Raw genomic sequence first — 93,004 nt, 5'->3', positions numbered from 1 at the left:
GTGTCCGGACGTAAAGCGAAGCAGTCCGGACACCCAGCCCCGGAGGACCGTCACCGCACTCGACAGCCCCGCGCAGCGGCCCCGCCCGCCGCAGGCGCCACGGCGACAAACCCCCACGGCGGGTAAGCCCACAACGTGGGAAGCCGGCCCGCCGCAGGCGCACGGTGGGACGGCCGAAAACGTGGGAAGTCAGCCCAGCGCGCAGCGACTAGGCTCGGGCGACGTGCGAAAACGGACCTACGGCGGGAAAGCCGAAAACGTGGGGCGCGGCGAAGCGCAGCGGAATGGCGGGGAAGCCGAAAACGTGGGGCGCGGCAAAGCGCAGCGGAAGGGCGCAGCGGCCTGGCTACTGCTGCCCTACGTGCTGTTCCTGGCGGTGCTGCCGCTCGTGAACCGGGTGACGCCGACCGTCGCCGGGTTGCCGTTCCTCTTCTTCTGGATGCTGCTGGCGACGTTGCTGACGCCGCTCGCGGTGTGGCTGGCGTGGCGCGGTGATCTCCGGCGTGCCCGGTCGCAGGCCCCCGGTCCGGCGGACGAGCGGGGGCGGGGATGAACGCCACCGTCGCCACCGCCATCTTCGCCGCCTTCATGGTGCTGACCGTCGTCCTGGGCCTGCTGGCGGTCCGCGGCCGGGGGGCCGGCGGCGGACTTACAGAGTGGTCGGTGGGCGGGCGCAGCCTGGGCACCGTCTTCATCTGGGTGCTGATGGCCGGGGAGAGCTACACCAGCTCAGCTACCTGGGCGCGGCGGGCTGGGGCTACAACTTCGGCGCGCCGGTGCTCTACGTCCTGGCCTACATGTCGTGCGGCTACGCGATCGGCTATGTCGTCGGGCCGATGCTGTGGGCGTACGCCCGCCGGCACGGTCTGGTCGGCATCACCGACATCGTCGCGCACCGCTACCGGCGGCCCTGGCTCGGCGCCGCCGTCGCGGTGCTCGCCACCGTGTGCCTGCTGCCGTACATCCAGCTGCAGATCACCGGCATGGGTGTGGTGGTCTCCACCATCTCCTACGGCGCGATCAGCCTCAACTGGGCCTGTTTCATCGGCTTCGCGGTCACCACCGGCTTCGTCGTCGTCAGCGGGCTGCGCGGCAGCGCCTGGGTGTCGGTGCTCAAGGACCTCCTCGTCATCGTGACGCTGGGCTTCCTGGCGGTCTACGTGCCGCTGCACTACTTCGGCGGCTACGGCCCGCTCCTCCACCGCATCGTCGCGGAGAAGCCGGAGTGGCTGACCTTTCCGGGCCACCGGTCGGGTGGGCTGGGCCAGGTCTGGTTCATCACCACCACGCTCGTCAACTCCCTGACGGTGGTGGTCTTCCCGACGACCGTCGCGGGCTATCTCGGCGCCCGTAACGCCGACGCGCTGCGCCGCAACGCGATCTACCTCCCCTTCTACAACGTCCTGTTGTTCGTGCCGATGCTGCTGGGGCTCGCGGCGCTGTTCGTGGTGCCGGGGCTGGCCGGTGCCGACTCCAACCTGGCGCTGTTCAAGCTGGTGGTGGACTCCCTTCCGGCCTGGGCGGTGGGCGTCATCGGGGTGGCCGCGGCGCTCTCCTCCATCGTGCCGATGGCCGTGTTCATGCTGGTCATCGGCACGATGTGGGGGAGGAGTGTGCTGGGTGCGATCCCCCGGCTGGCGACCCGTCAGAAGCTGTGGTCGCAGCTCGTCGTGGTCGCCGCCGGGGGGCTCGCGCTGGTCCTCACCTACACCGCACCCACCACCCTCGTACGGCTGTCCCTGATCTCGTACGAGGGGATGGCGCAGCTGGTGCCGATGCTGCTGCTGGGGCTGGTGTGGCGCCGGCTGACGGTGTACGCGGCGGTGAGCGGCCTGGCGGCGGGCTTCGCGCTGGTGTGTGTGCTGGTCTTCGGGGGACACGATCCGGTGTGGGGGATGAACGCGGGCATCGTCGGTCTCGCGCTGAACGTGGCGGTGGCGCTGGCGGTGACCTGGCTGGGTCCGCGGGAGGCGGGCGACGACCGCCCGGACGGCGAGGTCCTGGCGCTGGACGACGAGTTCCCGCGGGGCGGGGTGCCGGCACCGGGCGATCCGGTCAGTACGCCGGTGTCGCGGTGACGTCCGAACTCGGCGCGCCACTCGGTGTGCTGCCACTCGTCGCGCCACTACTGGCCGCGCCGCCGTTCGCCGCGCCACTGCTCGACGCGCCGGACGGGGTCTTGGTGTTCTTCTTGCCGTCGTCGGAGACCGCGAACCACAGGCCCATCTTGCCCTGGCCGTTGATGTCGCCGGGCTGCTTGTCGCCGGTGAACCAGTAGACCGGCCAGCAGTTGATGGCGAGCTGGCGGGTGCCGTCGGGGCGGGTGACGGTGGAGACGAGGTGCGGGGAGATGCCGTTGAGCTTGGAGCGGTCGGCGGGCTTGGCGGGCTTCCAGGTGTCCAGGCAGGTGTCGTTGCAGCCGAACTTCATCGGCCAGGCGCTGTCCTTGTTGAAGCGGTAGAGGGTGCGGCCCATGCCGTCGACGAGGATCTTGCCGAGCTGGGGCTGGGCGAACACCCCGACGTCGCCCGGCTGCTGGGTGCCCGCCTTGGTGCCGTCGGAGGCCAGCGCGTGCCAGGTGCCGCCCACGCCCTGGCCCTTGGTGTCGCCGGGCTTGGTGTCCTTGGCGAAGCGGTAGGCGGGCCAGCCGCCGATGGTCAGCTGCTTGGTGCCGTCGGCGCGGGTGACCGAGCCGAGGGCGTCGGGGGCGATCCCGGCGGGGGCGGTGGCGCCGTCGGCGGGGACCGGCGGCCAGGTGGTCGCGCAGTCGCCGGAGCAGTTGGATGTGGGGGGTTTCGCGGTGTCCTTGTCGAAGCGGTAGAGGGTCATGCCCTGGGCGTCGGTGACGACCGGGCCGAGGGTGTCGGACTGGTGCAGGGCGAGGGCGCCGGCGGGCTTGCCGGCCGCGGCGGGCTTGCCGCTGTCGCCGCCGGCCTGGCCGCCGTAGCCGCCGGTGCTGCTGCCGTAGCCGGTGCCGTAGTCGCTGCTGCCCTGGCCGGCGGGCTGGACGTTGTCGGTGCCGCTCCCGGTGCCGGCGGCGTGTCCGCTGCCGTTGCTGCCGCAGGCGGTGGTGAGGGTGAGGGCGGCGNGCCCTGGCCGGCGGGCTGGACGTTGTCGGTGCCGCTCCCGGTGCCGGCGGCGTGTCCGCTGCCGTTGCTGCCGCAGGCGGTGGTGAGGGTGAGGGCGGCGGCGAGGGCGGTGACGGCCAGGACGGCGTGCCGCCGGGCCGAGGGGGGTGTGGTGACGGGCATGGCGAATCTCCTTGGGTGGGGGTGAGGGTGAGGGGATGTGGGGGATGGGGGAGTGGGGGAGGGGGAGTGGGGGGAGTGGGGGGCGGGCCCGTGGGGGTGTGTGGTTCCCTCTCTGGGCGTGTGGGGCAACGGGCTGTCAGGGTGGGTCAGTTGCCGCTCTGGATGCGGAGGGCGAGGGCCGGGCAGCGGCGTACCGCGAGCTGGGCGCGGCGCCGCATACGGGCCGGCAGCGGCATACCCGCCGTCTCGGGGTAGCCGTCCGGGCCGAGCCGGATCATGGCGGGTACGACCTCCGCGCACAGGCCGTGGCCGCGGCACAGCGTCCAGTCGACCAGCAGCCGTTCGGGCGGCGGGGGCGGTGGCGGGGGTGCCGAGGGCGGCGGCGGGTAGCGGGGCGGGGCGGGGAGTTGCGGCCGGTGTCCGGTGACCGGGAGCGCTCCGGTCACCGGACGGCCGCACCCGAACCCGTGCGCGTGGCGGTCGAACTCCTCGGGGAAGGCGGCGAGGGCCGATGCCACGAAGCGCGCGGTACCGTCCGGGTGGCTGCAGGCGCCGCGGCCGCGCACCGCCCGCAGGCGGGCGTGCACGGCCTCCAGGGCGGCGTCCCCGCCACCCCGTACGGCGCGGTCGAGCTGGTCGGCGAGGGCGGGCAGCCCCAGTACGCAGGGCCCGCACTGCCCGGCGGACTCGGCGGCCATCCAGCGCGCGACCCGTACGGTCTCGCCCGCCGGGCAGGTGTCGTGGGGCAGCGGCAGGACCGCCCCGGCGCCCAGCACCGCGTCGTGGACGGCCAGCGCGTCGCGGGAGAGGGTCGCGGTCCGTGCGGCGTCGGGGGAGAGCCAGGTGCCGTGGTAGCCGCCGAGGAGGACGCCCTGCCCGGCGTCCAGGCCGCAGTGCGTGAGGACCTGGAGCAGCGGCGTGCCGTAGGGGGCCTCCACGACCTGGCGGCCGGCGACGGTCAGCAGCAGGGTGCCGGGCTCGGTGGGCAGGCCCGCGGTGCGGTAGCCGAGGGCGCCGAACCGTGCGGCCAGGGCGAGTTGGGCGTAGGTCTCGGCGTTGGAGAGCAGGGTGGGCAGGCCGTCCAGGCCGCGTTCGCTGGAGCGGACCTTGCGGCCGGAGGGCAGTGCGGGGCCGCCGGACAGGCCGCCGGTGAGCGCGGTGCCCTCGCCGGTGACGAACCGCTCGGGCAGCCGGGTGACCCTTAACGGCGGCCGGACCGGGCCGCGTTCGGCGATGGCGCGGCGCACCGAGTCCGCCACGTCCGGGCGGGTCACCCCGATCGCGATCTGCCGGGCGCCGATCGCCCCGGCGGCCAGCAGCGCGCCGTCCAGCACCAGATGCGGCACGTGCAGCAGCAGCGCGGTGTCCTTGAGGCAACTGGGTTCGCCCTCACTGCCGTTGACGACCACCGCCGACTTGCCGTCGGCGCGGCGGATGCCGTCCAGGACGGCGGTCACCTTGCGGGCGAACGGGAAGCCGGCGCCGCCCCGGCCGCGCAGGTCGGTGTCCTCGGCCAGCGCCACCAGCTCCTGCGCGCTCAGCCGGGGCGGCTGGCCGTGCAGCGTCAGATGGGCGACCCGGTCGAGGCGGGGCAGTTCGTCGAGCCCGGCCAGCAGCCGGGGCGGACCCACGGACGTCAGGCCGGGGAGCGGGGCGGCAACACCGGGGAGGCCAGGGGCGCTTGCGAGGACGGGCAGCCGTGCGGTGTCCGCGGTGGAGGACAGTGGGTGGGCGGGGGCGGGGGCGGTCATCGGGGCTCACTTCCTGTGGTGCGGCGCGGGCCGCGCAGCCGCAGGGCGAGCCGTACGGCCACCCCGGCGAGCGCGATCCCGTATCCCGCCACCGCCCAACCCGCGGCGGCGCGGCCGGACTTGAGGCCGTGCAGCAGGGCCAGCGCCCAGGCGGGGTAGGCGACCGTGTGCAGCGCCCGCCACCAGCGCGCGGAGCTGCGGCCGGTGAACGCGCCGCGCACCGCCCCGCTCACCGCGACCGCCACGAACCCGTATGCGGCGAGCGTGCCGAAGCCGATGAGCGCCGGCCGCACGCCGTCGGTGAACGGCACCGCGGCGGCCGCCGCCCCGGTCTGCCCCTGGGCGACCTTCACCCAGATGTGCAGGCCCAGGAAGCCCAGGCCCGCGATGCCGGTGCCGCGGTGCACGGCCTGTGCGAGCAGCCGGTGCGGGGTGTGCAGCACCATCCGGTCGGTGGCGGCCAGCCCCCACAGGACCGTGGCGGAGAGCGAGACCAGGGCCAGTACCCCGGCGCCGTAGTCCAGGAAGTGCACCGTGCTGTCCATCGCGCCGGAGTGCAGGGTGACGGCGAGGAAGAGCAGCAGTGCGGCGGGAAGTGCCGGGCGCAGCAGGGTGGTTGGGGCGGGGCGTGGGGGCGGGGCGGGCATCAGACCTCCCGAGGGCGGGACGTAACAGGTTGCCGTACGCAAATTCCGGCGATATATCCCGGCAGTGGTATTTATTCCGAGGGGCTCCGGGGCATTTGTCCGGACCACTATTCGTGTGACCCCCGGTAACACTCAACATTCCGTAACCGGCCGGATACTCGCGGCCGTAATCCGGATGACCAAAAGCATCACCGAACCTCCGCTGGATTTCCTGATGTTTAGCGCGCTGTGACAAATTCCTGCACGTGCGTCGCGGACCTCGGGGAGGACTCCGGATGATGCCGACTCAGGCGCACACAGGGCGTCAACTCCCTGTCCAGCCGCATCCCCGCCAGGATCGAGGTAGCGATGTGTGATCTCCTGAACCGCCTTTGGGCGCAGCCCCGTGGCGAGTGGACCCGGGTCGTGAGAAATGAACTTCCGGACCTTGTGGAGGAGGTGGTCACGGAGTTGCAGCGCGGATTTCCGGCAATGGCCGCACTTCTCGGTGACACGCCTGTGGAAGATGCCCAATGGGCGCTGGAGCAGGCACTGCTGACCGTTCTCGGGTACCAGAAATCATCGCAAAGCAAGCCCCCGGCGGTGCCGTCCGTCGTGACCCCGATGCCGGTGGCGCGGGCCCGTCAGGACCTCTTCGACGCCCTCGCCGGACAGCGGGAGACGCCGGAGGGCGGCCTCGGTGAACTGGCCCGGGCGGCCGGCTGGCCGGTCCCCGACACCGTCCAGGCCGTGGTCCTCGCCACGGCCGCCGAGGCGCCCCAACTCGCCGCCGCCCTGGGGCATGCGCTCATCGGCAGCGTCGACGGCTACGCCGCCCTCTTCGTGCCCGACCCGGCCACCCAGACCAGGGCCCGCCTGGAAGCCGCCCTCAAGGGCCGCGCGGCCGCCGTCGGCCATGCCGTCCCCGCCGCGGACGCCGCCTCCTCGCTGCGCTGGGCGCGCTATCTGCTGTCCCTGGCGCCCGGCCGGGGCGGCCCGGAGACGCGCCCCGCGTTCGTCGACGACCACCTCTCGGCGCTATTGCTCCTTCAGGACGAGTCGCTGGCGGACGCCCTGACGTCTCGTTGGCTGGGCCCGCTCTCAGAGTTGACGCCACGTCAGAACGAACGCCTGGAGGTCACCCTGCTGGCGTGGCTGGAGGGCGGCGGCGCCCCCGAGGCCGCCAAGCTGCTGCACGTCCATCCGCAGACCGTCCGCTACCGATTGCGTCAGATCGAGAAGCTCTTCGGCCCGGCGCTGCGCGATCCGCGGACCCGCTTCGAGCTGGAGATGGCCCTCCGCAGCCGCCGTCTGATGGCCCATGTCCGCAGTCGGCGGGCGCGCGCCGGCCGCCGGGCGCGCGCGGTGGCGTCCAGTATCCGGCCCCTCGGCATGGCCAGGGAGGCCCGGGTCAACGGCCTGTGACGCGCCGCCCGTACCTCCCGAACACACCGACGGCCGCCGTCCCCGCTCCTTCACGGAGCGGGGACGGCGGCCGACTGTCGTGCGGGATCAGGAGCAGGTCTTGCCGCCGTTGATGCACCCGACCGCCCGGTTCATCAGCCCGTCCGGCATCACGTCGATGAAGTCACCGTGGTCCGTCACCGGTTTGCGCAGCTGCTCGGGGAAGCTGTCCACCGCGAAGCTGTCGCCCGGCGGCACGTCGTACGTCAGCCGCTCGACGAGCTGCGGCACCGCCGTGAAGCCCTGCGGGCAGGCGCCGTTCCGGTCGGCGAAGGCCGTGTGGTCGCGGTGGTTGCCGCTGTCCGTGGTGCGGCCGTTCCAGCAGCCGGGGAAGGCCAGCGTGCGGACCACCTGCGAACCCCGGGGGCACAGCGGGTACTTGTCCGTCAGCTGCCGGTTCTCGAAACCGGTGCAGCTCCATGAGGCGTGCGCGTTCTTCGGCCCGTTGGTGAACGCCTTGGCGTCGCCGGTGATCACCCGCAGGAAGCGCGGCATCGCCCGTACGGCGCCCGTCTGGCTGCCGTGGTAGGTCAGCGTCACCGAGGCCGGGGTCAGCACCGAGCCGGAGTTGCCGTCGCCCCCGGCGCCCGGCTTCGGCGAGGTGGTGCCGTCCAGCTTGCGCAGCACCGGCCAGTAGTACGTGGACAGATCGCCGTTGGAGCAGGTGGTGCCGGACGCGGCCAGCGACTGCTCGGTGGAGAAGGCGTCGGTGGTCTTGTTGCCGACGTAGTCGTGGGTGTGGTGGGCGCCGTTGGACACGCCCGGGGTCACGATGACGTTGTCGGAGTTGAAGTGGCCGTTCTCGTTGCGCCCGCACGCGCTGGTGAAGGTGCCGGTGGACGCGCCCCGGCCCCTGGGCGTGAGGAACGGCGGGCCGCCGGTGCCCGGCGCGACGGTGGTGATGTCCGTGAAGTCGTCCCGCGAGGGCCCGGTCTGCTGGTGGTGCCCGCCCTGCCCCTGCCCCTGCCCCGGCTGCTGCCCCTGCCGCTGGTTTCTGCCCCAGACCTGGCTCTGACTCGGGCTCTGACTTTGGCTCTGACTTTGGCTCAGATCCCGGTCGGGGGTCGTCCCGGTGGGCTTGGTGGTGCAGGCGCTCATTCGCATCAGGTCGTCCGGGCGTTGGGCGCCGCCGTGGGCGATCGCGTCCGCCATCGCCCCGATGGTCTGCCGGCGCTGCCGCTCCAGCGCGCCGAGCGTCGTGCCGCTACTGCCCCCGCCCGCCGTCATCGTCCGGTACGCGTCCGACACCTGGCGGTCGAGGGAGGCCAGCCCCTGGGAGACCTGGAGCCGGGCGCCGCTCGGTACGGTCCGCAGGTTCTCGCCGACATCGGGGCAGGAGATGGTGGCGGCGGTCGCGGTGAGGTGCTGATGGCCCGGTACGGGGTCCGGGCCGGAGTTGTGGGCCAACGCGGTGCTGGCGATGGCCGTGAGCGCGCCGCCGCCCAGCAGGAGGGCCATCCCGGCGACCGTCATGCGGGTGCTCAACCGCGAGCGTTTGTGGGCCTGTTGGCGTTGCTGGTGGCGCTGTGGGTGGGTCCGTCGGCTCATGTGGGGATCACTTCGCTTCGTCCGTTGGGGGGAAGGGGAGGCGTTGGGACAGGGGAGGGACGGGAAGGGCTGGGGAGGGTGCAGGAAGGAGACAGGAAGGCTGCAGGTAGGGGCAGGTAGGGGCAGGAGGGGGGCAGGGAGGCCGGGCGGGGGTGGGTACCGGGGCCCGCGGCTCGCTCAGGTGCCGTGTAGGGTGCCGAAGTCGACCTGGCCGGTGTGCTCCAGGACCGTGATGTGGTCCAGGACGACGGCGTTGGCCCGGTCGGCCAGTGCGCGGACGACGGAGTTGCGGGTCTGGTCGCGGACGAGCGCGACCAGACCGAAGACCTTGCCGTGGGAGCGGCGCAGCAGCTCCGCGAAGAGCGGGCCGAAGTTCTCGTCCGAGGCGGCGCCGAGCTGGTCGAGCCAGCCCTGCTGCTCGGCGGTGGGCTGGTTGGGCAGGGCGATGCCGAGTTGCTGGGCGGCCTCCCGCGACCGGCGGTCCAACTCGGTGTGGCCGGCGACGAGATGGTCGCCCGCGGTGCGGACGGCGGTGGTCCGGCCGCGCGCCTGCGCCTGCCGGCCGGCGGGCATCTCCCACAGGCCGGCCAGCCGGACCTTTTTGACGAAGTCCCGGTCCATCGCGGTCAGCGGGCCGTAGCGGGTGTTCACGGTGCCCCCGCCGTCGTCGTCGTATCCCACTGTGTTGGTGGCCGCGGACGCGCTCTCGCCGAAGAGTTGCACGGGCAGCAGCAGCGCCGCGAGCGTGGCCAGCAGCGCGCAGACCACCAGGCCGGTGGCGATGGCCCGCCCGGAGGCGGGGGTTTTCTTCCTGGTGCCGGAGATCGACCGCATGACCGGGACGCTAGGCGCCGCCGGGGCCGCCCGGCCCCGGATCCTCACCCCTGGACAAATACCGGCCCACGCCGCCGCGGCCCTGCTAACGTCCCCATGTGCGCCGCGGGCGGATACGCGCTGGTCAGCCCGCGTACAGCGCGTCGATCTCGGACGCGTACGCCTTGACGATCGCCGCCCGGCGCAGCTTCAGCGACGGCGTCAGCAGCCCCGCCTCCTGGCTGAACTCGCCCGGCAGCACCCGGAACGCGCGGATCGACTCGGCGCGCGACACCGCCGCGTTCGCACGGGCCACCGCCCGCCGCACCTCGGCCTGCAACTGCTCCTCCGGCGACGGCACCCGCGCCGCCGCCCCGGAGCCGTCCGGGTCGCCGTCGCCGGCCGCCGCCTCGATGCGCAGCCGCCGCCAGTGCGCCAGTGCCTCCGGGTCCAGGGTGATCAGCGCGGCCACGTACGGGCGGTCGTCGCCCACCACCACGCACTGGGAGATCAGCGGATGGGCGCACAGCCGCTGCTCCAGTGCCTGCGGGGCGACGCTGGAGCCGCTGCTGGTGATGATGACGTCCTTCTTGCGGCCGGTGATGACCAGATAGCCGTCCTCGTCCAGCCGGCCGAGATCGCCGGTCGGCAGCCAGCCGCCGTACAGGCCGGGGGAGTTGCCGCGGTAGCCGCCGCCGGTCAGCCCCGTGTCGTCGAGGTATCCGGCGAACACCACCGCCCCGCGCACCCACACCTCCCCGTCCAGCGCCAGGTGCACCGCGCTGCCGGGCAGCGGGCGGCCCACCGTCCCGAACCGCACCCGGCCCGGGGGCTGCACGGTGATCGCCCCGCTGGTCTCGGTCAGGCCGTAGCCGCCGTAGACGGTGATGCCGGCGCCGGCGTACTGCAGCCCCAGCTCCCGGCGCAGCGGTGAGCCGCCGGAGACCGCGGTCCGCACCCGGCCGCCCAGCAGCGCGCGGAGGCGGGAGTACACCAGCCGGTCGTAGAGCGCGTGCCGGGCCCGCAGCCACGGGCCGGGGCCGCGCCCGGTGCCCCGCGCCCGCGCCGCCTGCGCCTCCGCGTGGCACACCGCCACTGTCATCGCCGCGTCGAACATCCGCCCCCGGCCGGCCTGTTCGGCGGCGAGCCGGGCGCGGGTGGTGAGCTTCTCGAAGACGTACGGCACCGCGAAGAGGAACGTCGGCCGGAACGACGCCAGCGCCGGCAGCAGTTCCTCCGACGCCCATTCCGGCTGGTGGCCGAGCAGCACCCCGCCGCGCAGGCACGCCACCTGCACCATCAGCCCGTAGATGTGCGCGAACGGCAGGAACGCCAGCAGCGAGGGGCGTTCGCCGGGCGCGGCCAGCAGGCCGCCCCAGCCGGCGAGGAGGGTGTCGCACTCGGCGGCCAGGTTGGCGTGGGTGATCACGCAGCCGCGCGGCCGGCCGGTGGTCCCCGAGGTGTGCACGATCGCGGCGGCGCTGTGCGGGGCGACCGCATGGCGCAGCCGGTGCACCTCCGCCTGGGGCAGCCGGGTGCCCTCCTCCGTCAGCCGCCGTACACAGTCCCGGTCCAGCTGCCAGATGCACCGCAGCGCCGGGTCCCGGTCGGTCGCGTCGCACGCCTCGGCCACCGTCATCGCCTGCGCCTCGTTCTCGACGACGATCGCCGCCACCCGCGCCCCGGTCAGGATGCACCGCAGCTGCTCGGCCGACGCGGTTGGGTACACCGGCACCAGGTGCCCGCCGATCGCCCACAGCGCACAGCTGAACAGCGTCCACTCGTACCGTGTGCGGGACATCACCGCGACCCTGGTCCCCGGCCGGATGCCGTCCGCCAGCAGCCCTCTGGCCAGCCCGGTCACCTCGTCGCGGAACGCCGCCGCGGTCACCTCGCGCCAGCCGCCGGGGGCATCGGCGTCGCGGCGGGCGAGTTGGGCGAAGTCCGGGCGGTGCGCGGCCGTGTCGAAGACGGAGTCGGCGAGGCCGCCGGTCCGCAGTGGAGCCGCCAGGGCCGGGACGCTGATGTCGCGCATGGGACCTCCCTCGGGGGGAGGGAAGTTACCGGCAGGTTTCCCGGCTGCCCAGGAGTATGGCTACTCTTGAGCGGAAGACGACAAGTCTTTGTCGCGGAACGAGCCCTGTGCGACCACGCGCCGGGCGCGAACGGCCCACCGGGCCACGGGAAGAGGGGGACGCCGGATGCACCGCATCGTCGACGCCTGGCGCCTCTACACCTCCGCGCTGTTCTTCCTCCTCGCCGGGCTCCTGCTCGCCCAGAGCGGTCTGACGACCGCGCTGACCGCCGCCGCGACCACCGCCGCGCTCCTGCTGCTGTGCAGCGCCCTGGCCCTGGCGGCCACCGCCCGCCCGGTGCCGCCGGGCCGCATCCGCACGGCCATCCGCGACCGCGAGCGCCGAACGGCGTTCCTGCCGCAGCGCGACCCGGACGCCGCCGGCCGGCCGCGCCCGCGAGCGCCGGGCCGCGCCCTCCCGACGGCCGCGTAGACGCCCCGGCACCTCGGCGCAACTCCCGGGCATCTCCCGGGATTCACGGGCATTCCGACTCTTCGCGGGTCTTGGCGGGCACTCACGGCACTTGCGGGCGGCAGCTCCGCTGCCCCCGCGTGCCTGCCCGCTCCCGCCCGCCGCCTCCTTTGCCCCGCCCCCGTACCGGTGCGCGTCCACGCCGCTCGTCACGCCGATCCCGTTCCGGCACGACGAGACCCGTGGAGGGCTCACCCATGTCCGTTTTCGACGTCCTCGGCGATGCGCTGGCGCGCGGCGCCGACACCCTCGCCCCGCTCTTCGGTGCCTCGGCCACGGCCGTCGCCATCGTCCTGTTCACCCTCGGCGTGCGCGCCGCACTGCACCCGCTCGCCCGCGCCGCGGCTCGCGGCGAGAAGTCCCGTGCCGTGCTCGCCCCGCAGATCGCCGCACTCCAGCGCCGGTACGGGGGCGACCGCGAACGGCTCCAGCAGGCCATGACCGAGCTGTACGCCAAGTCCGGCGCCTCACCGCTGGCCGGCTGCCTGCCGACCGCGCTCCAGGTGCCGGTCTTCTTCGTGACGTACCGCATCTTCACCAGCGGGAACGCGACCCTGCTCGGCCATACGCTGCTGGGCGCGCCGCTCGGCGGCAGCTGGCGCCAGGCGCTCGCGGACGGCGGGGTGTTCGGGCCGCACGGGCTCGTCTACCTCGGGCTGTTCGCGCTGATCGGGGCGGTCGCCACCTGGAACTACCGGCGGGCGCGGGCCACGGCGGCGGCCAACCCGGCGCCGGCGGCGGGCCCCGGCGGTACGGCCGTACCCGGTATGGGCACCCTGCTCAAGGTGATGCCGCTGCTGTCCTTCGGCACGCTGATCACCGTCGCGGTGGTGCCGCTGGCGGCCGGGCTCTACCTGGTGACCTCGACGGCCTGGACCGCGTGCGAACGGGCGCTGCTGCACCGGGACCGGAAGCCGGTGCGGGAGCCGGTGCGGGAGCCGGAGCCGGCTCCCGCTCAAGCGCAGGGCCGCACGCCGTCCGGCGGTGCGCGGAAGCGGGCGCCCAGGACGCGGGCGGCTCGGCAGCAGGCCGCCCGGGCGCGGGCGAACGCCGCCGCGCGGGCGGACCGGGCCGGGAGGCGGGACGCGGACGGCGGCCGGGCCGCCACGCCTGGACCGGCGGAACCGGCGTCCGGATCTTCCTCCCCTGCTGACCAGGCCGTCACTACCCCTCGGTAACGGTCCACTCCGTGGACGGGGGTCTTGCGGACCGGACCCTGTTCTTGGAGGATCGGCCAAAACGCTCGATGGCCGTCCCCCATCGGCCGGCCCTGGAGAACCCTTCGGGGCCGACCCATCGACCACGGGAGTTGTACCGATGAAGCTGCTGCGCGTCGGAAATGTGGGGGCGGAACGCCCGGCGCTGCTCGACGACACCGGCGTCCTGCGGGACCTGTCGGACACGGTGCCGGACATCGACGGCGCACTGCTCGCGGACGACGCGGCGCTGGCCCGAATACGGGCCGCCGCCGCGTCCGGCGGGCTGCCCGCGCTGGACGCCGCCGGGCTGCGCACCGGCCCGCCGGTCGCCCGGATCGGCAAGGTGGTGTGCATCGGGCTGAACTACCACGACCACGCCCGAGAGACGGGGGCCGCGACCCCCGAGGAGCCGATCATCTTCATGAAGGCCCCGGACACGGTCGTGGGCCCCGACGACCCGGTCCTGGTGCCGCGCGGCAGCGTGAAGACCGACTGGGAGGTGGAACTGGCCGTCGTCATCGGCCGTACCGCCCGCTACCTGGAGAGCGACGAGCAGGCGCTCGCGGCGGTGGCCGGGTACGCGGTGGCGCACGACGTCTCCGAGCGCGCCTTCCAGATCGAGCGCGGCGGCCAGTGGGACAAGGGCAAGAACTGCGAGACGTTCAACCCGCTGGGCCCGTGGCTGGTGACCGCCGACGAGGTGCCCGACCCGCAGGCCCTGGGCATCCGGCTGTGGGTCAACGGGGAGCTGAAGCAGGACGGCACGACCGCCGAGCAGATCTTCCCGGTGGCCGAAGTGGTCCGCTACGTCAGCCAGTTCATGACGCTCTACCCGGGCGACGTCATCAACACCGGCACTCCGGCCGGGGTCGCGATGGGACAGCCCGAGCCGAAGCCGTATCTGCGGGCCGGCGACGTGGTGGAGCTGGAGATCGACGGTCTGGGCCGCCAGCGGCAGTCGCTGCGCTCGGCTTGATCCCCACGCTGTTNTCGGCCGCGACCTCCAGTTCATCCGCATCAACGGCACGGTCGTGGGCGCGTTGGCGGGACTGTGTATCTACGCGGTCTCGCAGGCGTTTTGAGGCCGGTTGGCCCCCTCCCACGTTGTCGGCCGTTCCGCCGTTCCGCTGCGCTGTGCCGCGCCCCACGTTGTCGGGTGCTACGCCGTTGCGCCTGCGGCGGGCGGGGTCCGCTGCGCGGGGCTTTCGGGTGCGGTGACGGTCCTCCGGGGCCGGTGTGCAGGACTGCTTCGCTTTACGTCCTGCACACCGGCCCCTCCGGCCCGTCCCCTCCCGTTGTGGGTGGGTAAAACCGGTGGGGGTGCGCGTAGGGGGACGGTGCGGGCTCATGGGTGGAAGGGACCATCACCGGCCCCCCCGCAGCACTTCCTCATGGCGTGCCGTCCTGACGCTCGGCATCGCTGTCCGTTGCCCCTACGGCCTCGACGCACGCGGTCAGACCGCGCAGCAGCTCCGCGAGGTCTTCCTCGGTCAGCTCATCCATCCACGCGGTACGGGCCTTGAGTTCCGCCCGCACGAGGTCGAGTTGCCGGTACGGCTCCCGATGCCTGATGTGCCGGTTCCACGCCTCCTCGGCCCAGTGGCACCACCGTGACCATGCGCCCGCGTTCATGTGCGCACCGCCTTCGCGTGGGGGTGCCGACGGATCTCGATGCTGCGGTCGATCACCGTCGTCATATCTCCGGCGGCACGCGCCACCGCACGCTGGCGAGCCAGGGCGGCGCACACGTCGCACCCGGCAGCGGGCTCGGGTTCGGGTACCGGAACCGGGTCCGGCAGGTGAACGGTGCGGCAGTTGCGGGGCGTCAACTCACCACCTCCAGATGGTGAATCCGGCGCCGTCCGGCGTCGATGTCGTGCACCGAGAGCCACAGCGCCCGCAAAAGCAGTTCGAAGAGCCACAGGCTGCGTTTGCGCATGTCGTCAACCTCCTGGTCGTTGGTGGCCGTGCCCTGGGCCGTGCGGTCGGTCGCCGGGGTCTTTCGCGTTTTGGTGGGGGCATCAACTCACCACAGAACCAGTAGCCTTGAGAGGCTTGACCACGCGGCAGTCAAGTACAGCCCTGGCGTCTGATCGTTCAGCGCCGACATAGGGGGAGGTCAGAGGGGTGGCCGAGGACGAACGGCTGGGGTACTTGACTCCGCTGCAGCGCTTTGGGGCAACGGTCAGAGACGTGCGCACGGGTCGGAAGATCACGCAGAAACACCTTGGGACGTATGCCGGTTATTCAGAGGCGTACGTGTCAAAGGTTGAAAAGGGCACGATGAAGCCCTCTCAACGGTTCGCAGAGAAGTGCGACTGCGTGTTTCAGACACGCGGCATGTTTGTGCGACTGCTCGGAGACATTGAACGCGACGACAACCCCTCGTGGTTTGTGCCGTATCTCGAAAGAGAGCGGGAGGCGTCGCGGGTTCTCGACTTCTCAACAACGAGCATCATGGGGATTTTTCAGACCGAGGAGTACGCGCACGCCGTCTTCCGCGCGGGGCATCCGCGTGAGTCCGCCGAATTTATACACACCAAGGTGGGCGCACGTCTAAGGCGACGCGACATCCTGACGCAGGATAACCGGCCACTGGTTTGGGTTGTGCTTCACGAGGCTTGTTTGCGCACAGTAGTAGGTGGAACTGCCGTAATGGCCGCGCAACTTGATCACCTCGTCTTGTCGGCCGAATCGCCGAGTGTGGACTTTCAGGTCGTGCCGTTTTCTGCCGGAGCTGCGGCGGCTCATGTCCCGGCGTTTACTCTGCTTACCTTTGACGAGGATCCCAGCGTTGTGTACTCGGATGATCCGCAGGGAGGGCGACTCTACCAACAACCCGAAACCGTGGCTCTCTTCTCGGAGCATTACGATCGGCTGAGGTCACACGCGTTGGCGCCCACTGACTCACTGACCTTTATCGACAAAATCCGCAAGGAGTATCTGTCATGGCATTGACCGAGGCTGTCTGGGAGAAATCTTCCTACAGCGGATCAAGTGGCGGGCAGTGCATAGAGTTCTCCCGTGCGTTCGCCCCATCCGGACTCATTCCCGTCCGTGACTCAAAGGTCCCTTCCGGACCCGCGCTGATCTTCCCTGTCTCGCAGTGGTCGGCATTCATCGAGTCGGTGAAGGATGACGAATTCACGGCCTAGCACACGCGCGACGGCCACCGTCCAACACCACCACGGACGGTGGCCGTTCGCATGCCCGCGGGCGAGGTTCGACCACCGGACGGAACCTGGGATCCCCTTCTCATCCCACCCACAACGAGAGGGGACGGGCCGGAGGGGGCGGTGTGCAGGACGTAAAGCGAAGCAGTCCTGCACACCGGCCCCGGAGGACCGTCACCGCACCTCGAAAGCCCCGCGCAGCGGACCCCGCCCGCCGCAGGCGCAACGGTGGGAAACCTCCACGGCGGGACACCCGACAACGTGGGAAGCCGCCCCGCGCAGAAACCGCTCCAGCGCCTCGACGACCAGCGCGTGGTCGTCCGCCTGCGGCAGTCCGGACACCGCGACCGCCCCGACGACGCCGGTCCCCCGCAGCCGGACGGGGAAGGCGCCGCCGTGCGCCGCGTAGTGGTCCGGGTCGAGGCGGGAACTCTCCTCGAACGTCCGGCCCTTGGCGCGGAACCGGGCGCCGACCAGGTACGAGGACTCCCCGTAGCGCTCGACGACGGCGCATTTGCGTGCGATCCAGGCGTCGTTGTCGGCGGAGGTGCCCGGCAGGGCGCAGTGGAACAGCTGCTGGGCGCCGCGCCGGATGCCGACCGTGACGGCGGCGCCGCGCTCCCGCGCCAGCGCGACCAGCAGCGAACCCAGCTCCCAGGCTTCGTCGTTGCCGAAGGTGTCGAAGAGCAGCCGCTCCTCCTGGGCGGTCAGCTCGCCGATCTCGTCGACCGCGGCGGGCGCCCCCGCGGCGCCGCTCATGCCGCCGCCCCGATCCGGACCGTCCGGCCCTCGGCCGCGGAGATCCGGGCGGCCTCCAGGACGCGCAGCGTCGCCGCGGCCTCGGCGGCGGTCACCGGCGGTTCGCCGCCCTCCCGCAGGGCCCGCTCGATCGCGGCGTAGTAGGCGGGGTAGTCGCCCGGCAGCGTCTCCACCGGCTCGCCGCCGCCGCTGCGGGGAGCCGCCCCGGCGCCGAGGCGGCCCCAGCCGGTCCGCTTCTCCACGCCCCACTCCACACCCTCGTCGCCGGGGCGTTGGCCCTCGCGGAGTGCGGCCTCCTGCGGGTCCAGGCCGTGCTTGGTGTAGCCGGCCCGGTTCCCCAGCACCCGGAAGCGGGAGCCGAGAAGGGCGGTGGTGGCGCTCACCCACAGATGGGAGCGGACGCCGTTGGCGTGGGTGATCGCGATGAAGGTGTCGTCGTCGGCCTCCGCGCCCGGGCGGCGGATGTCGGACTCGGCGTACACGGAGGCGGCCGGGCCGAAGAGGGTCAGCGCCTGGTCGACGAGGTGGCTGCCGAGGTCGTAGAGCAGCCCGCCGAGTTCGGCCGGGTCGCCGGACTCGCGCCAGCCGCCCTTGGGCTGGGGTCGCCAGCGCTCGAAGCGGGACTCGAAGCGCCACACCTCGCCGAGCGCACCGTCCTCGATCAGCTTGCGCACGGTCAGGAAGTCGTTGTCCCAGCGGCGGTTCTGGAAGACGGAGAGCAGCAGCCCGTGGTCGGCGGCGAGCGCGGCGAGCTTCTCGGCCTCGGCGGCGGTGGCGGCCAGCGGCTTGTCGACGACGACCGGGACACCGGCCTCCAGCGCGGCGGTGGCGAGCGGGACGTGCGTCTTGTTCGGGCTCGCCAGCACGATCAGGTCCAGCTCGCCGGCGGCGGCCCGGTCCAGGACGGCCTCGGGGGTGGCCACCGTGCGGACCTGCGGATGCTCGGCGCGGGCCTGCGCCTGCCGTTCGGGGTCGGAGGTCGAGACGGTGTCGAGCAGCAGCCCTTCGGTGGCGGCGATCAGCGGAGCGTGGAAGACCGACCCCGCCAGGCCGTATCCGACGAGGCCGACGCGGAAGGGCGGGCGGGGGGAGTGGGGGGTGCCCAGGGGGTCATTCATGCCGTCCACTTTCGCAACGCTGTTGCCAAAGTGCAAGCAGCGCGGACAATGGGGGTGTGAGCAGCAACGATCCCGACCCCCCGGCCACCGCCCCCACGACACCCGCCGCCGGCCCCGGCGCGAACCTCCTCGCCCTGCGCGGGCACAACGCCGCGCTGGTGCTCGGGCTGCTGCGCGCGGCGGGGGAGGCGGGGGCCAGCCGTCCGGAGCTGGCCGAGCGCACCGGTCTCACCCCGCAGGCGGTCAGCAAGATCACTGCCCGGCTGCGGGCCGACGGCCTGGCCGAGGAGGCGGGCCGCCGCGCCTCCACCGGCGGCAAACCCCGCACCGTACTGCGCCTGGTCCCCGACGCCCGGTACGCCGTCGGCCTGCACCTGGACCGCGACGAGCTCCGCTGCGTGCTGGCCGACCTCGCGGGGCGGCCGGTCGCCGAGCGCCGGGCGCCGCTGGATCTCGGCGCCGGCGCCGAGGCGGTGCTGACCGCCGCCGCGCGGGAGGTCGCGGCGCTGCGGGACGCGGCGGGCGGGCCGCCGGTGCTCGGCGCCGGGGTGGCCTGCCCGGGGCCGCTCGACCACGGGAGCGGTGTGCTGCGCCAGGTCACCGGCCTCCCGCAGTGGGACGGCTTCCCGCTGCGGGACGCGCTCGCCGCCCGCCTCGGCCTGCCCGTCGTCCTCGACAAGGACACCAACGCGGCGGCGCTCGGCATCGGCCGCGCACCCGAGGAGGCCGGTGCCTCCTTCGCCTACCTCCACCTGGGCACCGGACTGGGCGCCGGGCTCGTCCTGGGCGGCGCCCTCTACCGCGGCCCGCACACCGGCGCCGGCGAATTCGGCCACCAGGTGGTGCAGTTGGACGGGCCGCGGTGCGGCTGCGGGCGGCGCGGCTGCGTCGAGACGCTGTGCCTGGCGGCGGTGGCCCGCGGCGATCTCCCGGCGGCGGCCCGGGTGCTGGGCGTGGCCGCGGCCAACCTCGTCGAACTGCTGGACATCGACCGGGTGCTGCTCGGGGGCCGCACCGTACGCGCGCACCCGGAGGCGTTCCGGGACGGCGTGGCCCGGGTCCTCGCCGACCACGCGGCGCTGCGCGGCCGGCCGCGGCCGGCGGCCGGCGGCGGACCCGGGGCCGCGCCCGCGGTGGCCCTGGCCCGCGGCGGATCCCGGACCGTCGCGGACGGCGCCGCCGAGCTGGTGCTGACCGGGCTGTTCCGCTAGGGCCGGGCCTATGGGTCGAAGGCGCGAGCCGTTACCCGAGGGGCGTGGCGCACGCCCCCGCCGCCGATGCGAAGATCGCCGGGTGGAGTTCCCGTACGGCCAGGAACCTGGCGCACCCATCCGGTCCGGCATTCCCGAGCACGGACGCATCCCCAAGTACTACGCGGCGAAGGTCGAAATCGCCGCACTGCTCACGGAGTTGGGCGAAGGCGAACCGCTGCCCGCGGAGCGTGAACTGGCCCTGCGGTTCGCGGTCTCGCGGGAGACGCTGCGCCAGGCCCTGCGTGAGCTGGTGCTGGAGGGGCGGCTGAAGCGGCTGGGGCGCGGCACGGTCGTCGCCGGGCCCAAGATGGAGCAGCCGCTGTCCCTCGCCAGCTACACCGAGGGCGTACGCCGCCAGGGCCGCACCCCCGGCCGGCACCTGGTCTCGCTGGACCGCTTCCCCTGTCCGCCGGCGCTCGCCGCCGACCTCGCGCTGGCGGCCGGCGACCCGGTCTGGCACATGGAGCGGGTGCTGCTCGCCGACGACGAGCGGGTCGGGCTGGAGAGCACCTACGTCGCGGTGGCCCGGGTCCCGGACCTGGCGGCCGACTTCGCACCGGACTCCTCCTTCTACGCCTACCTCCACGAGCGGCTCGGCATCGGCTTCGGGGACGCGGACGAGCGCCTGGAGACGGTGCTGGCCACCCCGCGCGAGGCGCTGCTGATCGGCACCCCCGGCGCACTGCCGATGCTGCTGATCCACCGGCTGTCGCGGGACACCGAGGGGCGCCCGCTGGAGCGGGTGCGGTCGCTCTACCGCGGGGACCGGTTCTCGTTCACCGCGCATCTGGGCACCCGGCCCGCGACCCCGTAGCCGCCCGGCCGCCGCGTGCGACGGCCGGGCGGCTACGGACGGCGGCACCGCGCCCCGTCGCAATATCACGGAAAGATAACGGGTCTAGGCCAACTTTGGACCCCTGTTCACCGTCCCGTCGCCGAACCGCCCCCCGCGGGCCACCCGCCGCCGCGACCGTCTGGGGCATGCGAGTCATAGTCGTCGGAGCCGGCGTGCTGGGAACCCTGCACGCCTGGCACGCAGTTGAACGAGGCCACGAGGTCTGGCACATCGAGCGGGAGGCCGAGGCCCGCGGCGCCTCGGTCCGCAACTTCGGGCAGATCTGGGTCAGCGGCCGGGCCGGCGGCGAGGAGTTGGCCACCGCACTCCGCGCCCGCGAACTCTGGGAGGGCATCGGCGAGCGCGTCCCCGGTGTCGGCTTCCGCGCCATCGGCTCGCTGACCGTCGTCCGCAACGACGCCGAACGCGCGGTCGCCGAGGCCGCCACCCGCCGCCCCGACGCCGCCGCCCGCGGCTACCGCCTCCTCGACGCCGAGCAGGCCCGCGCCGTCAACCCCGCCCTGCGCGGCGACTTCACCGGCGCCCTGTGGTGCGAACGGGACGCCGCCGTGGAACCCCGCGTCGCCCAACGCGCCCTGAAGGAAGCGCTGCTGGCGTCCGGCCGGTACACCTACCTCGGCGGGCGCGAAGTCCGCGAGGTGGTCGGCGAGCGCGCGGTCCGCGACGACCACGGCGCCACCCACCACGGCGACGTGGTGATCCTGTGCACCGGCGCCTGGCTCGGCGGCCTGGTCCGGGAACTCGTCCCCGACCTGCCGGTGCGCCGGGTGCGCCTCCAGATGATGCAGACCGACCCGCTCGGCGAACCGCTCACCACCTCCGTCGCCGACGCCGACAGCTTCCGCTACTACCCCGCCTACCGCGGCGACGCCCTGGACGCCCTCAACGCCGGCCAGGCTCAGACCCCGACCGCCGCCGCGCACAAGATGCAGCTGCTGATGGTCCAGCGCGCCGACGGCGGACTGACCATCGGCGACACCCACGAATACCGGGCGCCGTTCGCCTTCGACACCGTCGAGGAGCCCTACGAGCACCTCACCGGCGTCGTCGAGACGATCCTCGGCCGCCCGCTGCCCCGCATCCGCCACCGCTGGGCCGGGGTCTACGCCCAGTGCACCGACACTGCCCGCGTCGTCCACCGCCAGCAGGTCCGCGACGGCGTCTGGCTGGTCACCGGGCCCGGCGGACGCGGTATGACCTGCTCCCCGGCCATCGCCGAAACCACCGCCAACGAACTGGGATGGTGAGCCAGTTGACACCCCGTCCGAACCCCACCGCGCACGACCGGGACGCCGTCCGGCTGGCCGTCCTCGACATGGCCGGCACCACCGTCGCCGACGACGGCCTGGTGGAGCAGGCGTTCGACGCCGCCGCCCGGCACCTGGGCGTCGAGCCGGGCAGCCCCGCCCACGCCGAGCAACTCGCCTACGTACGGGCCACCATGGGCGAATCCAAGATCTCCGTCTTCCGGCACCTCTTCGCCGCCCCCGACGGCGACCCCGCCGCCACCGAGGACGCCGCCCGCCGCGCCAACCGCGCCTTCGAGACGGCCTACGGCGACCTGGTCGACGACGGCAGGATCACCCCCCTCCCCGGCGCCCGCGAGGCCATCGAGACCCTCCAACAGGCCGGCCGCACCGTCGTGCTGACCACCGGCTTCGCCCGCGTCACCCAGGACGCGATCCTCGACGCCCTCGGCTGGCGCGACCTGGTCGCGCTGACCCTGTGCCCCGCCGACGCCGGCGGCCGCGGCCGCCCCCACCCCGACATGGTGCTCACCGCCCTGCTCCGCACCGGCGCCGCCGACGACGTACGGCAGATCGCGGTGGCCGGCGACACCTCCTACGACATGATCGCCGGTCGCCGCAGCGGCGCCTCGGTCGTCGCCGGCGTGCTCACCGGCGCACACGACGCGGCACAGCTGGAGGCAGCCGGCGCCACCCACGTCCTCGGGTCGATCGCCGAACTGCCCGCGCTGCTGGGGGTGGTGTGAGATGCCCGCCCCCGCCGCCGCACCCGCCCGCCCCGGCCTTCCCGCCGCCCCCGCCCCGGCCTGCGGCATCCGCTTCGACGACGTCACGGTCGGCTACGGCCCACACGGCGGGCACGGTGAGAACGTTGTCCTCGACTCCCTCGACCTCACCGTCGAACCCGGCGAGGTGATGGCCCTCCTCGGCCCGTCCGGCTCCGGCAAGACCACCGCGCTGCGAGCCGTCGCCGGCTTCGTCCGGCCGGTGCGCGGCCGGGTGCTGATCGGCGGCCGGGACGTCACCGACCTCCCGCCGTACCAGCGCGGCATCGGCATGGTCGTCCAGCAGTACGCGCTGTTCCCGCACATGAAGGTCGCCGAGAACGTCGCCTTCGGACTCAAGGCGCGAAAGACGCCCCGCGCCGAGATCCCCGGCCGGGTCGCCGAGGCGCTGGAGATGACCGGCATGGCCGGCTACGCCGACCGGCACCCCCGGGAGCTGTCCGGCGGCCAGCAGCAGCGCGTCGCCATCGCCCGCGCGCTCGCCATCCGCCCCCGCGTCCTGCTGCTGGACGAACCGCTGTCCGCGCTCGACGCCCGGCTCCGCTCCGACATGCTCGCCGAACTCGCCCGCCTGCACCGCGAGTTGCCCGACGTCACCATCCTCTACGTCACCCACGACCAGGTCGAGGCGCTGACCCTGGCCGACCGGATCGCCGTCCTGGACAACGCCCGGCTGCGCGACTGCGGCACCCCGCAGCAGCTCTACCGCAGCCCGCGCACCGAGTTCACCGCCTCGTTCGTGGGCACCGCGAACCTGCTGCCGGTGACCGTACGCGACGGCGGGGCGGAGTTCGACGGCCGGCCGCTGACCGTAACCGTCGGCGACGCCGCACCCGGAGCCACCGCCACCCTCTGCGTCCGCCCGCACCTCGTCGGCCTCGGCCCGAGCCCGGCGCCCGGCGGCAACACCCTGCACGGCACGGTCACCGAGATCCAGTGGCGCGGCGCCACCCACCGGCTGTACGTCGCGGCCCACGGCCACCGGATCACGGCCGACGTCCGCGAACTGCGCGAACCCCCGGCGCTCGGCACCGAGATCGCCCTGCACTTCGCCCCGGAGGACGCCGTCCTCATCCCGGCGGGCCTCGCGGCGGACGGGGCGCCGCATGCCTGAACACCAGCCCCGCACCCACCCCCGCCGCACCGCGGCCCTCTGGGCGCTGCCGCCGGCCGCCGCCCTCGGCCTGGTCTTCCTCTACCCGCTCGCCCTGGTGGTGGCCCAGTCCTTCACCCCCGAGAACGGCGCGGCGGCCTCCACCGCCCCCTACGCCGCCGTCCTCGCCACGGCCTCCTTCCAGGGCGCGCTCACCACCACCGTGCTCCTCGCGGCCGGCGCCACCCTCGGCGCCCTGCTGCTCGGCCTCGCGCTCTCCCTCGTCATCGCCTTCGTCCCGTTCCCCGGCGGCCGGGCCCTGGCCCGCTTCATCGACGTCTTCCTGGCCTTCCCGTCCTTCCTGATCACCCTCGCCCTGCTGTTCCTCTACGGCACCGCCGGCATCGCCAACGGCCTGTGGACGGACCTCACCGGCGCCGCCCACGGCCCGCTGGACTTCCTGCACACCCCCTGGGGCGTCCTGCTGGCCGAGGTCACCTCCTTCACGCCGTTCGTGATGCGCCCCCTGCTCGCCGCGTTCTCCCAGGTGGAGACCGGCCAGCTGGAGGCCGCCGCCTCCCTGGGCGCGCGGCCGTGGCGCATCGTGCGCACGGTGATCCTCCCGGAGGCGCTGCCCTCGCTCGCGGCCGGCGGGGCACTCGTCCTCGTCCTGAGCCTCAACGAGTTCGGGATCGTCCTGTTCACCGGCGCCAAGAACGTCGTCACCCTGCCGGTGCTCGTCTACAGCAAGGCGATCCTCGACGGCGACTACACCGGCGCCTGCGTCGTCGCGGTCGTCAACGTCGCGCTGTCCGCCGCGCTCTACGCCCTCTACCGGACGGCCGTCTCCCGTACCGCCGCCGGCCGGGGCACCTCCCGCACCGCCCGGCCCCGCACCCGCCCGGACCGGTCCCCAGGCGACCGAACCCCCACCGGCCGCCCCCGCACAGACACCCCCGCCCGCACCGGAGCCGCCCACCATGCTCGTGCATAGCGCGTCCGCCCGAAGGGTCCTGTGGGCGGCCTTCTTCCTCCTCTTCCTGCCCGTCTTCGCCCTCCCGCTCCTGGTGATCGCCGCCGCCTCCCTCGCCGCCGACTGGAGCGGCGCCCTCCCCTCCCACCTCACCCTGGCCCACTATCAGGACATCGCGCAGGGCGGCGCCCCCACCGCCCTGCTCACCAGCCTCCTGACCGCCCTCGTCGCCAGCGCCGCCGCCCTCGTCGTCGGCACCTGGGCCGCCCTCGCCGCCGAAAAACTCGGCCGCCGCGCCCGCCGCCTGCTCGACACCCTCTTCCTCCTCCCCGTCGCCGTCCCCTCCGTCGTCGTCGGCCTCTCCCTCCTCGTCGCCTTCTCCCGGCCCCCGTTCCTCCTCAACGGCACCCCGCAGATCGTGATCACCGCCCACACCGTGCTGGTCACCGCCTTCGCCCACCAGTCCGTGACCGCCGCACTCGGCCGCCTCGACCCCGCCTACGAACAGAGCGCCGCCGGTCTCGGCGCCCGCCCCGCGTACGTCCTGTGGCGGGTCAAGCTGCCGCTGCTACTGCCGTCCCTCACCGCGGCCGCCGGCCTGTGCTTCGCCCTCTCCATGGGCGAGTTGAGCGCCACGATGATGCTCTACCCCCCGGACTGGATGCCGCTGCCCGTCCAGATCTTCGCCGCCACCGACCGCGGCTCCCTCTTCACCGGCGCCGCGCTGGCCGTCGCCCTGATGGCCACCACCCTGCTCGTGCTCGCCGGCGTCGCCCGCATCCGCACCAGGGCCGGCTACCGCTGACCCCTGCCCCCCAAGCTCCCCCCACGCCCCCCCCCGCACGGCCCCAACTCCCCTCCTCACCACAGGAGTCACCCACACCATGACCCCGCGCCCCCGCCCCCGCCCCGTACGCCCCGCCCTCACCGCCGGCACCGCCGCCCTCGTCCTCGCCGGCACCCTCACCGCCTGCGGCACCGGCTCCTCCGCCGACCCCAACGCCAAGGAGATCACCGTCTACAGCGCCGACGGCCTCAAGAGCGAAAAGGGCGACGGCTTCTACGACAAGGTCTTCAAGGACTTCGAGAAGCAGACCGGCATCAAGGTCGACTACGTCGAGTCCGGCTCCGGGGCCGCCGTCCAGCGCCTGGCCCGCGAGCGCTCCAACACCAAGGCCGACGTCGTCGTCACCCTGCCCCCCTTCATCCAACAGGCCGACGACAAGGGCCTGTTGGACGTCTACCGCCCCCAGGGATCCGACAAGGTCGCCGCCGCCGACAAGGACCCCAACGGCAGATGGACCTCCGTCGTCAACAACTACTTCTGCTTCATCTACAACAAGAAGGAACTCCCGCAGCCCCCGGCCACCTGGCAGGACCTCACCGACCACCGCTTCGCCGGCAAACTCCAGTACTCCACCCCGGGCGTCGCCGGCGACGGCACCGCCGTCGTCATCAAGGCCCTGCACGACTTCGGCGGCCAGGGCCCGGCCATGGACGCCCTCAAGAAGCTCCAGGCCAACAACGTCGGCCCGTCCTCCTCCACCGGCCAGCTCGCCCCCAAGGTCGACAAGGGCGAACTCCTCGTCGCCAACGGCGATGTGCAGATGAACTACGCCAACATGAAGTCCATGCCCCAGCAGGGCATCTTCTTCCCCGCCGCCGCGCCCGGCGCCAAGCCCGCCACCTTCGCCCTCCCCTACGCCGCCGGCCTGGTCAAGAACGCCCCGCACGCCGCCAACGCCAAGAAGTTCCTCGACTACCTCCTCAGCACCCCCGTCCAGGAGGAGGTCTCCGCCATCGGCGGCGGCTTCACCTCCCGCACCGACCTCAAGCCCACCGACCCCAACGCCAGCGCCCTCGCCAAGATCATGAACGGTGTGCAGATCTTCCAGCCCGACTGGAACGACATCGACAAGAACCTCGACACCTACGTCAACGCCTGGAAGACCGCCACCGGCAGCTGACGGCCGACCCCGCTCCTCCCCACGTCCCCGGCGATCACCGGACCACATCCCCGGTGATCACCGGGGTCACCCGGCCGCCCGCTGACTTAGGCTGGGGCCCGTCGGCCATCCGTACGAGACATGGATCACGTCCACGCACACCGGCCGCGTCACCCCGTGACCGGCGGCGCCCCGGGAACCGTGCCCGTGCCCCGCCCGCGGAACCGGCCGACGCCCTGGCCAGCCCCTGGCCAGCCCTGGTCAACACGCACGGCAGGAGTCCGGAAGTGGCAGAGCGCAAGCCGATCGAGTCATGGCTCACCGACATGGACGGCGTGCTGATGCACGAAGGCGTCCCCGTCCCCGGCGCCGACGCCTTCATCAAGCGGCTCCGCGAATCGGGCAAGCCCTTCCTCGTCCTGACCAACAACTCCATCTACACCCCGCGCGACCTGCACGCCCGCCTCAACCGCATCGGCCTCGACGTCCCCTGGGAGTCCATCTGGACCTCCGCGCTGGCCACCGCCCAGTTCCTCGACGACCAGCGCCCCGGCGGCACCGCCTACGTCATCGGCGAGGCCGGCCTCACCACCGCCCTGCACGACATCGGCTACATCCTCACCGACCACGCACCCGACTACGTCGTCCTCGGCGAGACCCGCACCTACAGCTTCGAGGCCCTCACCAAGGCCATCCGGCTGATCAACAACGGCGCCCGCTTCATCGCCACCAACCCCGACGAGACCGGCCCGTCACGGGAGGGCGCGCTGCCCGCGACCGGATCGGTGGCCGCACTGATCACCAAGGCCACCGGCGTCGAACCGTACTTCGTCGGCAAGCCCAACCCGCTGATGATGCGCCACGCCCTCAACGCCATCGGCGCCCACTCCGAGACCTCCGCCATGATCGGCGACCGCATGGACACCGATGTCGTCGCCGGCCTGGAAGCGGGCATGGAGACCTTCCTCGTCCTCACCGGCCTCACCCGCCCCGGGGACGTCGAACGGCACCCCTTCCGCCCCTCCCGCGTCGTCGACTCGATCGCGGACCTGGTGGACCTGGTCTGACCCGGCCGGGCCGGAGCGGGGGAGGAGCCGAACCCGGCGCACCCCCGCCCGGCGGCCGGCACCACCGCCCCCGCCCACCCGAACGGCGCACCACCGCCCCGCCCCGGATGCGCCCGGCCGCGCACGGGCGGACCTTCGGAGTATCCGGAGGTGCACCATGCGCTCACCGCAACTCACGCTCTGCGCCGCGGTCGCCGCATGCGCGGTGACGACGGCACCCGCCCACACCGGCGACGAACACGGCGCCAGGACCGCCCAGGTCGCCGTCACCCCCGCCCCGGCCGCGCGCCCGGCCCTCGTCCCCGCCACCACTCCGGCCCACCCGGCCGAGGGCCCGGCACGGCCGCCCCGCCCGGCCACCGCCCCGAGCACCCAGCCCGCCGCCGCGCACCGCGAACTCAGCAGCACCTCCGCCGTCGCCCTGGTCCTGGCGGGCGGCGCCGTCCTCGTCATCGCCGGCCAACTGCTGCGCCTGCGGCTCCGCCTGCGACGCGAACGCCAGGGGAGCAGCGGTGTCGAGGAGTGAACCCACGCGCCGGGCTCCCCGGGAAGAACGGGAGGGCCGAGCGCTCCGGGAGAACGGGAAGCCGGAACACGGAAAGCCGGAACACGGAAAGTCGGAACACGGAAAGCCGGAACACGGAAAGTCGGAACACCGGAAGACCGCCGGCCCCGGCATCCGCCCCAACCTCCTCATCGGCGCCACCTGGGCCGCTTTGCTGCTGACGCTCTGGCTCTGCGACGGCCGCGACCTCGCCGGCGGCAGCATGGCCCAGCTCCCCACCACCGGAGACATCGCCGCCGTCGGCCGCCCCCACGCCCGGCCCCCGGCACCCGCCCGCCGCCACCGGGTCGCCGCCGCCCCCGCCGCCGAACCCACCCGGATCACCATCGCCGCCCTCGGCCTCCGGGCCGCCATCGCCACCCGCGGCCGGGACGGGAACGGCGCGCTGACCCCGGCGGCCTCGTCCCCGTCCGGCCCACCCGCCCACGGCGGCCCACCCGCCCCCATCGGCTGGTACGCCGCCGGCCCCCGCCCCGGCGAACCCGGCGCCGCCGTCCTCACCAGCGGCCCGGACCCCCGCACCACCGACCCCGCGGACCTCCCGCACACGACCCCGCGAGCCGCTCGGCACCGGCTGACCGGCATCAGACCCGGGGACCGCATCGACATCCAGCGCTCCGACGGCACCACCGCCCAGTTCACCGTCGAAGAAATCCAGGTCTACGACCGCGACCGCCTCACCGCCCACACGGCATACACCGCCCACCGGCCCGGCCGCTCCGAACTCCGGCTGATCACCCACGTCCCCGCCGGCAACCCCGCCCGGCGTCACCCCGCCCCGGTCGTGATCTCGGCCTACCTCTCCGGCGTCCGCCCCGCCCACCACACGTAGCCGGCCCGCACCGCAGCCCACCGAGCGCCCCACCGCTCACCCACGCCCACCACCGCTCACCAATGCCGCGCACGCACCCAAGCCCCGGGAGCACGGACACCGGGCGCACAGACACCGGAGACCGCACACATCCGCGGCACAGGCACCGGGACCGGGACCGTAGACACAAGCCGCGGGCGCGGGCGGGGGACTGAGGGCGTACACAAGCGCTCCGAGCGCGGGCGGGGTCCGGGAGAGCACACAAAAAAACCGAGGCCCCCCGCAATGCGAGGGGCCTCGGTCCTACGTGCGCCGCCAGGGACTCGAACCCCGGACCCGCTGATTAAGAGTCAGCTGCTCTAACCAACTGAGCTAGCGGCGCGCGCTGACGAGAAGAACTCTACACGAACTCCGGAGGTGGTCCGTACCCGAGATCCCGCCTCCCACGCATCGACCTCCTGTGATCCCTGCCACTCCCACCGGGCCCTGTAGTTGCCCACCTCGCCGCCCCCTACCTCGCCGGGATCACCCGCCACCCGGGGCGAAGGTCCCGCGATCTCGGGACCTTCTTCCGGGAGTTCGCCCCTATTGGTCTGTGAAGATCGAGTTCGTGGGCGTAGCGCGCCAGTTGCCCGTCAACATGCGGTATCTCCTGCCAGTTGAGAGGCTGAGGCGAACACCGAGGCGCACGAACGGAACGAGCAGCCCAGCCCGGAGGAGAACGGGAATGACAGCCCGGGACACGCCGCCGCACACGGCCGCGACGCCGCCGCCGACCGCACGCCGGCGCACCGGAGCCGCCCGCGCCCGCACCGCGGCCACCGCACCGCGGCCCCCGCGCCAGGCCCCGCCCCCGGCCGCTCACCGGACGCGTCCCGCCCCCGCCCCCGGCACCCCGCCGATCATGGCGTCCATCACTACTCCTGCGTCATCTGCAACCCCATCCCGAAAGCCGACGTCTGCTAGGACGCGAGCCCCGGCCCCGGGGCCCAGGGACTCGCCCCTTCGTCCGGAAAGGTTGATCGTCATGGTGTCGACAGCCAAGCGCACCCTTGAGATGCAGCTCCTCCTGGGGCCGGACGAAACGGTCCCGGTGGCCGGCCGGTTCAGCTACCGGAGCGACCGCCCCTACGAGGTCGAGGTCGTCTTCATCAGCCGTGGCGAGACCGTCGCCACCTGGCTGTTCGCCCGCGACCTGCTGCTCGGCGGGCTCACCGACGAGGCCGGGGAGGGCGACGTACGGGTATGGCCCGCCGGCCGCCCCGGCGGACCCCGCCGCGTCCACATCGAGCTGACCACCGACGACAGCATCTGCGAACTGTCGGTACGCGCGAGCGAACTCACCGCCTGGCTGGAGCAGACCGCGGCCATCGTGCCGCCCGGCCACGAGGCCCGCTACCTCGATATCGACGCCCATCTGGCCCGTCTCCTGGCGGGGAAGTGCTGATGACTCCCATGACGACGACCTCCGACAGCCGCCTCGCCATACGCGCGACCGCCCCGCCCGCCACGGCACCCCGTACCGCGGCCGACGCCGGCGCCCCCGGAGCGCACCCGCGCACCGTCACCGACCCCGCCGTCCGCATACCGGCCCAGGCCACCCCCGCGGACGCCGGCGCCGACTCCGTGGCCGACCCCGACGGCGCACCGGCTCCGCACGACCCCTGCACGCACGGCTTCCTTCCCGAGCGGCCCCCCGTGCGCTCCATGATCGGAACCTGGACCCGGCTCGACGCCATGGCGCGCGCCGCCGCGGTCGCCCCCGACCCCGAAACCGCCGTCGCCGTCGTCGAACGCGCCCACCGCGCCGACGAGTTGAGCGCCCTGCGGCAGCGCGTCTCCCGCCTCTCGCCGCGCAACGCGGAGGCCGCCGCGATGCGCGTCGCGGTCATCGCGGTGTCCTGCGGCTGGACCGCCCTCGACCCGCAGGCCCCGGCCGCCCGCCAGGTCGCCAACGACGGCTTCCTGGAACTCTGGGCCGCCATCGCGCACCGCATCGACCACGACCAGTTCGTCGCCCTGCCCACCCTCGCCCTCCACAACTGGGCCCCCGAACGCAAACCCCGCCGCCACATCCCCATCGACCAACTCGCCCGCACCGAACAGCTCGTCCCGATCGTGCGCTGGGCCGCCGAAGGCCAGCCGCTCAGCCGCCTGGACCGGCTGATGCTCGCCGCGACCCGGCTGGAGGCGCACGGCATCTGGCTGTTCCGCCTCGCCGACACCCTCGCCGGCCGCGCCCCCGACGACTCCTCCACCCCGACGGCACTGCGCCGCCTGGTCCGCATCCAGCACGCGCTGCGCGCCCAACTCCACTCCGAGGCCACGGAACTGGCGACGGCCCCGGCCACCGACCAGCAGCGCGCCGTCCTCGGCGCACTCGCCGAACAGGGCGCCCTGGAACCCCCGGTCCTCCAGGCCGCGGACGCCGTACTGGGCATCGGCGGCCGCCGCATGGGCGACGGCCGCCGCCAGCTCCTGCGCCGCCACCTCCCGGCCCAGCACCGCGCCTGGCTCAGCGCCATGGACCGCCACTGCGCCCCCGTACGGACCCTCGCCCACCGCGGCGGCCCCGACGCCGCCGTCTATCGCGAGGCCCAGGAATCCCTCATCGCCCTGCGCCGCACCTACAACGCGCTGGTTCACACCGCCGCCGCCCCCACCACCGGCCCCCTCCCCACCGCGGCCTGACCGGAGCGGCGGTCCTCCTGCCCTGCCCCCGTCCGGTTCCGTGCGGGGCGGGACTGTCTACCTGGCGCAACGTCAGTTACCCTGCGCGCCATGGCGGCCCACCACCCCCGCACCCTCGCCCCCCGCACCATCGCCGAGTTCGTCCGTGCGCAATGGGGCGACCACCGCATCGGGCTGAGGTTCGGCGAGTCGGCGCTCACCCGGCACCAGTTGGCCGCGGGTGCCGCCGCGCGGGCCGGGCTGCTGGGGGAGTTGCTGCCGCGCGGGGCGGAGCCGCACATCGGGGTGCTGCTGGACAACGTGCCCGAATACCCGCTGTGGATCGGCGCGGCGGCGCTCGCCGGGGCGGCCGTCGCGGGCATCAACCCGACCCGCCGCGGCCCGGAGCTGGTCCGCGACATCGCCCACACCGACTGCGCGCTGCTGATCACCGAACGCGCCCATCTGCCGCTGCTCGCCGCACTGGACCTGCCCGTCCCGCCCGGGCGCGTGCTGATCGTGGACGATCCGGCATACGAGGAGCTGCTCGCGCCGTACGAGGGGGCGCGGCCGGACGGGGTCGCCGCGGTGGCGGGACCGGGAGGCGGTGCCCGGGCGCCGGGTCCCGCCACCCGCCTGCTGCTCTGCTTCACCTCCGGATCCACCGGAGCGCCGAAGGCCGCCGTCTGCACCCAGGGCAGGCTGGCCGCCGCCGGGCACTCCCTCGTCCGGTATTTCGCGGTGCGGCCGGACGACGTCCACTACCTCTGCATGCCGATGTTCCACGGCAACGCGGTGATCGCCGGCTGGGCTCCGGCGCTCGTCGGCGGTGCGGCCGTGGCGCTGCGCCGCCGCTTCTCGGCCTCCGCCTTCCTCCCCGACGTGCGCCGGTACGGAGCCACGTACTTCACCTACGTCGGCCGGGCCGTGCAGTATCTGCTCGCCACCCCGCCCGCCCCGGACGACCGCGACAACCCGCTGCGCACCGGGTTCGGGACCGAGGCGGGCGCCGTCGACGCGGCGCGCTTCGCCGACCGGTTCGGGGTGCGGCTGGTCGAGGGGTACGGCTCCTCCGAGGGCGGCGCGGCACTCCAGCGCACCCCGGACACCCCGCCCGGCGCCATCGGCCGGCCGGCCCCCGGCGACGATCTCGCCGTCGTCGACCCGGCGACCGGCGCCGAGCTGCCGCGCGCCCGGCTGGACGCCGCCGGCCGGCTGCTCAACGGCGACCGGGCCATCGGCGAGCTGGTCAACCGGGGCCGCAGCTCCTTCGAGGGCTACTGGCGCAATCCCGAGGCGACCGCCGCCCGCACCGGTGGCCGGGCGGCGGGGCGGGTCGGTGCGGGCTGGTACTGGACCGGGGACCTGTTCTTCCGGGACGAGGGCGGGTTCTTCCACTTCGCCGGGCGTGCGGGCGACCGGCTGCGGGTGGACAGCGAGAACCTGGCCGCCGCGATGATCGAGAACATCCTCGCCCGCTACGCCCCGGCCGCCGGCGTCGCCGTCTACGCCGTCCCCGACCCGGTCGCCGGCGATCAGGTCATGGCCGCCCTCGCACTGCGCGGGGGCGCGGCGTTCGACCCGGACGGCTTCGCGGCCTTCCTCGCCGCCCAGCCCGATCTCGGTACGAAGATGGCGCCCCGGTTCGTGCGGATCGTCGGTGCACTGCCGGTGACCGCCACCAACAAGGTGCACCGGGTCGCCCTCCGGCGGGCCGGCTTCCGCTGCCCGGAGCCGGTGTGGTGGTCACCACAGGGAGCCCCCGGCGTCCCTCGCGCCCCCGATACCCGTGCGGCCCCGGCGGGCAGCGGCCGGCGCCCCCTCCCCGGTCCGTACTACCGCCCGTTCACGGACGAGGACCGCGCGGCCCTCATGGCGCAGTACCGCGATCACGACCGCGACCATCTCCTGGACCGGTGAGCGGAGGAGAGACAAAAGAGGAGAGAGGAGATGAGGAGAAGGAGAGAAGAGAGGGGAACGAGGAGAGGCCCCCGTCAGCAGTGAGCGGGCATAGCGAAGTGGGCGTTCCCGGTACTCCGGAAACGCCCACTTCCTACGTGCGCCGCCAGGGACTCGAACCCCGGACCCGCTGATTAAGAGTCAGCTGCTCTAACCAACTGAGCTAGCGGCGCGCGCTGACAAAAGAAATACTACCTGGTCGACAGGGGTGCTCGTGACCACGTCGGCATGGCCCCACGGGGCCGTGGTGCGCACCGCCTCAGATCGCCAGTGACAGCAGCACCGGCGCCGCCTTGCGGTTGAGGGCGTCGGCGGCCTGCCGCAGCCGGTGGGCGTGCTCCAGCGGCATCGACAGCGCGAGGCAGCCGACCGTCGAACCGGCCGTGATCGGTACGGCGGCGCAGACCGTGCCGACCGCGTACTCCTGGAGGTCCAGCATGGGGACCGTCGGCGGCTGGCTGTCGAGCTTGTGGAACAGCACCTTCTCGTTGGTGATCGTCCGGGAGGTGAGCCGGGCGGTCTTGTGGCGCGAGAGGTGGTCCATCCGGCCGTCGTAGTCGAGCTGCGCGAGCAGGCATTTGCCGACCGCGCTGGCGTGTGCCGTGCGGCGGAACTCGGCCCACTCGTTGACCTTGGGAGCCAGCGGCCCGTCGGCGTAGTGGAGGATCTTGACCTCGCCGTCGATGTACCGGCTGATGTAGACCGCCGCGCCGACCGAGTCGCGCAGCTGGTCCAGGGGGAGCTGGAGCTTGTCCCGCAGGGCGCGGTCGCGGTTGCCGCCCGAGCCCAGCAGGAGCAGTGACTCGCCGACGACATACGCGCCGTCGGAGAGCTGCTCGGCGTATCCCTCGCGCCGGAGCATCGCCAGCATGGAGGCGAGATGGCCTGTCGGCAGGCCCGTTTCCCGTGCGATCTGCACGTCGGTCACGCCGCCGGCGTGCCTGGAGATGGTTTCGAGTACGCGAAGTGCGTACTGCACCGAATGGAACGGCGCGGTCGGCTCGGGCTTCAGCGCCACGGTGTCCCCCTAGCAGGTTGGTACCGCTTGCGTCGTGACCGTCGTTGGTCACGGCCGCGGGTTCGCGGACCGCTCCCGGAACAACGGGGCTTGTATCACGATAGCGGCCAACGGGCTTCGATGGAGGGGGTCTTGACCGAAAACCGGACCGGTTCACGCGTCTGTGCAGGAGCCCTACACTCTGGCATATGCCCAGGTCATGGGATCGCGCGCCGACCGGCGGGAATGGCAGGTGAGGGATGCGGAGGCGGGCGGCTGACCGCCGGCGTTGACGTCCGGTGGTGACGACCGGAGTTGACGGTTCGTAGGCCGGATCCGACCGTACGGGCGCGAGCCCGGCCCGGGAGCCGGGCTCGCGCCGGGGGGATGTCCTGGCGCGCCCCCGTTGCACGGCTCGTCACACGGCTAGCGGACCGCGCTCAGGAACTCGCGGGTCCGCTCGTGCGNCGGCCCGGGAGCCGGGCTCGCGCCGGGGGGATGTCCTGGCGCGCCCCCGTTGCACGGCTCGTCACACGGCTAGCGGACCGCGCTCAGGAACTCGCGGGTCCGCTCGTGCGCCGGCTCCGTGAAGATCTGCTCCGGCGGGCCGAACTCGATGACCCGGCCGGCGTCGAACATCATCACGCAGTCGGAGATGTCCCGGGCGAAGTTCATCTCGTGCGTCACGCAGAGCATGGTGATGTCCGTGGTGTGCGCGATGTCCCGCAGGACGTCCAGGACGCCGGCCACCAGTTCCGGGTCGAGTGCCGAGGTCACCTCGTCGAGCAGCAGGACCTGCGGGCGCATGGCCAGGGCGCGGGCGATGGCGACCCGCTGCTGCTGGCCGCCGGAGAGCTGGGTGGGGTACTTGTCGAGGTGGGCGGTGAGGCCGACGAGTTCGAGGAGTTCGCGGGCGCGCTCCTCGGCGGCGTCCTTGTCGAGGCCGAGCACGTGCACCGGGGCCTCGGTGATGTTCCGCAGCACCTTCATGTTGGGGAAGAGGTTGAACTGCTGGAAGACCATGCCGATGTTCTTGCGGACCTCGCGGCTGTAGCGGTCGCTCGCGGGGACGAGTCTGCCGCCCTTCTCCTCGTGGGTGAGGTACCGGTCGCCCAGCTTGATGGTGCCCTCGTCCGGCTTGAGCAGCGTCATCATCAGCCGCAGGATCGTGGTCTTGCCGGAGCCGGACGGGCCGATCAGCGTGACGTGCTTGCCGCTGTAGACCTTCATGTCGAGCGCGTCGAGGACGGTGTGGGTACCGAACCGCTTGGTGACCGCCTCGAAGCGGATCAGTTCGGTGCCCTCGGCGGACGCCACGGCCTCGCCGGGCCGCGGCGCGTCCGGCCCGCCGCCGGCGTTCTTCGCGGGCGGCGTGTTCGGGGTGTTGCGGTCAGCGGACAAGGCGACGCTCCAGGGCTCGCAGGAGAAGAGAAGCGGGGTAGGCGATGAGGATGAAGGCGACGCCGACGACCGTGTACGGCTCGACGGTCTGGAAGGTCTGGGACGAGAACTGCCGTGCCTCGCCGAGCATTTCCAGCACCCCGATGGCGAACAGCATCGGCGAGTCCTTGAGCATCGCGATGACGTAGTTGCCGAGCGCCGGGGCGACCCGGCGGATCGCCTGCGGGAGGATCACCGCGGTCCAGGTGCGGCGGCGCGGCAGGCTCAGCGCGATGGCCGCCTCCCACTGGCCGGCCGGCACACCGTCGATGCCCGCGCGGTAGACCTCGGCGGTGTACGTCGAGTAGTGCAGGCCCAGGCCGATCACGCCGGTGGCCAGGGCGCTGAGGGTGATGCCCCACTCGGGCATCACGTAGAACAGGAAGAACAGCTGCACCAGCAGCGGGGTGTTGCGCACGAACTCGGTGATCACGGTCACCGGCCAGCGCACCGCCTTGACGGACGAGCGCTGCGCCAGCGCCCACACGAGGCCGAGCGCGAAGGCGATCAGGGAGCCCAGGACCAGGGCCTGGAGGGTGACCAGGACGCCCTTCCAGAACATCGGCATGAAGTGGCCGACCGCGGACCAGTCGAACGTCATCGTGCATCACCTTCCGCGGCGGCGCCGGCGCCCGTGACGGCCGGGCCGGTGCTCAGCCGGCTCCTCAGGGAGGACCGTGCGGCCGGGGCCTGGCCGACGCCCGCCTTGGCGTGGCGCTCCACCACCCGCATCCCGCGGGTCAGGAGGAACGCCAGGACGAAGTACAAGACCAGGATGATCGTGTAGACGGGGGCGCTGTGGGCGGTCGCGTTGCGGACCAGGGAGGCCCCGAACGCGATGTCGCCGACGCCCAGGATCGACACCAGCGCGGTGCCCTTGAGCAGCTCGATCAGCAGGTTGTTGAACGGCGGGACCATGCCGGGCCACGCCTGCGGCAGGACGATCTTCCGCAGCTGCTGGCCGGGCGAGAAGCTGAGCGCCACGCCCGCCTCCCGCTGCCCCGCGGGCACCGCCGCGATCGCGCCCCGCACGACCTCGGACCCGTACGCGCCATAGGTCAGGCCCAGGGTGAGGACGGCGGCCCACATCGGGACCAGCTGCCATCCGAAGCCGATCGGCAGCACGAAGAACATCCAGAACATCAGGATCAGCGCGGAGGTGCCGCGGAAGATCTCGAAATAGGCCCCGGACAGGAACCGCACGATCCACAGCCGGTGGGTGCGTGCCATGCCGATGCCGAATGCGACCGCGGCGGCCAGCGCCGCGCTGTAGACGGTCAGTTGGACGGTGATCCAGACCCCTTTGAAGAGGAGTTGCCACAGCCCCCAGGTGATGTCACTCATGCCGAGACCTCGCTTCGCTCGCCCTCGCATTCGCGAGGCACGCACCTCCTGATGATTCGCTCGCTGCGCTCGCTCATGCCAGCACCTCGCTTCGCCCGCCCCCGTCTGCGCGAGGCGCGCACCTGTCAAAGATTCGCTCGCTCATGGCCGGCACTTCTCCTTGGCGGTGATCTCCGTCATCTGATGCTCGGTGAAGCCGAAGGGCCGCATGAGGTCCAGGAGTTCCCCCGATTTCTTCATCTTGTGCAGCTCGCGGTTGAAGGCGTCGCGCAGATTGGTCTCCGGCGTGCGGAACGCGAAGGCGCCGACGTCGATCACCGGCTTGCCCTTCATGAGCGGCGTGACCTCGGGCGTCGCCTCCGCCTTCGTGGTCCCCGACTGCCGTACGACGTTGCGCACCGTCACGGCCGTGCCGGCGAAGACGTCCACCCGGCCCTGCTCGACGGCCAGCAGACCGGCCAACTGGTCCGGCAGCGTGGTGATGTCCCTGACCCCGGCTTCCTTGGCGTAGCCGAGTTCGGCGTAGCCGACACCGGTGGCCATCCGCGCGCCGGTCCGCGCGATGTCCTGGTAGCTGCGCAGCTTCTTCGGGTTTCCCTTGGGGACGATGAAGGCGTCCAGCATCTGGTACTCGGGGTCGGCGAAGATGACCTGGGCGCAGCGCGCGGGGTTGATGTACATCCCGGCCGCGACCACGTCGAACTGCTGCGAGTTCAGCCCGACGATCAGCGAGCCGAAGTCCGTCGGAAAGGGCTCGACCCGCGGGACGCCGAGCCGCCGGAAGATCGTCCTGGCGATGGTGGGGGAGGAGCCGGTCATCGTGCCGTCGGTGCCGATGTAGCCGTAGGGCTGCTCGCCCGCCAGCCCCAGCGTGACCGAGCCCTTCTTGCGCAGCCGTTCCAGCAGATGCCCGCCGTCCGCGGCGTCGGCGGTCGGCACCCGGCTGCAGGCGCCGAGCGCTCCCATGGCACCCGCCGCGCCGAGCGCCGCCACCCCCGCGAGCAGCGAGCGGCGGCGGATGCCGCTGGTTCGTTGTCCTTGGTTGTCTGACGTGTTCCCCTGTGGTGGAGCCATGGGCGCGCGGCTACCCGAACCGTTCACACATATGCCGATCGTTTCCGGCCCGTCACGTGGGTGCGGGAGATGTTCCGTACGCCGGTATTGCCCCCTACGCTCGGGATATGACCGATCGCTTCATCGAAGTCTCCCTGGACAAGCGCGGCGTGAGCTGCACGGCCAAGTTGCTCGACGACCGCGCACCGATCACCTGCAATGCCGTCTGGGACGCGCTCCCTCTCGGCGGCGATGTCTACCACGCCAAGTACGCCCGCAACGAGATCTACACGCTGGTTCCGCCGTTCGCGCCGCAGGAGCCGCCGCTGGAGAACCCGACGATCACCCCGATCCCCGGCGACCTGTGCTACTTCACCTTCAGCGACACCCAGTTGGGCACCGCGTCGTACGGCTACGAGCAGGAGGCCAAGCACCAGGGCCGCGCCACCGTCGTCGACCTCGCACTGTTCTACGAACGCAACAACCTGCTGATCAACGGTGACGCGGGCTGGGTGCCGGGCATCGTCTGGGGCGCGGTCGTCGACGGCCTGGACCGGATGGCCGACGCCTGCCAGGACCTGTGGCGGGCCGGGGCCCTGGGGGAGACCCTGAACTTCCGCCGGGCCTGAGGAACCCCGGACACGACCTACGCGGCCGGGGGCGGGGGGATCTCCGCGGCCCCGGCCCCGTACAGCGCGTGCGCGACGCGCAGCACCAGCGCGTCCGCGTGCCGCGCGCCGACCAGCTGCACCCCGATCGGCAGCCCGTCGCCGTCCACCCCGCAGGGCAGCGTCGCGGCGGGCTGCTGGGTGAGGTTGAAGGGATAGGTGAACGGTGTCCAGCCTGTCCAGCGGGTGTGTCCGGAACCGGACGGCACTTCCGCGCCCGCCTCGAAGGCGGTGATCGGTTCGGTCGGCGTCACCAGCAGGTCGTAGCCGCGGTGGAAGCCGCCCATCGCCCGCCCCAGCGCCATCCGCACATCGACCGCCGCCAGATACTCCAGCGCGCTGTAGCGGGCACCCCGCTCGCAGATCTCCCGCAGCCCCGGGTCCAGCAGCGCCCGCTCCGCGTCCCCCAGCGGCTGCACCAGCCGAGCCGCGCCGCTGAACCACAGCGTGTGGAACGCCTCCACGGGATCCTCGACGCCCGGGTCGGCCTCCTCGACGTGCGCGCCGAGCCCGGCCAGCCGGTCCGCCACCCCGCGGACCGCCGCGGCGACCTCCGGAGCCACCGGGACGTCCCAGCCCAGCGACGGGCTGTAGGCCACCCGCAGTCCGGCCACCGGGCCGGCCAGCGCCTCCCGGAACGAGCCGGCCACCGGCCCCAGCTGCGACCAGTCCCGCCAGTCGGGACGGCAGACCACGTCCATCATCAGCGCCGCGTCCGCCGCGTCCCGGGTCATCGGACCGACGTGCGCCAGCGTCCCGAACGGGCTCGCCGGATAGTGCGGCACCCGCCCGTACGTCGCCTTGAGCGCGAAGATCCCGCAGAACGACGCCGGGATCCGCACCGAGCCGCCGCCGTCCGTGCCCAGGCTCAGCGGCCCCGCCCCCAGCGCCACCGCCGCCGCACTGCCGCCGCTGGAGCCGCCGGCGGTGCGCCGCGGATCGTACGGATTGCCCGTCACCCCGTGCCGCGGACTGTCGGTGACACCCTTCCAGCCGAACTCCGGTGTGGTCGTCTTGCCGACGAACACCGCGCCCGACTCGCGCAGCCGGGCCACCGCCGGCGCGTCCTCGTCCCAGACCGCACCCTCGGCCCGCACCGTCCGCGAGCCGCGCAGCGTCGGCGTGCCGCGGGTCAGCAGCACGTCCTTGACGGTCACCGGCACCCCGTCCACCGGCCCGGCCGGCTCCCCGCGCAGCCAGCGCTTCGCCGACTCCCCGGCGGCGGCCAGCGCCTCGTCCGCGGTGATCCGGGTGAAGGAGTTGGTGGCGGCCTGGGCGGCGGCGGCGCGCTCCAGTACGGCCGCGGTGACCTCCACGGGGGAGAACTCGCCGGCGGCGTAGCCGGCCGTCAGACGGGTGGCGGTGAGATCGGCGAGGGGGGTCGGTCCGTTCGTCATGCGTCCTCCGAGCGTCGGCGGCCCCGGGCGGGGCGGCGGGCGGGGCGCGGGCCCGCGGCGGCCCGCGGCGTCAGATCACCGGTGCTCACGTGACCGGTACGTACCCGAGCTGCTTGTCGACCACGTTGAGCAGCGGCTCGCCGGCCGCCCACCGGTCGAAGTTGTCCTGGAACTGGTCGGCGAGCGCGTCCCGCCAGCCCAGGGTGTCGCCGCTCATGTGCGGCGAGACGACCAGATGCGGCACGTCCCACAGCGGGCTGTCCGTGCCCAGCGGCTCGCGCTCGAAGACGTCCAGCGCCGCCGCCGCGATCCGCCAGCCGCGCAGCGCCGCCTCCAGCGCCGCCTCGTCGACCAGCGGCCCGCGCCCGACGTTGACGAACCGGGCGCGGCGCGGCATCCGCGCGAACGCCGCCGCGCCGAACAGGCCGCGGGTCTCCTCCGTCAGCGGCGCCGCGCAGATCACCCAATCCGCGTGCGGCAGCAGCCCGTTCAGCGCGCCGGCCGCATGGACCCGGCCGAACCGCGGATCCTCGGGCCGCTCCCGCCGGCCGACCAGATCCACCCTGACACCCAGTGCCAGCAGGGTGGTGCCGATGGCCCGGCCGATCGGCCCGGAGCCCACCACGACGGCGCGGGTGCCGGCCAGCCGCAGCGTCTCGCGGTGCTGCCAGCGCCGCTGCCGCTGCAGCTCCCAACTTCCGTAGAAGTCCTTGGCCATGGCGATCACCAGCCCGGCGACGTACTCGGCGATCGGCTGCTCGAAGACCCCGCGGGCGTTGGTGACGACGGTGTCGTCGGCGATCAGCGCCGGGCTCAGCAGCCGGTCCACGCCGGCGCTCGCGGTGTGCACCCAACGGGGGCGGGGGCCGCTCTCCGGCCACCGTTCACGGATCGCGTCGGAGGTGAAGTCCCAGGCCAACAGCACGTCGGCGGTGGGGAGTCGATCGGACAGCGCCGTCTCGTCGGTGAAGACCACCCGGGCCCGGCCGGCGAGCCGGTCCAGCTTCGGGGGAGGGTCGGAGCCGAGGACGAGAACGGTGCAGTCGGTGCGTGCGGACATAGGCCAGAAACCGTTCTGAAACGTGTGCCCCGTATGCAGGAAGAGGGCGCCGACAGATGCCTGAGATGCGAGGATTGACCACGCTAGGAAGTCGTATCTACCGTGTCAACAACGGCTCTGTCCCGACGTCCCGGCTTGTCCGGCTGCACCACCTCATCCGGCCACTGGCCTGGCCATTCCAGCCCTTCGTGTCTTCTAGGGGCCTTCATGGACGTCTCTTTCCTGGGTGGCCCACAGCCGCAGCTCGGCGTGGGCGTCGTCGCACCCTTCGACTTCGCGCTCGACCGGGAGTTGTGGCGCTGGGTCCCCGACGACGTGTCCCTCCACCTCACCCGAACCCCCTTCGTGCCCGTCGAGGTCAGTCTCGACCTGGCCCGTCTGGTCAGCGAGCACGAGACGCTGCACGCCGCCGTCGAGGCGCTGTGCGCGGTATCGCCCCAGGTCATCGCCTATGCCTGCACGTCCGGCAGCTTCGTCGGCGGCATGGCGGGCGAACGCGCGATGTGCGCGGCCATGTCGCAGGCGGGCGAGGTCCCCTCGCTCACCACCTCGGGCGCGATCATCGACGCACTCCGCGAGATCGACGCCCATCACATCGCCGTCGTCACGCCCTACACGAAATCGGTCACCGACTCCCTGGAGGACTATCTCGGCGAGGCGGGCATCACGGTCACCGGCCGCGCCTACCTCGGACTCACCCGGCACATCTGGAAGGTCCCCTACCGCGACGTCGTCGACATGGCCCGCGCGGCCGTCGTCGGCGGCCCCGAGGCCCTGTTCATCAGCTGCACGAACCTGCCCACCTACGACGTCATCCCGCAGCTGGAAGCCGAGCTGCGGATGCCGGTCCTGTCCGCCAATCAGGTCACGATGTGGGCCGCGCTGCGCGCCATCGGCGTACCGGCCGTCGGCGCGTACCAGGCGCTGCTCGACCCGGTGGCGCGGCGTGGGCCGGCGGCGATGACCGGCACGACCGGCATGACCGGCACTCAGCCGCCGCCCGCCGGCGGACCGGGCGCCACCCCCGAAGCCGCCTTCGCCGGACCCCCGGTCCCGCCCGAGGCGGACCCCGTCGACGGCACCGAACCGCCCCCGTACCTGCCCGACGACCCCGGACCCCAGCCCCCCGTGTGAGGCCGGTCCACCTCCGCCCCGCCCGCCCGCTGCCGGCGTCCCCCGCCGGCAGCCCGCCTCCCGCACCGCACCCCCGTACGCGCACCCGCAAGGGAGAGAACCGCATGGCATCGGTCGGCTTCCTCTACCCCGGCCACTCCGCCGAGGACGACTACCCCCGGCTCGAAGCGCTGCTGGGCGGCACCGTCCGCCTGCCGCTCGTGCACACCGACATCGGCGAGGACGCCCACCGCGTCGACGCCCTCCTGGAGATGGGCGCGGCCCCCCGGCTCGCCGCCGGCGTCGCCGCGCTCAGGGCCCGCGGCGCCGAAGCCGTCGTGTGGGCCTGTACCAGCGCCAGCTTCGTCTACGGCTGGGAGGGCGCCCAGCAGCAGGTGCGGGAGCTGTCGGCCACCGCCGGGCTGCCCGCCTCCAGTACGTCCTTCGCCTTCGCCCACGCCGTCCGGGCGATCGGCGCCCGCCGGGTCGCGATCGCCGCGACCTATCCCGACGACGTCGCCGAGTACTTCCACGCGTTCCTGAAATCCGCCGGCACGGAGGTCGTCGCGACCCGCGGCAGCGGCATCATCACCGCCGCCGAGGTCGGCACCTGGGGCCGCGACGAGGTGCTGGCCCTGGCCCGCGCCGGCGACCACCCCGACGCGGACGCCGTCCTGCTGCCCGACACCGCCCTGCACACCGCCGCCCATCTGCCCGCCCTCGAAGCGGCGCTCGGCAAACCGGTCCTCACCGCCAATCAGGTGACGGCCTGGGAGGGCCTGCGGCTGCTCGGCCGTACCCTCGCCTGCCCGGCACTGGGCTCGCTCTTCTCCCGGGCCGCCCGCGACTGACCGCGACCGGCCCCGGCGGGCACCGCCGGAACCGCCACCCCGGCTCGGGAATAACCGGAGAATTACTCCGGTTGTCCTCCTCGCAGACCCGCCGCGGCAGACCCGTGACGGGGACCGTGACGGCAGTTCAGCGACGCGAGGAGGACCCGCACCGTGAGCGGTGAAGACCAGCAGGCCCCGGGCAACGAAGGCGCGGCCGGCAGCGACGCCCCCGGGGTCGACGGGATCCGGGGCACCGCCCGGGGCACCGCGCCCGTCCCCCTGTCCGTGCTCGACCTGGTGACGGTCGGCGCCGGCAGCACCGCGACCGCCGCGGTCCGTACCGCCGTCGACATCGCCCGCACCGCCGAGCGCCGCGGCTACCACCGCTACTGGGTCGCCGAGCACCACTCCATGCCCGGCGTCGCCTCCTCCTCGCCGGCGGTGCTGCTCGCCCACCTCGCCGCGCACACCGAACGCATCCGGCTCGGCTCCGGCGGCGTCATGCTGCCCAACCACGCCCCCCTGGTCATCGCCGAGCAGTTCGGGACCCTGGAGGCGATGGCCCCCGGCCGCGTCGACCTGGGCCTGGGCCGCGCCCCCGGCACCGACGGCGCCACCGCCGCCGCCCTCCGCCGCACCGAGCGTCTGCAGGAGGGCGCCGATGAATTCCCGCAGCAGCTCGCCGAGTTGACGCGCTTCCTCGACGACTCCTTCCCCGACGGCCACCCGTACGCCCGGATCCACGCTGTCCCCGGCCCCGTCCAGGCCACCTCGCCCGGCGGCGTGCAGTCCCCGCACCGCCCGCCCCTGTGGCTGCTCGGCTCGTCCGGCTTCAGCGCCCGGCTCGCCGGCACCCTCGGCCTGCCGTTCGCCTTCGCCCACCACTTCTCTGCGGCCAACACCGTTCCCGCCCTCGACCTCTACCGCGCGTCCTTCCGCCCCTCCGAGGTCCTCGCCGAGCCCTACGCCCTGATCGGCGTCTCCGCGCTGGCCGCCGAGGACGAGCGGGAGACCCGCCGCCAGGTCCTCACCGGCGCACTGGCCATGCTCCGGCTGCGCACCGGCCGCCCCGGCCTGGTCCCCACGCCCGAGGAGGCCGCCGCCCACCGCTTCGGCGACATCGAGCGCGACTTCGTCGACACCTGGCTCGGCAACGTCGTCCACGGCACCCCCGACGCCGTCCGCCAGGGCCTCGACGACCTCGCCAAGCGCACCGGCGCCGACGAGTTGATGCTCACCGCCAACGCCCACACCGGCGCGGTCCGGCGCCGCTCGTACGACCTCATAGCCGACGCCTACGGACTCCCGCGGGGCTGACGCCCGCCGCCGGCACGGGGCGCGCGGTCAGCCGCAGGCGCGCCCCGCGTCCAGCAGCGCCTCCACCCGGTCCGGCGCCACCGGCCGGGAGTAGAGCCACCCCTGCCCGGTGTCGCAGCCGATGCGGCGCAGCCGCTCGGCCTGCTCGGCGCTCTCGACGCACTCCGCGGTGACGGTGAGGCCGAGCCGGTGCGCCAGCGCGACCAGCGCCTCCACGATCATCTCGTCCGCCGGGTTCGGGTGCTCCTGCGACCGGAAGCCGTGGACGAACGACCCGTCCAGCTTCAACACGGACACCGGCAGCCGGCTGAGATAGGCGAGGTTGGAGTAGCCGGTGCCGAAGTCGTCGATGGCGATCCGTACGCCCATGTCGCTGAGCGCCTGCAGCGCCTGCAGCGGCCGGCCGGCCGAGCCCATCACCGCCGACTCGGTCAGCTCCAGCTGGAGCAGCCGCGGCGGCAGCCCGGTCTCCGCCAGGATCCCGGCGACATCGGCCACCAGGTCGGAGTCCCACACCTGACGTACGGCCACATTCACGCTGACGAACAGCGGCTGGCCGCCGGGGTGCGCCAGCTGCCAGGCCCGCGCCTGATAGCAGGCCCGCTCCAGCACCCAGCGCCCCAGTTCGACGATCGCGCCGTTCTCCTCTGCCAGCGCGATGAACCGATTCGGCGACAGCACCCCGAACTGCGGGTGCCGCCAGCGCACCAGCGCCTCCACGCCCTGCGCCCGGCCGTCCCCCAGCCCGACCAGCGGCTGGTACTCCAGGGTGAACTCACCGCGGTCCACGGCCGGCCGCAGCGTGCTGGACAGCGCCTGCCGGGTCATCCGGTGGGCGTTGCGCTCCGGGTCGAAGAGCGTCCAGCGGGCCTTGCCGTCCTCCTTGGCCCAGTACAGCGTGGTGTCCGCGGCCTGCATCAGCCCGGTCGCCGTCGTGCCGCTCGCGGTCCGCTCCACGACGCCGATGCTCGCCGACACCGACAGCCGCTGCCCGGCCAGGTCGAAGGGCCGCTGCAGCGCGTCCAGGACGCACTGCGCCAGCTCGGCCACCTGGTCGGTGCCGGTGGAGTCCTCGACCAGCAGCGCGAACTCGTCGCCGCCCAGCCGCGCCACCAGGTGCCCGCCGCGGCCCGGACCGCGGTCCGCGGAGCTCTCCGCACAGCGCGTCAGCCGCTGCGCCACGGCGCTCAGCAGCCGGTCGCCGACGCGGTGCCCGAGGGTGTCGTTGACGGCCTTGAAGCCGTCCAGGTCGAGGTAGCACAGCCCGATGCGGCCGGTGCCGGCCGGCTCGAAGGCGGCCGTCTCCAGGGCCGCGCTGAGCCGCTCGAAGAACAGCGCCCGGTTGGGCAGCCGGGTCACCGGATCGTGCATCTGCAAATGCCGCAGCCGGGCCAGCAGATCGTGCCGGTCGCTGATGTCCGATACCGACAGCAGCACCCGCTCCTCGCCGCCCGCCGGTCCGTCGGTCACCGGCTCGACGGTCACCTCCACCCATACGGAGTTCCCGTCGGACTGTTTGAGGCGGCGGGTGCAGCGCAGCCGGTCGCTGCGGCCGCACAGCACCTCGCGGTAGGCGGTCCACACCCGGGGGTCGGCGCCGAGGTCGGTGAGGTCGGCGGCGGTGGCCGCGACCAGGTCGTCCGGGTCGGCGCCGACCAGTTCGCCGAAGGCCGGGTTGGCGGCCAGCACCAGCCCGTCGCGGTTGAGGACCGCCATCGGGTGCCGGGAGGCGTGGAAGGCGGCGCGGTAGTCGCCGAGTGAGGCGGCGGTGTCGTCGCAGCGCGCCGAACCGTCGCACGGCGCCGCCGGGGTGGTCCGGTCGGTGCCGGATTCTTTGGTCGTACCATCACGCTCGGTCACCGAGGGCAGTGTCGCTCCCGGCGTGCGGCCCGTACCGTCGGGGTGTCCGCTCACTGCTCGCTCCCGCATGGCGCTTGTCTCGTGACGGAGGGGGGACCTCGCGCTGGAAAGTGTGGCGATCATAGAGGCTGGCGCAACGGCCGATCCAGCGACGTAGCCGTGACCATCCGCACGCATGACGGAACTTCAGCCATTTCTGCCCGGCTCTGTTCGCACCGTTTGCCCCTTTGGTCGCTTGTGACTTTCCGTTACGGGACACAGGGGACTCGCCGGTCACTCATATGGGGTTCCAGAACAGGACGAATAGCATTAAATCGCCTCAGGGTAGGTGGGTGTCCCGAATCCGTCCCTGGAGGTCCATGTGCTGCGCCGCCAGACCCCCCGGGGGGTGGACAGCCGCCGAATGCGGCGCATCGCAGCCGTTCTCACCTCCCTGACCGCGCTGATCGCGACCTCCATCGTGGCCGGTCCGGCCACTGCTTCCGAGGCTTCCCTCTCCTGCGCCCTGGGACGCACCGACGCCCACCACTCCGAAGGCGTCGACGGCTGGAACGACGCCTACCCGCGCCCGAATCGCACCCTTGACGCGGTGATGATTTTTCTGTCGTTTCCGGACGCCCGCCCCACGACCACCCCGCAGCAGCTCTCCGGGGACTACTTTCCCGCCACGTCCCGCTTCTTCGACCGCGCCTCCTACGGCACCTTCACATTGCGCCCGCACATCCAGAATCACTGGGTCCGGATGCCGCACCCGTCCACCTCGTACGGGATACAGCGCGACTGGGATTCCGGCCGGCGCGCCGGCTACCTCCGCGACGCGGTCGCCGCCGCGCACCCCTCGGTCGACTTCAGCCGCTACGACCTGGTCTACCTCGTCGCCGACCCGGGCGCCCCCGGCGTCGACTCGGACGCCACCAAGGTCGTCAACCTCGACGAGCCGATGCAGGTCGACGGCGTCGAGCTGCGCCGCTTCGTCACCGTCTTCGAGCACAGCCCGCCCGACCGCAACGTCCTCGCCCACGAGACCGGCCACGTCTTCGACCTGCCCGACCTCTACCACCGCCCCCAGCAAGGCAAGCGCGACTGGGACACCTATGTAGGGGACTGGGACCTCATGGGCAGCCAGTTCGGGCTGGCCCCCGAACCCTTCGCCTGGCACAAATGGCGCCTCGGCTGGATCACCGACGGCCAGGTCGACTGCGTCGAGCCCGCCCACCCCACCATGCACGCGCTGCGCACCCTGTCCGCCCCCGAGGAACCCGGCGACCGCCACCGCACCCGCCTCCTGGTCGTCCGCACCGGCCGGGACAGCGCGCTCGCCATGGAGGCCCGCGGCGCCGTCGGCAACGACCGCAACATCTGCACCGAGGGCATCCTCGTCTACCGGGTGCTCAGCGGAACCGCGTCCGGGTCCGGCCCGGTCCAGGTGCTGGACGGCCACCCCGGCACCTCGGCCTGTTGGGGCACCTCCGTCTACCCGCCGCTCGCCGACGCCCCCCTGGGCGTGGGGGAGAGCATGAACGACACCCGGGACGGCGTACGCGTCCAGGTGCAGGGGCGGACGGCCGGCGGGGACTGGGTGGTCAAGGTGAGCCACAGTTCCTGACCGGCGCGGAACGGACACGACGAAGGCCCCCACCGGAGTGGGGGCCTTCGTCTGTCGGTGCGCCGCCAGGGACTCGAACCCCGGACCCGCTGATTAAGAGTCAGCTGCTCTAACCAACTGAGCTAGCGGCGCCTGCTGACGGGGAAAACATTAGCATCCTGGCCGGGGAGGGCAAAAATCGATTCCCCTCAGCCCCGCGTGGCCGTGGTATCCAAGGGCTGAGCAGCGCTTTCGCGGTGCGTGCGGGCGCCTTCCCGGTCGGCCGCGAGCGTGCTCCGCGCCGCCCCCACGCAGGCCCACAGCAGGATGTCCGGGCCGGGCAGCCAGGGGGCGCGCACATCGGGGGCGACCAGCCAGCGGGACGCGCCGGACGCGGCCGGGTCGTCCTCGGCGGCGGCGCCGGGCGTATGGGGGCGGGGGTGCAACGCCGGGACCGTCACCGCGTCGCCGCCGCCGTGGCACAGCAGCGGCGGCACCGCCGCGGCCCACTCCTCCCAGGCCAGCAGCGCGGGCAGTCGCTGGGCGGTGCCCGGCGCGGCGAAGATCAGCAGCCGCCCGCGGTGTACGGCCACCGGCCCCGAGCCCGGTCCCGCCGACCACAGCCGGTCCGCCATGCGCCGCCCGAAGAGCACCGGCGCGTTGATCACGTCGAAGACGGCGCCGCACGGCAGCACGCTCGGCGCCGTGGGCCGCTCCGCCCACAGGGCGTGCATGCTGCCGGGGTACGGGCTCGCCGAGGCGAGCCAGTCGGCGCCGGCGAGCGTGACGTACGCGGTGGTGGGGAGGGCCGGGGCCCGGGTGGTCCCGGGCGGCCGGCCGCGCAGGCCGGGTCCCCCCGGCCTCCGGCCCGGGGGACCCCCGTGCTCCGCTCGTCCCCGCCTGTGCGAGGCACGCCCCTCATGGTCGACCGACTCGCTGTGCTCGCTCATGCGGACAGGTCTACCGAGGCATCGCGTACCGGCAGGGCTGATTGGCGGAAACCGGGACAGGACGGTACGGCAGGGAGTATCTTCCGCTCCCCGCATATGCCAGCGGCTCATGATCTTGGACCATGAGCCGTCGTGGGGTGGGTGGGGCCGGAGTGCCTCCTGGGGGGCTGGTTCCCGGGGTCAGTCCATGTCGCCCAGCACCGCGCTGCCGCTGCGCATCAGGCTGCGGCCGAACTCGACCATCTTCTGCGCGTAGTCCTCGGTCCACTCCGCCCGCTCGGCGAGCACCGACAGCGGCAGCCGGTCGAAGCGGCGGGGGTCGGTCAGCTGGGCGGCGGCGACCGCCTGGAACTCCGTGGCGCGGTCGGCCGCCGCCCGGAACGCGAGCGTCAGCTCGGTCGCCCGGCCCAGCAGCGCGCCGGGATCCTCCATCGACTCCAGGCCGAAGAAGTGCTCGGGGTCGGCGGTGGCCTCGGGGGGCTCGAAGAGCAGCTGCGCGGGCTTCATGCGCCGGTAGCCGGACGCCGTACCGCGGGGATCGGGAGCCGGTCGCGGCTCGGACATGTACCTACCTCCAGGGTTGTCTGCCGCATTCCATTGTCCCGCCGTGCGCAAGTAGGCCCCCTGGTGAGTGATCCGCCCGCCCCGGGGGCCGGTCGGCCGGGTGCCGGCGGTCGGGGTGCCGGTGGGGTGGTCACGGGCGCCGGGTGGCGTGGCCCACAGGCCGGTAGCCGGACCGGTGGCCCGTAGCGCTCAGATCCGCCACCTCACCCGGTGTTCCGCGAGGTGGGCGAGGACGGCGTGGTCGGCCTCCCAGCCGTCCGGGCCGTTCCCCTTGGCCGCCTCCGGCGGCGTGCCGGACTCCGTCCTGCGAAGTGGCGGCGACGAGCTCGGCGCTCGTCGGCCGGGTGCCGGGGCGCGACGGTCAGGGACGCCAGACCACCCGGTGCTCGGACCAGTGATCCCATGTGGACATCATGGCCTCCCAGCCGTCCGGGAACTTGACCGTGACGCCCAGCTGGACCGGCTCCGTCGAGGGGTGCTCGTCCAGGAGGTCGGCGACGCCGGCGCGGGAGACGACGAGGCAGGCGTGGCGGTGGCGGGAGGCGAGCACGCAGAGCCGGCCGGTCTCCAGGTGGAAGGCGGTGGCGTCGGGGCGCCCGGAGAGCGGGTGCAGGACGACGGTGACGTCGAACTCGCGGCCCTGGAGGCGGTTGGCGGTGTCCACCGCGACACCGGTCACGCCCAGCCCGGCGAGGGCCGCGCGGACCGCCGCGGCCTGGTCCCGGTGCGCGGTCCCGACGGCGATCCGGGCGGGGGTGAGCGGTGCCGGATCGGCGGAGTTCTCGCTCGTGGCGGCACCGCCGCGGTCCAGGAGGCGGCGGACGGCGAGCGCCACGGCCCGGACCGCCTCCGGGTCCGTACGGGGCGTGTGGCGGGCGGGGAGTTCGAGCAGTCCCCAGCCCGTCTCGGCCGCCTCGTCCAGGGCGCGGTCCACGGCCGACCCGTCGCCCGGTACGCCGAACGCCAGCCGCCGGTCGCCGTGGCCGGTGCCGCTGCGGAACGGCGTGTACGGGTAGAAGGCGCGGGAGACCAGGGGCGCGGCGGAGGCCGGCAGCCGCCAGGAGACCGGAAGGCGGTGCTGGGGCAGGTCGGGGTTGTGGGCGAGGAGGGTGGAGACGGCGCTGGCGGAGGGGTCGTAGGCGAGACCGGCCCACTGCTCGGCGCCCACGATGCTGAACGGGTCCAGCTGGCCCGGGTCGCCGACGAACAGCGCGCGCTCGAAGAGCCCGGCGACGCTCAGCAGCGCGTCGGAGCGCATCTGGTACGCCTCGTCGACGATGGCGTGCCGCCAGGGCTCGTCGACCTTGGTGTAGGCCCATTTCGCGGCGGTGGACACGACGACGTCCATCCCGGCGAGGTCGGCGATCCGGGCGGAGGTGCGGACGGCGGGGAGTTCGGCGAGCGCGGGGTCGAAGGAACCCGGCTCGCTGCTGTGCAGACGGCCCACGGGGAGGTCGGGGTCCTTGCCGGCCAGCCGGAGGACCAGGTCGTCGACCTGGGCGTTGGTCTGCGCGACGACCATCAACGGGCGCCCCGCGGCGGCCAGTTCGCGGGCGGCGCGGACGACGAGGGTGGACTTCCCGGCGCCCGGCGGGGAGTCCACCACGACGCCGCGGTGGGTGCTGTGGAGGGTGTCGTGCAGGATCGCTTCGGTCGCGCGGCCGGCCGCGGCGCCGGGGTCGAAGGGCTGCCGGACGCCGCCCGGCCGGTCGTGGTGAAGGTCCGTCATACCGCGGCGCCTGCCGGGGAGTCGGCGGAACGGGGCATCACAGGAAGTCCTCCGCGGTGACGGTGTCGGGGGCGGGAATCGGGGCGGTGGGCGGGAGATGTGGGGTGGCACCTGTGGTGCCGGAGGTGCCGGGCGGCGGGCCGCCGTGGGTCCAGGGGGTGTCCTCCGGGTCCGGCAGGCCGGGGCCGCCGCGCGGGGCGTGCTCGAAGAGCGTCCAGCACACCGCGTCGCCCGGCTCCGGGACCGACCCGGGCTCGGGGGTCTTCCCGCGGCCCATACCGCCGGTGAGCCGCACCACCAGGGTCCCCGGCTCCCCGGCCCCGTACGCCACGAACTCGGCGGTCTGGCTGCGGCCGTCGGTGAGCACGCGGTGGAGCTTGGCGTTTTCGTCCAGTTGGGGGCGGTCGGCGGTGCGCAGTGTCACCAGGGGGCGGGGCATCGGCCGCCTGCCCTCGGAGTAGGCCATCTCGACGGCGGTGACCGTGCCGTGCAGCGCCTCCCCGGCCAGCCGGCGGGCGGCCATGACCAGGGTGTCGTCCAGGGCCTCCTGGGCGTCCAGCTGGGCCTGCGCGCTCTCCCGGGCGGACAGCTTCTGGGCGGCGGTGACGGCGTCGTCCTGCCGGGGCTGCGGCGGCTCCCCGGCGCGGATCCGGTCGCGGTGCGCGGTGTACGACCAGCGGTCGCGCCTCCAGCGGTCGGCGACCCGGGCGCCCTCCGGGAGACCGCGCAGCAGGTCGATGCCCTGCCACACGGCGTCCCAGGTGGGCCGCAGTTGGCTCTCGACGAGGGTGCGGACCTCTTCGGCGGCGCCGGGCAGGCCGGCGTCGTAGCGGGCCATCGCGGGGGCGAGCAGCCGGTTGTCGAACGCCGGGTCGGTGGCGGGCCCGGCCGGCGGGCACCGCAGCTGTCCGCCGTCGTCGCGCGCCGCCTCCGCGTACTCGGCCGCGTCCTGGCCCCGTACGCCCGGCGGCGGGGCGATCCAGGCGAGCAGCGCGCCCAGGTGCTGGTCCTCCAGGACGCTCTGGCCGGTCGCCCAATGGCGGGTCAGCAGGCCCGTCATGGACAGCAGCAGACAGGCGCCCGGCACCCGCGCCCGCTCCCCGAAGTGGGTGAACCAGCGGCCCAGCAGCGGGACATGGGGCGGTGCGGGATGCGGCGCCGCCGGCTCCTGCTCCGCCGTACGCCGAAACCGCATCGAGCGGCCCAGGAGCCGCACGTACTCGATGCCGGCGGTGCTCGGGACGATCAACTGCGGCGCGTCCGCGCACAGTTCGACCTGCACCGGGACCTTCTTTCCGGTCTCCGGATCGGTCTCCTTGCGCTCCTCCGACTCGACGTCGTCGGCGAAGCCGTCCACGTACGGCAGCACCGACTCGGCCAGTTCGGCCAGGAAGGCGAACCGCAGATCGCGGTCGCGCGGCTGCGGGACGGTCAGCAGCAGCGGCTTCTCCCGGTCCGTGCCGACCAGCGCGCCCAGGGGGGCGCCGGCCTCACCGGCCGTGGTCAACGGGACGAACACCAGCGGGCGTTCGGAGAGATGGCGGTGCCGCACCGTGGTCAGCGGCTGGGCGCGGCCCGCGGCCACCGCCTCCATCCGAGCCAGCGTCTCGATCAACGACATCCCGGCCCCCCGTCGCGCGGGGCCGGTACGGCGGCGGACAGCGCCTCGGCGCGCAGTGCGGCGGCCCGGCGCAGGGCCGCCACGGCCGGATCGTCGGGGGCATCGGGATCGTCGGGGGCATGGGGGGCATCGGAGGCGTCGGGGCCGCTCGCGGCGGCCAGCACCTCCTCGATGGTGCGCAGGCCGCCCAACTCGCCCCGTACGCCCCGGCCCAGGGCCGTCACCGACCCCTCCTGGCGGGACCGCCCGCGGCAGTGGAAGGCCAGTTCGCAGGCGGCCAGGCACTCCGGGGCGTAGGCCGCTTCCACCGCGTCGACGGCCGCGGCCAGCTCCTGGGGCGGGCGGGTCGGGGCGCCGTCGCCGTCCGTCCCGAGGTCGAAGGTGGTGCCCGGGGGGAGCGCGGCGGCGATCTCCTCGACGCGGGTCAGCCGGCTCAGCTGGCGGCGGGTGGTGGCCAGCTGCTTGCGGACGTCGACGGCCGCGCCCGCGGGGAGGTTGGAGAAGTCCTTGGGGCAGACCAGCAGCACCCGGTCGCGGACCCGGGCGGGGCGGCCGGTGCGCGCCGCGACATGCCCGGCGACCGCCTCCAGGGCGAGGACGTACACCGCGGCCTGCCGGGCGGCGGCGCCCACCTTGGCGGCGTCCGCGGCACCGTCGATCATCGGAAAGGACTTGATCTCCACGACCGTCCAGCCGCTGTCCGGATGCACCACCACCGCGTCCGGCTCCACATAGGCCGGCGACCCGGCCACCTCCAGGGCCAGCATCGGATGGTCCAGCAGCGCCCAGCCGCCGGCCGCGGTCGCCTCGCGCAGCGCCAGCGCCGTACGCGCCGCCCGGCCCTCGGGCCCGGCCGCGGACAGATCGGGCCGGGCGACCGCGTCGGCCTCCGGCGCCGGGCCGTCCGGCGCGAGCCGCTCGCACACCAGCCGCAGCAGCTCCGCGCCGCCGTCCGCCTTCACCCGCGCCTCGAAGGAGTTGCCGCGTACCAGGGCGAACTGCGACTGCCCGTACGCCGCGGGGGAGCCCAGCGCGCGGGCCAGTGCGGCCTTGTCGACGCCCGCGCCGTCCAGCAGGGCGCGACGCCGGCAGCCGGGGTTGGCGGCGAGCGCGGCTAGCGCGCGGGCGTCCAGCGACCGGGGGCGCACCCCGGCTCCGCGCAGCGCGCTCAGACTCCGCCGCAGGCTCGGGGCCGGCGCGGGCACGGGAACCACCGGAGCGGCGGGCGCCGCGCCTCCTGCTCCGGCCGCCGTGGGTCGACTCTCGCGGGAAACGTTCACCCGCCGAAGTCTGGCATCCGCCACCCACAAGCAGGGCCGCCCGGTGCCGTCCGGCGCGGTGCGCGATGATGGAAGGCCCGCGGTCAACGCCGCCCGCGCCGACACACGCACGACGAGAAGCCGGGAAACCGGCGAGAGGTACGACCCATGGCAGCGCGCATTCTCCTGGCCAGGCACGGGCAGACGGAGTGGTCCCTTTCCGGCAGACACACCGGACGGACCGACATTCCACTGCTGGACGAGGGGCGGCGGGGCGCCAAGCTGCTGGGTGAGCGGCTGCACCGCGCGCCGTGGGACGGGCTGCCGGGCGTCGAGGTCCGCACCAGCCCGCTGGTGCGGGCCAAGGAGACCTGCGAACTGGCCGGGTTCGGCGAGCGGGCCGCGGACTGGGACGCGCTGCTGGAGGTCGACTACGGCGCCTACGAGGGGCTGACGCCGGCCGAGATCAAGGCCGGGCGGCCGGACTGGCTGCTGTGGCGGGACGGGGTGCCCGAGGGCGAGACGCTCGCCGAGGTCGCCGCGCGGGCGGACGAGGTGGTCGCCTGGGCGCGGTCCGCCGACCGCGATGTGCTGGTCTTCGCGCACGGCCACATCCTGCGCGCCCTGGGCGCCCGCTGGCTGGGTCTGGACATCTCGTTCGGGGCCCGCATCCGGCTGGAGCCGACGTCCCTGTCGGTCCTCGGCTGGGCGTACGGCGAGCCGGCGATCGAGCGGTGGAACGACACCGGGCACCTCGGCTGACCGGTGGCCGCGGGCCTCAGACCGGCTGCCGCCCCGCCGACGCCGCGTGCTGCTCCAGGAATTCCGGGACCGGGCGGCAGCTGCGGTACGGGCGGAGCTTCCGGGCGGTGCTGTCCAGCATCGCCCGGATACGCGCCGAGCGGACCTGCTCCAGCAGCGCCAGCGCCCGGATACCCGCAGCGGCGGCCTCCTCGGGGGCGCCGCCGGCCGCGAGGTTGCCGGCCAACTCCGCGGTGAACAGGGCGATGTTGCGGGTGAAGTGAGGATCCTGCAGAGCGACCGCCCGGCGCGCGTGCTCCGCCGCGCGCCCCGTCTCGCCCAGCGCCGACCAGCACTGCGCCTCAAGGCCCGCCAGTTCGGCCTCGCCGTAGAAGGTCATCCACTCCGGGTCGCGTTCGCCCGGCCCGGCCGCGAACAGCCGCTCGGCCCGCGCCAGCGCCTGCTCGCACCCCGTACGGTCCCCGAGCCCGGCCCGGCCGCCGGCCTCGCGCAGTGCCAGCAGCGACCGCAGCCGCGGCGAGGAGAGCTGCTTGGCGGCCTGCTGGGCGGCCTGCGCGGCGCGTACCGCCTCGCGCGGGCGCCCGGCGTCGCGGGCCAGGAACGCGGTGTTGCAGAAGGCGTGCGCCTCCAGGGCGGCGTCGCCGCAGACCCGGGCCGTGGACAACGCCTCGGCGTAGTGCGAGCGGGCGTCGTCGAAGCGGCCGGAGTCGTGCGCCAACCAACCCACGGAGATGGCGAGTTCGCCCGCGCCGGCCTGCAGCCGGTCGTAGACCGCGCGGCGCTGTACGCCGGAGTCCAGGAGCTCGTAGGCGGCGCGCAGCGGCTGGGTGGCGCGGGGGTAGAGGCCGTCGGCGCCGTGCCGGTCGTCCAGCAGGCGGATCCGGCGGACGGCTTCCTCGACGGCGGTGGCCTCGGTGGCGCCGGCCCGGCCGCCGGGCGGTGTACGGGGGCCGGGGACGGTGGCGACGGCGGCGGATCCGTCGGGGCCGAAGGGGTCGCCGGGCCAGAGGCCGGCCAGGCCCAGGGCGGCTGCCGGGCCGCCGGTGATGAACGCGCGACGCAGCACGTCGCTCTCCTCGCAGATCTGGATACGGGTATCGCGGTGGTCGGGGTCGGTTGCCAGGGGCGCGGCGCTGACCACCGGTGCGGGCACCGTTCCCCAAGCTCTCGCATCCGTTCGAGCAGGGGAGGCCCCCATCACCGGGGCGGCTGATGCCGCGCCTTCGCGCCGCGCCCCCCGTCCGCGCACCGTCTCCCGCGGCGTGAACCCCATGTCGGGCAGCGTCAGGCCCGGGAACATGTGCCGGAACACCCGCTCGTAGGCGTAATTCGGACACCGGATCTCCCCGGACTCGACGCGGCCCACATAGCGGGCGTCGCACGAGACCTGCTCGCCGATCTCACGGGCGGACCGTCGGACCGCCGCCGCGAACTCACCCGGCGACAGCCGGCCGCGCAGCTGCCGGAAGGCGGTGTTCGGGCGGACGGGTACGGTGCGGGACGACGCTGATCTTGCGGCTGGCGACGCCATGGCGGACCCTCTCCGTGCCCTCTCCGTGCCATCTTGCGGCGATGCCGCATCCTGGCGGTGCGGCGGGACGACGGTACCGGCTGTGACGGGTCCGGCACCCAGGGTTTGGCTACAAACCGGATATCTCACCCACGATCCGCCATGAAGTGCCATCCTTTGCAGCGTTCCGCCGCCGTAGCTGTTGACGCGTCCGGCCGTTGAAGACGGTGTAAAGGGTGTGGCGCGTGCATTGAGGAGGGGTTCTCCGTGTGGGAGACCGGCGTGAGCAGGGGCGGCAAGGAGTCCGCGGGCCAGGCCGCCGGGCACGGCGGGCGTGCCGCGCCCGGCGGCGTACCGTCCCAGCCCTGCGACCTCGTCACGGTGCCGGCCCGGCAGGGCCTGGAGGCGGTCGACATCCTGCGGCTGCGGGACGGCGTCGGCCCGGTCCTGCACGACGGCGCCTGCGACACCCTGGGTTTCCTGGTCCCGCCGGGGACCGCCGACGGCTGGGACGTGCCGGGCAGCGCCTGCACGCAGACGTACGGCCGCGGTGTCGCCCCGGGCGGCGGCGAGGGCGCGGTCGTCGACCCGCCGGTGACCGGCACGGGCTGGCTGGTGCCGCCGGAGGGGGCGTACGCGGATGCCACCGACCCCGTGGTGCTGCGCGCGGCGCTGGGCGAGGCGGCGCGCACCATCGAAGCCGTCGACCGCTGCCAGTGAGGCGGGGGTGTGGGGCCGCCGGCTGATGCCGGGCGGCCCCTTCGGTGTGCCCGGGGCGGGCCGGGGCGGTGGCCGCGGAGGCGGTGCGCCACGCGGCGGCCGGGCCGCGGACGGACGGAACGCGGGGGCCGGATGCGCCGGTTACCGGGAGGCGGTCCGGCGGGCCGGCGACGGAGCCGGGGAGGGGTCCGGCAGCGCGACGCCCGGGGGCAGGGCGGGCGACGCGGGCCCGGCCGGCTGCGGGGCGGGCACCGGCGCGGGGCGGCTGCGGCGGCGCGCCGAAGCGACCGCCGCCTCGTAGACGGCCATCAGGTCCTGGGCGCTGCGCTCGATGTCGTAGCGCCACACGACCGGGGGCACCGGCAGCCGGCCCGGTCCGGTGCGCCGCAACTCCCGCAGCTCGGCCGTGAGTTCGTGCACGACGGGGCTGACGCGGCGGGCTCCGGGGGCCTGGTCCTCCGGCAGGTCGTCGACGGCCGGGCAGCTGCCGTAGAGCACGTGCAGCCCGGACGCCAGCGCCTCGACGGCGGCCAGCCCGAACGCCTCGTCCGGGGACGGTGAGACGAAGACGTCGATGGCGGACAGCAGACCGGGGATGCTGGGGGCGTCGCCGGCGGCCGGCCGCTCCGCCCCCTCGCGGGCGCCCAGCAGCCGGATCCGGTCGCCGGAGCCGAACTGCTCCGCCAGCCGCTGCAGCGGCTCCCGCTCCGGCCCGTCCCCGGCCAGCAGCAGTTGCACGCCCGGGAGCCGGGTGACCGCCCGCACCAGGACGTCGAACCGTTTGCCGGGCACCAGCCGGCCGACCCCGCCGACCACGAAGGCGTCGGTGGGCAGGCCGAGCCGGGCGCGCACGGTGGCCCGGGTGGCCGGGTCGTACGCGAAGCGGTGCGCCTCGACGCCGTTGGGGACGACGTGGATCCGCCGCTCGGGTACGCCCCAGCGGTGCAGCCGGGCGGCCACGGTGTCCGAGACGGCGACCGTCGCCGACCCCAGCCGCTCGGTGGCCCGGTAGAGCGCGCGCACGCCCCGGGTCAGCCGGCGCCCCTCGATGACCGCGTCGCCCAGGGAGTGCTCGGTGGCGACCACGGCCCGAACGCCCGCCAGCCGCGCGGCGATCCGGCCGTAGACGCAGGCCCGGTAGAGGTGGGTGTGGACGAGGTCGTAGCCGCCGGCGCGGATCAGCGCGGCCAGGCGGGGGATCGCGCTCAGATCGCGGTTGTCGGTCATGCCGAGGTGGGTGACGGGGATGCCGTCCGCCTCGATGGCCGCGGCGAGCGGGCCGGGGGTGGTCAGGGTGATGACCTCGCAGCGGGCGGGCAGCCGGCGCAGCAGCAGACGCAACTGCAGCTCGGCGCCGCCCACTTCGAGGCCGGTGATGACATGCAGGACTTTCACCGGATGCCTCCAGGGGTTACGGCCAGGGTGGTCTCGTCAGCGGCCGGGGTGGCCTGATCGGTGGGCGGCGCGGTGGCGGGGGCGGCCGGCGGCGGCACCGCCCCGGTCACGGCGGGCGCGCTCACCGCCGCCGCCGGTGGAGCGGACGGCACGCCGTCCGCAGCAGGATCCGGACGTCCTGCCACGGCGACCAGCTGTCGATGTAGAGGTTGTCGAAGCGTGTGCGCTCCTCAAGGGAGGCGTCCTCGCGCAGCCCGTGCACCCGCGCCGGCCCGATGATGCCGGGCGCCATCCGGTGCCGGGCCGCGTAGCCGGCGCAGCGGTGGGTGAACTGCTCGGCGAGGACGGGGTGTTCGGGGCGCGGTCCGACCAGGCCGAGGTCGCCGCGCAGGACGTTCCACAGCTGCGGCAGCCCGTCCAGCGACGTGCGCCGCAACAGCCGGCCGACGGAGCCGGCCCGCGGGTCGCCGGCCGCGTTCCCCCGTGCCGCCGGTCCCTCCGCTTCCCCGGGCCCGAGCGTGCGGAACGTGAGGAGGGTGAAGGGGCGCCCGCCCCGGCCGACGCGCTCCCGCCGGCAGAGCACCCCCGGCCCGTCCAGCAGCCGTACGGCCAGCGCGCAGCCCGCCAGCAGCGGAGCCGTCGCCACCAGCGCCACCGCGGCCAGCGCGAGATCCAGCAGCCGCTTCGGCGGGCCGCCGGGCCGCGGGTTCGCCGGCTCCCACGGCCGGCAGGCGAAGCCCCACAGGTGGCCGGTGCCCGGCTCCGGCGGGCGGCCGTCGCGAGCCGCCCCGGCCCCGGCCAGCCAGACCGCCGAGCCCTGGGCGAGGAACCGGCGCAGCAGCGCCGCGGTGTCCGGGGCGTGCTCCGGCGGCACCAGGAACACCGCGTCGCGCACCGTGTGCCGGATGACGGCCCGGGTGATCTCCTCGGCGGAGCCGAGCCACGGCAAGGCGGTGTGCGCCCCGCCGGGCGGTACCGGGCCGCACGCCACCAGGCCCACCGGGCGCAGCCCGTACTCCGGGTGCGCGGTGAGCGCGGCGGCGAGCTGCCGGGCGGCCGGGTCCGGGCCGACGAGCAGCGCGGCGCGCGGCCGGCGCCGGAGGACGCCGCGGCGCACCCGGTACACCGCGGCCCGGCCGGCGCACGCCAGCACCGCCTGCACTGCCACCGCGCCCAGCAGGACCGCCGGATGCGGCGGCTGTCCCGGGCGCAGCGCGGCCACCGCGCACCAGCCGGCGGCGGCCCGGACCAGCAGCGGCGGCAGCTCGTTCAGCGCGGCCGGCGCCGGCCCGGGGCGGTAGAGCCCGGCGCGCGCGTGGAGCAGCAGCAGTCCGGCCGCCAGCGCGCCGAGCAGCGCAGGCGCCGGTCCCGGGCCGGGCGGCAGGAAGGCCGCCCCGGCAGTGGCCAGCAGGTCCGCGGCGATCAGCGCGGCGTTGGTGGCCCGGTGCGGTGCGGCCCCGCCGGGGCGGGCCGGCGGCAGTGGGCAGTGGGCCGGGCGGCGGGGCGGGTGGACCGCGGCGGCCGGGGGCCCGGCGGGCGCCGGGGGCAGGCCCCGGGGGCGGGACGCGTCCGCCCGCTCCGTCGTCATCGCCGGACCCGGTCCCCGGCCGGCGGGCGCGGTACGGCGAACAGTTCGCGGTACACGTTCAGCACCGCGCCCGCCGTCCGCCGTACGTCGTGGGCCGCCCGTACGTGCTCCCGGCACTGCTGGGCCAGCGCCCGCCGCCGCTCGCCGTCGGCCAGCAGATCGCGCATCGCCCGGGCCAGCGCGGCCGGCTCGTCCGGCGGCACCAGGCAGTCGACCGCGGCCCCGGGCGGCAGGCACTCCCGGGCCCCGCCGACATCGGTGACCACCACGGCCCGGCCGCAGGCCATCGCCTCCAGAGGGGCCAACGCCATGCCCTCCCAGCGCGACGGCAGCACGACGAGGTCCGCCGCCCGGTACCAGGGGACGGCGCTGTCGGCGGCGCCCGCGAACCGCACCCCGGGCGGCGCGGCCCGGCGCAGCGCCGCCCGGTCCGGGCCGTCGCCGACCAGCACCAGCCGGGCGTCCGGCACCGCCGCGACCACCTCGGGCCAGGCCCGCAGCAGCGTCAGTTGACCCTTCTGCGGGCAGAGCCGGGCCATGCACACCACCAGCGGCGCCCCGGCCGGGAGCGCCGGCTCCCGCAGTGCGGGCAGCGACGTGCGCAGCGCCTGCCGGGTCTCGTCGTCGGCCGCCGGCGAGAACCGGTGCAGGTCCACCCCGTTGGGGACCACCACCCACCGGCCCGGCACGCCCGCCGCCACCCCGCGCGCCCGCTCCGCCTCGCTGACGCACAGCACCCGGTGCGACCAGCGCGCCGCGTACCGCTCCCAGCCCAGCGCCGGCCGGGCCACCGCCCCGCCGGACGCCTCGAAGGACCAGGTGTGCGGCTGGTGCACGGTCGGGATCCGCCCCCGTACCGCCAGCCGGGCGGCGAGCCCGGCCTTGGCGCTGTGGGTGTGGACGAGCTGCGGGCCGGTACGCCGGATCACCCGGGCCAGCCGCCGCAGTTCACCGGAGAGCGCGGGCCCGGCGCCGCGGCGCGCCGGCCACAGCACCACCTCCGCGCCCGCCGTGGCGGCCTCCGCATGCAGCACCCCGCCGGGCGGCGAGGCCAGCACGACCCGCAGCCCGGACGCCACCTGGGCCCGCACCAGGTCGGCGACGACCCGGGCGACCCCGCCGTCCACCGGCTGGGACACATGCAAAACCGTGGGCCGCTCCTGGGACGGCGGTTCCTGTCGCAGCACGCGCACTGCTCCCCTGATTACCGAGCTGACAGAACTCCGCGGGAATTACCGGCCGGCGTTGCTCAATGCCCCGGATCGGTCTGGACGAAGAGCGCACCGAGCAGATATCCCGTATTGCGGGTGGTGAAGCGGAATGTGAGCCGGTCGCCGCCGGACTGCAGCGCCGGCGTCAGGTCGTAGACATCCGAATGGAATCCGGGAGCGGTCCGGCGGTCCGGCGTCCGAACGGTCTTCGGGCCGAAATCGGTACGGGTCGGGTTCTGCGTGCCGGGCGCCGGTTTTGCGGAATCCCCGAGCGTCACCGGCGGTTGCTTCCCGGCGCTTACCGCGATCTGGTTGTTCCCGTTCCCGGGCTCACCGTCGTATGCCACGACACCGGCCGTGCCCCGCGAATGCGCCGGAATCCGGAGTCCCTTGAGCTGTACCGCGAGTTCCCTGCGGTCCGCGCCCAGCACCTCGAATCCGTCCCACAGCGCGAGTCGGCGCAGCGGCTCCTTCTTGTTCTCGTAGACGGCCACCAGCGTCCAGCCGTCCGGTGTCCCGGCCCGGGACCGCCCGGTGGCCTTGCCCGCCCGGGTCACGGTGTAGCCGCCCGGACCGCTCCGCCGCACCAGCGCGGTCACGTCCGCGGACGCCTGGTAGCCGTCGAACCGGGACAGGTGCCGGTGGCCGATCGCGCTGTCCGCGCGCACCTCGTCGGACCGGCCGCCGGGCCCGGCGAGCAGCACCCGGCCGGCGTCTCCGGCCGACTGGGGCCCGCCGGCCCGCAGTCCGCCGCCCCAGTACAGCCGGGCGTAGCTCACCCGGGAGCCGGCCGGCAGCCGCAGCCGGGCGCCGCCGGCGTCCGGGGCGTGGGACGGGCCGGCCCGGTGCACCGCCGGGCGGCAGCCGGCCGCCGAAACCGGGGAGCCGGCCGCGGAAACCGGGGAATTGGACGCGCGCGCGATACCGCCGTGCTGCGTCGCATGGAACCGCTCACTGAAAGGAATTCGGGAGGACTCCTTCGGCGCCGGTGCGGCTGCCGCCGAAGTCAGCGCGGCCGACAATCCCAGGGCCGCGAGCGCGCATACGGCGCCGCGCCCGGTTCGGTCCATCGACTTCCGCATGACTTCCTCTCCGGCTGCTAGTCAGTCAAACAGGAGAGCACTCTGACAGAAATCATGTTGGAAATCGCGGGAGGCACGCCGCGCGGCCGAACCGGATTCCGATCAGCCGAATACCAGCCAGACAGCCCAACGTTTTCCCGTAAGAGGGAACGTCCGCATCCCCCGTTGCCATTGTTCGTTGTGTCCGATGCCCCATTCGCGAACTGAAAGGAGAATGGGATGAAGCGGTTCATCAAGACCGCCGCGATGGCTGCCATGGCCTCCACGCTGGTGCTGGGTGGCGCGGGCATCGCATCCGCCAGTGACGGCGGCAAGCACGGCCACCACGGCCGTGGCATCGAGAAGGTCATCCGCCACCACCGGGGCGCGACCGCGATCGGCTTCGCCAAGCACTCGCCGGGTTTCCTCAGCGGGAACGTCATCCAGGTTCCGATCGACATCCCGATCAACGTGTGCGGCAACAGCGTCAACGTGCTCGCGCTGCTGAACCCGGCATTCGGCAACGTCTGCATCAACAAGTGACCCACCGCCGGGCCGGAGGGACACCGGACCGGCACGGGTCATGGCATGAAGTGGCGGACCGCCCACGGCTTCGGCCGCGACCGTGACCGCCGTGACGACCGCTTCGGCGCCCGTTCCTTCGAGCGTCGTGACGACCGCCGTGACGACCGTGGTGGCTTCGGCCGGGACCGTGACCGTGACCNGGACCGCCCACGGCTTCGGCCGCGGGCGGTCCGCCGCTCGGCCCGGCCGGACATCTCGGGTCCGGCCGGCCCGTAGCCGCTGACCTGCGGATACGGCCCCGCGCCGGCACGCCATACTGAAGGCATGGCGAAGAGCAGGCGCGGGCGCGGCGGCCCGGAGTCCGTCACCGAGACGGTCGGCGGCGGCGTCGCGGAACTGCGGCCCGACCGGGACCGGCCGCGCGGCTGGACGCTGCTCATCGACGGCGCCCCGCAGTCCCATGTGGACCTGGACGACCCGGCGTACCTGGAGTTCTCCTACCAGCGGCGGCTCGGCCACATCGCCGACCTGGCCGCCCCGCCCGGCGCGCCGTTGCGCGCGGTCCATCTGGGCGGCGGTGCGCTGACGTTGGCGCGCTACATCGCCGCCACCCGCCCGCGGTCCACCCAGCAGGTCGTGGAGATCGACACCCCGCTGGTCCAACTCGTCCGCAGCCGGCTGCCGTTGGACAGCGGCTGGCGGATCCGGGTGCGCGGCGCCGACGCCCGCGCGGGGCTGGCGCGGATCCCGGACGGCTGGGCGGACCTGGTCATCGCCGACGTCTTCGGCGGCGCCCGTACGCCCGCGCACCTGACCAGCACGGAATTCGTGGCGGAGGTGCGCCGGGCGCTGCGCCCCGGGGGCTGCTACGCGGCCAACCTCGCGGACGGGCCGCCGCTGCGGTTCCTGCGCGGCCAGATAGCCACCGTCCGCACGGTCTTCCCGGAACTCGCGCTGACCGCCGACCCGGCGGTGCTGCGCGGCAAGCGGTTCGGCAACGCCGTGCTGCTCGCCGCCGACCGGGAGCTGCCTCTCGCCGAGCTGACCCGGCGGGCGGCCGGCGATCCGCACGCCGGCCGGGTCGAACACGGCCGCGGCCTGCAGGACTTCACCGGCGGCGCGGCCCCGGTCACCGACGCCACCGCCGTCGCCTCGCCGGCCCCGCCCGCCGGCGCCTTCGACTGACGCACCGGCGCGGGGCTCACAACTCCCCTGCTAGGTGGTGTTGTTGCTGGTCACCACGGTCGGCGGGTGGCCGTTCCAGGTGCAGATGACGAAGGTGTGCGCGCCACCACCGCTGAAATCGACGCGGATCCACTGGTTCTGCTTCCACACCTGCATCTCCCAGCCCGCGTTCGGGGTGGCCGAGACCAGCTCGGCGGAGGAGGAGCCGAGGTCGAAGACGACCCGGCCGCCGGAGTTCGCATAGCTCCGGATCCGGCCGCCGGCGGCCGGCGCGGAGCCGCCGCCCGGGGTGGGGTAGGGGGATTGCGACGTACCGCCGTCGGTACGAGACGGGTCGGCGGTCCGGGGTGTCCCGCTGTCGGAGGGGGAGGGGCTCGCGGTGGCCGGATCCGATGGTCTGGGGCGGTGGGTGGAGGATGCCTGAGGCGTGGCAGAAGAGGCCACCTGGTCGGACAGCGGCAGCGCGCGCGGCGGGTCGTACGCCGTGCCGGACAGCACCGTGTGCACGCCGAACCACGACAGGGTGACCGCGGCGCCGGTCGCCAGCGTCCAGGCCGCCGCATGAACCAGTCCTCGTTGCATTTGGCTCATACTGCACCACCCGTCCGCCCCGTCGCAGCCCTCCCGAGGCGGGGGCCACCGCCCTCCGTGCGTCAACCGCGCACCGGGAAACCCGCCCGTATGGCGTACGGTGCCGCCCATGGCAAGTGTGCTCGTGGTCGAGGACGACCAGTTCGTACGCTCGGCCCTTATCCGGCATCTGACCGACGCCGGCCATACGGTGCGCAGCGTCGGGACCGCCCTGGAGGCGCTGCGCGAGGTGGCGCACGTCGGCTTCGACGTCGTCATCCTCGACCTCGGCCTGCCCGATCTGGACGGGGGCGAGGCGCTGAAGATGCTGCGCGGGATCACCGACGTGCCCGTGATCATCGCCACCGCGCGGGACGACGAGGCCGAGATCGTACGGCTGCTGAACGACGGCGCCGACGACTACCTCACCAAGCCCTTCTCGGTGGAACACCTCTCCGCGCGGATGGCGGCCGTGCTGCGCCGCTCCCGTGCCGCCGCGGCCGGCGCGGAACCGCCCTCACGAGTGATCCGGGTCGGCGGCCTGTCCATCGACCCACTGCGCCGCCAGGCCGAGCTGGACGGCACCGCGCTCGACCTCACCCGCCGGGAGTTCGACCTGCTGGCCTTCCTCGCCGGGCGCCCCGGCGTCGTCGTCCCGCGCAGGGAACTGCTCGCCGAGGTCTGGCAGCAGTCCTACGGAGACGACCAGACCATCGACGTCCATCTCTCCTGGCTCCGCCGCAAATTGGGCGAAACCGCCGCCCGGCCGCGGTATCTGCACACCCTGCGCGGCGTCGGCGTGAAGCTGGAGCCACCCCGGTGAGCCGGGGGCGCCTGCTGGCGCTAGCCGCGGGAGGGCACGCGGCCGCCCGGCCGCGGACGACGGTGCGAGCCGTACCGCCGCGCCCCGTGGACGGTGCGGCGAAGGACGGGACGCCGTGAGATGGGCCCTGGTCAAGGTGGCGCTGGCGGTCACCACGATGGTCGTGGTGGCGTTCGCGGTGCCGCTCGGGCTGGTCGTCAAGGAGATGGCCAGCGACCGCGCGTACTCCAACGCCGAGCGGCAGGCCGCCACCATCGGCCCGGTGCTCGCCATCACCACCGACCGCACGCAACTGGAGCGGGCCGTCGCCAGCGCCGAGACCGGACCCGGCGGCCGGATCGGTGTCCACGTCCCGGCCGCCACCCAGGGCGGCACGCCCGCCGAGATCGGGACCTGCCGGGCCTCCCCGGCGGAGGTGGCCGCCGCCGTCAAGCTCGGCCGGGCCTCCATCGCACCGGTCCCCGGAGGCACTTCGCTGCTCCAGCCGACCGCCGTGGCCTCCGGGATCGCGGTCGTCGAGGTGTACGTGCCCGACGACGCCCTCACCAACGGCGTGACCACCTCCTGGGCGGTGCTGGCCGGCGTCGGTCTGGCGCTGGTCATCGGCTCCGTCGCGGTCGCCGACCGGCTCGGCACCCGCATGGTCCGCCCCGCCGAACGGCTGGCCGCCGCCGCCCACGACCTGGGCAGGGGCGGGCTCGGCGTCCGCGTCCCGGAGGACGGCCCCAGGGAACTGCGGTCCGCGGCCAGCGCCTTCAACTCCATGGCCGACCAGGTCGTCCAACTGCTGGCCAACGAGCGCGAGCTGGCCGCCGACCTCTCGCACCGGCTACGCACCCCGCTGACCGTGCTGCGGCTGAACGCCGCCTCGCTCGGCGACGGCCCGGCCGCCGAGCAGACCCGGGCGGCCGTCGAGCAGCTGGAGCGCGAGGTCGACCAGATCATCCGCACCGCCCGCGCCCAGAAGGCGCACACCCAGCAGGCGGCCGCCGCGGCCGGCTGCGACGCCGCCGAGGTGATCCGCGAGCGGATGGACTTCTGGTCGGCGCTCGCGGAGGACGAGGACCGCACGGTCCGGGTCGCCGGCGCGGACCGCCCCGCCCGCGTCCCGGTCGCCCGCCCCGAACTCACCGCGGCCCTGGACGCGATGCTCGGCAACGTCTTCCGGCACACCCCCGAGGGCACCGCCTTCGCGGTGGACGTGCACCACGCCGACGAGGCGGTCATCGTGCTGGTCTCGGACGCCGGCCCCGGCATCGCCGACCCGGACGCGGCGCTGCGCCGCGGCTGGTCGGGGGGCGGGGGATGGGGGCACCGCCCAGCGCTAGCCGGGGGAGGCTCCACCGGCCTCGGCCTGGACATCGTGCGCCGGCTGGCCGAGTCCACCGGCGGCGACGTCCGGATCGGCCGCTCCGTCCTGGGCGGCACCGAGGTACGGGTCTGGCTGGCGCTGGACGGCCGGCGCGCCCCCCACGGCGTGCGCCGCGGCCACCGGCTGCGCCGCAGGCTCGGCGGCCGCGGCCTGGGCACCCGCGGGCGGCGGGCCGCGCGCACCGGCACGCGGGGCACCGGCACACCCGACGCCGGCACGTCCGACGCCGGCGCGTGACGGGCCGGTGACGCGCAACGGGCCGCCGGGGCGCGGCTCTTAACCACCCCCTTCCGCTTCCTTAAGGCGGCCATAATTCCGCCAACGGCCGTACGGATCCTGGCATTTGTCCGTTTCGCTGCCGCTAGCGTGCGGGACGCACCACGGTGCACCCCCCTCCAGCTCCCCCCCACGTGAGACAGGCAGGCACGAGATGAGTTCCTCGGCACACCGCCGGCGCACGAGCCGCACGGTCAAGCTGATCGGGACGGCGGTGGCCGGCACGCTGGCGGCCGGCGGCGCGTTCGCCGTCGCCGGCTCCGCGATGGCCAGCAAGGCACCGCGGCCGCCCGCCGCCGCGAAGGCCGGCTTCGCCCCGTTCGTCGACACCTCCCTCACCCCCGCCTACGACCTCGCCGACACCGCCAAGAAGACCGGGGTGAAGAACTTCAACCTCGCCTTCATCACCTCCGGCGGCGGCTGCACCCCCAAGTGGGGCGGCTCCGGCGACCTCGGCAGCGATGCGGTGGCCAAGCAGATACCGGACCTGCGCAAGGCCGGCGGCGACGTCCGGGTCTCCTTCGGCGGCGCCAACGGCACCGAGCTGGGCGCCGCCTGCTCCTCCGCCGCGGAGCTGGCAGCCGCGTACGGCAAGGTCATCGACCAGTACAAGCTCACCAAGGTCGACTTCGACATCGAGGGCGGCGCGCTGCCCGACACCGCCGCCAACACCCGCCGCGACCAGGCCGTCGCCCAGCTCCAGAAGCAGCACCCCGGCCTGGACGTCTCCTTCACCCTCCCGGTCATGCCCGAGGGCCTCACCCAGGACGGCGTCACCCTGCTCACCGGCGCCAAGAAGGACGGCGTCAAGATCTCCGCCGTCAACATCATGGCGATGGACTACGGCTCCTCCTACAGCGGCAGCATGGGCGGTTACGCCACCCAGGCCGCCACCGCCACCCAGGCCCAGCTCAAGAAGGCCCTCGGACTGAGCGACGCGGACGCCTGGAAGAGCGTCGCGGTGACCCCGATGATCGGCGTCAACGACGTCCAGAACGAGGTCTTCAAGCCCGCCGACGCCGCCACGCTGGTGAAGTTCGCCCAGAGCAAGCACCTGGCCTGGCTGTCCATGTGGTCCGCCACCCGTGACAAGCCGTGCCCCGGCGGTACCTCCAACTCCGCTCAGCCGACGTGTAGTTCCCTCGCCCAGTCGCCGCTGGACTTCACCAAGGCGCTCGGCGCCTACACCGGCTGATTCCGACCCCCCACACCGGTCCGGGCCCCCGCCCCGGACCGCCCCGGCGGGGCGCGGCGGTTCCCCCCACCCGCTGCGTCCCGCCACCACGGGTCCGCGAGGGCGGGAGACGGTCAGCTCCCGCCCCGTACGGCGGCCCGGAACGCGATCGGCGTCGTCCCGGCCTGCCGCTGGAAGAACTTGCTGAAGTTGGTGGCGTCCGCGAACCCCAGCCGGACCGCGATCCGGGCCGCCGACTGGTCGCCGTGCGCCAGCAGCCGCTTGGCCTCCAGGGCCACCCGGCGGTCGATGAACTCCTTCGCCCCGACCCCGGCCGCCGCCTCGGTGGCCCGGGACAGGGTGCGCGGCGCGTAGCCCAGTGAGCGGGCGTAGTCGCCGACCCGGCGGCTGCGGGTGAAGTCCCGCTCCACCGCGTCCCGGAACCGCAGATACGTCTCGCTCGCCCCGCAGCCCTCCGCACCGTCCGCCCCGTCCGCCGCCCCGCCCGGATGCGCGGCCCGCAGTACCAGCACGGCCAGCAGATGTCGCAGTACGTCCAGGTGCACCTCCAGCGGCAGCCCGCCCAGCGCCGCGAACTCCCGGTGCAGCTGCCCCATCGCCTCGTCCAGCGCCCGCGCCGCCGCGCCCTGTGGATGCCGTACGGCGGGCCCGTACCAGTCCTCGATCCGGGCCGCGGCGGCGGTCGCCGGGTCCAGGAAGCCGGACTCGAAGAGCACCAGCCGCCCCTCGGCGCCCGTCAGGTCCCCGAAGTGCTGCACCTGCCCGGGGCGCGACCACAGCAGGTCCCCCGGCGCGAGGACGTGCTCCCGGAAGTCGACGCTGTGCACCAGCCGGCCGCTGTCGACGGCCAGCAGATGGTGGAACCCGGGGCGGTGCGGGGTCGACAGCTGACAGGCCGCGGCCCGCCCGCGCAGCTCGGCGAGGGTCATCACCTCCACCCCGGCGGGCCGGCCGGCCGGGGCGGAGAACACCACCTCGCGGATCTCCCCTTCGTCCTCTCGGGGGTCCTGTCGGTTTTTCACCATCGCTCGTCGCCTCGTTACCCCGGAATCTCCCGTTGATACCCCTAGCGTAGGAGACGTCAGCACGACTGATGGCGGAAAACGGCAGCCGCACCGCGGAGGCCGGAACACCGCGGTCCGCACGGGCACACCTCGCCCCCCCACCGAACCACCAGGAGAACCCACCATGTCCAAGATCGCTCTCTTCGGGGCCACCGGCACCATCGGCAGCCGCATCCTCGACGAGGCGCTGCGCCGCGGCCACCAGGTCACCGCGGCCGTCCGCGACCCCGCGAAGGTCACCACGACCCACCCGGCCCTCACCGTGACCTACGGCGACGTGCTCGACCCGGAATCCGTCGCCGAGGTCACCAAGGGCCAGGACGCGGTGGTCAGCGCGGTCGGCGGCGGCGACGGCCCGGGCCACATCGCCACCATCCGGCCCGCCGCCGAGGCACTGGTCGAGGGCCTGCGCATGCGGGGCGGGGAGATGCCCCGACTGATCGCGGTCGGCGGCGCCGGCTCGCTCCGCAAGCCCGACGGCATCCAGGTCTGGGACACCGAGGGCCTGCCGGTCCCCCTGCTCCAGATCATGCACGCGCACGGCGACGCCCTCGACTTCTACCGCACCGTCTCCGACGTCCGCTGGACCAACATCAGCCCGGCCGCGACCATCGAGCCCGGCGAGCGCACCGGCACCTACCGCACCGCCCTCGAAGACCTGATCGTCGCCGAGGACGGCAGCAGCCGGATCTCCGCCGAGGACTACGCCGTCGCGCTCCTCGACGAGCTTGAGCAGCCCGCCCACCTCGGCGAGCGCTTCACCGTCGGCTACTGAACCGTCGACCACTGAGCGCCAACGCCCGCGCCCGGCCCGGGAGGCGATTCCGGAAAACAGTGTTCCCGGAAAACGCTCAAGGCCCCCGATCCGAAGATCGGGGGCCTTGTTGCTGGGGTGAGTAACGGGACTCGAACCCGCGACATCCTGGACCACAACCAGGTGCTCTACCAGCTGAGCTATACCCACCAAGACCGGTGCTGTGTGGTTCCTTTTCCCCACCGGCTGAGAAAAAGTGTACAGGCTCCGGAGGGGTGCTCGCTCCCAGGTTTGGTGTCCCCGGGAGCGAGCTGGATCACGCTCCTGCCGACTCCGGATCGGCGGACAGCTTGTGCTTGGCCGCGATGGCCTTCGCGGTCTCCGAGTCGGGCCCGGGCTGCGGCACGAAGACGGCCTCGCGGTAGTAGCGCAGTTCCGCGATGGATTCCCGGATGTCCGCCAGTGCCCGGTGATTGCCGTTCTTGTCCGGACTGTTGAAGTACGCCCGGGGGAACCAGCGCCGGGCCAGTTCCTTCACGGACGAGACATCGACGATCCGGTAGTGCAGATAGCTCTCCAGCGTCGGCATGTCGCGCAGCAGGAAGCCGCGGTCCGTACCGACGGAGTTTCCGCACAGCGGCGCCTTCCCCGGCTCCGGCACATGCTGCTTGATGTACTCCAGCACCTGTGCCTCGGCCGCTTCCAGCGTCGTGCCGCCGTCCAGCTCGGCCAGCAGCCCGGAGGCGGTGTGCATCTGCCGCACCACCTCCGGCATGGTGGTCAGCGCCTCGGCCGGGGGGCGGATCACCACATCCACCCCGTCACCCAGCACATTCAGTTCCGAGTCGGTGACCAGGGCGGCCACCTCGATAAGCGCGTCACTCGCCAGCGAGAGTCCGGTCATCTCGCAGTCGATCCACACCATGCGATCGTTCATACGTCTCACCCTACGGGGCGTTCCCGCTGGCCGGGGAGTACGGGGCGGCCGGCCCCGCGGCCGACCGGGGTCTCCGGCAGCCGTGCGGCGTACGCGTCCGGCTGCGGCTTGCCCGGGTCCGCCGCCTCTGCGGTGAGCCCGTGCCCGGCCAGCGCGGCGGCGGCGAACCGCTCCGCGCCGCCGGCCGCCAGCGACGTCCGCTCGCGCTCCAGCCGCTCGGCACGCTCCGGCCGCTCGGCCCTGAGCGCGGGCTCCGGGGCGCCGTTCTGCGGCCGGCGCGCGCGGTACGCCGCGCGGTAGGCCGCGGGCGAGGCGCCCAGCTGCCGCCGGAAGTGGCCGCGCAGTGCGACCGGCGAGCGGAACCCGCAGCGCCCGGCGACCTCGTCCACCGAATAGTCGGAGGTCTCCAGCAGCCGCTGGGCCTGCAGTACCCGCTGGGTGATCAGCCACTGCAGGGGAGCGCTCCCCGTGAGGGAGCGGAAGCGCCGGTCGAAGGTGCGCCGGCTCATGTACGCGCGGGCCGCCAGCGTCTCCACGTCGAACTGCTCGTGGAGGTGCTCCAGCGCCCAGGCGACGACCTCGGCGAGCGGGTCGGCGCCGATCTCCTCTGGTAACGACCTGTCCAGGTAGCGCTGGTGCCCCATGTCCGAGGCGGTCCGGCGCGGCGGTACGACCAGCCGGCGGGCCAGCGCGTTGGCCGCGTCGGCGCCGTGGTCGGTGCGCACGATGTGCAGGCACAGGTCGATCCCGGCGGCCGTCCCCGCGGAGGTGAGCACGTCGCCGTCGTCGACGAAGAGCTCGCGCGGGTCCACATGGACGGACGGATAACGCTTGGCGAGCGTCGGCGCGTACATCCAGTGGGTCGTGGCCGGCCGGCCGTCGAGCAGTCCGGCCGCGGCGAGGACGAACGCCCCCGTGCACAGCCCGACGATCCGGGCCCCCTCTTCATGCGCCCGGCGCAGCGCGTCGAGCGCCGCGGGCGGTGGGGCCTGGGTGATGGAACGCCAGGCCGGTACGACGACCGTCCCGGCACGGGAGATCGCCTCCAGCCCGTAGGGGGCTGACAGTTCGAGCCCCCCGGTCGTGCGCAAAGGCGCATCTTCGCCCGCGCACACAAGAAGCCGGTACCTCGGAACGCCTGCGTCTTGGCGGTCGATGCCGAAGACCGAGAGCGGAATGGAGCTCTCGAAAATGGGGCCGCCGCTGAAGAGGAGCACCGCGACTATTTCGCGGCGTCGTCGGGCGGCGAGCTTGCGTGCGGCATCTGGTACGGCAGCGGAGTCCTGGCTCATGGCACTTAAGCCCCCCTCGGTCGTCTCGCCCTCGCGGTCCTGCACAGTTCCCCCGCCGTAGCTACCAAGATCGAATCTACTGTGTCCCGTGAGGATGGATGGCCAAGTTCACCACCCACTGGTATGTCGATATGGCAACTTGGCGCGAAGCATTCGATCACGAAGCGTTCCACTCGTCGGGCCTGCATGGGAAGTACGCGTCTCGGCTCTGCCCGTTCGCAGTAGGGCACAACCATGCCCAGCGGTCCTTTCCGCCCTGCTCACACCAGGGTTGAGGGGGGTCGGGGGCAAGGGGTGGGTGCCGACTGGAAGTTGGCTGAAAACGGTCGTGCGCAGACTTGCGGGCGCCTCAATCGGCCGGCGTACGCCTTTGGGAGTGCCGCCCGCCCCCATGTGCTCCTGCCCCGTTACGTCCTCTTCTGTCCCTGCGGCGTCCGCCACCCGCGGAACGGACTCCGGCCGCGGTGCGTTCGGATCGCCGCAGCAGCGCGCGGCAGACGCAGGTGATCGCGGCGAGGCCGGCCGCGGTGCCCGCCGCGCCGGCCCACGAGGCGCCGCTCACGATCAGGACGACCGGCACCAGGGCGCAACTGAAGGCACCCCAGCGCGCGACATCGCTCACTGGGTCGGGTGATCTACGGGACGGCACCGGCACGGCTGGCTCCCCTCGGACGGGCAGCTACTACAACGCCGCCGTCGATCTTGGGTCACCGCCGGGGGGTACGTACGGGGGCAGGGCGGGGCATTGCCATCCGCGCCACGCTCCGGCATGCTCCGGGGAACGTTCGAGCCCCGGGCCGCCCGTGCGGGCCCCCGGTGGCCCGTTCGTGCCCTGGGCAGTGGAGGAGTAGCGCCGTACTCTTGGGGTATCGGCTTGGAAAGATGATTCCCAGTCGTATCGTTCCCCTTTGAACTATGGCTCCTGCTCCTTGGCCGAGCTGTTCGGTCAACTGCCGGATCAAGTCAATCGCCGTTCCCGTTCGCCCCTCCGCTAGAGGACGTTCTCGCCGAGACACCCATGGCCGGTCACGAAACCCCTGAACCCGCGGACCGCAAGCAGGTCGCCGATCCGATGGCGGACCTCGAAGCGGCGGAACAGAAGCGCCATTCCTGCGATCCCGCCTTCCGGCACGGCGTCGTGGTGGGCTTCGACGGCTCCATGTCGAGCGAACGCGCGTTGGCGTATGCAATCGGTATGGCCCGGCGCCTCGGCTCCGGGTTGATCATCGTCCATGTGGCCAACCGGCTGCCGACGACGGTCTGGGCGGGCTGCGAGCCGCCGGTCTTCGTGGACGTACCGGACCACCGCACCGAAGTGCTCGGGCTGGAACTGGCGTGTGCCGACCATCTCTCCGAGGTCCCCTGGATCCTCGTCGAGCGCGGCGGCGACATCTGCCACGAGTTGGAGGAGGTCGGCCGGGAGTACGAGGCCGACGCCATCGTGGTGGGCTCCACGCACGGCATCGTGGGCCGGATCTTCGGCTCGGTCGCCGGTCGGCTGGCGCGGCGCGCGCAGCGACCCGTGATGGTCATCCCGTGATGGTCGTTCCCTGACGCGGCCCGGGTGCCGCGCTGGGTGTGAACTCCCTTGCGGGGGCGGCCGCGTGATCGGTTCTCCTCGGCGTCGCCACAGTTGAGGGGGCGTCATGAGGATTGTGGGCACGGCGGAGTCCGGCTGGTTCCCCGAGGTTGGTTGTGCGCTTGTGATGGGTAGAAAACGGTCACAACGGCGTGCTGCCGGCCGGGAGGTGACGGATCCCCGGGGCGGTGGCATCCCGCCGGCGTAATGGGCGACGCCGGCAAAGGGGAGGCGGCGGCTTCGCGCGCATGGTGGCTCGCGCGAAGCCGCCGCCTGTTCTTTCCCTTGCGGCTAAACCGCCGCCGCTCTCGCGGAGGGGGTTGCTCGCCGTGGGGGTTGCTCAATTGTCGCTTCGGGGGGAAGGGCCTCGTTCGACGGAAGAGGTGGGATTGGCGAAGAGGTGGGAGTTACTCCACCGTGACCGACTTCGCGAGGTTCCGCGGCTTGTCGATGTCCCGGCCCAGGGCCAACGCCGTGTGGTAGGCGAGGAGTTGGAGCGGAATACCCATCAGGATCGGGTCCAGCTCGGGCTCGTTCTTCGGCACGACGATGGTGTGGTCGGCCTTCTCCTGCTCCTCGTGGGCGACGGCGAGGATCCGGCCGCTGCGGGCCTTGATCTCCTCCATCGCGGCGCGGTTCTTCTCCAGCAGCTCGTCGTTCGGCACGATCGCCACGGTCGGCATCGCGGGCTCGATGAGGGCCAGCGGGCCGTGCTTGAGCTCCGAGGCCGGGTACGCCTCGGCGTGGATGTACGAGACCTCCTTGAGCTTGAGGGACGCCTCGCGGGCCACCGGGTAGCCGCGGACCCGGCCGACGAACATCATCGACTTGGCGTCCGCGTACTGCGCCGACAGCTTCTTGATCTCCTCCTCGCCCTTGAGGATCTCGTCGATCTGGCCGGGCAGCCTGCGCAGGCCCTCGATGATCCGCTTGCCGTCCGCGACGGACAGGTCGCGGATCCGGCCCAGGTGCAGGGCGAGCAGCGCGAAGGAGACCACCATGTTGGTGAAGCACTTGGTGGAGACCACGCAGACCTCGGGGCCGGCGTGCACGTAGATGCCGCCGTCGGTCTCCCGGGCGATCGCCGAGCCGACCACGTTGACCAGGCCCAGCACCCGCGCGCCCTTGCGCTTGAGCTCCTGGACGGCGGCCAGCACGTCGTAGGTCTCACCGGACTGGGAGACGGCGACGTAGAGGGTGTCGGGGTCCACGACCGGGTTGCGGTAGCGGAACTCGGAGGCCGGCTCGGCGTCCGAGGGGATACGGGCCAGCTCCTCGATCATCTGGGCGCCGATCTGGCCCGCGTGGTACGAGGTGCCGCAGCCCAGGATCTTGACCCGGCGCACCCCGCGCGCCTCGCGGGCGTCGAGGTTCAGGCCGCCGAGGTGGACGGTGGAGAAGCGGTCGTCGATCCGGCCGCGCAGCGCCCGGTCCACCGCCTCCGCCTGCTCGGAGATCTCCTTGTGCATGTACGTGTCGTGGCCGCCCAGGTCGTACGACTCGGCCGCGTACTCGACGGTCTCCGGCGTCGCCGTCGTACGGGAGCCCTCGGTGGTGTACGTGCGGTAGTCGTCGGCCTTGAGGGTGGCCATCTCGCCGTCGTCCAGGGTGACGACCTGGCGGGTGTGCGAGACCAGCGCGGCGACGTCGGAGGAGACGAACATCTCGTGCTCGCCGATGCCCAGGACGACCGGGGAGCCGTTGCGGGCGACGACGATGCGGTCGGCGAAGTCGGCGTGCAGGACGGCGATGCCGTAGGTGCCCTCGATGTGGCGGAGCGCCTCGCGGACCTTCTCCTCCAGCGTCGGGGCGGTGGAGCGGCCGATGAGGTGGGTCAGCACCTCGGTGTCGGTCTCGGAGGCGAACGCGACGCCCTCGGCGGTCAGCCGGGCGCGCAGCTCGGCGGCGTTGTCGATGATGCCGTTGTGGACGAGCGCGACCTTGCCCTCGGTGTCGAGGTGCGGGTGGGCGTTCTCGTCGGTGGGGGCGCCGTGGGTGGCCCAGCGGGTGTGCGCGATGCCGGTGGAGCCGGCGAAGCGCTTCGGCAGGCGGGACTCCAGCTCCCGGACCCGGCCCTTGGCCTTGGCGGTCTTCAGACCGCCCGCGGCCTTGCCGGTGCCCTTGGCGTGGATGGCGATGCCGGCCGAGTCGTAGCCGCGGTACTCCAGGCGCTGAAGGCCCTCAAGGAGCAGCGGAGCGACGTCGCGCTTGCCGATGTATCCGACGATCCCGCACATACGGTGACCCTTCTTGTTGAGCGTCTTGTCGATCGTTCACGGGTGCCCGCCCGTCCGCGGGGCCCTGGGGGCCCGCCGCTCAGCCGTAGACGAGGCGGCGCAGCTGGCGTATCGAGAGGGGGGGAGGGGACACGGCGCGGTGCGGCAGCTCGTGGGAGATCCGCTCGAAGATCGCCTCGTTCCGCAGCCCCTGGGACTGCAGCTCGCGGTGTCTGCGGCGGACGAACCCCTCCGTGGTCTCGTCGAAGTACGCGAGCACGTCCAGTACCACCCGGGCCGCCTCGCCGCGCTGAAGCGGCGTGCTGCGTACCAGGTGGTCGATGAGGTCCTCGTGGGACGGACGGCGTTCGAGCACCCGTCGATACTGAAGGTCGGCGCGGAGATTCGCAAGAAATCTGCCCGGTATCGGGCAGGTCGCCGACATAGCGGGCGGATACTGGTCTACACCTTGACCGGGTCCGGGGCGCGCGGTACGCATGGTCACCGTTCGGTCGCTCCATGCCATGCCGATGTGCCGCTGTGCAGAAACGTGCCGCTGACGAAGCTCGCCGAAGGGATCACCCGTGAGACGACGCAGACTGCTGATCTCGTTACTGCTGGTCGCGGCGGCCGGGACGGTGACCGCCGCCGTTCCGCCGGCCGGCGCCGCGGCCCCGGCCGCCGCTCCGCTGGACCGGGTGATCCCCGCCCCGGCCTCCGTACACCCGGCCCAGGGCGCCTACACGATCGGCGAACGGACCCGGATCCGGGTGCCCGGCGGCTCCGGCGAGGCCCGGCGGATCGCCGGCTATCTGGCCGGGCTGCTGCGGCCCGCCACCGGCTTCCGGCTGCCGGTCACCTCCGACGGCGGCCGGGACGGCATCGTCCTGCGGCTCGGCGGCCAGGACGCCCGGGGGCTCGGCGCAGAGGGCTACCGGCTGACCTCCGGCGGCCGGGCGGTCACCATCAGCGCGGCCCACCCCGCCGGCCTCTTCCACGGCGTCCAGACCCTCCGCCAACTGCTGCCCGCCGCGGTGGAGAAGCACACCCCGCAGCCCGGCCCCTGGCGGATCGCCGGCGGCACGATCGCGGACACCCCGCGCTACGCCTACCGCGGCGCGATGCTGGACGTCTCACGGCACTTCTTCACCGTCGGCCAGGTCAAGCGCTATATCGACCAGCTGGCGGCCTACAAGATCAACACGCTGCATCTGCACCTCTCCGACGACCAGGGCTGGCGGATCGCCCTCGCGTCCTGGCCGCGCCTTGCCACCTACGGCGGCAGCACCCAGGTCGGCGGCGGGCGCGGCGGCTACTACACCAAGGACGACTACCGCGAGATCGTCCGCTACGCCGCGAGCCGCTACCTGACGGTGGTCCCGGAACTCGACATGCCCGGCCACAGCAACGCCGCGCTGGCCTCGTACGCCCAGCTGAACTGCAACGGCGTGGCACCGCCGCTCTACACCGGCACCAACGTCGGCTTCAGCTCGCTGTGCGTGCCCAAGAAGGTGACGTACGACTTCGCCGCCGACGTCATCCGGGAGATCGCGGCGCTCACCCCCGGCCCCTACCTCCACATCGGCGGCGACGAGGCGCACGCCACCAGCCACGCGGACTACGTCGCCTTCATGGACCGGGTGCAGCCGATGGTCGCCAAGTACGGCAAGACCGTGATCGGCTGGCACCAGCTGACCGGGGCGCACCCCGCCAAGGGTGCCGTCGCCCAGTACTGGGGCTACGACGCCACCGGCCCGGCCGAGCGCAAGCAGGTCACCGACGCCGCCCGGAACGGCACCCGGCTCGTCCTGTCGCCCGCGGACCGTGCCTACCTCGACATGAAGTACGACAAGGACACCCCGCTCGGCCTGAACTGGGCCGGCTACGTGAACGTCCGGCGCGCCTACGACTGGGACCCCGGCGGCTACCTGAAGGACGCACCGCCGGCCTCCGTGCTCGGCGTCGAGGGGTCCCTGTGGTCGGAGACGCTCACCACCTCGGCGAACATCGAGTACATGGCCTTCCCCCGGCTCCCCGGCATCGCCGAACTGGGCTGGTCCCCGTCCCGCACGCACGACTGGGACGCCTACAAGGTGCGGCTGGCCGCCCAGGGGCCGCGCTGGGACGCGCAGGGCATCGACTACTACCGGGCGGCGGAGGTGCCGTGGCCTGAGGGCCGGTGAGGTGACGCACCGCGTGGCGGGCTCGGGAACTGCCTTGCGGGCCCGCCGCGTTGTGGCCTGGCTCCCCTCATCAGGCCCCTTGGAATCGATCATCTAGGCTGGCGCGGTGACTGATGAGCGGGAGCGGGTGCAGCCGTCGGGAGTGTGGGCCACGGCGGTGGGGGTGGCCAGGGTGCGGGCGCTGGAGACCGAGCGGGGGAACGCGCTGTTCCGCGACCCACTGGCCCGGGCCTTCGCCACCGCCGGCGGCCTGTGGCCCTCCTCGCCGCCGCCCGATGACGAGGCCGCGCGACGCCGCCGGCTGGCCGTGTCGTTCTCCATCGTCATCAGGACGAAGTTCCTCGACGACGTGTTGCAGCATGCCTCCGCGTCCGGGGTCCGGCAGGTCGTGCTGCTCGGCGCCGGCATGGACAGCCGGGCCTTCCGGATGGACTGGCCCGAGGGCACCCGGCTGTTCGAGGTCGACACCGCCGCGCCACTGGACTTCAAGGCTTCGGTGCTGCGCCAGGAGCGGGCCGTCGCACGCTGCGAGCGGATCACCGTCGCGGTGGATCTGCGTGAGGACTGGCCGGGCGCGCTGGCCGCCGCAGGGCACGACCCGGCGGCGCCGACCGTGTGGATCGCCGAAGGACTGCTGATCTATCTGCCCGAGGACGCGGTGGAACCGCTGCTGGCCCGGATCAGCGCGCAGTCGGCGACAGGCAGTCGGATGGGGCTGACGTTGGGCTCGCGCGGCGTGATCGAGCGCTTCGGCGCGGACGCCGTGCCGGGATCGGCGGCGTCCATGTGGGTCTCGGAGATGCCCGACGACCCGGTGGGCTGGCTGGCCGGGCACGGCTGGGAGGCCGACAGCCACACCCTGCGCGAGCGCGCTGCCGCCTACGGCCGCCCGATCAGCACCCCGCCGCAGCGCGAGGAGCGGCCCGGCGGACTGATCTCGGCGGTCCGCCGGTAGAGCGCCTCCCGGTTCCCTGGATGATCGATTCCAAGGGGGCCTGACGAGGGGAGTCAGGTTCCTGCGCGGCCGGCCGGTCAGTGCGCACCGACCGCCTACGATCACTGAACCCCCTGGAATCGATCCTCCAGGAGAGGCGTCGCCCTAGAAGCCCAACTCCCGTGCAATCAGCATCCGTTGGACCTCGCTGGTGCCCTCGCCGATCTCCAGGATCTTGGCGTCCCGCCACATGCGGGCGACCGGGTACTCGTTCATGAAGCCGTAGCCGCCGTGGATCTGGGTGGCCTCGCGGGCGTTGTCCACCGCGATCTCGGAGGAGTAGAGCTTGGCGAGCGCCGCCTCCTTCTTGAAGGGTTCGCCCAGGACGAGGCGGGAGGCGGCGTCGCGCCAGGCCAACCGGGAGGTGTGGGCGCGCATCTCCATGTCGGCGAGCTTGAACTGGATGGCCTGGTTGGCGCCGATGGGGCGGCCGAAGGCGTGGCGCTCCTTGGCGTACTTGACCGATTCGTCGACGCAGCCCTGGGCGAGGCCGGTGGCCAGCGCCGCGATGGCGATCCGGCCCTCGTCGAGGATGCGCAGGAACTGGGCGTAGCCGCGGCCCTCCTCGCCCAGGAGGTTGGCGGCCGGGACGCGGACGTCGGAGAAGGACAGTTCGCGGGTGTCCGAGGCGTTCCAGCCGACCTTGGAATACGGGGCGGCGACCGTGAAGCCGGGGGTGCCGGACGGGATGATGATCGAGGAGATCTGCGGGGCGCCGTCGGGGGTGCGGCCGGTGACCGCGGTGACCGTCACCAGGCCGGTGATGTCCGTACCGGAGTTGGTGATGAAGCACTTGCTGCCGTTGATCACCCATGAGTCGCCGTCGCGGACGGCGGTGGTGCGGGTGGCGCCGGCGTCCGAGCCGCCGTCCGGCTCGGTGAGGCCGAAGGCGCCCAGGAGTTCGCCGGAGCAGAGCTTCGGCAGCCAGGCGCGCTTCTGCTCCTCGGTGCCGAAGCGGTAGATGGGCATGGCGCCGAGCGAGACGCCGGCCTCCAGGGTGATGGCGACCGAGGAGTCGACCCGGGCCAGCTCCTCCAGCGCGATGCCGAGCGCCAGGTAGTCGCCGCCCATCCCGCCGTACTCCTCGGGGAAGGGCAGGCCGAACAGGCCCATCTGGCCCATCTGGCGGACGATGTCGTAGGGGAAGGTGTGCTGCTCGTAGTACGTGCCGATCTGCGGGGCGACGACGTCGTGCGCGAACGCCTCTACCGTGCGCCGGAGTTCCTCCAGTTCGGCGGGCAGGCGGTGGTCCAGGGACATGGTCACTCCTTGGGGGACTGTGCGGGCTGCACGCGTGCGCGGACGGTGCGCGAGGGGCTGGGGCGGCCCAGGACTCCGGCCAGCCAGACGCTGGTCTCGGTCAGCCGGTCGAGGTCGACGCCGGTCTCGATGCCGAGGCCGTGCAGCATCCACACGAGGTCTTCGGTGGCGAGGTTGCCGGTGGCGCTCTTGGCGTACGGGCAGCCGCCGAGGCCGCCCGCCGAGGCGTCGACGGTGGTGACGCCGTGCTGGAGCGCGGCGAAGGTGTTGGCGAGGGCCTGCCCGTAGGTGTCGTGGAAGTGGACGCCCAGCCGGGAGGTGGGCACGCCCGCCTCGTTGAGGGCGGCGAGCAGGTGCTGGACGTGGCCGGGGGTGGCGACACCGATGGTGTCGCCCAGGCTCAGCTCGTCGCAGCCCAGATCGAGCAGCGCGCGGCAGACCCGGACGACCTGGGCGATGGGCACCGGGCCCTCCCAGGGGTCGCCGAAGCACATGGAGAGGTAGCCGCGGACGTGGACCTTCTCGTCCCGGGCGCGCTGGACGACCGGGGCGAACATCGCCAGTGCCTCGTCGACCGTGCGGTTGAGGTTGGCCCTGGCGAACGACTCGGTGGCGCTGCCGAACACCGCGATCCGGCGGGCGCCCAGCGCCAGCGCCCGTTCCAGGCCGCGCTCGTTGGGCACCAGCACCGGGAGCCGGTGCGGGTCGAGATCGTCGAGCATCGGGAACAGCTGCTCGGCGTCGGCGAGTTGGGGCACCCACTTGGGGTGGACGAAGCTGGTCGCCTCGACCAGGGGCAGCCCGGCGGCGGCCAGCCGGTGGATGAACTCGGCCTTGATCCCGGTGGGGATCACCGCCGACTCGTTCTGCAGCCCGTCCCGGGCGCCGACCTCGTGGATCCGTACGCGGGTGGGCAGGCCCTCCGCCTGCACCGCCATGGGCAGTCCGGGCGCGGTCATGACGCGTCCTCCTCTTCCGCGTGCGGGGAGGCGTCCCCGGCGTCCGTGGCGCTCTCGTGCGGGGCGACCACCGCCAGGACCTGGTCCATGGCGACGGTGGCGCCCGCGGTGACGTCCAGCTCGGTGACGGTCCCGGCGTGCGGCGCGGAGATGACGTGCTCCATCTTCATCGCCTCCACCACCAGCAGGCCCTGGCCCGCGACCACGTCGTCGCCGACGGCCACCTTGACGACGGTGACGGTGCCCGGCATCGGGGCGGCGAGGGTGTCCGCGCCGTGCGCCCCGGCGGCGCCGCGCAGCGCCTCGGCCACCGGGTCGTAGGAGGTGACGTGCCAGGAGTCGCCGTCCCGGCCCAGCCAGTCGCCGCTGCGGTGGAAGGTGTGCAGCACGCCGTCCACGGTGATCCGGACCCGGTCCGCGGTGACCTCCCGGATGTCCTCGGGGGCGCTGGGCCGGACGTCGTACGCGACCGGGTCGCGGCCGGGGACGCGCAGCCAGTGGCGGACCGGCGCGGGCTCGCCGCCGAGCCGGAAGCCGGTGGGGGCGGCGAACGGGTCGCGCCAGCCGCCCTCGGGCACCGCCGGCTCCAGCGCGGCCTGCCGGACCGCGCCGGCCGCCGCGTACACCGCGTCCGGCACCGTGCCGTCGACCAGGTCGGCCGCCACCCGCTCCACCAGGCCGGTGTCCAGGTCGCCGGAGACCACGTCCGGGTGGGTCAGCAGGCGGCGCAGGAACCCGGCGTTGGTGGTCACCCCGAGCGTGACGGTGGCGGCCAGCGCGGCGCGCAGCGTGCGCAGGGCGCTGGCGCGGTCCGGGCCGTGCGCGATGACCTTGGAGAGCATCGGGTCGTAGCGGCTGCCGACCTCCGCGCCCTGCGAGAGGCCGGAGTCGGTGCGGACCGCGCCGGGTCCTCGGCTCCCCTGGGGCAGGGGGGAGTCCCATGCGCCGTTGACCTCGTGCAGGGCGAGCACCGTGCCGCCGGTCGGCAGGAAGTCGCGGGCCGGGTCCTCGGCGCAGATCCGGGCCTCCACGGCGTGCCCGGTGAGCGTGATGTCCTCCTGGGTGAACGGCAGGCGCTCGCCGGCGGCGATCCGCACCTGCCACTCCACCAGGTCGATTCCGGTGACCAGTTCGGTGACCGGGTGCTCCACCTGGAGGCGGGTGTTCATCTCCATGAAGAAGTACGAGGACGGGTCCTTGCCGGGGACGATGAACTCGACCGTGCCGGCGCCCCGGTAGCCGCAGGAGCGGGCCGCCTGGACGGCCGCCGCGCCCATCGCGGCGCGGGTGTCGTCGTCCAGCAGGACCGACGGGGCCTCCTCGATGATCTTCTGGTGGCGCCGCTGGAGGGAGCACTCGCGCTCGCCGAGGTGCAGGACGGTGCCGTGGCCGTCGGCCAGGACCTGGATCTCGATGTGCCGGGGGCGGTCGATCCAGCGCTCCACGAGCAGCGTGTCGTCGCCGAAGGAGGCGCGGGCCTCGCGGCGGGCGGCGGCGATCTCGTCGGCCAGCAGGGCCGTGTCCCGGACCAGCCGCATGCCCTTGCCGCCGCCCCCGGCGGACGGCTTGAGGAGGACCGGGGTGCCGATCTCCCGTGCGGCGGCGGTCAGTTGCCCGTCGTCCAGGCCGCTGCCGGAGGAGCCGGGGACGACCGGGACGCCGGCCGAGCGCACCGTCTCCTTGGCGCGGATCTTGTCGCCCATGAGGGCGATGGCGTCGGCGGGCGGCCCGATGAAGACCAGCCCGGCGGCGGCGCAGGCGCGCGCGAAGGCGGCGTTCTCGGCGAGGAAGCCGTAGCCGGGGTGGACTGCCTGGGCGCCGGTGCGGACGGCGGCGTCCAGCAGCCGGTCCACCGACAGATAGCTCTCGGCGGCGGGGGCCGGGCCGATCCGTACCGCCGTGTCGGCCTCGCGGACGTGCCGGGCGCCGGCGTCCGCGTCGCTGTGGACGGCCACCGAGCGGATGCCCAGCGCGCGCAGCGTGCGGATGACGCGGACCGCGATCTCCCCGCGGTTGGCGACCAGGACGGTGTCGAAGCGGCCGGTGTCGAAGGTGGTCATAGGTCCTCTCACATCCGGAAGACGCCGAAACTCGGCTCGCTCAGTGGGGCGTTGGCACAGGCGGTCAGCGCCAGGCCCAGGACCTGGCGGGTCTCCAGCGGGTCGATGACCCCGTCGTCCCACAGCCGCGCGGTCGCGTAGTAGGCGTTGCCCTGGGTTTCGTACTGCTCGCGGATCGGCTCCTTGAAGGCGTCCTCGTCCGCGGCGCTCCACTCCTCGCCGCGCGCCTCCAGCTGGTCGCGCTTGACGGTCGCGAGGACGGAGGCGGCCTGTTCGCCGCCCATCACGGAGATCTTGGCGTTGGGCCACATCCACAGGAAGCGGGGGGAGTAGGCCCGGCCGCACATCGAGTAGTTGCCCGCGCCGTAGGAGCCGCCGATGACGACGGTCAGTTTGGGGACCCGGGCGCAGGCCACCGCCGTGACCATCTTGGCGCCGTGCTTGGCGATGCCGCCCGCCTCGTAGTCGCGGCCGACCATGAAGCCGGAGATGTTCTGGAGGAAGAGCAGCGGGATGCCGCGCTGGTCGCACAGCTCGATGAAGTGGGCGCCCTTCTGGGCGGATTCGGAGAACAGGATGCCGTTGTTGGCGATCACGCCGACCGGGTGGCCGTGCAGGCGGGCGAAGCCGGTGACCAGGGTCGTGCCGTACTCCGCCTTGAACTCGGCGAAGCGGGAGCCGTCGACGAGCCGCGCGATCACCTCGCGGACGTCGTAGGGCGTACGGGAGTCCGCGGGCACCGCGCCGTAGAGCCCGGCCGGGTCCACCTTGGGCTCCTCGACGGGCCGTACGGACCAGGGGAGCGGGGCGCGGTCGCCGAGGGTGGACACGATGGTGCGCACGATGCGCAGCGCGTGTGCGTCGTCCTCGGCGAGGTGGTCGGTGACCCCGGAGGTGCGGGCGTGCACCTCGCCGCCGCCCAGCTCCTCGGCGGTGACCACCTCGCCGGTGGCTGCCTTCACCAGCGGCGGGCCACCCAGGAAGATCGTGCCCTGGTCGCGGACGATCACCGCCTCGTCGCTCATGGCGGGGACGTAGGCGCCGCCCGCCGTGCAGGAGCCGAGGACGGCGGCGATCTGCGGGATCCCGGCGCCGGACATCCGCGCCTGGTTGTAGAAGATCCGCCCGAAGTGCTCGCGGTCGGGGAAGACCTCGTCCTGCTTGGGCAGGAAGGCGCCGCCGGAGTCGACGAGGTAGAGGCACGGGAGGCGGTTCTCCAGCGCGACCTCCTGGGCGCGCAGGTGCTTCTTGACCGTCATCGGGTAGTACGTACCGCCCTTGACCGTCGCGTCGTTGGCGACGATGACGGTCTCCCGGCCGCTCACCCGGCCGATCCCGGCGATCACCCCGGCGGCCGGTGCGTCCCCGCCGTACATCCCGTCCGCGGCCAGCGGCGCCAGCTCCAGGAACGGCGAGCCGGGGTCCAGCAGGGCGTCCACCCGGTCGCGGGGCAGCAGCTTGCCGCGTGCCGTGTGCCGCGAGCGGGCCTTCTCGCCGCCGCCCAGGCGGGCCGCGGCGAGCTTCTCGCGCAACCGGGCGGCCAGCTCGCGGTGCGCGGCCTCGTTGGCCCGCCAGGAGTCGGACGCCGGATCGGCGGCACTCCCCAGCACCGGTGCCTGCTCGATGCCGTCCATTGCCATGAGCCCCCTTGCTCGGTCAGCTGCCCGCCGGGCGCCCGCGGGGTGTGCGCCGGGGCCAGGCGGGTTAATGGGCGTTAACCTCATTTCCCTCAGGTTAACGAGCACTAACCCGGCTGTCTACAATCGACGGCATGAGTAATACGCACGCCCCCGCCCCGACCAGCCGCCGCGAGCAGATCCTCAAGGAGGCCGCCCGGCTCTTCGCGGAGCGCGGGTTCCACGGCGTCGGCGTGGACGAGATAGGGGCGGCCGTGGGCATCTCGGGGCCCGGCCTCTACCGGCACTTCGCCGGCAAGGACGCGATGCTCGCCGAGCTGCTGGTGGGGATCAGCGAGCGGCTGCTGGCGGGTGGCCGGATGCGGGTCGCGGAGGGCGGCGACAGCCCCGAGGCGGTGCTGGACGCGCTGATCGACGGGCACATCGACTTCGCGCTGGACGACCGCCCGCTGATCACCCTGCACGACCGCGAGCTGGACCGGCTGCGGGAGGCCGACCGCAAGCGGGTGCGGCAGCTCCAGCGGCAGTACGTGGAGCTGTGGGTGGAGGTCGTCCGCCGGGTCCACCCCGGGCCGACGGAGTCCCAGGCGCGGGCGGCGGTGCACGCGGTCTTCGGGCTGCTGAACTCCACCCCGCACCTCGGCCGGCCGGGGTCGCTCCCCGGTCGTACGGAGATGGCGCGGCTGCTGCACCGGCTGGCGCTCGGGGCGTTCGGGGCGGTGGAGGAGGAGCCGGCGCAGGCGGTCCCCGCCGTCGGATAGCAGCGGTCCCCACCTCTGGACAGCTTCGGTGACCCGCGGGTAGCTTTCGCTGAGCAAACGCTTAGCCGAGCATGGTGGTGAAGGAGGCCGAGGGCATGCGCCGGACGGTGTTCAACGAGGATCACGAGGCGTTCCGGGAGACCATACGCGCCTTCATCGAGGCCGAGGTCGTACCGGTCTACGACGACTGGTACGCCGCCGGCCAGGTGCCCCGCGACTTCTACTACAAGCTCGCCGAGCTGGGCGTCTTCGGCATCCGCGTCCCCGAGGAGTACGGCGGCGCCGGCATCGACTCGCACAAGTTCGAGGCCGTGATGTACGAGGAGACCGCCCGCGCCGGCGTCACCTTCGGCGGCTCCGGCGTCCATGTGCTGCTCGGCCTGCCGTACATCGAGATGCTCGCCACCGAGGAGCAGAAGAAGCGCTACCTGCCCGCGTTCGTCTCCGGCGAGGAGATGTGGGCCCTGGCGATGACCGAGCCGGGCACCGGCTCCGACCTCGCCGGCATGAAGACCACCGCCAAGCTCTCCGCCGACGGCACCCACTACGTCCTCAACGGCTCCAAGACCTTCATCACCGGCGGCGTGCACGCCGACCGCGTCATCGTGTGCGCCCGCACCTCCGCGCCGCGCGAGGACGACCGCCGCCACGGCATCTCCCTCTTCGCCGTCGACACGACGTCCGAGGGCTACTCCGTCGGCCGCAAGCTCGACAAGCTCGGCCTGAAGGTCTCCGACACCGCCGAGCTGGCCTTCGTCGACGTCAAGGTGCCCGTCGAGGACCTGCTCGGCGAGGAGAACAAGGGCTTCTCCTACCTCGGCCGGAACCTGCCCTCCGAGCGCTGGGGCATCGCCTTCGGCGCCTACGCGCAGGCCAAGGCCGCCGTCCGGTTCGCGCAGCAGTACGTGCAGGAGCGCACCGTCTTCGGCAAGACCGTCGCCTCCTTCCAGAACACCAAGTTCGAACTGGCCGGCTGCCAGGCCGAGGTGGACGCCGCCGAGGCCGTCGCCGACCGCGCGCTGGAGGCCCTGGACGCCGGCGAGCTGACCGCCGCCGAGGCCGCCTCCGCGAAGCTCTTCTGCACCGAGGTCGCCCACCGTGTCATCGACCGCTGCCTCCAACTCCACGGCGGCTACGGCTTCATGAACGAGTACCCGATCGCCCGCCTCTACGCCGACAACCGCGTCAACCGCATCTACGGCGGCACCAGCGAGGTCATGAAGTCCATCATCGCCAAGTCCATGGGCCTGTAAGGGCGCCAGGGCCTCACGCACGTGAACGACGCACTGAAGTCGCTGCTCGATCTGCTGGACCTGGAGCGGATCGAGCAGGACATCTTCCGCGGCCAGAGCCGCGCCTCGGTCGTGCCCCGGGTCTTCGGCGGCCAGGTCGCGGCCCAGGCACTGGTCGCGGCCGGCCGCACGGTCCCCGCCGACCGCCCGCCCCATTCCCTGCACGCCTACTTCCTGCGCCCCGGCGACCCCGGCGCGCCCATCGTCTACACCGTCGACCGGATCCGCGACGGGCGGTCGTTCACCACCCGCCGGGTGGTCGCCGTCCAGCACGGCAAGCCGATCTTCCACCTCACCGCGTCCTTCCACGCGCACGAGGCGGCGGCGCTGGAGCACCAGGAGCCGATGCCGGCCGCGCCGGACCCGACGGAACTGCCCACCGCCGCCGAGGTGTTGCCCCGCCACGCCGAGCGGTACCTCACCCCGGACGTCGCCGAGCGGCTGCTGGAGGCGCGGGCCGCGATCGACCTGCGGTACGTCGACGAGCCGCCCTATGCCACCGTCGGGCAGCCCCGCGACCCCCGGTCCCAGGTCTGGTTCCGCACCCACGGCAAGCTCGACGACGCCGGCGAGATCCCCCGCCCGCTGCTCGACGTCTGCCTGGTCACCTACGTCTCCGACATGACGCTGCTGGACTCGATCCTGCTGGCGCACGGCCGCGGCGGCTGGGCGGTCGGCGACGTGGTCGGCGCGAGCCTGGACCACGCGATGTGGTTCCACCGTCCGCTGCGCGCCGACGAGTGGCTGCTCTACGACCAGGAGTCGCCCACCGCCCAGGCCGGCCGGGGCCTGGGCCAGGGCCGCATCTTCACCGCCGACGGGCAGCTGGTGGTGTCGGTGATCCAGGAGGGGGTCGTGCGGGTCCCGTGGGACGACTGACGCCGGCCGCGCCCCCCGCGGCTCAGAGTAGGTCGGCCGCGTCCAGCAGATAGGCGGTCAACGGGTCGTAGTGGCGCGGGCTCGCGACATGGTCGTCCAGCGGCACGGTCACCTGGAGCGTGCCCTCGGCCTCGGCCAGGAAGAGCGCCGGGTCGTTGCAGTCCGCGAAGCCGATGGTGGCGATGGAGCGCCGGCCCGCGCAGCCCGCCCAGCCGTGGTCGGCCATCACCAGGTCCGGCAGCGGCCGGCCGGCGCGCTCCAGGCCGTCGAGGACCGCGGCCATCGGCTCGGGGGAGTGGGTGTGCCACAGCGTCGCGCCGCGCTCCAGCATCGCCACGTCGCCGAACTGGAACACCATGCCGTCATCGGCCCGGAGCCCGTCCGGGACGACCACGATCTCGCAGCCCCGTTCGCGCAGCGCCTGCGCGGTGGCGCGGTGCACGTCCAGCAGGCCGCCGGGATGGCCGGTGGCGAACAGCACCCGCTGCCGGTCCGCGGCCGCCTTGCGCAGCACCGTGCCGGCGCGGTCCAGCGCGTCCACCGTGAGCGCGGGGTCGATGGTGTCCTGGCCCTGCCGGTGGTGCGGGTCGTCGCTGACACCGCAGCGCTCCGCCATCACGGCCAGCACGTCCTGCTCGTCCGTCCACCGGTCGCCCAGCTCCAGGCCGAACCAGTAGTGGCGGTCGCCGTTCGCGAGCCTGCGGTAGTGAAGGAGGTTGTTCTCGCGGGGCGTGGCGACGTTCCCCGCGATCCGGGTCCGGACGAGCTGGTCGATGAGTTCGGCACGCGAGGGGGCCGTAGCGGCTATCGGCATAGCGCCATTGTGCCCGGACGGCACCGCGGCGGCCGGGGCTTCCGCAGAGTGGTCACCGGCGCGGTCGCCGACCCCGACCGCTTGGACAGAACGTCGAATGACAACCACCCACGCCGCGCACATGTCCATGTGCCGGGAGCCCGGCCGCCCCTACCCTCACCCCCATGACCACCGCATCGCACGAGCCCGTGGGCCCCGTCGACTCCTCCCGCATCCCGCGCTACGCCGGGCCGGCGACCTTCGCCCGGCTGCCCCGCCTCGACGAGGTCGGCGGGCGGGCCGACGTCGCCGTCGTCGGTGTCCCCTTCGACTCCGGCGTCTCCTACCGGCCCGGCGCGCGCTTCGGCGGCAACGCCATCCGCGAGGCGTCGCGCCTGCTGCGCCCCTACAACCCGGCGCAGGACGCCTCCCCGTTCGCGCTGGCCCAGGTCGCGGACGCCGGCGACATCGCCGCCAACCCGTTCAACATCAACGAGGCCGTCGAGACCGTCGAGGCCGCCGCGGACGACATCCTCGGCACCGGTGCCCGCATGATGACGCTGGGCGGCGACCACACCATCGCCCTGCCCCTCCTCCGCTCCGTCGCCAAGAAGCACGGCCCGGTCGCCCTGCTGCACTTCGACGCGCACCTGGACACCTGGGACACGTACTTCGGCGCCGAGTACACCCACGGCACCCCGTTCCGCCGGGCCGTCGAGGAGGGCATCCTCGACACCTCCGCCCTCTCCCACGTCGGCACCCGCGGCCCGCTCTACGGCAAGAAGGACCTCACCGACGACGAGAAGATGGGCTTCGGCATCGTCACCTCGGCCGACGTCTACCGCCGCGGCGCCGACGAGGTCGCCGACCAGCTCCGCCAGCGCATCGGCGACCGGCCGCTGTACATCTCCATCGACATCGACTGCCTCGACCCGGCCCACGCCCCGGGCACCGGCACGCCGGAGGCGGGCGGTATGACGTCCCGCGAACTCCTGGAGATCCTGCGCGGCCTGGCGTCCTGCAACCTCGTCTCCGCCGACGTCGTCGAGGTCGCGCCCGCCTACGACCACGCCGAGATCACCGCCGTCGCCGCCTCGCACACGGCGTACGAGCTGACCACGATCATGTCGCGGCAGATCGCGGACGCGCGGGGCTGAGCGGCAGCGCACAACAGACAACCGCCGGCAGGCTCAAGGGCCCGCCGGCGGTTGTCTGTTGTGCGGGGGACGGTCACTCGTTGTGGAGCGGGTACGTCCAGGCGCCGGCGCCGGCGCCGGCACCGTCCCGGTCGACGGTCCACAGGGCGTCCTCGATGTGCTGGCGCAGGAGGTGGGAGTCGTCGCTGTTGTCGATGTCGGCGAGGATGCGGCGGCCGGTGAGCCATAGGGCCGCCATGGTGAGGAAGTTCTCCAGGCCGGTGGCGACGAGGACGCCGCCTTCCGTGGTGGGGTCGTCGATGCCGCCGGGGCGGCGCAGGACGTGGCCGGTCGGCCCGTCGATGAGGATCTCGCCGCCCATCCACCTGCCGATCTGGAAGAACGGGCCTGTCTCGTCGGGCTGTTGCGGGTGCCCTTCCGGCCAGGGGATCTCCCACAGGAAGCGCTCGTAGGACGGTTCGAAGCGGAGTCCGCGCTCGGTGGTGTCGGGGAGTCCGGTCTCGGTGAGGACGCGGCGGGCGGTCGGGTCGGTGAGGCCCTCGGGGAGGTTCTCGGGGGCTGTGGTGACCCACGCCTCCGCGCCGTGGAGATCGGTCAGGTCCTGCGGCGAGGGGTCGGGGGCGTCGGCGGGCGTGGCCGGGCCGGCGGCCGTGGTGGCGCCGAGGAGGGGAGTCGCGTCGGGGAGGCGCATTCCGGCGGCATCCTCACCCGGCCGTGGCCGTACGGCGAAGAGGCCGCCGACGCCGGCCACGACGACGGTGGGACCGGGGACGTCGGCGGTCAGGGAGACGAAGAGGACTTCCTCCAGGGCGCCTTCCCAGTCGTCCGCGGCGGGCGCGGTGCCACGGAGCTGTCGGAGGGCCGTCGGGCCGGGGGTGCCGCGGTCGTCGGTGGCCCAGGCGAGGGAGGGCCGGACCTCGGCGGGGAAGTCCTCGCCTGATGCCCAGGGGCCGGCGAGGAGTTCGCCCGAGGCCGGTTCCCATACGCGGATGCCGTTGCTGCGTCCGCCGTCGGAGAGCACGGCGGGGCGGCCCTGCCACCGTACGGAGAACAGGTTGCCGATCGAGCCGGGGCGGAGGTAGGTGTGGTGGTAGCCGCCCGGGGGGCGCCAGCGGGTCCAGAGGGTCTGCCAGGGGAGTTGGATGCCCGAGCGCTCGATGGCGTCGGCGAACGCGGTGTCGTTGCGGGCGGTGGCCATGAGGTGGAGCCATGCCGCCCACGTGGGCTGGTCGGTCCGTGCGAGGCCGTACATCTGGAGATGGACGGCGTCGGCGGCGGCGTTGTTGCCCGGAAGGGAGCCGTTGTAGGCGCAGTGTGCGGCGTCGAGGAGGGAGCGCTGGGGAACCTGGGCGATGACGGTGCCGTCGGTCAGCAGCTCGTCGAAGAGGTCGGCCTGGACCGCGTGCATGGCGATGCCCTCGGCGGCGTAGCGGCCGATGCCGCCGGAGGCGGCCCAGCCGTCCGGGTGCCGGAAGTCGGCCGCGCGCTCCCGCAGCCAGCCGACCATGTGGCGTCCGACGGCGCCGGGGAGTTCCGGTCCGTACGCCCCGCGGATCGCGTCGGCGGTGCTCTCGTCGAGGAAGCTGACATGGCCGTCCACGTACCGGAGGAGGTCGGTGAACTGCTGTGCCAGGGAGAAGAGTTCGGCGTCATCGGCGGGCGGCCCGGGGGTCGCTGCGGGGGCGGGCGCGGTGAGGCCGGCGGAGGTGGCCGCCGTGATCAGCTCGCGCCATACGGCGAGCGGGACCTGCCGGGGTTCCGAGAACGCGAGGGCCTGGACGGGGAGCGGGAAGTCCGCCGGCGCGGGAGCTCCGGAGCCCGCCTCGGCCGGGTCGTCGAGGCGCAGGGTGACGCTTCCGGTCCGCTGTGCGCGGTCCGCGCGTACGGCGAGGACCACACCGAGGCCGTCGGTGATACCCAGCCGTGCGGCCAGCTGACTCACCAACTGCTCGGGCTGGGCGGACCGGCGGGTGGGACCCGCGGACGGGGCGTGGTTGATCAGGACCAGGTGGTCCTCGCCCAGGTCTTCGACGGCTTCGTCCCAATCCCACGGAGACCGGGCGGATTCCGGGACACCGATGCTCTCCAGCAGCTCCTGGAGCAGTTCCTCCGCCGTCCTGCCGGTGGCGTCGAGCAGCACGCTGCCCGGGACGCCGTGTGGCACCTGCCGCACCACGGCGTCGACCGCCGGGCCGTCCCGTGCCACGGCGAGCTGCACCCGGCCCGCGTCGTCGCGGCCGTGCGCCCACCAGTCGAGGACGCGGGCAACGGCCTGTTCGGTGGTGTGGCGGGAGTGGTCGGGAGCTGCTTGTGGCACGTCGGACGTTCCGCTGTGGGTGAGTTGGTCAGGCCGGCTTGAGGCCGGGCAGGTTCCATCCGCTGGTGATCAGGTCGGATTCCATGGAGCCGGAGAGCACCGCGTTCCAGGCGTCACTGTCGTCGACGACCGGGTCGATGCGGGATGCCCACTGGTGGAGAGCGGACCTGGCGTCACGGTGCTCGGCGGTGGTGGCGAAGGCGCTGATCTCGAAGGTCCGGTAGAGGCAGAGAAGGGCCAGGTACTGGGGGAGGCTGCTGGCGACGACCAGTTCGAACGAGGCGCCGGACCTGCCGTCCTGGACGATGCGGCCGGTGGCGGCGTCGAGGTAGGCGCCGGAGCCGATCCAGGTGCCGAGGGGGTGGAAGGGGCCGGGGCCGGGGGAGGGGACGGCGGGCTCGGCCTGCCAGCCGG

Annotated in this window: 79 protein-coding genes, 4 tRNA genes and 5 pseudogenes; 43 read left to right on the top strand and 45 right to left on the bottom strand. The window is 73.5% G+C overall.

Annotation, left to right across the window (positions count from 1 at the left end; all coding sequences use genetic code 11):
* Window positions 1–304: 304 nt before the first annotated feature.
* On the top strand, window positions 305–553 hold the full coding sequence (locus tag ACO1BR_RS29760; protein WP_426798192.1) for a DUF3311 domain-containing protein: 249 nt from the start codon (window positions 305–307) through the stop codon (window positions 551–553).
* A pseudogene (locus ACO1BR_RS29755) lies at window positions 550–2,078 on the top strand (sodium:solute symporter family protein). The gene ACO1BR_RS29760 and the pseudogene ACO1BR_RS29755 overlap by 4 nt, the downstream one beginning before the upstream one ends.
* 103 nt (window positions 2,079–2,181) lie before the next feature.
* On the opposite strand, the pseudogene ACO1BR_RS29750 reads toward ACO1BR_RS29755, so the two are convergent.
* The 3 genes and pseudogenes from ACO1BR_RS29750 to ACO1BR_RS29740 form a co-directional block, all read right to left on the bottom strand.
* Window positions 2,182–3,258: pseudogene (locus ACO1BR_RS29750) on the bottom strand (SCO0930 family lipoprotein); the annotation flags it as partial.
* 139 nt (window positions 3,259–3,397) lie between these two features.
* Window positions 3,398–5,002: an NADH-ubiquinone oxidoreductase-F iron-sulfur binding region domain-containing protein gene (locus tag ACO1BR_RS29745; protein ID WP_426798185.1), complete on the bottom strand. Its 1,605-nt coding sequence runs from the start codon at window positions 5,000–5,002 to the stop codon at window positions 3,398–3,400.
* Window positions 4,999–5,649, bottom strand: a complete 651-nt coding sequence (locus tag ACO1BR_RS29740; protein ID WP_426798184.1) for a hypothetical protein — start codon at window positions 5,647–5,649, stop codon at window positions 4,999–5,001. The genes ACO1BR_RS29745 and ACO1BR_RS29740 overlap by 4 nt, the downstream gene beginning before the upstream one ends.
* Window positions 5,650–6,147: 498 nt before the next feature.
* Between ACO1BR_RS29740 and ACO1BR_RS29735 the strand changes: the two genes are divergently transcribed.
* On the top strand, window positions 6,148–7,053 hold the full coding sequence (locus tag ACO1BR_RS29735; protein WP_426798183.1) for a PucR family transcriptional regulator: 906 nt from the start codon (window positions 6,148–6,150) through the stop codon (window positions 7,051–7,053).
* A gap of 87 nt (window positions 7,054–7,140) precedes the next feature.
* On the opposite strand, the gene ACO1BR_RS29730 is transcribed toward ACO1BR_RS29735, so the two are convergent.
* From ACO1BR_RS29730 to ACO1BR_RS29720, 3 genes are all read right to left on the bottom strand, one after another.
* Window positions 7,141–8,565 (bottom strand): DUF1996 domain-containing protein, encoded by a 1,425-nt coding sequence (locus ACO1BR_RS29730; RefSeq protein ID WP_426798191.1) that lies wholly within the window; start codon window positions 8,563–8,565, stop codon window positions 7,141–7,143.
* Between the two features lie 252 nt (window positions 8,566–8,817).
* Window positions 8,818–9,474 (bottom strand): DUF4142 domain-containing protein, encoded by a 657-nt coding sequence (locus ACO1BR_RS29725; protein WP_426798182.1) that lies wholly within the window; start codon window positions 9,472–9,474, stop codon window positions 8,818–8,820.
* 124 nt (window positions 9,475–9,598) lie between these two features.
* A complete protein-coding gene (locus ACO1BR_RS29720) occupies window positions 9,599–11,488 on the bottom strand; it encodes an AMP-dependent synthetase/ligase (RefSeq protein WP_426798181.1) in 1,890 nt (629 codons plus the stop codon).
* Window positions 11,489–11,654: 166 nt separating this feature from the next.
* On the opposite strand from ACO1BR_RS29720, the gene ACO1BR_RS29715 reads away from it, so the two are divergent.
* The 4 genes and pseudogenes from ACO1BR_RS29715 to ACO1BR_RS29700 form a co-directional block, all read left to right on the top strand.
* Window positions 11,655–11,960 carry a DUF6412 domain-containing protein gene (locus ACO1BR_RS29715; protein ID WP_426798180.1) on the top strand — a complete coding sequence of 102 codons (306 nt, stop codon included), beginning with the start codon at window positions 11,655–11,657 and terminating at the stop codon, window positions 11,958–11,960.
* 236 nt (window positions 11,961–12,196) lie between these two features.
* Complete coding sequence (locus ACO1BR_RS29710) at window positions 12,197–13,177, top strand: YidC/Oxa1 family membrane protein insertase (protein ID WP_426798179.1); 981 nt, start codon at window positions 12,197–12,199, stop codon at window positions 13,175–13,177.
* Between the two features lie 139 nt (window positions 13,178–13,316).
* Window positions 13,317–14,174 (top strand): fumarylacetoacetate hydrolase family protein, encoded by an 858-nt coding sequence (locus ACO1BR_RS29705; protein WP_426798178.1) that lies wholly within the window; start codon window positions 13,317–13,319, stop codon window positions 14,172–14,174.
* Window positions 14,175–14,190: 16 nt separating this feature from the next.
* Window positions 14,191–14,280: pseudogene (locus ACO1BR_RS29700) on the top strand (DUF445 family protein); the annotation flags it as partial.
* Window positions 14,281–14,587: 307 nt separating this feature from the next.
* Here ACO1BR_RS29700 and ACO1BR_RS29695 read toward each other — a convergent pair.
* Window positions 14,588–14,830, bottom strand: a complete 243-nt coding sequence (locus ACO1BR_RS29695; RefSeq protein WP_426798177.1) for a hypothetical protein — start codon at window positions 14,828–14,830, stop codon at window positions 14,588–14,590.
* A gap of 495 nt (window positions 14,831–15,325) precedes the next feature.
* Here ACO1BR_RS29695 and ACO1BR_RS29690 point away from each other — a divergent pair, with 495 nt between their 5' ends.
* Window positions 15,326–16,156 (top strand): helix-turn-helix domain-containing protein, encoded by an 831-nt coding sequence (locus ACO1BR_RS29690; protein WP_426798176.1) that lies wholly within the window; start codon window positions 15,326–15,328, stop codon window positions 16,154–16,156.
* Complete coding sequence (locus ACO1BR_RS29685; RefSeq protein ID WP_426798175.1) at window positions 16,147–16,353, top strand: DUF397 domain-containing protein; 207 nt, start codon at window positions 16,147–16,149, stop codon at window positions 16,351–16,353. Before ACO1BR_RS29690 ends, ACO1BR_RS29685 begins: the two co-directional genes overlap by 10 nt.
* Window positions 16,354–16,650: 297 nt before the next feature.
* On the opposite strand, the pseudogene ACO1BR_RS29680 reads toward ACO1BR_RS29685, so the two are convergent.
* Window positions 16,651–17,130, bottom strand: a pseudogene (locus ACO1BR_RS29680) (heme-degrading domain-containing protein); the annotation flags it as partial.
* Complete coding sequence (locus ACO1BR_RS29675; protein ID WP_426798174.1) at window positions 17,127–18,248, bottom strand: Gfo/Idh/MocA family oxidoreductase; 1,122 nt, start codon at window positions 18,246–18,248, stop codon at window positions 17,127–17,129. The pseudogene ACO1BR_RS29680 and the gene ACO1BR_RS29675, both read right to left, overlap by 4 nt.
* A gap of 56 nt (window positions 18,249–18,304) precedes the next feature.
* On the opposite strand from ACO1BR_RS29675, the gene ACO1BR_RS29670 reads away from it, so the two are divergent.
* The 11 genes from ACO1BR_RS29670 (at window position 18,305) to ACO1BR_RS29620 (ending at window position 28,865) form a co-directional block, all read left to right on the top strand.
* Window positions 18,305–19,459 (top strand): ROK family transcriptional regulator, encoded by a 1,155-nt coding sequence (locus ACO1BR_RS29670; protein WP_426798173.1) that lies wholly within the window; start codon window positions 18,305–18,307, stop codon window positions 19,457–19,459.
* An 82-nt stretch (window positions 19,460–19,541) separates the two neighbouring features.
* Entirely contained in the window at window positions 19,542–20,315 is a 774-nt protein-coding gene (locus ACO1BR_RS29665) for a GntR family transcriptional regulator (RefSeq protein ID WP_426798172.1), read from the top strand.
* Window positions 20,316–20,482: 167 nt separating this feature from the next.
* On the top strand, window positions 20,483–21,604 hold the full coding sequence (locus ACO1BR_RS29660; RefSeq protein ID WP_426798171.1) for a TIGR03364 family FAD-dependent oxidoreductase: 1,122 nt from the start codon (window positions 20,483–20,485) through the stop codon (window positions 21,602–21,604).
* Window positions 21,598–22,350, top strand: a complete 753-nt coding sequence (locus ACO1BR_RS29655) for a phosphonatase-like hydrolase (protein ID WP_426798170.1) — start codon at window positions 21,598–21,600, stop codon at window positions 22,348–22,350. Before ACO1BR_RS29660 ends, ACO1BR_RS29655 begins: the two co-directional genes overlap by 7 nt.
* Before the next feature lies 1 nt (window position 22,351).
* Window positions 22,352–23,503, top strand: coding sequence for an ABC transporter ATP-binding protein (locus tag ACO1BR_RS29650; protein WP_426798169.1), 1,152 nt, complete (start codon window positions 22,352–22,354; stop codon window positions 23,501–23,503).
* Window positions 23,496–24,476 carry a 2-aminoethylphosphonate ABC transporter permease subunit gene (locus ACO1BR_RS29645; RefSeq protein ID WP_426798168.1) on the top strand — a complete coding sequence of 327 codons (981 nt, stop codon included), beginning with the start codon at window positions 23,496–23,498 and terminating at the stop codon, window positions 24,474–24,476. Before ACO1BR_RS29650 ends, ACO1BR_RS29645 begins: the two co-directional genes overlap by 8 nt.
* A complete protein-coding gene (locus ACO1BR_RS29640; protein WP_426798167.1) occupies window positions 24,463–25,260 on the top strand; it encodes an ABC transporter permease in 798 nt (265 codons plus the stop codon). Before ACO1BR_RS29645 ends, ACO1BR_RS29640 begins: the two co-directional genes overlap by 14 nt.
* 79 nt (window positions 25,261–25,339) lie before the next feature.
* Window positions 25,340–26,422 (top strand): 2-aminoethylphosphonate ABC transporter substrate-binding protein, encoded by a 1,083-nt coding sequence (locus ACO1BR_RS29635; RefSeq protein ID WP_426798166.1) that lies wholly within the window; start codon window positions 25,340–25,342, stop codon window positions 26,420–26,422.
* 266 nt (window positions 26,423–26,688) lie between these two features.
* Window positions 26,689–27,468 (top strand): HAD-IIA family hydrolase, encoded by a 780-nt coding sequence (locus ACO1BR_RS29630; protein WP_159503608.1) that lies wholly within the window; start codon window positions 26,689–26,691, stop codon window positions 27,466–27,468.
* Window positions 27,469–27,625: 157 nt separating this feature from the next.
* Window positions 27,626–27,994 carry a hypothetical protein gene (locus ACO1BR_RS29625; RefSeq protein ID WP_426798165.1) on the top strand — a complete coding sequence of 123 codons (369 nt, stop codon included), beginning with the start codon at window positions 27,626–27,628 and terminating at the stop codon, window positions 27,992–27,994.
* Window positions 27,981–28,865 carry a sortase domain-containing protein gene (locus ACO1BR_RS29620; protein ID WP_426798164.1) on the top strand — a complete coding sequence of 295 codons (885 nt, stop codon included), beginning with the start codon at window positions 27,981–27,983 and terminating at the stop codon, window positions 28,863–28,865. The genes ACO1BR_RS29625 and ACO1BR_RS29620 overlap by 14 nt, the downstream gene beginning before the upstream one ends.
* Window positions 28,866–29,152: 287 nt before the next feature.
* Here ACO1BR_RS29620 and ACO1BR_RS29615 read toward each other — a convergent pair.
* Window positions 29,153–29,226, bottom strand: a tRNA-Lys gene (locus ACO1BR_RS29615).
* 645 nt (window positions 29,227–29,871) lie between these two features.
* Here ACO1BR_RS29615 and ACO1BR_RS29610 point away from each other — a divergent pair.
* From ACO1BR_RS29610 to ACO1BR_RS29600, 3 genes are all read left to right on the top strand, one after another.
* On the top strand, window positions 29,872–30,291 hold the full coding sequence (locus ACO1BR_RS29610; RefSeq protein ID WP_426798163.1) for an SsgA family sporulation/cell division regulator: 420 nt from the start codon (window positions 29,872–29,874) through the stop codon (window positions 30,289–30,291).
* An 8-nt stretch (window positions 30,292–30,299) separates the two neighbouring features.
* Entirely contained in the window at window positions 30,300–31,535 is a 1,236-nt protein-coding gene (locus tag ACO1BR_RS29605) for a hypothetical protein (protein ID WP_426798162.1), read from the top strand.
* Between the two features lie 90 nt (window positions 31,536–31,625).
* A complete protein-coding gene (locus tag ACO1BR_RS29600; RefSeq protein WP_426798161.1) occupies window positions 31,626–33,434 on the top strand; it encodes an AMP-binding protein in 1,809 nt (602 codons plus the stop codon).
* A 138-nt stretch (window positions 33,435–33,572) separates the two neighbouring features.
* Here ACO1BR_RS29600 and ACO1BR_RS29595 read toward each other — a convergent pair.
* From ACO1BR_RS29595 to ehuB, 6 genes are all read right to left on the bottom strand, one after another.
* Window positions 33,573–33,646: transfer RNA gene (locus ACO1BR_RS29595), tRNA-Lys, on the bottom strand.
* A gap of 86 nt (window positions 33,647–33,732) precedes the next feature.
* A complete protein-coding gene (locus ACO1BR_RS29590; protein WP_426798160.1) occupies window positions 33,733–34,491 on the bottom strand; it encodes an IclR family transcriptional regulator in 759 nt (252 codons plus the stop codon).
* Window positions 34,492–35,007: 516 nt separating this feature from the next.
* Window positions 35,008–35,787, bottom strand: coding sequence for an ectoine/hydroxyectoine ABC transporter ATP-binding protein EhuA (ehuA, locus tag ACO1BR_RS29585; RefSeq protein WP_426798190.1), 780 nt, complete (start codon window positions 35,785–35,787; stop codon window positions 35,008–35,010).
* Between the two features lie 73 nt (window positions 35,788–35,860).
* The gene (gene ehuD, locus ACO1BR_RS29580; RefSeq protein ID WP_426798159.1) at window positions 35,861–36,511 is read right to left on the bottom strand and encodes an ectoine/hydroxyectoine ABC transporter permease subunit EhuD; all 651 of its coding nucleotides are present in this window, start codon (window positions 36,509–36,511) and stop codon (window positions 35,861–35,863) included.
* A complete protein-coding gene (ehuC, locus tag ACO1BR_RS29575) occupies window positions 36,508–37,254 on the bottom strand; it encodes an ectoine/hydroxyectoine ABC transporter permease subunit EhuC (protein WP_426798158.1) in 747 nt (248 codons plus the stop codon). Before ehuC ends, ehuD begins: the two co-directional genes overlap by 4 nt.
* A gap of 141 nt (window positions 37,255–37,395) precedes the next feature.
* Window positions 37,396–38,328 carry an ectoine/hydroxyectoine ABC transporter substrate-binding protein EhuB gene (ehuB, locus tag ACO1BR_RS29570; RefSeq protein ID WP_426798157.1) on the bottom strand — a complete coding sequence of 311 codons (933 nt, stop codon included), beginning with the start codon at window positions 38,326–38,328 and terminating at the stop codon, window positions 37,396–37,398.
* Between the two features lie 107 nt (window positions 38,329–38,435).
* Here ehuB and ACO1BR_RS29565 point away from each other — a divergent pair, with 107 nt between their 5' ends.
* Entirely contained in the window at window positions 38,436–38,936 is a 501-nt protein-coding gene (locus ACO1BR_RS29565) for a DUF3830 family protein (RefSeq protein WP_426798156.1), read from the top strand.
* A gap of 17 nt (window positions 38,937–38,953) precedes the next feature.
* Here the strand turns inward: ACO1BR_RS29565 and ACO1BR_RS29560 are convergent, their stop codons facing one another.
* Window positions 38,954–40,372 (bottom strand): amidase, encoded by a 1,419-nt coding sequence (locus ACO1BR_RS29560; RefSeq protein ID WP_426798155.1) that lies wholly within the window; start codon window positions 40,370–40,372, stop codon window positions 38,954–38,956.
* A gap of 85 nt (window positions 40,373–40,457) precedes the next feature.
* The gene (locus ACO1BR_RS29555; RefSeq protein ID WP_426798154.1) at window positions 40,458–41,432 is read right to left on the bottom strand and encodes a D-2-hydroxyacid dehydrogenase; all 975 of its coding nucleotides are present in this window, start codon (window positions 41,430–41,432) and stop codon (window positions 40,458–40,460) included.
* A 207-nt stretch (window positions 41,433–41,639) separates the two neighbouring features.
* On the opposite strand from ACO1BR_RS29555, the gene ACO1BR_RS29550 reads away from it, so the two are divergent.
* From ACO1BR_RS29550 to ACO1BR_RS29540, 3 genes are all read left to right on the top strand, one after another.
* Window positions 41,640–42,566, top strand: a complete 927-nt coding sequence (locus ACO1BR_RS29550) for a maleate cis-trans isomerase family protein (RefSeq protein ID WP_426798153.1) — start codon at window positions 41,640–41,642, stop codon at window positions 42,564–42,566.
* 104 nt (window positions 42,567–42,670) lie between these two features.
* Complete coding sequence (locus tag ACO1BR_RS29545; RefSeq protein ID WP_426798152.1) at window positions 42,671–43,396, top strand: maleate cis-trans isomerase family protein; 726 nt, start codon at window positions 42,671–42,673, stop codon at window positions 43,394–43,396.
* Between the two features lie 153 nt (window positions 43,397–43,549).
* Window positions 43,550–44,695: an LLM class flavin-dependent oxidoreductase gene (locus tag ACO1BR_RS29540; protein WP_426798151.1), complete on the top strand. Its 1,146-nt coding sequence runs from the start codon at window positions 43,550–43,552 to the stop codon at window positions 44,693–44,695.
* A 27-nt stretch (window positions 44,696–44,722) separates the two neighbouring features.
* Here ACO1BR_RS29540 and ACO1BR_RS29535 read toward each other — a convergent pair whose 3' ends face one another.
* Window positions 44,723–46,555, bottom strand: a complete 1,833-nt coding sequence (locus tag ACO1BR_RS29535) for a putative bifunctional diguanylate cyclase/phosphodiesterase (RefSeq protein WP_426798150.1) — start codon at window positions 46,553–46,555, stop codon at window positions 44,723–44,725.
* Window positions 46,556–46,958: 403 nt separating this feature from the next.
* Here ACO1BR_RS29535 and ACO1BR_RS29530 point away from each other — a divergent pair, with 403 nt between their 5' ends.
* The gene (locus ACO1BR_RS29530; protein ID WP_426798149.1) at window positions 46,959–48,161 is read left to right on the top strand and encodes a M6 family metalloprotease domain-containing protein; all 1,203 of its coding nucleotides are present in this window, start codon (window positions 46,959–46,961) and stop codon (window positions 48,159–48,161) included.
* A gap of 58 nt (window positions 48,162–48,219) precedes the next feature.
* Here the strand turns inward: ACO1BR_RS29530 and ACO1BR_RS29525 are convergent.
* From ACO1BR_RS29525 to ACO1BR_RS29500, 6 genes are all read right to left on the bottom strand, one after another.
* A tRNA-Lys gene (locus ACO1BR_RS29525) sits at window positions 48,220–48,293 on the bottom strand.
* A 56-nt stretch (window positions 48,294–48,349) separates the two neighbouring features.
* On the bottom strand, window positions 48,350–49,090 hold the full coding sequence (locus tag ACO1BR_RS29520; RefSeq protein WP_426798148.1) for a bifunctional DNA primase/polymerase: 741 nt from the start codon (window positions 49,088–49,090) through the stop codon (window positions 48,350–48,352).
* Between the two features lie 180 nt (window positions 49,091–49,270).
* Complete coding sequence (locus ACO1BR_RS29515; protein WP_426798147.1) at window positions 49,271–49,654, bottom strand: hypothetical protein; 384 nt, start codon at window positions 49,652–49,654, stop codon at window positions 49,271–49,273.
* Between the two features lie 361 nt (window positions 49,655–50,015).
* Window positions 50,016–51,383 (bottom strand): AAA domain-containing protein, encoded by a 1,368-nt coding sequence (locus ACO1BR_RS29510; protein ID WP_426798146.1) that lies wholly within the window; start codon window positions 51,381–51,383, stop codon window positions 50,016–50,018.
* Between the two features lie 37 nt (window positions 51,384–51,420).
* Window positions 51,421–53,004 carry a hypothetical protein gene (locus tag ACO1BR_RS29505; protein WP_426798145.1) on the bottom strand — a complete coding sequence of 528 codons (1,584 nt, stop codon included), beginning with the start codon at window positions 53,002–53,004 and terminating at the stop codon, window positions 51,421–51,423.
* Window positions 52,995–54,218, bottom strand: coding sequence for a hypothetical protein (locus tag ACO1BR_RS29500; protein ID WP_426798189.1), 1,224 nt, complete (start codon window positions 54,216–54,218; stop codon window positions 52,995–52,997). Before ACO1BR_RS29500 ends, ACO1BR_RS29505 begins: the two co-directional genes overlap by 10 nt.
* A gap of 213 nt (window positions 54,219–54,431) precedes the next feature.
* Here ACO1BR_RS29500 and ACO1BR_RS29495 point away from each other — a divergent pair, with 213 nt between their 5' ends.
* Window positions 54,432–55,025: a histidine phosphatase family protein gene (locus ACO1BR_RS29495; RefSeq protein ID WP_426798144.1), complete on the top strand. Its 594-nt coding sequence runs from the start codon at window positions 54,432–54,434 to the stop codon at window positions 55,023–55,025.
* Between the two features lie 16 nt (window positions 55,026–55,041).
* On the opposite strand, the gene ACO1BR_RS29490 is transcribed toward ACO1BR_RS29495, so the two are convergent.
* Window positions 55,042–56,556 carry a tetratricopeptide repeat protein gene (locus ACO1BR_RS29490; protein ID WP_426798143.1) on the bottom strand — a complete coding sequence of 505 codons (1,515 nt, stop codon included), beginning with the start codon at window positions 56,554–56,556 and terminating at the stop codon, window positions 55,042–55,044.
* A gap of 246 nt (window positions 56,557–56,802) precedes the next feature.
* On the opposite strand from ACO1BR_RS29490, the gene ACO1BR_RS29485 reads away from it, so the two are divergent.
* On the top strand, window positions 56,803–57,255 hold the full coding sequence (locus tag ACO1BR_RS29485) for a hypothetical protein (RefSeq protein ID WP_426798142.1): 453 nt from the start codon (window positions 56,803–56,805) through the stop codon (window positions 57,253–57,255).
* Window positions 57,256–57,396: 141 nt separating this feature from the next.
* On the opposite strand, the gene ACO1BR_RS29480 is transcribed toward ACO1BR_RS29485, so the two are convergent.
* The 5 genes from ACO1BR_RS29480 to ACO1BR_RS29460 all read right to left on the bottom strand — a co-directional run bounded on the left by ACO1BR_RS29480 (window position 57,397) and on the right by ACO1BR_RS29460 (window position 62,531).
* Window positions 57,397–58,650 (bottom strand): glycosyltransferase, encoded by a 1,254-nt coding sequence (locus tag ACO1BR_RS29480; protein WP_426798141.1) that lies wholly within the window; start codon window positions 58,648–58,650, stop codon window positions 57,397–57,399.
* A complete protein-coding gene (locus ACO1BR_RS29475) occupies window positions 58,647–58,775 on the bottom strand; it encodes a hypothetical protein (RefSeq protein ID WP_426798140.1) in 129 nt (42 codons plus the stop codon). Before ACO1BR_RS29475 ends, ACO1BR_RS29480 begins: the two co-directional genes overlap by 4 nt.
* The gene (locus tag ACO1BR_RS29470; protein ID WP_426798139.1) at window positions 58,772–60,238 is read right to left on the bottom strand and encodes a sugar transferase; all 1,467 of its coding nucleotides are present in this window, start codon (window positions 60,236–60,238) and stop codon (window positions 58,772–58,774) included. Before ACO1BR_RS29470 ends, ACO1BR_RS29475 begins: the two co-directional genes overlap by 4 nt.
* Complete coding sequence (locus ACO1BR_RS29465; protein ID WP_426798138.1) at window positions 60,235–61,425, bottom strand: glycosyltransferase; 1,191 nt, start codon at window positions 61,423–61,425, stop codon at window positions 60,235–60,237. Before ACO1BR_RS29465 ends, ACO1BR_RS29470 begins: the two co-directional genes overlap by 4 nt.
* 62 nt (window positions 61,426–61,487) lie before the next feature.
* A complete protein-coding gene (locus ACO1BR_RS29460) occupies window positions 61,488–62,531 on the bottom strand; it encodes a hypothetical protein (protein WP_426798137.1) in 1,044 nt (347 codons plus the stop codon).
* 219 nt (window positions 62,532–62,750) lie between these two features.
* Here ACO1BR_RS29460 and ACO1BR_RS29455 point away from each other — a divergent pair, with 219 nt between their 5' ends.
* A complete protein-coding gene (locus tag ACO1BR_RS29455; RefSeq protein WP_426798136.1) occupies window positions 62,751–63,053 on the top strand; it encodes a chaplin in 303 nt (100 codons plus the stop codon).
* 306 nt (window positions 63,054–63,359) lie between these two features.
* Window positions 63,360–64,220, top strand: coding sequence for a spermidine synthase (locus ACO1BR_RS29450; protein ID WP_426798135.1), 861 nt, complete (start codon window positions 63,360–63,362; stop codon window positions 64,218–64,220).
* A 30-nt stretch (window positions 64,221–64,250) separates the two neighbouring features.
* Here the strand turns inward: ACO1BR_RS29450 and ACO1BR_RS29445 are convergent, their stop codons facing one another.
* Window positions 64,251–64,802: a hypothetical protein gene (locus ACO1BR_RS29445; protein WP_426798134.1), complete on the bottom strand. Its 552-nt coding sequence runs from the start codon at window positions 64,800–64,802 to the stop codon at window positions 64,251–64,253.
* A 118-nt stretch (window positions 64,803–64,920) separates the two neighbouring features.
* On the opposite strand from ACO1BR_RS29445, the gene ACO1BR_RS29440 reads away from it, so the two are divergent.
* From ACO1BR_RS29440 to ACO1BR_RS29430, 3 genes and pseudogenes are all read left to right on the top strand, one after another.
* Complete coding sequence (locus tag ACO1BR_RS29440; RefSeq protein WP_426798133.1) at window positions 64,921–65,613, top strand: response regulator transcription factor; 693 nt, start codon at window positions 64,921–64,923, stop codon at window positions 65,611–65,613.
* A gap of 115 nt (window positions 65,614–65,728) precedes the next feature.
* Window positions 65,729–67,222, top strand: coding sequence for a sensor histidine kinase (locus tag ACO1BR_RS29435; protein WP_426798132.1), 1,494 nt, complete (start codon window positions 65,729–65,731; stop codon window positions 67,220–67,222).
* A gap of 334 nt (window positions 67,223–67,556) precedes the next feature.
* A pseudogene (locus tag ACO1BR_RS29430) lies at window positions 67,557–68,456 on the top strand (chitinase); the annotation flags it as partial.
* Between the two features lie 113 nt (window positions 68,457–68,569).
* Here the strand turns inward: ACO1BR_RS29430 and ACO1BR_RS29425 are convergent.
* Window positions 68,570–69,481 carry a helix-turn-helix domain-containing protein gene (locus ACO1BR_RS29425; RefSeq protein WP_426798131.1) on the bottom strand — a complete coding sequence of 304 codons (912 nt, stop codon included), beginning with the start codon at window positions 69,479–69,481 and terminating at the stop codon, window positions 68,570–68,572.
* Window positions 69,482–69,644: 163 nt separating this feature from the next.
* On the opposite strand from ACO1BR_RS29425, the gene ACO1BR_RS29420 reads away from it, so the two are divergent.
* Window positions 69,645–70,295, top strand: a complete 651-nt coding sequence (locus ACO1BR_RS29420) for an NAD(P)-dependent oxidoreductase (protein WP_426798130.1) — start codon at window positions 69,645–69,647, stop codon at window positions 70,293–70,295.
* Window positions 70,296–70,408: 113 nt separating this feature from the next.
* On the opposite strand, the gene ACO1BR_RS29415 is transcribed toward ACO1BR_RS29420, so the two are convergent.
* The 3 genes from ACO1BR_RS29415 to ACO1BR_RS29405 all read right to left on the bottom strand — a co-directional run bounded on the left by ACO1BR_RS29415 (window position 70,409) and on the right by ACO1BR_RS29405 (window position 72,503).
* Window positions 70,409–70,484: transfer RNA gene (locus tag ACO1BR_RS29415), tRNA-His, on the bottom strand.
* A 106-nt stretch (window positions 70,485–70,590) separates the two neighbouring features.
* A complete protein-coding gene (gene orn, locus ACO1BR_RS29410; protein WP_159503643.1) occupies window positions 70,591–71,211 on the bottom strand; it encodes an oligoribonuclease in 621 nt (206 codons plus the stop codon).
* Between the two features lie 5 nt (window positions 71,212–71,216).
* Window positions 71,217–72,503 carry a GlxA family transcriptional regulator gene (locus ACO1BR_RS29405; RefSeq protein ID WP_159503644.1) on the bottom strand — a complete coding sequence of 429 codons (1,287 nt, stop codon included), beginning with the start codon at window positions 72,501–72,503 and terminating at the stop codon, window positions 71,217–71,219.
* A 1,018-nt stretch (window positions 72,504–73,521) separates the two neighbouring features.
* On the opposite strand from ACO1BR_RS29405, the gene ACO1BR_RS29400 reads away from it, so the two are divergent.
* Window positions 73,522–74,043: a universal stress protein gene (locus ACO1BR_RS29400; RefSeq protein ID WP_159503646.1), complete on the top strand. Its 522-nt coding sequence runs from the start codon at window positions 73,522–73,524 to the stop codon at window positions 74,041–74,043.
* Between the two features lie 446 nt (window positions 74,044–74,489).
* Here ACO1BR_RS29400 and glmS read toward each other — a convergent pair whose 3' ends face one another.
* Window positions 74,490–76,319 carry a glutamine--fructose-6-phosphate transaminase (isomerizing) gene (glmS, locus tag ACO1BR_RS29395; protein ID WP_426798129.1) on the bottom strand — a complete coding sequence of 610 codons (1,830 nt, stop codon included), beginning with the start codon at window positions 76,317–76,319 and terminating at the stop codon, window positions 74,490–74,492.
* A 79-nt stretch (window positions 76,320–76,398) separates the two neighbouring features.
* Entirely contained in the window at window positions 76,399–76,674 is a 276-nt protein-coding gene (locus ACO1BR_RS29390) for a hypothetical protein (protein ID WP_043264447.1), read from the bottom strand.
* 208 nt (window positions 76,675–76,882) lie between these two features.
* Here ACO1BR_RS29390 and ACO1BR_RS29385 point away from each other — a divergent pair, with 208 nt between their 5' ends.
* Both ACO1BR_RS29385 and ACO1BR_RS29380 read left to right on the top strand, forming a co-directional pair.
* Window positions 76,883–78,481: a beta-N-acetylhexosaminidase gene (locus ACO1BR_RS29385; protein WP_426798128.1), complete on the top strand. Its 1,599-nt coding sequence runs from the start codon at window positions 76,883–76,885 to the stop codon at window positions 78,479–78,481.
* Window positions 78,482–78,623: 142 nt separating this feature from the next.
* Entirely contained in the window at window positions 78,624–79,436 is an 813-nt protein-coding gene (locus ACO1BR_RS29380; RefSeq protein WP_426798188.1) for a class I SAM-dependent methyltransferase, read from the top strand.
* Between the two features lie 144 nt (window positions 79,437–79,580).
* On the opposite strand, the gene ACO1BR_RS29375 is transcribed toward ACO1BR_RS29380, so the two are convergent.
* From ACO1BR_RS29375 to ACO1BR_RS29360, 4 genes are read right to left on the bottom strand one after another with little or no spacing between them, the layout of a single operon-like run.
* Window positions 79,581–80,735 carry an acyl-CoA dehydrogenase family protein gene (locus ACO1BR_RS29375; RefSeq protein ID WP_426798127.1) on the bottom strand — a complete coding sequence of 385 codons (1,155 nt, stop codon included), beginning with the start codon at window positions 80,733–80,735 and terminating at the stop codon, window positions 79,581–79,583.
* A 2-nt stretch (window positions 80,736–80,737) separates the two neighbouring features.
* Window positions 80,738–81,694: a hydroxymethylglutaryl-CoA lyase gene (locus ACO1BR_RS29370; RefSeq protein ID WP_426798126.1), complete on the bottom strand. Its 957-nt coding sequence runs from the start codon at window positions 81,692–81,694 to the stop codon at window positions 80,738–80,740.
* Window positions 81,691–83,754 (bottom strand): acetyl/propionyl/methylcrotonyl-CoA carboxylase subunit alpha, encoded by a 2,064-nt coding sequence (locus tag ACO1BR_RS29365; RefSeq protein ID WP_426798125.1) that lies wholly within the window; start codon window positions 83,752–83,754, stop codon window positions 81,691–81,693. The genes ACO1BR_RS29370 and ACO1BR_RS29365 overlap by 4 nt, the downstream gene beginning before the upstream one ends.
* An 8-nt stretch (window positions 83,755–83,762) precedes the next feature.
* A complete protein-coding gene (locus tag ACO1BR_RS29360; protein WP_426798187.1) occupies window positions 83,763–85,379 on the bottom strand; it encodes a carboxyl transferase domain-containing protein in 1,617 nt (538 codons plus the stop codon).
* 146 nt (window positions 85,380–85,525) lie between these two features.
* Between ACO1BR_RS29360 and ACO1BR_RS29355 the strand changes: the two genes are divergently transcribed.
* From ACO1BR_RS29355 to ACO1BR_RS29345, 3 genes are all read left to right on the top strand, one after another.
* Entirely contained in the window at window positions 85,526–86,152 is a 627-nt protein-coding gene (locus tag ACO1BR_RS29355) for a TetR/AcrR family transcriptional regulator (protein ID WP_426798124.1), read from the top strand.
* A gap of 95 nt (window positions 86,153–86,247) precedes the next feature.
* The gene (locus ACO1BR_RS29350) at window positions 86,248–87,405 is read left to right on the top strand and encodes an acyl-CoA dehydrogenase family protein (protein WP_426798186.1); all 1,158 of its coding nucleotides are present in this window, start codon (window positions 86,248–86,250) and stop codon (window positions 87,403–87,405) included.
* A 21-nt stretch (window positions 87,406–87,426) separates the two neighbouring features.
* A complete protein-coding gene (locus ACO1BR_RS29345; RefSeq protein WP_426798123.1) occupies window positions 87,427–88,323 on the top strand; it encodes an acyl-CoA thioesterase in 897 nt (298 codons plus the stop codon).
* Window positions 88,324–88,345: 22 nt separating this feature from the next.
* Here the strand turns inward: ACO1BR_RS29345 and ACO1BR_RS29340 are convergent, their stop codons facing one another.
* On the bottom strand, window positions 88,346–89,137 hold the full coding sequence (locus tag ACO1BR_RS29340; RefSeq protein ID WP_426798122.1) for a phosphatase: 792 nt from the start codon (window positions 89,135–89,137) through the stop codon (window positions 88,346–88,348).
* 164 nt (window positions 89,138–89,301) lie between these two features.
* Here ACO1BR_RS29340 and speB point away from each other — a divergent pair, with 164 nt between their 5' ends.
* Window positions 89,302–90,273 carry an agmatinase gene (speB, locus tag ACO1BR_RS29335; RefSeq protein WP_426798121.1) on the top strand — a complete coding sequence of 324 codons (972 nt, stop codon included), beginning with the start codon at window positions 89,302–89,304 and terminating at the stop codon, window positions 90,271–90,273.
* A 73-nt stretch (window positions 90,274–90,346) separates the two neighbouring features.
* Here the strand turns inward: speB and ACO1BR_RS29330 are convergent, their stop codons facing one another.
* Window positions 90,347–92,590 carry an SUKH-4 family immunity protein gene (locus ACO1BR_RS29330; RefSeq protein ID WP_426798120.1) on the bottom strand — a complete coding sequence of 748 codons (2,244 nt, stop codon included), beginning with the start codon at window positions 92,588–92,590 and terminating at the stop codon, window positions 90,347–90,349.
* A gap of 28 nt (window positions 92,591–92,618) precedes the next feature.
* Window positions 92,619–93,004, bottom strand: a 386-nt coding sequence (locus tag ACO1BR_RS29325) for a hypothetical protein (protein WP_426798119.1), incomplete at its 5' end; no start/stop codon positions are given.

This window comes from Streptomyces sp. YGL11-2, from assembly GCF_050054615.1.
Taxonomy (GTDB): Bacteria; Actinomycetota; Actinomycetes; order Streptomycetales; family Streptomycetaceae; genus Streptomyces.
This window is presented reverse-complemented; position numbering and strand designations above follow the sequence as displayed.

Excerpts from the sequence above, each read along its gene's own strand:
- ACO1BR_RS29745 (WP_426798185.1), bottom strand. The coding sequence starts at position 5,002 with ATGACCGCCCCCGCCCCCGCCCACCCACTGTCCTCCACCGCGGACACC.
- ACO1BR_RS29740 (WP_426798184.1), bottom strand. The coding sequence starts at position 5,649 with ATGCCCGCCCCGCCCCCACGCCCCGCCCCAACCACCCTGCTGCGCCCG.
- ACO1BR_RS29730 (WP_426798191.1), bottom strand. The coding sequence starts at position 8,565 with ATGACGGTCGCCGGGATGGCCCTCCTGCTGGGCGGCGGCGCGCTCACG.
- ACO1BR_RS29725 (WP_426798182.1), bottom strand. The coding sequence starts at position 9,474 with ATGCGGTCGATCTCCGGCACCAGGAAGAAAACCCCCGCCTCCGGGCGG.
- ACO1BR_RS29720 (WP_426798181.1), bottom strand. The coding sequence starts at position 11,488 with ATGCGCGACATCAGCGTCCCGGCCCTGGCGGCTCCACTGCGGACCGGC.
- ACO1BR_RS29715 (WP_426798180.1), top strand. The coding sequence starts at position 11,655 with ATGCACCGCATCGTCGACGCCTGGCGCCTCTACACCTCCGCGCTGTTC.
- ACO1BR_RS29710 (WP_426798179.1), top strand. The coding sequence starts at position 12,197 with ATGTCCGTTTTCGACGTCCTCGGCGATGCGCTGGCGCGCGGCGCCGAC.
- ACO1BR_RS29705 (WP_426798178.1), top strand. The coding sequence starts at position 13,317 with ATGAAGCTGCTGCGCGTCGGAAATGTGGGGGCGGAACGCCCGGCGCTG.
- ACO1BR_RS29695 (WP_426798177.1), bottom strand. The coding sequence starts at position 14,830 with ATGAACGCGGGCGCATGGTCACGGTGGTGCCACTGGGCCGAGGAGGCG.
- ACO1BR_RS29685 (WP_426798175.1), top strand. The coding sequence starts at position 16,147 with ATGGCATTGACCGAGGCTGTCTGGGAGAAATCTTCCTACAGCGGATCA.
- ACO1BR_RS29675 (WP_426798174.1), bottom strand. The coding sequence starts at position 18,248 with ATGAATGACCCCCTGGGCACCCCCCACTCCCCCCGCCCGCCCTTCCGC.
- ACO1BR_RS29660 (WP_426798171.1), top strand. The coding sequence starts at position 20,483 with ATGCGAGTCATAGTCGTCGGAGCCGGCGTGCTGGGAACCCTGCACGCC.
- ACO1BR_RS29655 (WP_426798170.1), top strand. The coding sequence starts at position 21,598 with ATGGTGAGCCAGTTGACACCCCGTCCGAACCCCACCGCGCACGACCGG.
- ACO1BR_RS29650 (WP_426798169.1), top strand. The coding sequence starts at position 22,352 with ATGCCCGCCCCCGCCGCCGCACCCGCCCGCCCCGGCCTTCCCGCCGCC.
- ACO1BR_RS29645 (WP_426798168.1), top strand. The coding sequence starts at position 23,496 with ATGCCTGAACACCAGCCCCGCACCCACCCCCGCCGCACCGCGGCCCTC.
- ACO1BR_RS29640 (WP_426798167.1), top strand. The coding sequence starts at position 24,463 with ATGCTCGTGCATAGCGCGTCCGCCCGAAGGGTCCTGTGGGCGGCCTTC.
- ACO1BR_RS29635 (WP_426798166.1), top strand. The coding sequence starts at position 25,340 with ATGACCCCGCGCCCCCGCCCCCGCCCCGTACGCCCCGCCCTCACCGCC.
- ACO1BR_RS29625 (WP_426798165.1), top strand. The coding sequence starts at position 27,626 with ATGCGCTCACCGCAACTCACGCTCTGCGCCGCGGTCGCCGCATGCGCG.
- ACO1BR_RS29610 (WP_426798163.1), top strand. The coding sequence starts at position 29,872 with ATGGTGTCGACAGCCAAGCGCACCCTTGAGATGCAGCTCCTCCTGGGG.
- ACO1BR_RS29605 (WP_426798162.1), top strand. The coding sequence starts at position 30,300 with ATGACGACGACCTCCGACAGCCGCCTCGCCATACGCGCGACCGCCCCG.
- ACO1BR_RS29600 (WP_426798161.1), top strand. The coding sequence starts at position 31,626 with ATGGCGGCCCACCACCCCCGCACCCTCGCCCCCCGCACCATCGCCGAG.
- ehuD (WP_426798159.1), bottom strand. The coding sequence starts at position 36,511 with ATGACGTTCGACTGGTCCGCGGTCGGCCACTTCATGCCGATGTTCTGG.
- ehuC (WP_426798158.1), bottom strand. The coding sequence starts at position 37,254 with ATGAGTGACATCACCTGGGGGCTGTGGCAACTCCTCTTCAAAGGGGTC.
- ehuB (WP_426798157.1), bottom strand. The coding sequence starts at position 38,328 with ATGGCTCCACCACAGGGGAACACGTCAGACAACCAAGGACAACGAACC.
- ACO1BR_RS29565 (WP_426798156.1), top strand. The coding sequence starts at position 38,436 with ATGACCGATCGCTTCATCGAAGTCTCCCTGGACAAGCGCGGCGTGAGC.
- ACO1BR_RS29560 (WP_426798155.1), bottom strand. The coding sequence starts at position 40,372 with ATGACGAACGGACCGACCCCCCTCGCCGATCTCACCGCCACCCGTCTG.
- ACO1BR_RS29555 (WP_426798154.1), bottom strand. The coding sequence starts at position 41,432 with ATGTCCGCACGCACCGACTGCACCGTTCTCGTCCTCGGCTCCGACCCT.
- ACO1BR_RS29550 (WP_426798153.1), top strand. The coding sequence starts at position 41,640 with ATGGACGTCTCTTTCCTGGGTGGCCCACAGCCGCAGCTCGGCGTGGGC.
- ACO1BR_RS29545 (WP_426798152.1), top strand. The coding sequence starts at position 42,671 with ATGGCATCGGTCGGCTTCCTCTACCCCGGCCACTCCGCCGAGGACGAC.
- ACO1BR_RS29530 (WP_426798149.1), top strand. The coding sequence starts at position 46,959 with ATGCGGCGCATCGCAGCCGTTCTCACCTCCCTGACCGCGCTGATCGCG.
- ACO1BR_RS29520 (WP_426798148.1), bottom strand. The coding sequence starts at position 49,090 with ATGAGCGAGCACAGCGAGTCGGTCGACCATGAGGGGCGTGCCTCGCAC.
- ACO1BR_RS29515 (WP_426798147.1), bottom strand. The coding sequence starts at position 49,654 with ATGTCCGAGCCGCGACCGGCTCCCGATCCCCGCGGTACGGCGTCCGGC.
- ACO1BR_RS29510 (WP_426798146.1), bottom strand. The coding sequence starts at position 51,383 with ATGACGGACCTTCACCACGACCGGCCGGGCGGCGTCCGGCAGCCCTTC.
- ACO1BR_RS29505 (WP_426798145.1), bottom strand. The coding sequence starts at position 53,004 with ATGTCGTTGATCGAGACGCTGGCTCGGATGGAGGCGGTGGCCGCGGGC.
- ACO1BR_RS29495 (WP_426798144.1), top strand. The coding sequence starts at position 54,432 with ATGGCAGCGCGCATTCTCCTGGCCAGGCACGGGCAGACGGAGTGGTCC.
- ACO1BR_RS29490 (WP_426798143.1), bottom strand. The coding sequence starts at position 56,556 with ATGGCGTCGCCAGCCGCAAGATCAGCGTCGTCCCGCACCGTACCCGTC.
- ACO1BR_RS29470 (WP_426798139.1), bottom strand. The coding sequence starts at position 60,238 with ATGACGACGGAGCGGGCGGACGCGTCCCGCCCCCGGGGCCTGCCCCCG.
- ACO1BR_RS29460 (WP_426798137.1), bottom strand. The coding sequence starts at position 62,531 with ATGCGGAAGTCGATGGACCGAACCGGGCGCGGCGCCGTATGCGCGCTC.
- ACO1BR_RS29455 (WP_426798136.1), top strand. The coding sequence starts at position 62,751 with ATGAAGCGGTTCATCAAGACCGCCGCGATGGCTGCCATGGCCTCCACG.
- ACO1BR_RS29450 (WP_426798135.1), top strand. The coding sequence starts at position 63,360 with ATGGCGAAGAGCAGGCGCGGGCGCGGCGGCCCGGAGTCCGTCACCGAG.
- ACO1BR_RS29445 (WP_426798134.1), bottom strand. The coding sequence starts at position 64,802 with ATGCAACGAGGACTGGTTCATGCGGCGGCCTGGACGCTGGCGACCGGC.
- ACO1BR_RS29440 (WP_426798133.1), top strand. The coding sequence starts at position 64,921 with ATGGCAAGTGTGCTCGTGGTCGAGGACGACCAGTTCGTACGCTCGGCC.
- ACO1BR_RS29425 (WP_426798131.1), bottom strand. The coding sequence starts at position 69,481 with ATGGTGAAAAACCGACAGGACCCCCGAGAGGACGAAGGGGAGATCCGC.
- ACO1BR_RS29420 (WP_426798130.1), top strand. The coding sequence starts at position 69,645 with ATGTCCAAGATCGCTCTCTTCGGGGCCACCGGCACCATCGGCAGCCGC.
- orn (WP_159503643.1), bottom strand. The coding sequence starts at position 71,211 with ATGAACGATCGCATGGTGTGGATCGACTGCGAGATGACCGGACTCTCG.
- ACO1BR_RS29405 (WP_159503644.1), bottom strand. The coding sequence starts at position 72,503 with ATGAGCCAGGACTCCGCTGCCGTACCAGATGCCGCACGCAAGCTCGCC.
- ACO1BR_RS29400 (WP_159503646.1), top strand. The coding sequence starts at position 73,522 with ATGGCCGGTCACGAAACCCCTGAACCCGCGGACCGCAAGCAGGTCGCC.
- glmS (WP_426798129.1), bottom strand. The coding sequence starts at position 76,319 with ATGTGCGGGATCGTCGGATACATCGGCAAGCGCGACGTCGCTCCGCTG.
- ACO1BR_RS29375 (WP_426798127.1), bottom strand. The coding sequence starts at position 80,735 with ATGTCCCTGGACCACCGCCTGCCCGCCGAACTGGAGGAACTCCGGCGC.
- ACO1BR_RS29370 (WP_426798126.1), bottom strand. The coding sequence starts at position 81,694 with ATGACCGCGCCCGGACTGCCCATGGCGGTGCAGGCGGAGGGCCTGCCC.
- ACO1BR_RS29365 (WP_426798125.1), bottom strand. The coding sequence starts at position 83,754 with ATGACCACCTTCGACACCGGCCGCTTCGACACCGTCCTGGTCGCCAAC.
- ACO1BR_RS29355 (WP_426798124.1), top strand. The coding sequence starts at position 85,526 with ATGAGTAATACGCACGCCCCCGCCCCGACCAGCCGCCGCGAGCAGATC.
- ACO1BR_RS29350 (WP_426798186.1), top strand. The coding sequence starts at position 86,248 with ATGCGCCGGACGGTGTTCAACGAGGATCACGAGGCGTTCCGGGAGACC.
- ACO1BR_RS29340 (WP_426798122.1), bottom strand. The coding sequence starts at position 89,137 with ATGCCGATAGCCGCTACGGCCCCCTCGCGTGCCGAACTCATCGACCAG.
- speB (WP_426798121.1), top strand. The coding sequence starts at position 89,302 with ATGACCACCGCATCGCACGAGCCCGTGGGCCCCGTCGACTCCTCCCGC.